The 115,343-nt window shown below is 43.8% G+C and carries 98 protein-coding genes and 1 other annotated feature (2 of these 99 cut by a window edge); of the genes, 22 read left to right on the forward strand and 76 right to left on the reverse strand.

Features of this window, described 5'->3' with window-relative positions; all coding sequences use genetic code 11:
• A protein-coding gene (locus BLP92_RS08590) for an amidase family protein (RefSeq protein WP_090842539.1) crosses the window boundary here: on the reverse strand, positions 1 to 849 show its 5' portion. The gene continues 708 nt to the left of window position 1, outside the view; only the first 849 of its 1,557 coding nucleotides appear in the window; it begins with the start codon at positions 847 to 849; its stop codon lies off the left edge, out of view.
• 146 nt (positions 850 to 995) lie between these two features.
• Positions 996 to 2,324 carry a TrkH family potassium uptake protein gene (locus tag BLP92_RS08595; protein ID WP_090842540.1) on the reverse strand — a complete coding sequence of 443 codons (1,329 nt, stop codon included), beginning with the start codon at positions 2,322 to 2,324 and terminating at the stop codon, positions 996 to 998.
• A gap of 705 nt (positions 2,325 to 3,029) precedes the next feature.
• Between BLP92_RS08595 and BLP92_RS08600 the strand changes: the two genes are divergently transcribed.
• Entirely contained in the window at positions 3,030 to 4,205 is a 1,176-nt protein-coding gene (locus BLP92_RS08600) for a pyridoxal phosphate-dependent aminotransferase (protein WP_090842541.1), read from the forward strand.
• Positions 4,206 to 4,408: 203 nt separating this feature from the next.
• On the opposite strand, the gene pdxA is transcribed toward BLP92_RS08600, so the two are convergent.
• From pdxA to BLP92_RS08655, 11 genes are all read right to left on the reverse strand, one after another.
• Entirely contained in the window at positions 4,409 to 5,416 is a 1,008-nt protein-coding gene (pdxA, locus tag BLP92_RS08605; RefSeq protein ID WP_090842542.1) for a 4-hydroxythreonine-4-phosphate dehydrogenase PdxA, read from the reverse strand.
• A gap of 60 nt (positions 5,417 to 5,476) precedes the next feature.
• Entirely contained in the window at positions 5,477 to 6,778 is a 1,302-nt protein-coding gene (locus tag BLP92_RS08610) for a TRAP transporter large permease (RefSeq protein ID WP_090842543.1), read from the reverse strand.
• Positions 6,775 to 7,284, reverse strand: a complete 510-nt coding sequence (locus tag BLP92_RS08615; RefSeq protein ID WP_090842544.1) for a TRAP transporter small permease — start codon at positions 7,282 to 7,284, stop codon at positions 6,775 to 6,777. The genes BLP92_RS08610 and BLP92_RS08615 overlap by 4 nt, the downstream gene beginning before the upstream one ends.
• Positions 7,285 to 7,403: 119 nt before the next feature.
• Positions 7,404 to 8,495, reverse strand: coding sequence for a TRAP transporter substrate-binding protein (locus BLP92_RS08620; RefSeq protein ID WP_090842545.1), 1,092 nt, complete (start codon positions 8,493 to 8,495; stop codon positions 7,404 to 7,406).
• A 44-nt stretch (positions 8,496 to 8,539) separates the two neighbouring features.
• Positions 8,540 to 9,628: a sialidase family protein gene (locus BLP92_RS08625; RefSeq protein ID WP_090842546.1), complete on the reverse strand. Its 1,089-nt coding sequence runs from the start codon at positions 9,626 to 9,628 to the stop codon at positions 8,540 to 8,542.
• 50 nt (positions 9,629 to 9,678) lie between these two features.
• Positions 9,679 to 10,437: an SDR family NAD(P)-dependent oxidoreductase gene (locus BLP92_RS08630; protein WP_090842547.1), complete on the reverse strand. Its 759-nt coding sequence runs from the start codon at positions 10,435 to 10,437 to the stop codon at positions 9,679 to 9,681.
• A 44-nt stretch (positions 10,438 to 10,481) separates the two neighbouring features.
• Positions 10,482 to 11,750, reverse strand: coding sequence for a four-carbon acid sugar kinase family protein (locus tag BLP92_RS08635; protein WP_090842548.1), 1,269 nt, complete (start codon positions 11,748 to 11,750; stop codon positions 10,482 to 10,484).
• 11 nt (positions 11,751 to 11,761) lie between these two features.
• A complete protein-coding gene (locus BLP92_RS08640; protein WP_090842549.1) occupies positions 11,762 to 12,931 on the reverse strand; it encodes an iron-containing alcohol dehydrogenase in 1,170 nt (389 codons plus the stop codon).
• A 12-nt stretch (positions 12,932 to 12,943) separates the two neighbouring features.
• Positions 12,944 to 13,825, reverse strand: coding sequence for a 4-hydroxy-tetrahydrodipicolinate synthase (dapA, locus tag BLP92_RS08645; protein ID WP_090842550.1), 882 nt, complete (start codon positions 13,823 to 13,825; stop codon positions 12,944 to 12,946).
• A 203-nt stretch (positions 13,826 to 14,028) separates the two neighbouring features.
• Entirely contained in the window at positions 14,029 to 15,867 is a 1,839-nt protein-coding gene (locus BLP92_RS08650) for a sigma-54-dependent Fis family transcriptional regulator (RefSeq protein ID WP_175444228.1), read from the reverse strand.
• A 257-nt stretch (positions 15,868 to 16,124) separates the two neighbouring features.
• Complete coding sequence (locus BLP92_RS08655; protein WP_090842552.1) at positions 16,125 to 17,048, reverse strand: AEC family transporter; 924 nt, start codon at positions 17,046 to 17,048, stop codon at positions 16,125 to 16,127.
• Between the two features lie 557 nt (positions 17,049 to 17,605).
• Here BLP92_RS08655 and BLP92_RS18260 point away from each other — a divergent pair.
• Positions 17,606 to 18,514, forward strand: a complete 909-nt coding sequence (locus tag BLP92_RS18260; RefSeq protein WP_090842553.1) for a methyl-accepting chemotaxis protein — start codon at positions 17,606 to 17,608, stop codon at positions 18,512 to 18,514.
• Positions 18,515 to 18,575: 61 nt separating this feature from the next.
• Here BLP92_RS18260 and BLP92_RS08665 read toward each other — a convergent pair whose 3' ends face one another.
• From BLP92_RS08665 to uxaC, 8 genes are all read right to left on the reverse strand, one after another.
• Positions 18,576 to 20,030 (reverse strand): NADP-dependent isocitrate dehydrogenase, encoded by a 1,455-nt coding sequence (locus BLP92_RS08665; RefSeq protein WP_090842554.1) that lies wholly within the window; start codon positions 20,028 to 20,030, stop codon positions 18,576 to 18,578.
• A 635-nt stretch (positions 20,031 to 20,665) separates the two neighbouring features.
• Positions 20,666 to 22,039, reverse strand: coding sequence for an aspartate aminotransferase family protein (locus tag BLP92_RS08675; RefSeq protein ID WP_244516741.1), 1,374 nt, complete (start codon positions 22,037 to 22,039; stop codon positions 20,666 to 20,668).
• 525 nt (positions 22,040 to 22,564) lie between these two features.
• A complete protein-coding gene (locus BLP92_RS08680) occupies positions 22,565 to 22,765 on the reverse strand; it encodes a helix-turn-helix transcriptional regulator (protein ID WP_090842557.1) in 201 nt (66 codons plus the stop codon).
• Positions 22,755 to 23,264 carry a DUF6773 family protein gene (locus BLP92_RS08685; RefSeq protein ID WP_090842558.1) on the reverse strand — a complete coding sequence of 170 codons (510 nt, stop codon included), beginning with the start codon at positions 23,262 to 23,264 and terminating at the stop codon, positions 22,755 to 22,757. The genes BLP92_RS08680 and BLP92_RS08685 overlap by 11 nt, the downstream gene beginning before the upstream one ends.
• Before the next feature lie 122 nt (positions 23,265 to 23,386).
• Complete coding sequence (locus BLP92_RS08690; RefSeq protein WP_175444229.1) at positions 23,387 to 23,749, reverse strand: SpoIIAA family protein; 363 nt, start codon at positions 23,747 to 23,749, stop codon at positions 23,387 to 23,389.
• Positions 23,750 to 23,872: 123 nt separating this feature from the next.
• Positions 23,873 to 25,282 (reverse strand): tagaturonate reductase, encoded by a 1,410-nt coding sequence (locus BLP92_RS08695; RefSeq protein WP_090842560.1) that lies wholly within the window; start codon positions 25,280 to 25,282, stop codon positions 23,873 to 23,875.
• Positions 25,283 to 25,296: 14 nt separating this feature from the next.
• A complete protein-coding gene (locus tag BLP92_RS08700; RefSeq protein ID WP_244516743.1) occupies positions 25,297 to 26,799 on the reverse strand; it encodes a UxaA family hydrolase in 1,503 nt (500 codons plus the stop codon).
• Positions 26,799 to 28,220 carry a glucuronate isomerase gene (uxaC, locus tag BLP92_RS08705; protein ID WP_090842561.1) on the reverse strand — a complete coding sequence of 474 codons (1,422 nt, stop codon included), beginning with the start codon at positions 28,218 to 28,220 and terminating at the stop codon, positions 26,799 to 26,801. Before uxaC ends, BLP92_RS08700 begins: the two co-directional genes overlap by 1 nt.
• Before the next feature lie 439 nt (positions 28,221 to 28,659).
• On the opposite strand from uxaC, the gene BLP92_RS08710 reads away from it, so the two are divergent.
• From BLP92_RS08710 to BLP92_RS08735, 6 genes are all read left to right on the forward strand, one after another.
• Positions 28,660 to 30,051, forward strand: coding sequence for an ABC transporter substrate-binding protein (locus BLP92_RS08710; RefSeq protein ID WP_090842562.1), 1,392 nt, complete (start codon positions 28,660 to 28,662; stop codon positions 30,049 to 30,051).
• Between the two features lie 126 nt (positions 30,052 to 30,177).
• Complete coding sequence (locus BLP92_RS08715) at positions 30,178 to 31,083, forward strand: carbohydrate ABC transporter permease (protein WP_090842725.1); 906 nt, start codon at positions 30,178 to 30,180, stop codon at positions 31,081 to 31,083.
• 3 nt (positions 31,084 to 31,086) lie between these two features.
• Complete coding sequence (locus tag BLP92_RS08720; protein ID WP_090842563.1) at positions 31,087 to 31,932, forward strand: carbohydrate ABC transporter permease; 846 nt, start codon at positions 31,087 to 31,089, stop codon at positions 31,930 to 31,932.
• A 206-nt stretch (positions 31,933 to 32,138) separates the two neighbouring features.
• Complete coding sequence (locus tag BLP92_RS08725; RefSeq protein ID WP_090842564.1) at positions 32,139 to 32,789, forward strand: YesL family protein; 651 nt, start codon at positions 32,139 to 32,141, stop codon at positions 32,787 to 32,789.
• 88 nt (positions 32,790 to 32,877) lie between these two features.
• Complete coding sequence (locus BLP92_RS08730; protein WP_175444230.1) at positions 32,878 to 34,617, forward strand: sensor histidine kinase; 1,740 nt, start codon at positions 32,878 to 32,880, stop codon at positions 34,615 to 34,617.
• A 52-nt stretch (positions 34,618 to 34,669) separates the two neighbouring features.
• Positions 34,670 to 36,343 carry a response regulator transcription factor gene (locus BLP92_RS08735; protein WP_175444231.1) on the forward strand — a complete coding sequence of 558 codons (1,674 nt, stop codon included), beginning with the start codon at positions 34,670 to 34,672 and terminating at the stop codon, positions 36,341 to 36,343.
• 83 nt (positions 36,344 to 36,426) lie between these two features.
• On the opposite strand, the gene kduD is transcribed toward BLP92_RS08735, so the two are convergent.
• From kduD to kduI, 8 genes are all read right to left on the reverse strand, one after another.
• Positions 36,427 to 37,182, reverse strand: a complete 756-nt coding sequence (kduD, locus tag BLP92_RS08740) for a 2-dehydro-3-deoxy-D-gluconate 5-dehydrogenase KduD (protein ID WP_090842567.1) — start codon at positions 37,180 to 37,182, stop codon at positions 36,427 to 36,429.
• An 84-nt stretch (positions 37,183 to 37,266) separates the two neighbouring features.
• Entirely contained in the window at positions 37,267 to 38,292 is a 1,026-nt protein-coding gene (locus BLP92_RS08745) for a glycoside hydrolase family 88/105 protein (protein ID WP_090842568.1), read from the reverse strand.
• Positions 38,293 to 38,325: 33 nt separating this feature from the next.
• Entirely contained in the window at positions 38,326 to 40,341 is a 2,016-nt protein-coding gene (locus BLP92_RS08750) for a beta-galactosidase (protein ID WP_090842569.1), read from the reverse strand.
• Positions 40,342 to 40,409: 68 nt separating this feature from the next.
• Positions 40,410 to 41,714 (reverse strand): Gfo/Idh/MocA family protein, encoded by a 1,305-nt coding sequence (locus BLP92_RS08755; protein WP_090842726.1) that lies wholly within the window; start codon positions 41,712 to 41,714, stop codon positions 40,410 to 40,412.
• Between the two features lie 93 nt (positions 41,715 to 41,807).
• Positions 41,808 to 42,623: a sugar phosphate isomerase/epimerase family protein gene (locus BLP92_RS08760; RefSeq protein WP_090842570.1), complete on the reverse strand. Its 816-nt coding sequence runs from the start codon at positions 42,621 to 42,623 to the stop codon at positions 41,808 to 41,810.
• A gap of 18 nt (positions 42,624 to 42,641) precedes the next feature.
• Entirely contained in the window at positions 42,642 to 43,640 is a 999-nt protein-coding gene (locus BLP92_RS08765) for a sugar kinase (RefSeq protein WP_090842571.1), read from the reverse strand.
• Between the two features lie 4 nt (positions 43,641 to 43,644).
• Positions 43,645 to 44,274 (reverse strand): bifunctional 4-hydroxy-2-oxoglutarate aldolase/2-dehydro-3-deoxy-phosphogluconate aldolase, encoded by a 630-nt coding sequence (locus BLP92_RS08770; protein WP_090842572.1) that lies wholly within the window; start codon positions 44,272 to 44,274, stop codon positions 43,645 to 43,647.
• 172 nt (positions 44,275 to 44,446) lie between these two features.
• A complete protein-coding gene (kduI, locus tag BLP92_RS08775; protein WP_175444232.1) occupies positions 44,447 to 45,277 on the reverse strand; it encodes a 5-dehydro-4-deoxy-D-glucuronate isomerase in 831 nt (276 codons plus the stop codon).
• Between the two features lie 238 nt (positions 45,278 to 45,515).
• Here kduI and BLP92_RS08780 point away from each other — a divergent pair, with 238 nt between their 5' ends.
• Positions 45,516 to 46,295, forward strand: a complete 780-nt coding sequence (locus tag BLP92_RS08780; RefSeq protein ID WP_090842574.1) for a DeoR/GlpR family DNA-binding transcription regulator — start codon at positions 45,516 to 45,518, stop codon at positions 46,293 to 46,295.
• Here BLP92_RS08780 and BLP92_RS08785 read toward each other — a convergent pair.
• The 8 genes from BLP92_RS08785 to BLP92_RS08820 form a co-directional block, all read right to left on the reverse strand.
• Positions 46,292 to 46,669, reverse strand: a complete 378-nt coding sequence (locus BLP92_RS08785) for a sensory rhodopsin transducer (protein ID WP_090842575.1) — start codon at positions 46,667 to 46,669, stop codon at positions 46,292 to 46,294. The two genes, BLP92_RS08780 and BLP92_RS08785, sit on opposite strands and share 4 nt — an antisense overlap.
• A gap of 87 nt (positions 46,670 to 46,756) precedes the next feature.
• Entirely contained in the window at positions 46,757 to 47,554 is a 798-nt protein-coding gene (locus BLP92_RS08790; protein ID WP_090842576.1) for an SDR family oxidoreductase, read from the reverse strand.
• Between the two features lie 221 nt (positions 47,555 to 47,775).
• Positions 47,776 to 48,489, reverse strand: a complete 714-nt coding sequence (locus tag BLP92_RS08795) for a LutC/YkgG family protein (protein ID WP_090842577.1) — start codon at positions 48,487 to 48,489, stop codon at positions 47,776 to 47,778.
• Complete coding sequence (locus BLP92_RS08800; RefSeq protein ID WP_175444233.1) at positions 48,458 to 49,912, reverse strand: LutB/LldF family L-lactate oxidation iron-sulfur protein; 1,455 nt, start codon at positions 49,910 to 49,912, stop codon at positions 48,458 to 48,460. Before BLP92_RS08800 ends, BLP92_RS08795 begins: the two co-directional genes overlap by 32 nt.
• On the reverse strand, positions 49,902 to 50,648 hold the full coding sequence (locus BLP92_RS08805; RefSeq protein ID WP_090842578.1) for a (Fe-S)-binding protein: 747 nt from the start codon (positions 50,646 to 50,648) through the stop codon (positions 49,902 to 49,904). Before BLP92_RS08805 ends, BLP92_RS08800 begins: the two co-directional genes overlap by 11 nt.
• Before the next feature lie 899 nt (positions 50,649 to 51,547).
• Positions 51,548 to 52,801 (reverse strand): L-rhamnose isomerase, encoded by a 1,254-nt coding sequence (gene rhaA, locus BLP92_RS08810; protein WP_090842579.1) that lies wholly within the window; start codon positions 52,799 to 52,801, stop codon positions 51,548 to 51,550.
• A gap of 5 nt (positions 52,802 to 52,806) precedes the next feature.
• Complete coding sequence (gene rhaB / locus BLP92_RS08815; RefSeq protein WP_090842580.1) at positions 52,807 to 54,213, reverse strand: rhamnulokinase; 1,407 nt, start codon at positions 54,211 to 54,213, stop codon at positions 52,807 to 52,809.
• A gap of 148 nt (positions 54,214 to 54,361) precedes the next feature.
• The gene (locus tag BLP92_RS08820) at positions 54,362 to 56,443 is read right to left on the reverse strand and encodes a bifunctional aldolase/short-chain dehydrogenase (RefSeq protein ID WP_280138088.1); all 2,082 of its coding nucleotides are present in this window, start codon (positions 56,441 to 56,443) and stop codon (positions 54,362 to 54,364) included.
• Positions 56,444 to 56,977: 534 nt separating this feature from the next.
• On the opposite strand from BLP92_RS08820, the gene BLP92_RS08825 reads away from it, so the two are divergent.
• Positions 56,978 to 57,757 carry a DeoR/GlpR family DNA-binding transcription regulator gene (locus BLP92_RS08825; protein ID WP_090842582.1) on the forward strand — a complete coding sequence of 260 codons (780 nt, stop codon included), beginning with the start codon at positions 56,978 to 56,980 and terminating at the stop codon, positions 57,755 to 57,757.
• 184 nt (positions 57,758 to 57,941) lie between these two features.
• Here BLP92_RS08825 and adhE read toward each other — a convergent pair whose 3' ends face one another.
• The 3 genes from adhE to BLP92_RS08845 all read right to left on the reverse strand — a co-directional run bounded on the left by adhE (position 57,942) and on the right by BLP92_RS08845 (position 62,573).
• Positions 57,942 to 60,545, reverse strand: coding sequence for a bifunctional acetaldehyde-CoA/alcohol dehydrogenase (gene adhE / locus BLP92_RS08830; RefSeq protein ID WP_090842583.1), 2,604 nt, complete (start codon positions 60,543 to 60,545; stop codon positions 57,942 to 57,944).
• 391 nt (positions 60,546 to 60,936) lie between these two features.
• A complete protein-coding gene (locus BLP92_RS08840; RefSeq protein WP_090842585.1) occupies positions 60,937 to 61,503 on the reverse strand; it encodes an NADPH-dependent FMN reductase in 567 nt (188 codons plus the stop codon).
• An 11-nt stretch (positions 61,504 to 61,514) separates the two neighbouring features.
• The gene (locus BLP92_RS08845) at positions 61,515 to 62,573 is read right to left on the reverse strand and encodes an LLM class flavin-dependent oxidoreductase (RefSeq protein ID WP_090842586.1); all 1,059 of its coding nucleotides are present in this window, start codon (positions 62,571 to 62,573) and stop codon (positions 61,515 to 61,517) included.
• Positions 62,574 to 62,693: 120 nt separating this feature from the next.
• Between BLP92_RS08845 and BLP92_RS08850 the strand changes: the two genes are divergently transcribed.
• The gene (locus tag BLP92_RS08850) at positions 62,694 to 63,047 is read left to right on the forward strand and encodes a winged helix-turn-helix transcriptional regulator (protein ID WP_090842587.1); all 354 of its coding nucleotides are present in this window, start codon (positions 62,694 to 62,696) and stop codon (positions 63,045 to 63,047) included.
• A 362-nt stretch (positions 63,048 to 63,409) separates the two neighbouring features.
• Here the strand turns inward: BLP92_RS08850 and BLP92_RS08855 are convergent, their stop codons facing one another.
• From BLP92_RS08855 to BLP92_RS08865, 3 genes are all read right to left on the reverse strand, one after another.
• On the reverse strand, positions 63,410 to 65,092 hold the full coding sequence (locus BLP92_RS08855) for a methyl-accepting chemotaxis protein (protein ID WP_090842588.1): 1,683 nt from the start codon (positions 65,090 to 65,092) through the stop codon (positions 63,410 to 63,412).
• A gap of 277 nt (positions 65,093 to 65,369) precedes the next feature.
• Positions 65,370 to 66,620 carry a tyrosine--tRNA ligase gene (gene tyrS / locus BLP92_RS08860; protein WP_090842589.1) on the reverse strand — a complete coding sequence of 417 codons (1,251 nt, stop codon included), beginning with the start codon at positions 66,618 to 66,620 and terminating at the stop codon, positions 65,370 to 65,372.
• 46 nt (positions 66,621 to 66,666) lie between these two features.
• Positions 66,667 to 66,884 (reverse strand) — a binding site (T-box leader).
• 15 nt (positions 66,885 to 66,899) lie between these two features.
• A complete protein-coding gene (locus tag BLP92_RS08865) occupies positions 66,900 to 67,412 on the reverse strand; it encodes a MarR family winged helix-turn-helix transcriptional regulator (protein ID WP_090842590.1) in 513 nt (170 codons plus the stop codon).
• A gap of 260 nt (positions 67,413 to 67,672) precedes the next feature.
• Here BLP92_RS08865 and BLP92_RS08870 point away from each other — a divergent pair, with 260 nt between their 5' ends.
• Both BLP92_RS08870 and BLP92_RS08875 read left to right on the forward strand, forming a co-directional pair.
• Entirely contained in the window at positions 67,673 to 67,972 is a 300-nt protein-coding gene (locus BLP92_RS08870) for a transposase (protein ID WP_139148938.1), read from the forward strand.
• A 23-nt stretch (positions 67,973 to 67,995) separates the two neighbouring features.
• Positions 67,996 to 68,847 carry an IS3 family transposase gene (locus tag BLP92_RS08875; protein ID WP_175444234.1) on the forward strand — a complete coding sequence of 284 codons (852 nt, stop codon included), beginning with the start codon at positions 67,996 to 67,998 and terminating at the stop codon, positions 68,845 to 68,847.
• A gap of 284 nt (positions 68,848 to 69,131) precedes the next feature.
• On the opposite strand, the gene BLP92_RS18015 is transcribed toward BLP92_RS08875, so the two are convergent.
• The 10 genes from BLP92_RS18015 to BLP92_RS08925 form a co-directional block, all read right to left on the reverse strand.
• Complete coding sequence (locus tag BLP92_RS18015) at positions 69,132 to 69,278, reverse strand: hypothetical protein (protein WP_175444235.1); 147 nt, start codon at positions 69,276 to 69,278, stop codon at positions 69,132 to 69,134.
• Positions 69,279 to 69,373: 95 nt separating this feature from the next.
• Positions 69,374 to 70,930 carry an alpha-L-rhamnosidase-related protein gene (locus BLP92_RS08885; protein WP_090842594.1) on the reverse strand — a complete coding sequence of 519 codons (1,557 nt, stop codon included), beginning with the start codon at positions 70,928 to 70,930 and terminating at the stop codon, positions 69,374 to 69,376.
• Positions 70,927 to 73,548, reverse strand: coding sequence for an alpha-L-rhamnosidase (locus BLP92_RS08890; protein ID WP_090842595.1), 2,622 nt, complete (start codon positions 73,546 to 73,548; stop codon positions 70,927 to 70,929). The genes BLP92_RS08885 and BLP92_RS08890 overlap by 4 nt, the downstream gene beginning before the upstream one ends.
• An 18-nt stretch (positions 73,549 to 73,566) precedes the next feature.
• Entirely contained in the window at positions 73,567 to 74,448 is an 882-nt protein-coding gene (locus BLP92_RS08895) for a carbohydrate ABC transporter permease (RefSeq protein ID WP_090842596.1), read from the reverse strand.
• Positions 74,448 to 75,314: a carbohydrate ABC transporter permease gene (locus BLP92_RS08900; protein WP_090842597.1), complete on the reverse strand. Its 867-nt coding sequence runs from the start codon at positions 75,312 to 75,314 to the stop codon at positions 74,448 to 74,450. Before BLP92_RS08900 ends, BLP92_RS08895 begins: the two co-directional genes overlap by 1 nt.
• Positions 75,315 to 75,717: 403 nt before the next feature.
• Entirely contained in the window at positions 75,718 to 77,130 is a 1,413-nt protein-coding gene (locus BLP92_RS08905; RefSeq protein WP_090842598.1) for an ABC transporter substrate-binding protein, read from the reverse strand.
• Between the two features lie 117 nt (positions 77,131 to 77,247).
• Positions 77,248 to 78,717 carry a response regulator transcription factor gene (locus BLP92_RS08910; protein WP_090842599.1) on the reverse strand — a complete coding sequence of 490 codons (1,470 nt, stop codon included), beginning with the start codon at positions 78,715 to 78,717 and terminating at the stop codon, positions 77,248 to 77,250.
• Positions 78,714 to 80,489 carry a cache domain-containing sensor histidine kinase gene (locus BLP92_RS08915; protein ID WP_090842600.1) on the reverse strand — a complete coding sequence of 592 codons (1,776 nt, stop codon included), beginning with the start codon at positions 80,487 to 80,489 and terminating at the stop codon, positions 78,714 to 78,716. Before BLP92_RS08915 ends, BLP92_RS08910 begins: the two co-directional genes overlap by 4 nt.
• Before the next feature lie 493 nt (positions 80,490 to 80,982).
• A complete protein-coding gene (locus BLP92_RS08920) occupies positions 80,983 to 81,183 on the reverse strand; it encodes a hypothetical protein (protein ID WP_090842601.1) in 201 nt (66 codons plus the stop codon).
• Between the two features lie 40 nt (positions 81,184 to 81,223).
• The gene (locus tag BLP92_RS08925) at positions 81,224 to 81,457 is read right to left on the reverse strand and encodes a hypothetical protein (protein ID WP_090842602.1); all 234 of its coding nucleotides are present in this window, start codon (positions 81,455 to 81,457) and stop codon (positions 81,224 to 81,226) included.
• A gap of 135 nt (positions 81,458 to 81,592) precedes the next feature.
• On the opposite strand from BLP92_RS08925, the gene BLP92_RS08930 reads away from it, so the two are divergent.
• Together BLP92_RS08930 and BLP92_RS08935 are read left to right on the forward strand one after the other, a co-directional pair.
• Positions 81,593 to 82,567 carry a Gfo/Idh/MocA family protein gene (locus BLP92_RS08930; RefSeq protein ID WP_425284442.1) on the forward strand — a complete coding sequence of 325 codons (975 nt, stop codon included), beginning with the start codon at positions 81,593 to 81,595 and terminating at the stop codon, positions 82,565 to 82,567.
• 198 nt (positions 82,568 to 82,765) lie between these two features.
• Positions 82,766 to 83,095 (forward strand): YolD-like family protein, encoded by a 330-nt coding sequence (locus BLP92_RS08935; protein WP_090842604.1) that lies wholly within the window; start codon positions 82,766 to 82,768, stop codon positions 83,093 to 83,095.
• 314 nt (positions 83,096 to 83,409) lie between these two features.
• Here BLP92_RS08935 and BLP92_RS08940 read toward each other — a convergent pair whose 3' ends face one another.
• The 3 genes from BLP92_RS08940 to BLP92_RS08955 form a co-directional block, all read right to left on the reverse strand.
• Positions 83,410 to 84,150, reverse strand: a complete 741-nt coding sequence (locus tag BLP92_RS08940; protein WP_090842605.1) for a type 1 glutamine amidotransferase — start codon at positions 84,148 to 84,150, stop codon at positions 83,410 to 83,412.
• Positions 84,151 to 84,651: 501 nt separating this feature from the next.
• Positions 84,652 to 86,037 (reverse strand): hypothetical protein, encoded by a 1,386-nt coding sequence (locus tag BLP92_RS08945; protein WP_090842606.1) that lies wholly within the window; start codon positions 86,035 to 86,037, stop codon positions 84,652 to 84,654.
• A 357-nt stretch (positions 86,038 to 86,394) separates the two neighbouring features.
• Positions 86,395 to 87,570, reverse strand: coding sequence for a DUF2382 domain-containing protein (locus BLP92_RS08955; protein ID WP_090842608.1), 1,176 nt, complete (start codon positions 87,568 to 87,570; stop codon positions 86,395 to 86,397).
• 280 nt (positions 87,571 to 87,850) lie between these two features.
• Between BLP92_RS08955 and BLP92_RS08960 the strand changes: the two genes are divergently transcribed.
• Both BLP92_RS08960 and BLP92_RS08965 read left to right on the forward strand, forming a co-directional pair.
• Positions 87,851 to 88,840 (forward strand): HNH endonuclease domain-containing protein, encoded by a 990-nt coding sequence (locus BLP92_RS08960; RefSeq protein ID WP_090842609.1) that lies wholly within the window; start codon positions 87,851 to 87,853, stop codon positions 88,838 to 88,840.
• A gap of 60 nt (positions 88,841 to 88,900) precedes the next feature.
• Positions 88,901 to 90,118 carry a dicarboxylate/amino acid:cation symporter gene (locus BLP92_RS08965; protein ID WP_090842610.1) on the forward strand — a complete coding sequence of 406 codons (1,218 nt, stop codon included), beginning with the start codon at positions 88,901 to 88,903 and terminating at the stop codon, positions 90,116 to 90,118.
• A gap of 86 nt (positions 90,119 to 90,204) precedes the next feature.
• On the opposite strand, the gene BLP92_RS08970 is transcribed toward BLP92_RS08965, so the two are convergent.
• The 6 genes from BLP92_RS08970 to BLP92_RS08995 all read right to left on the reverse strand — a co-directional run bounded on the left by BLP92_RS08970 (position 90,205) and on the right by BLP92_RS08995 (position 97,378).
• A complete protein-coding gene (locus tag BLP92_RS08970; protein WP_090842611.1) occupies positions 90,205 to 91,896 on the reverse strand; it encodes a SulP family inorganic anion transporter in 1,692 nt (563 codons plus the stop codon).
• A gap of 243 nt (positions 91,897 to 92,139) precedes the next feature.
• Positions 92,140 to 93,363, reverse strand: coding sequence for an ROK family transcriptional regulator (locus tag BLP92_RS08975; protein ID WP_244516745.1), 1,224 nt, complete (start codon positions 93,361 to 93,363; stop codon positions 92,140 to 92,142).
• Positions 93,364 to 93,468: 105 nt separating this feature from the next.
• Positions 93,469 to 94,131: a DUF624 domain-containing protein gene (locus BLP92_RS08980; protein WP_090842613.1), complete on the reverse strand. Its 663-nt coding sequence runs from the start codon at positions 94,129 to 94,131 to the stop codon at positions 93,469 to 93,471.
• 9 nt (positions 94,132 to 94,140) lie between these two features.
• Entirely contained in the window at positions 94,141 to 94,974 is an 834-nt protein-coding gene (locus tag BLP92_RS08985) for a carbohydrate ABC transporter permease (protein ID WP_090842614.1), read from the reverse strand.
• A 12-nt stretch (positions 94,975 to 94,986) separates the two neighbouring features.
• Complete coding sequence (locus BLP92_RS08990) at positions 94,987 to 95,907, reverse strand: carbohydrate ABC transporter permease (protein ID WP_090842615.1); 921 nt, start codon at positions 95,905 to 95,907, stop codon at positions 94,987 to 94,989.
• Between the two features lie 106 nt (positions 95,908 to 96,013).
• Complete coding sequence (locus BLP92_RS08995) at positions 96,014 to 97,378, reverse strand: ABC transporter substrate-binding protein (RefSeq protein WP_090842616.1); 1,365 nt, start codon at positions 97,376 to 97,378, stop codon at positions 96,014 to 96,016.
• A 310-nt stretch (positions 97,379 to 97,688) separates the two neighbouring features.
• On the opposite strand from BLP92_RS08995, the gene BLP92_RS09000 reads away from it, so the two are divergent.
• From BLP92_RS09000 to BLP92_RS09010, 3 genes are read left to right on the forward strand one after another with little or no spacing between them, the layout of a single operon-like run.
• Positions 97,689 to 98,741 (forward strand): family 43 glycosylhydrolase, encoded by a 1,053-nt coding sequence (locus BLP92_RS09000; RefSeq protein WP_244516747.1) that lies wholly within the window; start codon positions 97,689 to 97,691, stop codon positions 98,739 to 98,741.
• A gap of 26 nt (positions 98,742 to 98,767) precedes the next feature.
• A complete protein-coding gene (locus BLP92_RS09005) occupies positions 98,768 to 100,546 on the forward strand; it encodes a glycoside hydrolase family 2 protein (RefSeq protein WP_090842617.1) in 1,779 nt (592 codons plus the stop codon).
• Entirely contained in the window at positions 100,543 to 101,889 is a 1,347-nt protein-coding gene (locus BLP92_RS09010) for a glycoside hydrolase family 43 protein (protein ID WP_090842618.1), read from the forward strand. Before BLP92_RS09005 ends, BLP92_RS09010 begins: the two co-directional genes overlap by 4 nt.
• Before the next feature lie 470 nt (positions 101,890 to 102,359).
• On the opposite strand, the gene BLP92_RS09015 is transcribed toward BLP92_RS09010, so the two are convergent.
• The 13 genes from BLP92_RS09015 to BLP92_RS09075 form a co-directional block, all read right to left on the reverse strand.
• Positions 102,360 to 103,721 (reverse strand): amidohydrolase family protein, encoded by a 1,362-nt coding sequence (locus tag BLP92_RS09015; RefSeq protein ID WP_090842619.1) that lies wholly within the window; start codon positions 103,719 to 103,721, stop codon positions 102,360 to 102,362.
• 15 nt (positions 103,722 to 103,736) lie between these two features.
• Complete coding sequence (locus BLP92_RS09020; protein WP_090842620.1) at positions 103,737 to 104,525, reverse strand: P-loop NTPase family protein; 789 nt, start codon at positions 104,523 to 104,525, stop codon at positions 103,737 to 103,739.
• 21 nt (positions 104,526 to 104,546) lie between these two features.
• Complete coding sequence (locus tag BLP92_RS09025) at positions 104,547 to 105,314, reverse strand: enoyl-CoA hydratase/isomerase family protein (RefSeq protein WP_175444236.1); 768 nt, start codon at positions 105,312 to 105,314, stop codon at positions 104,547 to 104,549.
• An 87-nt stretch (positions 105,315 to 105,401) separates the two neighbouring features.
• Positions 105,402 to 106,358, reverse strand: coding sequence for a fumarylacetoacetate hydrolase family protein (locus tag BLP92_RS09030; protein WP_090842622.1), 957 nt, complete (start codon positions 106,356 to 106,358; stop codon positions 105,402 to 105,404).
• Positions 106,359 to 106,387: 29 nt separating this feature from the next.
• Positions 106,388 to 106,927, reverse strand: coding sequence for an NADPH-dependent FMN reductase (locus BLP92_RS09035; protein ID WP_090842623.1), 540 nt, complete (start codon positions 106,925 to 106,927; stop codon positions 106,388 to 106,390).
• Complete coding sequence (locus BLP92_RS09040) at positions 106,924 to 107,628, reverse strand: alpha/beta fold hydrolase (RefSeq protein ID WP_090842624.1); 705 nt, start codon at positions 107,626 to 107,628, stop codon at positions 106,924 to 106,926. Before BLP92_RS09040 ends, BLP92_RS09035 begins: the two co-directional genes overlap by 4 nt.
• A 248-nt stretch (positions 107,629 to 107,876) precedes the next feature.
• Positions 107,877 to 108,602: a FadR/GntR family transcriptional regulator gene (locus tag BLP92_RS09045; protein WP_175444237.1), complete on the reverse strand. Its 726-nt coding sequence runs from the start codon at positions 108,600 to 108,602 to the stop codon at positions 107,877 to 107,879.
• Positions 108,603 to 108,818: 216 nt separating this feature from the next.
• Positions 108,819 to 109,700: a VOC family protein gene (locus tag BLP92_RS09050; RefSeq protein WP_090842626.1), complete on the reverse strand. Its 882-nt coding sequence runs from the start codon at positions 109,698 to 109,700 to the stop codon at positions 108,819 to 108,821.
• A gap of 265 nt (positions 109,701 to 109,965) precedes the next feature.
• The gene (locus tag BLP92_RS09055; RefSeq protein WP_090842627.1) at positions 109,966 to 110,544 is read right to left on the reverse strand and encodes a class I SAM-dependent methyltransferase; all 579 of its coding nucleotides are present in this window, start codon (positions 110,542 to 110,544) and stop codon (positions 109,966 to 109,968) included.
• Positions 110,545 to 110,572: 28 nt separating this feature from the next.
• On the reverse strand, positions 110,573 to 111,493 hold the full coding sequence (locus BLP92_RS09060) for an NAD(P)/FAD-dependent oxidoreductase (RefSeq protein WP_090842628.1): 921 nt from the start codon (positions 111,491 to 111,493) through the stop codon (positions 110,573 to 110,575).
• Positions 111,494 to 111,507: 14 nt separating this feature from the next.
• Entirely contained in the window at positions 111,508 to 111,921 is a 414-nt protein-coding gene (locus BLP92_RS09065) for an Rrf2 family transcriptional regulator (protein WP_090842629.1), read from the reverse strand.
• A gap of 112 nt (positions 111,922 to 112,033) precedes the next feature.
• On the reverse strand, positions 112,034 to 112,498 hold the full coding sequence (locus BLP92_RS09070) for an SRPBCC family protein (RefSeq protein ID WP_175444238.1): 465 nt from the start codon (positions 112,496 to 112,498) through the stop codon (positions 112,034 to 112,036).
• Positions 112,499 to 112,654: 156 nt separating this feature from the next.
• Positions 112,655 to 113,221: an excalibur calcium-binding domain-containing protein gene (locus BLP92_RS09075; protein ID WP_090842631.1), complete on the reverse strand. Its 567-nt coding sequence runs from the start codon at positions 113,219 to 113,221 to the stop codon at positions 112,655 to 112,657.
• A gap of 476 nt (positions 113,222 to 113,697) precedes the next feature.
• Here BLP92_RS09075 and BLP92_RS09080 point away from each other — a divergent pair, with 476 nt between their 5' ends.
• Positions 113,698 to 113,976 carry a hypothetical protein gene (locus BLP92_RS09080; protein ID WP_090842632.1) on the forward strand — a complete coding sequence of 93 codons (279 nt, stop codon included), beginning with the start codon at positions 113,698 to 113,700 and terminating at the stop codon, positions 113,974 to 113,976.
• Between the two features lie 531 nt (positions 113,977 to 114,507).
• Positions 114,508 to 114,714, forward strand: a complete 207-nt coding sequence (locus BLP92_RS09085; RefSeq protein ID WP_090842633.1) for a hypothetical protein — start codon at positions 114,508 to 114,510, stop codon at positions 114,712 to 114,714.
• 91 nt (positions 114,715 to 114,805) lie between these two features.
• Here the strand turns inward: BLP92_RS09085 and BLP92_RS09090 are convergent, their stop codons facing one another.
• On the reverse strand, positions 114,806 to 115,343 hold the 3' portion of the coding sequence (locus BLP92_RS09090; protein WP_090842729.1) for an ABC transporter permease. It continues 293 nt past the right edge of the window; 538 of the gene's 831 nt are visible here — the last part of the coding sequence; the start codon falls outside the window, past its right edge; its stop codon occupies positions 114,806 to 114,808.

Here is a 115,343-nt window from a genome sequence, read left to right on the forward strand (position 1 = left end):
GGTCATTGTGCCAAGAGCAATCGCAACATCCGTTACCGTTCGGGCCATTGGCCCAGCTGTATCCTGGCTTTTGGCAAGCGGGATAATCCCCCCGCGGCTGATTAAACCAACTGTCGGCTTAATGCCAACAATAGAATTGGCACTCGCCGGGCTGAGAATTGAACCGGAAGTTTCTGTTCCTATGCTTACTACACCGAAGTTCGCTGCGATCGCAGCGCCCGATCCGGAACTGGATCCTCCGACACTGCCTGCTTTGAAATCTTCCGGTCCGTAAGGATGCAGCACCTGGCCAGCTATACTGCTGTAGCCGCTCGGCGCTTTATCAGACATAAAATATGCCCATTCACTCATGTTCGTTTTCCCTAAAATTACTGCTCCTGCTTCCCGCAGTTTTTTCACAAGGAAGGCATCTTCTTCTGTAAAGTTATTCTCCAGCGCAAGGGACCCTGCCGTTGTCGGCATATTCACTCTCGTTTCAATATTATCTTTTAACAGCACCGGGATACCATGCAGCGGCCCCGTCACTCCTTTTTTCCTTTCTTGATCCCGCTTACGGGCAATATTCATTGCATCAGGATTGATAATTCTTATGGAATTAATGTTCGGGCCTTTCTGATCCAGCGTTTCTATTCTTTTTATATAGTGCGCTGTCAGCTGCGCAGAAGTGAGGTCACCTCTGTCAAACGCCTGGTGAATATCTGAAATCGTCGCTTCTTCTATAGAAAACCCACTTTGCTGCTCCTCCTGCTCTTCGCGGAAAGATTTGTACGTGGAATACGCTTTTTTTGCCGGTACAATAGCGGCTGCCACTCCAACTGCAGTTCCTGCAAGTATTGCTTTACGATTCATGCTGATCTCTCCTTTTCCTTAGTATCTTCGGTGAAAAATATCCCTCTTTATCTGTAACCTATCTTCCCGGCTGTAAAACCAGTTGTTACAGAAATACCCTCAGCTTAAAAAAGAGAAGCTAACTTTACTTTCAGCAGCATAAGGAACTATCCCGTAAAAACGTCTCCTTTCGGATATCGGATAGAGTGCACTTCGGTTTTCGCAAGTGAAAAAGCAAGTGTCACTGGACCGATCCGCCCCACGATCATAAGAAACATAATAATAATTTTTCCGGGGAGTGACAGTTCGGCAGTGATTCCCATAGAAAGTCCCACGGTGCCGAATGCAGAAAACGCTTCAAACATTAATGCAAAAAAAGGCAGCTCTTCTGTCACTGCCAGCAGAAAAATGCTGAAGGTAACCAGTATTAAGCTCATCACTACTATGGCCAGCGCCCGCATCACTACCTGATCCGGAATGGTCCGTTCGAAGGCTACCGTTTCTCTGCTTCCTTTTAAATACGCTGCGACTGCAAGAAGAATGACAACAAATGTAGTCAGCTTAATTCCGCTTCCTGTAGAAGCACTACCGGCTCCGATAAACATCAGTACCATAATCAACAGCAGAGAAGCAGGTTCCATACTGCCAATATCCAGTGTATTAAAACCAGCGGTGCGGGGTGTCACCGCCTGAAAATACGATGCCCAGAGCCTGCCTGCCATCTCCAGCTGCCCTAAAGTTTCCGGATTGTTGTACTCGAGGACGAAAATGAAAAACATCATAGCAATGTTTAACACCAGGGTGCCCAGCAGCATAATTTTTGAATGCAGAGAAAGCAGCCGGAATTTTCTCGTATGCAGCAGATCGTAAATTACCGTAAATCCGATACCCCCGGTAATAAATAAAGCGGTAATAGTCAGGTTGATCAGCGGGTCCGCAGCATATGCCATCAGACTATCGCTGCGCAGTCCAATGCCCGCATTATTAAAAGCGGAAACGGAATGAAAGGCGCTCATAAACAGCCCATCGCCCCAGCCATACTCCGGCACCCAGCGCCACGCGAGCAGTAACGCTGCAATTCCTTCTATGGAAAAGGAAAAGAAGAGCAGCATTTTTGCGAGCCGGATCATTCCTCCCGTCGTCGGCTGATTAAAAGATTCCTTTACAAGCATACGCTCCCGCAGTCCTATCTTTTTACCCAGCGCGAGGACAATCAGTACGGCAAATGACATTAATCCAAGCCCTCCCAGCTGGATCAGAACCATCAGTACCAGGTGACCCATCCTGTTGAAAACTTCACCTACATCCACTGTCACAAGACCTGTTACTGTCGCGGCAGAAGTAGCAGTAAATAAAGCATCTACGAAAGATACCGATTCCTTTGCAGTAAATGGAAGATATAAAAGCAGCGTACCGATCACTATAATCCAGATAAATCCTGCAGCTAAAAATTGAGGAGGTGTTAATCGTTTGACCCGTCTGCGGATCCCTCTCATTACCAAGCCCTTCTTTCCTGTCGACTTATTTAATGTCAATAATTTACTCCTTTTAATGCGGGCTGTCAATTTAATTTTTCACTGGTAAAACCTATTCCTATCCCTTTCACAGCGTTTTGAACAAATATATTACATAATCCTGTCCAGATTTTTATATCCTGACAGAATTTGCAATTATCAGTCTTTATTCTTTACAATAAAGAGACTAACATGAAAAGAAAACACTTTTGAGAATGGAAGAGTTCTTATTGCTGTTCCACTTTCAGCGATTGCTTGCTGGAGGGCTTGTCTTCGTTCCACAGCAGAGCGAGTCTTTATTGCCTAACGTACAACTTTATGCAGAACCACTATAAAATGGCTACCTTGAAAATAAAAGTTCCGCTAGAAAGAAGTAATACTGCTGCTTCACTTTCGGAGAGGCTTACCCAAGGGCTTGTTCTCGACTAATTTTGACGGAAAGAACGTCCGCCAAAATGGATTCTCCAACTGCGCTGATCCTTTGGGTGTCCTCTCCTTCGTTACACAGCAGTATTAATTTCCATACTTCATGGTGCAAAAATTTTGCATGAGTGTCTCTGTAAAAATTAATTATGCTGTTTTGCCGTTCCGCTCTCGGTGAAGGCTTACCGGAGGGATGTTTCTCATTAGATTAGTCGCAGAATTTCTTCTGCATGAGCGATTACATATGAAAAGGCGGGTGACTTTGTGGTAAAACAATTTGAACCATCTCATACTTTGCAGCGGCTGCCGGAGCAGTTTTTTGCACAGCTGGTAAAGAAAGCGCAGAAGCTGAAGGAAGCAGGGCATGACGTCATTAATCTCGGACAGGGAAATCCTGACCTTCCTACTCCCGATGCAATTGTCGATAAGCTGCAGGAAGCTGCAGCACGGCCGAAACATCACAAATATCCTCCCTTTCGCGGACAGCCGTTTCTCAAGCAGGCCGTCTGCGATTTTTATCAAAGAGAATATGGGGTGATGCTGGATCCAGAAACGGAAGTAGCTGTGCTTCCCGGGGCAAAGACAGGGCTTGTGGAATTGAGCCAGTGTCTTTTAAACCCGGGGGATAAAGCGCTGCTCCCGGATCCAGGGTATCCCGACTATATGTCTGGAATCGCGCTGGCGGATGCAACCCCTCTGTTCATGCCGCTCCGTGCAGAAAACAGCTTTCTGCCTGATTATGCTGCGCTGAACGGCGAAGACAAACAAGCTGCGAAATTAATGTTTCTTAATTATCCGAACAACCCTACGGCAGGGACTGCTTCTGCTTCCTTTTTTGAAGAAACAACGGCTTTTGCACAAAAGCACGACATTTGCGTATGCCATGACTTTGCATACGGAGCGATTGGTTTTGACGGAGAAAAACCACGGAGTTTTCTGCAGACGGAAGGTGCGAAGGATATTGGCATCGAGATCTATACTCTCTCAAAATCATACAATATGGCAGGCTGGCGTATTGCATTTGCTGTAGGAAATCCGTCGGTAATTGAAAGCATCAATTTACTCCAGGATCATATGTACGTCAGTGTTTTCGGCGCTGTACAGGAAGCAGCTACAGAGGCGCTGCAGGGCTCACAGGAAAACGTGAAAGAGCTCGTCGCCGTCTATGAACAGCGGCGGAATACACTGGTAAGCAGCCTTCGGGACATCGGCTGGGACGTTCCTTCTCCGAAGGGCTCCTTTTTTGCCTGGCTGCCGGTGCCGGCCGGGTTCCGTTCTGAAGAGTTCGCTGACCTGCTGCTTGAAAAAGCACATGTTGTGGTGGCCCCTGGCACCGGGTTTGGAAAAAGCGGAGACGGCTATGTGCGTGTCGGGCTCGTTGCGCCGGAGGAATTGATGAAAGAGGCAGCTGCGCGCATTGGGAAGCTTGGGTTGTTTTGATTTTTTGATCACAGCTGAATTTCTTTTAGATTCACATGTGATTATATTTTCCAGCAGACTGTTGACGGTTAGGTTTCAATATTTAATTCTTTATGATAAAAGGATGGATTAGAGTCTTCACTGTTTTAAATATCGGCTAATAAAAATTGCAGGTACACCTATAGAGGGATACCTGCAATTATCTATTGTATGATTTTTTATTTTCACGAAAGTACGGAAGGGGATAATTCTATTGCGTCCTTCAATGCTGCAATTAAGGAATCTTCACTTGCAATGTTTTTACCAGCAATGTCAAAAGCTGTCCCGTGGTCTACACTTGTTCTTATAATAGGAAGGCCGACCGTGATATTTACGCCTGCTTCAATCCCAAGAACTTTTATGGGTCCGTGGCCTTGGTCATGATATTGTGCTACTACAATATCAAAATCTCCTCTTTTTGCCCTGAAAAATAATGTATCCGCAGGCAATGGGCCTGTGACATCAATTCCTTCTTCTTCGGCTTTTTTTACTGCCGGTATTATTTTCTCCTCTTCTTCTCTGTTACCAAATAATCCGTTTTCCCCTGCATGAGGATTAATGCCACATACACCAATCCTTGGACTGGCATAGCCTGCTTTTTTTAGAGTCTCATCTGCCAGTTTGATTACTGAATACTGTCTTTCTACGTCAATCTTATTAATTGCATCTATAAGCCCCATATGGGTAGTTACGTGAATAACTTTTAACCCTGGGGCAGATAACATCATGGCAAAGTTATCGGAGTTCGTCAGGTCTGCTAATATTTCAGTGTGCCCTGGATATAAGTGACCCGCTTTATGCAGAGCTTCTTTATTCAAAGGAGCAGTGCAAATACTTTGGATACTTTTTTCATTTGCCAAAGAGATAGCTTTTTCTAAATATTGAAAGGCAGCTTCTCCTGCATCTTTGGAAACTTCACCAAACGGCAGGTCAGCAGGTACATTTCTCATATCGATCACATCAATGGTACCGTAAGAAAACGCTCCTTTCTCTGGCATTTCAACTGCATTTAATTCTTTCTCAGTGCCAGTTACTTTTAAAGCCTTCTTTAGTCTTTCTTTGTCTCCTACTACCAACGGTCTACATTCTTCATACAAATCTTTATGGTCAAGTGCTTTGACTATGATTTCAGGACCTATTCCTGCAGGATCTCCCATTGTTATAGCCACGATAGGTTTTTCAGTTCGTTTCATTATCTTACCTCCAACAATCTATTTATCTCAGAAGATGATATTTAAAAATCCTGCCACCCACTAGTCCATCATTAAATCTGGCAGGAATGTTACGATTTCCGGAAAAACAATGATTAAAAGAATAGATAATAGGTAGACGCCTACAAAGATCAGAATATGCGGCAGCATCTTTAATACGTTCGTACCCGCAACTTTTGCTGCTAATAGGCTTGATAGCCCATATGGTGGTGTAACCGTGCCTAATCTAATTGACATAACTGTTACAATACCCGCTACTACTGGATTGATTTCTAACCCTTGCATTACAGGGAGCAGTAGAGGCACAAAAATGAGCATTGCAGAGTTTGGCTCCATGAAGGTTCCCAATACAACGTAAAGCAAAACAAGCATTAATAAGAAAACGAAAGCACTTACATTGTTAGTTAAAAGAAACTCAATCAGCGGATCCATTGTCTGATAATATGTGAGCACCCATGACAGCAGTGCTGCTGCAGCAATTAATATATAAATAGTCGCTGAATCCAATGTTGCTCTTTTCGTAACTTCAACATATTTCTTTACATTACGCTGCTTTTTAATAAAAAATGCTACGAACACAACATATACTACAGCAATACTCGCTGCTTCTGTCGCTGTAAATACTCCACTCATGATACCAACTATAACTACGAGGAATAAGCTGATAGGAAAGATACTTTTCTTAAGAGCTGTTAATTTTGATAATTTCTCATCGTTGCTTAACCCGATCATTTCATTATCAATAGGTCCCACATCATTCTTTGATGCGTAATAATAAGCATAGCCCATCTGCGTAAAACCAATTAATATTCCCGGAATAATTCCGGCCATAAATAATGCAGCTACAGATGTCTGAGCCAAAGCCCCGTATACGATCAATAAAATACTCGGTGGAATAATTGAGCCGATTGTCGATGAAGCTGCCGTCACAGTTGCAGCAAATTCTCTGCTGTAGCCTGCTTTGATCATCGCCGGAATGAGTATCTTACCTAATGAAGCTACATCTGCCACTGAGGAGCCAGAAATAGCACCAAAAAAGATACTCGTAATAATATTCATATGAGCCAGGCTTCCCTTTGCTTTTCCAACCAATGCTTTCGATATATAAATCAGATCATCAGTTACTCCAGTTAAATTCATGAGTCCGCCTGCGAAAATAAAAAGAGGAATTGCTAACAACGTGAAGCTCGAAAGGGAAGCAATCATTACAGAACTCGCCTGTGTCAAACTTACCATCGGTTCGAATATCAGAGGAATTGACGAAGCAATAACAATACTGAATACTACTGGCACACCCAGAAGCAAGCAGAAAAAGAAAATTGCTACAATAGAAAGTAAAATCATTCTTTATTCACCTCGTTAGGACCATCTCTCCAAATATCTTTGAAATTTAATAAATGGAAGTAAAGCATGAATATAGAGCCTATAAGAAAAGCAGAATAATAGTAAGTTAAAGATGGTCGAAAAGGAAGAAAACTGATCGATACTAGTTCTGTTCTGTTTAACCCTGCATCAAATGCAGCGAGTCCAATGAAAAGCAGAATTATTACTCCCGCAAGAGTTAATATATATACAATAACTTCCTTTATTTTCGCGAGTCGTTTACTCAAATATTCAGTGAAAATATCAATTTCAAGGTGTTGTTTTTCTTTGATTGCAATAGCCGAACCCATAAATACCAGCCACATAATGCAAAACTTTCTTATTACTTCGATTTCTGGAATTGAATATGAAAAAACATAACGCGCTATAACTCCTGTAAAAAGAGCCAACGTAAGTGTAATCATTGTAATAACATTGATTGACTCTGTAACATATTTAAGCGTTGCATTTATCTTCTTAAATATCATATTATCCCTTCGTCCATTTAATTATTTGGTTCATTTGTCTTACTCGTCCATTCTACGTTTTCTTTATATAATTTGGGCTGTCTTTTCTTTTATAAAAGAAAAGACAGCCTTCTTACGAATTAGTTAAAAATCTCTTCCATTTCATCCACTACACCGTGCTCTTCTGCAATTTCATGCATTTGCTCGCGGGAAATTTCAATGAATGCTTCTCTGTCTGGATTCGTAAATGTGATATCGAATTCTGTTTCTAAAGTTTCCATATCTTCTTCTGCCTGTTCAAATGCCATTTGGATATACTCCGGCTGGACAGTTTCTGAAGCTCTGGAAATCGCTTCTTTATGCTCTTCATCAAGCTCTTCAAATCTTTCTCCGTTCATTACGACAAAGCCAAGCGTCAGGTTATGCTGAGTACGTGCTACATAATCTGCTACTTCTCCGAAGCGCTGCTCAATCATGGCATCCAGGCTGTTTTGTGAACCGTCTACTACACCAGTTTGTATTGCTGTATATACTTCATTGAAATCTATTGTAGTAGGGTTCGCACCTAGACTTCTCCACCACTCCATCTCCGTCGCAGACCCCCCGCTTCTCATATCTTCTCCCTGAAGGTCTTCATGTGATTCAATCGGGAAGGTACTGATGATATTTCTTTCCAGTCCACCTGCATACATTACGGTTTCAAGCCCTGGATTTTCTCTCAATAAATCTTCAAAATAAGAAAGGGAATCACCTTCGTTTACTACAGTTTCAAAATGTTCTTGATCCTCAAAAAGATAATTTGTTGCTAAAACATCAAATACAGGTTCATGCTCTGCAAACCATCCGGAGTCAGAGTAAATAATATCGATGTCCCCTGAAATAACTGACTGGTATAAACTTGATGCATCTCCCACTTGACCGCCGGTGTGCACCGTAACTTCAATCTCGCCGTTGCTCTCTTCGTTAATTTCTTCCGCAAAGGCCGTTAACGCTTGAGCCAACAAGGCGTCCCCTGGGTTTATCGTTGCCGCTACCAAGGAAACTTCAGCATCTCCCGTTTCATTATTACTTTCATTATTTGCTGCTTGATTGCCATTGTTATTCTGACCAGCGCTTGCTTCTTCGTCATTGTTGCCATCACCATTACACCCAACAAGCATAGCTCCTGCGCCTACTATAAATAATCCCTGAATAGATCGACCAGCAAAAGAATTCGTGAAATAATTTTTCATAATAATTACCTCCTGATTTTTAAAAAAATTTTCTTTGGCACCTCTTACTTTTTGATCCACTCTTTAGATAGCTGAACATGTCGGATCCATTTTCTTAAATAGGTGAACGAAATGTGAAGCTCGTCATCTTTTTCAACAATGGAAGGATACGAAAACTCTGGTTCCTCAATATCTTCACTGAGATCTTCTTTACTGATCACTTTCTTTTTATAGCTCCATGTGATTCCCTCATCTTCTGAAAGCGCAAGCGTTAACGGAGATCTTACAACTCCCCATATTGAGGTAGCTTCTTTTTCATCGCCTGACTTCACAGTTTCCATATCGGCTTTATCAAACCATGGAGGCCTGTTCTCTTTAGGGGGATTCTCCGCTGCATTAGTGTCATTAAAAATCAGCATCAGATTTCCATTCTCAAGCCGTAAAGATTGAATTGATGCATTATTGTTTACTAACTCAGTCTTTACTGGAGCAGTCCACGTTTTGCCTTCGTCAGATGAGCTCGTTGTATAAACATAGTCTGCCTTACGACTTCTGAAAAAACCTACAAGTTTATCGGATGCTTTTACAATACTCATATGAACCAGCCCTTCACTTTCTGGCACTTCATATTCTTTCCAAGTTTCACCATGATCCTCTGATATTTTCACTACGCTATGGTCACTTCCTAAGAATCCTGACTTTGATTTTTTACTGTAATAAGCAGGCAATATGATTTTATCACCAATAAGCAAAGGAGGATTCCTTACAAAAGAGCCCGCTTCACCAAACAGAGTTTCTGCTTCACTCCATGACTCTCCCTCATCTTTTGATATTCTGCACTTAACGACAGCAGAATCTTGATGAATAAGATTCTGGGCCGTATAGAGCATCCAAAGATCTCCATTTGTGTTTTTAAACAAAATAGGGTTCTGTTCGGATTTTTCAGGGTCACCTTTTAAGACTATCGGTTCATTCCATTCACTTTTTTGGTTTTCTAAACGGGAAACCAGAATTGAAATGTCCGGCTTTCCTTCCCTTGACCCTCCGAACCAGGCACATAGAAGATCTCCATTGTCCAGCACCATTAAGTTTGAAGCGTGATTATGAGGAAAGGGGGATTTAATATCATTGACTCGATTGAAAGTGTTGTTCATTTTGTTAACCACCTCACTGATAATTAGATTTATTTTAGTCTTTCGATATATCAATTCATAAAAGATCCTCCATTTATATTAATAGTTTCTCCTGTAACAAAATCTGATAAAGAAGAAGCTAAATATAAAACTGAATCAGCTATATTCTGTGGTGTTCCTAACCTATTCAACGGAATCCCAGCTAAAGCTCTAGCTCTATATTCTTCTGTCCATTGCTGTGTCATCTCTGTCTCTACCGGTCCTGGACAAACACCATTTACATAAATGTTATCTTGGGCAAATTCATTCGCTAAATGCATGGTCAGATAATTAATCGCTGCTTTTGATGCTCCATAAGCCGGCGAAGCATTTTGATGTGGAGTTTTAGAAGCTTTAGAACTCATATTAATAATTTTTCCTGACTGAGCTTTTACCATATGAGGCAGCGCTGCCTGGCAAAAATATAAACTTGCATTTAAATTAATATCTATTACTTTTTTCCATTCAGCAATGGACATGTCTAACGTAGAACTACGCATGTTAATACCTGCATTATTTACTAAAATATCTATCTTCTGAAAAGTATCTAAGGTACACTGAATTACTTTTTTAGCTGTTTTTGGATCTGCTGCATCTCCAGTGACAATAAAACATTTACTGCCTGTTTCTTCTATTTCTTTTGCTACTTCATTTAAAGTATCGGCGTCTCTTCCATTAATAATTACTGACGCTCCATGGTTAGCCAGAGTAACTGCTATTGCTCTTCCTATTCCTCTTGAAGCACCTGTTACAATTGCCGTTTTATTTTCCAGCAGTGGTTCTTTATTCATAATATTTTTCACCCAGCTTTCTTTAAGAGGGTACTAATACTACTTCAACCCGTTGCATATCTAAACCTGTTAAGCGCTTTCAACATTACGTCTTGCGAACCAAAGCTTCCCGCTTTTGTAATCACATGCATTTTTTTATAAGAATCTACTGAACAGATCGGTACTCCCGCTTCCAATTCGTCAAGAAGAATAAGTCTGCTAACTCCTAGCTTTTTCATTACCTGATATGCAGTTTCTCCACCAGTAAGAAACAAGCACTCCACTCCTAAGTTTTCTACTAGGTGTAATGCATATTCTCCCAAGATACGAGAAAATTCTAAGCTTGCTTCCTCTTTCGTTCTTCCGGTCATTTCGCAGAAAACTTCACTTTGCTTTATATCTGTGGAAGAATACAATACTATGTCCTTTTCATTCTTAAATGCTTGGTTTGTAACAGCTATAATTCTATTTTTTTCATCTTCATCAAATTCTTTTGTAATACTAACCTCAATTGCTTCTACAGCCTCACTTTCCAGTAAATTATTAAGCTGCAATCTTCCATGCTTGCTCATACTTCCAATTACGAAGAGTTTGGGACCTTTACTTTCTATTTTCACTTCTTTTTTTTCTTCTTTTTTCAGACCAAATGTTTCCGGAATATAGTTAAGAAGTCCAGCTGACCCTGCACATATAATTTTATATGGCTGTATGTGAAGAAACTCAGCAATTTTCCTTAAATCCTCCTCATGCAGGCTGTCCACCGTTATATAGTGAATCCCTCTTCTTTTGAATTCTTTCAGCTTTTTTCCTAATTTTTCTCTACCTGCGTTTATATCTTCTGAGAAAAGATGTGCCACTTCTTTTTCAGTCTGTTTTTCCACAATTGTTTTTATATCTGATTCCAGAATTGGATTAGTAGGATCCGCTGCTACTTCTGACTGATGAAGAAGTGTTTTATTCAACATATGATAGCCATTTATAATTTGCCTCCCGTTCGCAGGGTGGCCTGGGACTACAAATATAAAATCTGGTAAATAATAATCATATAAAGCGTTGATTTCTGCTCCTATATTGCCTCTCATAGTAGAATCGATTTTTTTATAAATAAAAGACGAATTGTAGTCCCTTTTTAAGCTTCTGCAGAACGTGAGAACTCTTTCGTACGCCTTCTCAGGCGTTAGTTCCCGGGAGTCTGTGTTTACTACAATGGTAGAAATCTCATTATTGTCATTTTCCAGGTTCAGTACTACCGAAGGCTTCAAGTTATAATCAACCAACTGCACTCCGGTGTCGCATGCTCCAGTAAGATCGTCGGCTATGATAGTAAAGTTCATGGGTTTCTACCTCAATCAAGTAATTTACGATATAAATTTTTAATATCATCGAGCGAAAGTGCCACTGGATTATTGTCTAAGAGTCTGGTGACTTTTGATGCTGAAACTGCAAGATCTTCAATATCATCTTCAGTAACTCCGTATTCACTCAAATCTTGCGGAATATTCAACAGTTTGATCCACTCTTCAATCTGACGGATAACCTTAAAGGAAATTTCTTCAGCAGAATCTTTTTCTTCATATACTTTCATCGCCTGAGCTACAAGCTTCATGCGTTCATCCGGAATAGAGCTTAAATTAAAAGACATAACATGGGGAAGAAGCATAGAATTCGCAACCCCATGAGGGATATTAAATTTTCCACCCAGTGGGTACGCTAAGGCATGAACTGCAGCGGTTCCAGCACTTGTTAAAGCCATGCCTCCATACATGGAACCCACAATCATTTTCTCACGTGCTTCCAGTGACTTTCCATTATCATAGGCTTCAACAATACTGTCACTTATCAATCGGATTGACTCAAGAGCGAACATATCACTGAGTTTATTTGCTTTATTAGAAATAAATGATTCTATTGCGTGTGTATAAGCATCCATTCCAGTTGCCGCCGTAATTGGTTTAGGCAACCCAAGGGTCAACTGCGGATCTACTACCACAAGCTGCGGTAGCAGATGTCTGCTTACTAAGCCAACTTTCAGTTCTTGTTCTGGAATAGTGACAATTGCGTTAGGAGTAACTTCTGACCCTGTGCCTGCTGTCGTAGGAATTAAAGCAGTCGGAATCCCAGGCAGTTTAACTTCTGCAGTATCAAGCATTTCTTTTAAAGTTTCTTTATTGGTCTTCAGAACAGATAGAAGTTTTGCAGCATCCAGGACACTGCCTCCCCCCACCCCAATAATGTAATCAAACTTTTTTCCTTTTAGATCATCTGCAATTTCCTGAATACTTTCTATAGTTGGTTCCGGGAGGACATTTGCTACAGTTTCCACTGAAGCATCAAGTTTCTCTAATTGCTTGTTTACGTTCTCTAGCAGTCCGATATCAATAAGACCATCCTGAGTAACTAGCAACACAGATTTTATAGAAGGATTGAAAACTGAGAGCTTATCCGATAAAGTTTCAACAGAATTTTTTCCGGATACGATGAGATCTGCCGTTTGAAATTGATAAATATCCAACATATGATTCAACACCTATCTTTTAGATTTATTAACAATCTTCGTTAGTTCCTCTTCTAATTCACCACTTACTTCAAATACCGGAGAGCGGGGAGGACCAACGGGTGTCCCTTTAATTTCCAGCATCTTTTTATAAACAGCTGGTACAGTCGCTTTTGTAGAAGCGTTGCGGATGCTTCTGAGCTGTTCCTGCGCTTTTTGAGCTTTCTCGAAGTTTCCTACTTTCCAGTGATCGTAAATTGAAAGTGCTATTTCAGGAAAGATATTTGCCGTTGCTGCAACCGCTCCGGAACCTCCCGCCATTAAAGTCCAGTATATTAAGGAATCTGCTCCCGCCATAACCGAGAAATCATCGTCTGTTGCCTCAATATATTGAAGAATGTTGTCAAAGTTACCGCTGCTATCTTTAATACCTTGAATATTTGGAATTTTCGAAAGTTCCTTAACTGTCTTTGGCAGCAGTGAAACACCTGTCCGTGATGGCATGTTGTATAAAATTATTGGAAGGCTGACAGCTTCTGCAATTTTTTCATAGTGCTTAATCAGCTCCTGCTGGGAGGGCGGATCGAAGTAAGGCGTAATTATAGACAAAACATCTGCTCCAACATCTTCCATCTTCTTTGAAAGTTCTATAACTTCTTTCGTACTGTTTCCCCCTGTCCCAACTGCAACAGGTACCCTTCCATTGACTTCATTTACTACTACGGAGGCTACTTTTATCTTCTCCTCTGCACTTAAATTAAAAAATTCTCCATTTGTGCCAAGAGCGAATATTCCATGAACTCCCGCCTCTATTAATTCATTTACAAGCTGGCGCGTTACTTCCTCATTTACTTCTTCTTCTTTAGTAAGTGGGGTTAACAACGCAGGTACTATTCCATTAAGCAAATATCTCATCTCCTTTTAAGCGCTTACAATCTTGTCATTTATTTTTCTGTTAACTCTTAAGTTGAAGTATAAATATAATAGTTTGAATTTTCAACTATAATTTTAAAATAAATTTATTATTAATTTTTATGTTTAATTTTTAAACAATTTTCAAAAAAAAATATAGATATTTAACGTTTTCACGTTAAAACATCTATAAATATTAACTATATTTATTTTTGTTTTCCCATTTTTCTCCAAAGCGTCGACCTGGTAATTCCTAAACGCTTAGCTGTTTTTGATTGATTTCCATTTTCTTCCTTTAACACTTTTTGAATAATTTTATCTTCCAACTCTTCTAAGGTCTGCTTTGGCTCCAGATAAATATATTTATCCATATTGTCCTTGTTGCCGTTTTCATTTATTTCTTCTTTAGTAAACTCAAGGTAGGTTGACTGAGAATTCCTCACCAACTTTCTGATAGTGTTTCTTAACTCGGTGATATTCCCTTCCCAGGAACAATCTAATAAATTCTTTAATGAGTCAGGCTCTATTCCTACAACCTGCTTACCAAATTCTTCGTTAAATTTTAATATAAAAGTGTTTATAATTCCTTCTAAACTTTCTTCTCTGTGCCTTAATGGCGGAAAATAAATCGGATCTTCCGATAACAGCAATAGTAACTCTTTTTCCAACCTCCACTTATTTTCCTCCATGTCCTGCAAATCTCCAATTAATGAAAATATCAGCTGTGCCTTTACCTCTTTTAAACTCTCAAGCAATTTATTCTGCTGAGCTTTAGAAGTTTGGTTGATCCCTCTTAAATGAATAACAGATTTTTTACTTTCTTTTTTTACTAATTCCAACAGTTTGTTGAATTTTTTAGTGTCCGCTTGTTCAATCTCTATTTCAATCACTCGACTCAGATCAAAATTTTCTCTCTTACTGAATAAGTTTACAAACATTCTCTTTCCTGTTCCTTCTTCTCCTATGATCGTCACAGGCTTATTATCCTGCATTAACTTATGGGCAGTTATTTCAGCGTTGCGGTAAATATCTTCTGACATAATATATTGAGGAGTATTTTCCATTTCGGAATGAGAAAAGGTAAACGTGATTCCCGGCTCTTTTTTCCCTGTTACTTTTTTCAGCTGAATATAATGGAGCGTCTGCGCTTCAGGAGAATTAATGCGCCCACTTTGTACATTTATCACTTTCCCAAATTGATTTGTAGCCAGCTGAAAATGAATTAATTGGCTCGCTACCTGTTCTTCTATAATAGTTTTAAAGTAGGAATGTTCAGTGAATAAGGATTTTTTTTCTTTTAAAGAACTAAAATACATAAAGCGTGAAAACACAGAGTTATAGTACTTTATGCTTCCTGCTTCATCTACAAGACATATTCCATCTTCAATACGGTTAATTAAATTCTCATAGATAGTAGCATTAGAACGGAACCGTTGAATTTCTGCATACATTCTCTCAGCATTTTCGAAAGCTTCTCTTACTGACTCCTCGCCTGAAGTAATCAGAACGCCCTGCATACCGAATTCTCCAGCCAGCCTGACTGTCACAGCATCACCTACTATTATTTGTACGTTTTCCTGTTTTAATTTTAAAAGAGTGTCTTTAACTTCTGACTCATCTTGAATTATCTTATAATCAATGTCTATGTTTATTACGTTAGATATTGACTCAAAACTGAAAATAATGTCTCTAAATCCTACCATTCCAATTCTTGTATTATAACTTTTCAGCAGAGTGAGAATTCTTAAAATATCGTACCCAGATATTTTAATGCCGACCACAGGAATATCACTATGTGCCCGGATCACTTTTGCAGTTCCTCCACGGCTTATAATAAAATCAAAACTTTCTCCTTGCTCCTCATAAAAATTAATAAGCTCTAATCCTTGATCTAAATCGGCTTCATGTATAATTAATTGAAACCCGTTCAACTTAGGCTGCATATTTCTGATTAATTCTGCCAGCCCTTTATAAGGAGCAATGACTAATACTTTCACAAAAATCACCACCTGTATTATTATTATACACGTTTTATTTTTTAACAAAAAATTGTTCATTAATAAACTATTATAAAATTACCTACTCTATAAAATATACATTAAAAAAAAGATTCCCTTTTTAGATTATTAAGTTACTCCATTAAACTCCTCTAAAGAAATATCATATTTATTAAATTACGTATTTTGCTTTCAAGTCGGCTCAATCAGCTTAGGTTCAAAATAACTATTCAACACACTTTTAATAATTTTAGATCATACTTAGTCTAAGTAAGTAGTAATATAATAGTTTTTCTAAAATCGTTTCAAGCTAAAAAATTTGATAGATAAATAACAATAGTGACCGTTACTGCACTGATAATTGTGGAAAATAACACTATCTGTGCAGCAAGTTGAGGTTGATTATCGTATTCTTCTGCAATGACCGCACTATTTACCGATGTTGGCATGGCAGAAGCGATAAACAAAACCTGGGCTATAGTTCCATTAATATCAAACAGAAAAATTATTCCTAGAGAAACTAAAGGACCAATTATTAATCTGATTATCAAACTCAGATATATAGAGGATAGCTGTTTCATAAATTTTAACTTTGCTACTTGAGCACCGAGTGTTAGTAGGGCAAGGGAGATCATCGCATCCCCTATGTAAGTAGAAGGAATTATTATTAATTCAGGAAGAGGTACCTTAAAGTAATTTAGAAGTACCCCTGCTAATAAAGCATATATTAAAGGCATTCTAAAATAATTAAGGACAGCTTGGGATTTACTGATTTTTATTGCTTGCAGAGAGAAAATTCCATAGGAAAAAATAAATAAATTTTGTAAAGTCATTAGTACAACCTGCACAGACATAGCATATGGATCACCTTTAAATACAAGATCATTTACTGGAACTCCATAGTTTCCAGCGTTAAAAAACATAGCACTGTTAGAAAGTGTAGTTTTTTCATTTTTGCTTAAATTGATTGCCTTTGAGAGAAACAAGACCATAAAATGCAGAACAGCTACAAGCAATACAAAAAATATAAAAACCTCAATAAATAAGCGTGCCGTGAAATCTGAATTATATAAAGTTATAAAAATAAAACCAGGTACGAAACAATAAATATTTAATTTAGTTAACGTCTTTAAATCCATGTTATGTTTCTTTTGAAGAGCATATCCGATCGCAATCATTACGAAAACTGGTAAAACGATGTCTTTAAGAATAATAAATAATTCTGTCACCCTTATCCTCCTTTAAATAGCACATATTGTTTTTCCAGGAGTTTTAATAATTCATTTTGTGCTTACTCTAATATAAGGCTTAACAAAAGTCTATTTTTAATTTTTCAATATTCCGTATAGTTTTTATAGATTCATTAAACAATGCGAAAGGTCCTCAAGCTGTATACATGTATCAGACTCAAGAAAATCTATTAGCGTCTTATCAAGATACAACTTTCGAAATTTCTATTTTCCTGTAAATTAAATACTATGTCTTTTTGAAGAAATTTACTAAACTTCCACAGAGTTTAAAAAGGATAGGAGAAGCGAAATTATTCTTATACCCTATAAGAAATGTATAGTTACTATAAAGTTATTTTCTAACTTATAAAGTATAATATTTACTTAATTTAGTAAAAAATCTGTGTAAATGACTATCCATCAAAGTTATTAATTTACGTAATATCTAATAAATCATCATTAAAAATACTATTTTCTCGATTGACTTAATTAGAACTTTATACTTAGTTCTTTTTGACTTATCATATAGTTATATTTAATTATATCAGGAGGAAAGTATGACAGTGACTGTACAGGAAATTCAAAATGATTTAATTGTAAGTACGATAGAACAAAATCTTGCGATTATTCGCTTTAACAGGAATCGTGAGGTGGATTATGTAAATGATATTTTTGCAGATGCGATGGGTTATAGAAAAGAAAAAATGATTGGAATGGACCATCAGACGTTTTGCTTTGAGGATTTCACTTCCAGCAGCAGTTATCATAAATTTTGGGAAAGTTTATTCGCAGGAAAACAATTTCAGGATAAAATTGAAAGAAGAAAAGCTGATGGAAAAAAGATAGAGCTTGAGGCCACCTATATGCCGATTTTTGATGAAAATCACAGGGAAGTGATTGGTGTAATGAAGATCGCTACAGATATTACTGTAAGACAGGATGCGGTTACAAACATGGCAGAAGAATTGAGAGAGCTGGCTGAGGACCTGAATCACCGTGCTGAAGAAGGAATTCAGCGCAGTCAAAACCTTTTGGAAAGTATTAATAAAATTGCGGAGGAATCCAGCGGAAACGCCGCAATGTTAACTTCCTTAAACCAGCAGACGGATACTATCAGTGCAATTGTGAAAACAATTAGAGAGATTGCTGCCCAAACGAACCTACTTGCATTAAATGCTGCGATTGAAGCAGCCCGTGCAGGAACACATGGCAGAGGGTTTGATGTAGTAGCGAAAGAGGTCAGAAAGTTATCGCAGCGTGTCGATAGCTCAATTGGAGAAATTAAAGGCGGAATTGACGCAATTACAAAAGAGATTGAGAATATCTCAACCGGTATTACCTCTGTAAAAATAAGCGTAGCGGAAGGACAGGAAAAAATACTTAACACCGTTCATGACTTTCAGGAAATTACTTCTTCTTCTGATCAACTGAAAGACAAATCAAAAAAATTCCTGAAAATCATTTGAATTTAAGATGCAAATTTTCCTCAAAAGGAAGCTGCCTTCTCGGAAAGGCAGCTTCCTTGTTTTATTTTCTCGCTTCTGAATATCCTTTTTCGCCGTTGAAGCTGTAGAGGTTTTCCAGTTTAATCCAATCAATGTCTTCCTCGGTGATACGTTTCAGCAGCTTTGTAATCTGTTTGTTTGAAACCTTTCCGTTCTCTGCTGGCAGGAAACGGCAGCGCCAGTGGTCCGTAGTAAATATTTCTGTATATCCTTTTGGATACGCATTGGCACCCCGGTTGGTAATGACTGCAAGCTCAAAGTCTTCTCCTGCTGCTTTCTCCATTTTCTTCCCGAGTGCGTCTGTATCCAGTTCATTATTGAATACAAATACATCTACCCCGTCGAGTTCGCGCTTAATCGAAGTATCTGCTCTGTCATAAGCAGCTACAGGAATGGTTTCTTGTTTTTCTTCTTTGTCCGCTGCTTTTTCATAATTCATTGGTGTCATCGTCTCCGGTTTCTGGCCGAGTCTTTCAATAACAGCATCTGTAAATTCATCACTTCCTACAGCAGGTCCGCCCTTGGCGATATCTCCTGTATAAATGCCGTCTTCGAGCGTTTTAAACCAGGCGTTGTGAATTTTTGAGGCAGTTTCCGGCTGTCCGATATGGATAAGCATCTGAATCGCCCCGTGCAGCAGGCCTGACGGATTGGCAATTCCTTTTCCTGCAATGTCCGGCGCACTTCCGTGGATTGCTTCAAACATCGCCCCTTCATCGCCGATATTCGCAGAGCCGCCGAGTCCGACACTGCCGGAAATCTGTGATGCAATGTCTGAGGCAATATCGCCGTAAAGGTTCGGCATTACGATGACATCGAAAGTTTCCGGAGAATCTGCAATTCTGGCAAGACCAATATCCACGATCCAGTGATCTGTTTCCATTTCCGGATATTCCTCTGCCACTTCATTAAATACTTTATGGAACAGTCCATCCGAGAGCTTCATAATATTATCCTTAGTAATACAAGTTACTTTTTTACGTCCGTTCTTTTTTGCATATTCAAAAGCGTGGCGGACGATTCTTTCAGAACCCGGCCGGGTGATCAGCTTAAGGCTCTGTACTACTTCCGGTGTCTGCTGGTGCTCAATTCCGGTATATAAATCTTCTTCATTCTCGCGTACAACTACAAGATCCATGTCCGGATGATTTGTTTTTACGAACGGAGAATAGGAAATTGTCGGGCGTATGTTTGCATACAGTCCAAGAGAGGTGCGGATCGTAACGTTTAAACTTTTATATCCTCCCCCCTGCGGTGTGGTAATCGGAGCTTTTAAAAACACTTTTGTACGAAGCAGTGATTCCCAGGCTTTGTCAGGAATACCTGTGGACCATCCTTCCAGGTAGGCGTCTTTTCCGATATCAATAAATTCAGGGTCGATCTGCGCATCTGCTTTGTCCATTATTTTTAGTACAGATTTCATAATTTCCGGTCCGATTCCGTCTCCGTAGGCTACAGTAATTGGTGTTTTGCTCATACAACGACCTCCTTAAATTTTACATGCTCTATTTTCCGCATTCCCTCTGTATTTATTTACTAATCATTCCGCTTCATTATTCTTTTAAAAAATTACTATTATTAAAAGCTGCCTTGAAAATAAAAGTTCCGCTAAAAAGAAGTAATACTGCTGCTTCACTTTCGGAGCGGCTTACTCAAGGGCTTGTTCTCGACTAATTTCTCTTACAGGGCACGTCTTCCATTGATCCACAGCAGTATTAATTTTCATACTTCATGGGGCAAAAATTTTGCATGAGTGTCTCTGTTAATGTTCATTGATGATAGGAGAAAACTTCACTGCAACTGACCTGCTGTGGAGGAGATCTCCGGATAGACTCACGTCCTGCGGGATCTTCCGACATCCTTCCACCGCAGGCGATGTGTACTTTCACTGCCGGAAGCATTTACGCAGCCGACCAAATGCTCCCTTTTGAAAAAGGCGCCCGCCGTTTTTCGCTTCGCCTTACATTTGATGAACAGGAGGAATACAGCTTTTATAAATTACTCTTTCTTTATTTAAAAAATATAGAAGGCAATGCGTTCTATACGCCTGCGGAAAAAAGCGTGATGAATAGTTTCACCACGCTTCTTGTCACGCTATACAGTTGTTAAAAATTATTTCATCACCCGCTGCAGCGCCTGTTCGTGTGCCCGCAGCGTGTTTTCAATATCTGCTTCACTGTGGGCAGTAGACACAGAATAGCGGTTCAGCGGCTTCGAATAAATCCCTAAATCAAGCAGTTCATAATCAATCTTTTTCCTCAGTGCTGTGTTGGAACAATTCATTTCCCGGAGATTGGTAATATTTTTATCTGTAATTACAATATTAAAGATGCTTCCTTCTCCCATTGCCTGCATGGGAACACCGTAGGAATAGTACAGCTTTTCCAGTTCTTGCTTTAAATATGCTGTCTTCTGAAAAACCTGCATCATATTATCATGGGTTTCCAGCAGTTTAATTGTGGCAAGTCCCGCGGCTAGTGTAGTGGGATGGCCGTTATACGTGCCGCTGTGAAAGAAAGCCTCCCGCTTGTTTCCATTATCATCTCCTGCAGTAAGGATATCTTTACTGGCACCAGGAGAACAATGTTCCATAATCTCTCTTTTACCGCCAAGAGCGCCTACTGGGAACCCGCCGCCGAGTACTTTTCCCAATGTGGTCAGGTCCGGGGTTACTCCGTATATTTCCTGCGCCCCGCCCAGCGCCACCCGAAAGCCGGTTTTCACTTCATCAAATATCAATAAGATATCCAGTTCTTCAGTCAATCTCCTCAGCTTTTCCATAAACTGCTGCTCTGCCGGAATAAATCCGCCCTGGATCGGTTCCATAATAACTGCAGAGAGCTCCGCTGCGTGCTTACGGAGTATTTTTTCAGCTGCCGGATAGTTGTTAAACGGGAGAATGATCGTATTTTCCACGCAGTAATCGGAAACACCGGTGGATTCAGGTACGGTCAGCGGTTCTTCACTTTCCCCCGCCAATGCCTCTGCCGGATTGACACTCAGCAGCACCTGATCGTATCCTCCGTGGTAGTGCCCCTCAAATTTCGCAAGTTTCTTTTTTCCTGTATATGCTGCAGCCAAGCGGGTGGCAAGCATCGTTGCTTCCATTCCTGAGTTGCAGAAACGTACCTGCTCAATTCCCCGGTAAAGGGAAACGAGCTTTTTCGCCATGAGTGTCTCCAGCCTGTGCGGCGTCCCGAAGATAGTGGTGCCTTTTGAATACATCTGCTCTGTAACAGCCGCAAAGACTTCCGGATGTCCGTGCCCTGTCATCAGCGCACCATAACACATTAAGTAATCAATGTACTCATTACCGTCTGCATCATACAACCTGCTTCCATGCCCTTCCTCCATGACGATCGGATGCGGTGTGAAGTATTTAATATTCGCTGTTACACCTCCCGGAATTACCTTTGCTGCTTCCTGATGCAGTTCATATGAAGTTTTTAACTTTTCCGCCAAGGTCGGTTCCTGCGTTTTTGCCATTTTCATTAGCCTCCGTTTTATAAATGGAATATAAATTTCATTCTACATTATTAAATGAAATATTTACACCATATTTTAAAAACAGGAGAGAATGAGGCAAACGTCACAGATATACATTTCAGAAAATGCAGTATCCGAATAATAGGCATAAAAAAAGAAACCTTTGATTGAAAAGGCTTCTTCATAGTGATGTATTTTTGGTTCAAGAAAGTTCAGTGTTCTCTGTTATTTTTTAATGCAGCGATGCAAAAGCTTTAACAAAAGCTATTCCCTGGAAAGCCAGAATACTGAGACTTGTAATTCCCATTGTTCCCATTAAAACATAGCGCACTACATGCATAGTGATCATTCTTTTCATCTCCCTTTTTTACTAATATACTCCTATTATTAGATTTTGCAATCGATAGGATTGTGTAAGATTCTGGGCAATCGATTACATTAAAGAAAAGTAGAATATTTATATAGAAGGAGAGAGTGTTAGCCTGCGTAAAAAAGAATGCTCAATGAACCGTCCGCTTTTCCTGCTCATTCTTCCTCCGGCCAGAAAAGTTCATCCAGGGATTTATCAAGCGCCCGGCAGATAGCAATGCAAAGATTAATTGTTGGATTATATTTTCCTACTTCAATCAGGCTGATTGTCTGTCTTGTTACCTGTACTTCATCAGCGAGCTTCTGCTGGGAAAGCTTTTTTTCCTGTCTCGCTGCTTTTACGCGATTAATCTTCACTTTCACCCTCCAGCCGAAGTTTCTCCGCCTTTCGTTCCGCAAGCCAGGGGACAATACCGCTTAACAAAGCCAAAGGAACCATATAAATAACTGCACTTACACCGAAAACAAGAAAGAAATAGTATATACTCTGGGCAGTCGTATCTGCATAATTCACTGCGCTGTTAATTCCGAACAATAAAGCCAGACCCAATCCAATAACTCCACCTATTACCATATTAAACGTAGAATATTTCATTTTGTGCCTTGCATTATATTCTTCTGCTTTGTCCACAAACAGCTGCAGCTTTTTATATCTGACGATACTGTATAAACTTAAAAGAAGCAGCAGGGAAATTTCCAGCACTGCAGAGGCTTCCCCCGGTCCGATGCCATAGCGGATATATTTGTATATTATCGACAAAGTAAGCACGGTATATACCAAATACATCATTTCTTTATACACTTTGTTCTCCAGCATTTCCAAGCGTTCGTCTTTCGAGCCTTTTCTGCCGAACATATAACTCACCTCTTCTTTTATTTGACTTAAGCTTAACGGAACTTTAAAACTTTTGCAATATATATATTGCAAAAGTTATTTTCTCCACTAAAAAACGCCTCTCAGTGGAGAGGCGCTGCTTCTTAGTCTGCTTTTCTCAGCCATACCCGTGCTTTTTCAAGATCTTCCGTACCAAAGGTGCGAAAGTTGGCTTTCGTAACTGCATCACTTGCTTTCACCGCTGCTGCAGCAATATGAGAGTCGGTAACTAACGCATATTTGTCGACGTGCTTCATATTATCTTTCGCAAATGAAAAATATTCTTTCATGGAAGATACATCCACTTTCGGCATATTCACTGCGTACTCTAATATTTTAATAGAACCATGCTGCTCAATCATCTGCTCTACTTCTCTTGTTGCTTCTTGACTCTCTTCCTCTGTCAGCTTTCCGTCCACTTCGTATTCAAGAATGTTTCCTTCACTTGCCGGCAGTTTTTTTAGCATGTGACATTCCTCCTTACAGAAGGTTTTTCCCTTTCTATCAGCAGCAAAACGTGTGCGTCCGGAAATTTTTAATATTTCTATTTTAAGCAGCCCGAAGCCATTGAATGCAGAATTTATCATTCCTTAAAACTTTGCTTTAGCCATTTTCTCAATAAGCTCCAGGTAGGAAGGCAGCAAATCTTTCAGTTCCTCCAGTTCTTCACCCCAGATTTCTTTGCTTAACAGCATTGCTGTTCTTTTATTTTTATCGTCTTCCTGCCATGCATCAGATAAGCGGCCAAGTACTTCTTTACTTTCAAAAAGCTTATATTCCATTCCTTTGTACTCTCCGAAAAACTCATCATTCTCCACCTTTACCGGCCTGTAGTAGCGCAGCACTGACGCCATCGAGAAAGTGATTCGTTTCGGAGGCGTTCCATGGACTTCCAAATAGGATTTAACTACCGGGAGCAGCCGAACCCTGAATTTCGTGATGGAATAACGGGCGATATCTGCTAATTGATGCGGATTAAAAGGATTTTGAAACCTATCCAGTACTTGGTCCCGGAAATCTGCCGTTTTCTTTTTATCCAGTGTCAGGACTGAGCGTATTTCTTCCATTCCATTTTCCACAAACGTACCAAATAGCGGGTTCTTCATCACTTCCTGTACTGTTTTCAATCCATGAACGAGACCTGAGGCACACATCATCGTATGCGGCCCGTTCAGCAGCCTTACTTTCATTTCCCGGTAGGATTCTGTTTTATCCCAGGTGACGCTCAATCCTGCTTTCTGAAAAGGAAGCTTCTCCTTTACTTCTGCCGGACCGTCGATCACAAAGGAATAATACGGTTCTGTCACTACCAGCCAGTGATCCTTAAAATTTGTCTTTTCTTCTATTTTTGCTGCTTTCTCCTCTGAATACCCCGTTACGATCCGGTCTACCAGCGTATTGCAAAAATGAATATTTTCATTGATCCAGGCTGTAAATTCTTTCGGAAGTTCCCAGTCTGCCGCATGCTGCAAAATAATTCCCTTCAGCATTTCTCCGTTCTGTTCCACCAGCTCACACGGGAGAATGATCAGTCCGGGAGCCTCGGACTTTCCTTTAACTGAAAATCGCCGGGAAAGAAACTCGGTCAGTTTCGCCGGGAAGGAAAGCGGGATATCATTTTCAGCCGGCGGCTCACATTCCTTGTAGACGATCCCTGCTTCTGTAGTGTTTGATACGATACATTCCAGCTCATCTGATTCTGCCAGCTGCAGAATTTCCTGCCATTCGTTATAAGCGAAGGTGCGGGATATAGTTGTAATTAACAGCTCCTGGTCTACCTTTTTCTGTTCGGAGAGCCCTCTTTCAGCTACATAAAACTGATAGTTCTGCTCCTGAAGAAAATCGGGGACACTCCCGTTTGGGGAGGGCTGATAAATGACAATGCTTCCTCCATATACTCCTGCACGCTTCATTTTTTCTATCTGCCAGTCAAAAAAGCCGCGCAGAAAATTCCCTTTGCCAAACTGAAGGATTTTTTCCGGTGTTTTATGGTTTTCCATGCCTGCCCTCTTTTCTAGAGAATGACTCCATTTTTAAAAATGGAAATTTCTCTGAAACCGTATTTTTCGTTATTTGCCTGTGTTCTGCCTGCTGCAAGATCAATGATGTAATTAAGCAGTTCATCTGCGCAGTCCGATAGTGCCTGCCCTTCTGTAATAGCTCCTGCATTAAAGTCGATCCATCTTTTCTTTTTTTCAGCCAGAGCGGAGTTCGTTGAAATTTTCACCGTAGGAACCGGACCTCCAAAAGGAGTACCTCTTCCTGTGGTAAATAACACAATATGCGCTCCGGCACAGGCGAGCGCAGTAACAGAAATTAAATCATTGCCCGGGCCTTCCAATAACGACAATCCCGGTTTTTTCATCCGGTCTCCGTAGGCAAGCACATCCACTACAGGTGAAAATCCTCCCTTCTGTACATTACCGAGAGATTTCTCTTCCAGTGTGGTAATTCCTCCGGCTTTGTTTCCGGGAGAAGGATTTTCGTATACATTCTGCTCATGCTTTATAAAGTATTCTTTAAACCCATTTACCATGGAAACAATTTTTTCAAAAACTTCCCTGTTCTCTGCCCGTTCCATCAATAGATGCTCCGCCCCGAAAAGCTCCGGAGTTTCCGTCAGCACGGTCGATCCACCTGCTGCAATTAATTTATCAGAGAACTTTCCGAGCAGCGGGTTGCCGGTAATGCCTGAGAACCCATCGGAGCCGCCGCATTTCAGGCCAACTCGCAGTTTTGACAGAGGCACGCTTTCCCGCTCAAATGTTTCCACGTGACGGACGAGCTCTTCCATTTCCTCCAGGCCTGCTTCGATTTCATCATCGACCTGCTGCACTTCAATGAACTTCACCTGTTTTTCTCCAAAGTCGCCCAGCACTTCTTTAAACACTTCAATAAAGTTATTTTCACAGCCTAACCCGAGCACGAGAATTCCCGCGGCATTGGGGTGGTGAATAAGATCACTGAGAATTTTCTGCGTATTGTGAAGATCATCTCCGAGCTGGGAGCAGCCAAATAAATGCGGGAAGTGATAAATTCCATCCACTTTTTCACTCTGATACATATCATTTGCTTCTTTCGCAATGATTTCTGCAGTTTTGTTAATACAGCCGACCGTATTGATGATCCATATTTCATTTCGAATTCCTACGTCCCCGTTGCTGCGGACATAGCCTTCGAACGTCCGCTGGGTGGTTTCCTCCGGAGGTGGATGCTGTACTGGTTTATACTCGTAATCCATCGTCCCGGAAAGATTTGTGATTGTATTGTGCGTATGCACCCATTCTCCAGCTTTAATATCCTGTGTCGCTCGTCCAATGGGATATCCATACTTGATTACATTTTCTCCTTCCACAATCGGATAAAGTGCTGCCTTATGTCCCGGAGGCACCTCCTCCAGCATAGTTAATTCGTTATTTCCTTCTGTCCACTTCGAATTCACCGGCAGCTTTTGCAGGGCGACCACTACATTATCTTTCTCATTTATCTTCAGAAGGTGTTTCATATTGCTGCGCATCATACACCTGCTTTCTGTGTCAGCCCAAAATATTTCTTCGCATTGTAATAGCAGATATCCTCCACCATTTTCCCGGCCAGCTCATAATCTTCCGGTATTTCACCGCATTCCATCCATTCCCCGAGCATATTGCAGAGAATTCTCCGGAAATATTCATGCCTCGTATAAGACAAAAAACTCCGTGAATCCGTCAGCATCCCGACGAAGGTGCTGAGCAGTCCATGATTCGCTAAATCCCTTAGCTGCTTTAACATACCTGTCTTCTGGTCGTTAAACCACCAGCCGGAGCCGAGCTGCAGTTTTCCTTTCACTCCTTCCGCCTGAAAGTTGCCGATCGCTGTCGCAATTACTTCATTATGCACAGGATTTAAATTATAAATAATCGTTTTCGGAAGCACATCATGTTTATTTAATGCATTTAAAAATCCGTTCAATGCTTCTGCGATGGGTGCGTCATCCATCGAATCAAATCCAGTATCGGGCCCAAGCTGGGCGAATCCTTTTTCATTATTATTGCGCAGAGCACCGAGATGAAGCTGCATCACCCAGCCGCGGCGGTGATATTCTTCTCCGAGAAACAATAAAAAATGTGTTCGGAATTTTTCCGTTTCCGCTGAGGAGAGCGTTTCTTTATTTCTTCTTTTGCTGAAAATTTCCGCTGCTTCTTCTTCCGATGCTTCTATAAAAGGCAGTGCCTGAATCCCGTGATCAGAGCTGGCACATCCTCTTTCCTGAAAGCGATCCATATGAAAGCGGATATTTTCTTTTAAATCTTTATAGGAACGAATTTCTCCGCCCTCTGAAGCAGAAAGCCGGTCAATATAGTCATTAAAACCAACCAGCTGAATTTCAATCGCTTTGTCCGGACGGAACGTCGGCAGCACCCGGGTCTCCAGTGATGTATTTTCAGCAATCTCCTCATGATATTGAAGAGTATCCAGCGGGTCATCCGTAGTGCAGACTACTTCTACTCTGGACTTTTTTAAAATGTCCTGTGTCGTCAATGCTTCTTCCTGCAGCTGCCTGTTCGTCTCTTTCCAAATCTCTTCAGCTGTACTTCGATGCAGCAGCTGATCAACATTAAAATACCTCGTTAGTTCCAGATGAGTCCAGTGGTATAAGGGATTTCCCAGCGTGTGCGGAACGCTTTCTGCCCACACCCTGAACTTTTCATGATCATTTTCCTTTCCGGTGATTTTCTCTTCAGGAAATCCCAGCGCCCGCATTGCCCTCCATTTATAGTGGTCTCCGTGCAGCCAAATTTCAGCAATATTACTGAATCTGTGATTTTCACTGATTTCTTTCGGACTTAAATGGCAGTGGAAATCAATAATGGGCATATCTTTCGCATACTCGTGATAGAGCTTCTTTCCCTGTTCATTCTGGAGCATAAAATCATCATGGATAAATGGTTTTTTCATTGGTTTCCTCCTTGAATTTTTTCAAACAGACGGCCTGCTTAAAACAACCTTTCATTTAATTCGAATAGACAGAAGTTAAAGATGATGAATTCCATAGAAAATCACTCTCCTATAGAACTGGCCAGCCCATAAAGTAACAATTCATCTGCAGCGGAGAAAATAAATCCCCTCACATTATTTTTGTTTCAAATAAAATAATCTTCATATTATTTTTGAAATAATTATTATATATCTACTTTAAAACTTATCACACTATAAAATGATAATTAAACAACTTTATTGTTATTTAATAAAAAAATAGCTGTTTAATTGTTTATTGTAAGAAAATTTGTTGTTTTTTGATATTTATTTAACTTTTGTTTACTACAAACGCTTACATTTTCCATCTACAATAAGAATGTAAGCACTTACAAAAATTTTTGAAGGGGGAACTTACTTTATGAAACGTTACAAATTTAAAGGCTTGTTTATTTCATCCTCTCTTGCCGTGGCACTATTAGCTGGTTGTGGAGGAGGAGACAATGACGATACAAATGCAAACGCAGATACAGGCAATAACGCAGATAATAATGCCGGCGCAGAAAATACTGGAAATAATGATGCCGGTGAAGAAAATGAAGCAGAAGCCTCTGACAGTGATGCTGAAACTACCATCCGCGTAGCTTGGTGGGGTGGTCAGGAACGACATGACATGACGATCGAAGCAATTGAACTGTTTGAAGAAGAGCATCCTGACATCAGCGTAGAACCTGAATACACAAGCTGGGACGGCTACTGGGAGCGATTAAGCACACAGGCAGCAGGCAGCAACCTTCCGGATGTTATTAATATGGATAACTCCCGCCTGATGGAATATAACAGCCGCGATTTAATTGTGGATCTGCAGCCTATGATAGACGAAGGCCTTATTAATATGGACGACGTTGAAGATGTTTACCAGGAAATTAACGTAGATGAAGATGGAAAAGTAATGGCAATTTCACTTGGTGCAAATGCTCTGGGAATTATTGAAAACGAAGATCTTCTCGAAGAACATGGCATCGAACTGGAGCCGGGCTATACTTATGAAGAAATGATGGATGCCATGCATCAGATTCAAGATGCGACGGATGAAGAATTCTTCGGCTTTGATTTTGCGAATGCAGAATTTGAAATGTTTTTCGTTTATGCAAGACAGCACGGCCAGTCTGTATTTAATGAAGCAGGCGATGGACTTGGGTACGAAGATGAAGTTCTTGTAGACTTTTTCGACATGGTCCAGTCAATGGTCAATGAAGATATTGCCGCCTCCCACGATATTATGATGGATTATATTGATGGTGGAGATTCTATGCTTGGAGAAGGCTCTGCAGCTCTGGGTATGGCAGCCAGTAACCAGATTATCGGCGCACAGCAGACTACTGATATGCAGCTCGGCCTGAACGTTATGCCTTCTGTAGATGGCGGACAGGACGGCAACTGGATTCGTCCAAGTATGTCCTTCTCTATCTCCGAAAATTCTGAAGAGCAGGAAGCTGCAGCTACATTTATTGATTTCTTCACTAATAACCTGGAAGCTAACGAAATTCTTCAGGCAGACCGCGGCGTACCTGTATCTTCCACAGTCCGTGAGCATCTGGCAGATCAGGTAGACGGAGCAATTGCGGAAACATTTGAATATCTTGAGCTCGTCGAAAACTACACAAGTCCTGCTGATCCGCTTTCTCCTCCTGGTGAAGCAGAAGTTCGAGGTTCCTTCCAGCGTGTCGTAGAAGCTTTGAAATATGACCAGGTGACACCGGAAGAAGCAGCAGAGCAGTTCAGGCAGGAATCTGAATCTATGCTCCAATAAATACTGAATCAGCTTAACAGGCCATTGAGAAATGGCCTGTTATTCCCTAGGAGGAATTTTACGATGGCAAAATCACATGAAGAAACGGCAGATCCAAGCATTTATGTTCCTTCCCAGGATGAAGACATGTTAAAAAAACAAAAGAAGAAAGAATGGAAGGAAACGCTCGTAGGTTATGCCATTATCTCCCCATGGCTCCTTGGATTCTTTCTTTTAATCTTAGGTCCGATTCTGGCCTCGCTGTACTTGTCTTTTACCGATTACGACCTGCTGTCTACTCCCAACTGGGTGGGATTTGATAACTACATTAATATACTTACCAGCGATCCTAGATTTGTGCAGTCTTTAACTGTCACACTTATATTTGTATTTATTTCTACCCCGCTTAAGCTGATCTTTGCTCTTGGACTGGCAATGCTGTTTAACACTGGAAGAAAAGCTACCGGCTTTTTCACAACGATTTACTACATCCCTTCTATTATTGGAGGAAGTGTAGCGATCGCGGTAGTCTGGCGTCAGCTGTTCGGACGAAACGGCGCGATTAATGATATCTTGAACTCCCTTGGCCTGTCCGGTTTAAACTGGATCGGAAATCCTGATACTGCTTTATCCGTGCTGATTATTTTAATTGTTTGGCAGTTCGGTTCTCCGATGATTATTTTCCTGGCAGGATTAAGGCAAATTCCTGGAGAGTTATATGAAGCAGCCAGTGTAGATGGTGCCAATAAGGTACAGACTTTCATTAAAATTACGCTGCCAATGCTTACTCCGGTTATTTTCTTTAACTTAATTATGCAAACAATCGGTGGATTCATGATATTCACCCAGGCCTACTTAATTACCCAGGGTGGCCCAATGGATTCAACGTTATTTTATGCGCTTTATTTATATGAAATGGCCTTCGAATATTTACGAATGGGTTATGCCTCTGCGCTTGCCTGGATATTGCTGGTGATTATTGCGCTTATTACAATAATCATCTTTAAAACCTCCAGCAAGTGGGTTTTCTACGAATCAGAAGGGGGGCGTTAACAGATGAAAAAACAAAACAGCAAGATATCTGATGTTATCTATTATACGTTCGTCGCAGCCTTTGGATTTGTGATGATCTATCCAATTCTGTGGATGATCATGAGTTCTTTAAAACCTGAAGTGGAGATCTTTGGAAACGCAGCCTCTCTGGTTCCCGGCGAATTCCGCTGGGATAACTTTTCCAGAGGCTGGGAAGGATTCGGCGGTATAGGATTTGATGTCTACTTCCGGAACTCTATTATTGTAACCACGCTGGTAGTACTTGGTACAGTAGCATCCGCTAGTATCGTAGCTTACGGATTTGCGAGGATTAACTTCAAGTTCAAAGCATTACTTTTCGGCTGCTTAATGGCGACGGTCATGCTGCCTGTGCAGATCACTTTGATTCCACAGTACATCCTTTTTCATAACTTTGGCTGGGTGAATACATTTTATCCGCTCATCGTTCCTGCGTTTCTGGGCGGGCAGCCATTCTTTATCTTTCTGCTGATTCAATTTATCCGTGGAATTCCGCGGGAGCTGGATGAAGCTGCAACAATCGACGGCTGTAATAAGTTCGGAATTTTTTACAAAATAATTCTTCCGCTCCTGAAGCCGGCGCTCGTTACAGTAGTTATTTTCTCTTTCATGTGGACATGGGATGATTTCCTCGCTCCATTAATCTACTTGAATAATGCTGGCCTTCATACAGTTACATTAGGCTTGAGAAACTTTATGGATGCAGATGCCGGAACGAACTGGGGGGCTTTACTGGCAATGTCCTCCCTCTCACTGCTCCCGCAGTTTATCCTGTTTGCATTTTTCCAGAAATACCTGGTGGAAGGTATTGCTACTACCGGAATTAAATAAGTTTATATCTTCGGTGATCGAAGACCCGTTTTTAAAAATATTAAAACGGGTCTTTGCCCTATCTCCCTTCCTTTTTATGCTTCTGGGCACAATGGTAATTTGTTGTTTTCCAATGAGTATTTAACATTTTTCTTATGTAAATCAACGGTAAATAACGATAAAATAATATGTAAGCACTTACAAAATTTTTGACGGGAGTTTTCCTTATGCGTAAATTTTCCACCGGCTTTTATGAGTTTTTTGAAAAGTTGATGAACCTGGCAATCTGGAACACTATCTGGGTTTTATTTACTGTTCTCGGTCTTGGTATTTTCGGCTGGGCTCCTGCTACTGCAGCTTTGTTTGCTGTATTGCGAAAAGAAAAAATGGAGGCTGCGGATTTCCCCAAGCTGAAAACCTTTTTCTCTATTTATAAAAGCGAATTCGTACGTGCAAATATTGTAGGATTCTTTATCCTGTTCGGCGGGCTTTCTCTTATGTTCAGTTTCTATACCCTTCTTGCAGCTGACTTGTGGATCCGTATTTCCGGCGGAGCTTTTCTATTCATTATTTTTGTATTATACCTAATCGTTGCTATGTATATTTTTCCGGTTCTCACTCATTATAAAACATCTTTAAAAGAACACATCCGGTATTCCCTGATGATCGGGCTTGCCTATCTCCCCCATTCGTTTTTAATTGGCATCACTTTAATCATGATCGGCTACCTTTATCAGGCATTTCCAGGGATTATTTTATTTTACTTCATGAGCTTCCCTGCTTCTGTAGTGTTAATTATCACTTTGAAAGTGTTTGAAACCATTGAAGAGAAAAACAAAGATTCCCTTACTATAAGTGAGGCTGCCCCTTCTTACTAATAAATATGCACCGTATTTACAGTTTCTTTGTTAATATGAAGAAAGCTGCATAATGTTATTGCTATGCTGGAAGAGATGGGGGTTCCACATGAATATGTTTAAAAAATACCATATAAACAGCGTGTTTTTCAGCAGTTTCTTTCTTTTTATTGTATTAATATTAATAGCTATTATTCTTCTGAGCTACAGATTTTCTACAAATGAACTGGTCAATACCACTACAGAATATCAAAAGCAGAACTTATATCAGCTGAGTGAGGAGCTTGGAGACAATCTGCAGAGCTTCGAGGAATATTCTGTGATTCTTTCCCGCCAGCAGCTGTTCCGGGATGTCATCAGCGGGAGACAGACAAGTGCTGCAAATATGAGACAGACTTCCAGTCTTACCAACGATTTTTCCAACATTATTTACAGTATACCTGCGCTTCACTCCGTAGAAATTTATATGAATTCTCCTCCGGTGGATAATATTCAATATCCGGTCAGGTACTTTCCTTTAGAAGACGTTTATGATTCTTCCTGGTATTCCCAGCTGGAAAATATCGCCTATTCCTGGCTCGGAAACAGAGATGTTGAAACAATGGCCGGTGAACATTCTGTCATCAGTCTCGGCAGGAAAATAAATTCTTCCAACGGACGGCTGCAGTCGATTGTTATCGTTAACCTGGATCCAATTACTGCTGAAAGCTGGCTGCGCAACTTCAGTGACGATTCTCATCTTATTATGCTGGACGAGAACGGGGCAATTGTTGCTTCTACTGGCAATAATGAAATTGGAGATGAAAGCTTTGAGGAATTAATCGAGTTTTCCGATTCTCAGAATAGTTTTCAATATCCGCTGCAGGATGATACCTCCATGGAAGACAGCCTTGTAGTAACTACGGCCATTCCGCAGACGAACTGGACAATCATGGAAATTACTCCATATAGAGATATTCTTGCGGGAAGCAGACAGGTTGCTACCCTTTTGGCGCTTCTCGGGATATTTGGGACGTTAATCGTGCTAATCGGCACCATGTTTTTAACAAAAAAGTTTACAGAACCCATCCATGAACTTACAAGAGTAATGAAATCCTATCAGTTGAACAAAGCTTCCATTGAATTACCGAAGGGATATAACAATGAATTCGGAGAATTATTTACGGGCTTTGAAGAGTTAACGAACAGAGTGGAAGAACTGTATGCCTCCCTGGGCGTTCAGTACCAAAGGCAGCGGGAAACGGAACTTAAAGCACTGCAGGCAAACATAAATCCTCACTTTTTGTATAACACGCTTGATCAGATGAACTGGACGGCAATTGAGAGCGGAAACATTGAGATCAGCCGGATGATCGAACTGCTGGGCAAAATGCTCCGGATCGGTTTATCAAAAGGAGAAAGCGTGCTGACGTTGGAAGATGAGTTAAAGTACTTAGAATACTATTTAAGGCTGCAGCAGATACAAATGGAGAACAGACTCACTTTCCATATTGACCTCCCTGCAGGCCTGCAGTATTATTACGTACCCAAATTAACGTTTCAGCCATTCGTTGAAAATTCTATTATTCATGGTTTCCGGGAAAGCCGCAGTGGAAACATTCATATAAATGTGGGTGAGCAGGGGGATCAATTGTGCATCAGTATTGCTGATGACGGCATGGGATTCGCCTCTGAAAACCAATTGAAGCATAAAGATGACCTGGGCGGCTACGGTATTAAAAATGTCAAAGAACGACTGCATGTCTATTTTGGAGATGAAGCATTTATCCATATTAAAAGCAGTCCGGATGGTACAGAAGTGCAGATTCTCATTCCCAAAGTAAATGATAAAGATCTTCTTACAGCATGATATTATACTTAAACTTTTTTACGTGCAATTACTCTTTCCTAGGAGGATTATTATGTGGAAAGTAGTCATAATAGACGATGATGATAAAGTACTGCGGGGCATGAAAAAGATAATTCCGTGGAAGCAGCTCTCCTGCGAATGGGCAGGCGAAGCCAGAAATGGACAGGAAGGCCTGGAACTGATTAAACAGGTGAAGCCCGATTTAATTATTACTGATATTTATATGCCTGTGATGAATGGTCTGGAAATGATAGAAAATTTAAGGCAGGAAGATATTCACAGCAGAGTTATTATCCTGAGCGGCTACAATGATTTCGAATATGCGAGAAGAGCGATGAAACTGAACATTGATGACTATTTGTCAAAACCCTCTTCCCCTGACACAATCAACGAGGTATTGGAAGAAAGTATAGCAAAGCTTGAAAAAGAAGTAAGTGAACGCATCGAAGTTTTTGATCTCCGGGAAAAAGTAAAGATGTATGAACCTTTAGTGGAAAAAGAGTGGATAAAATCTATTGTTACAGGCACGAACACCCATGCTGCAAGTCTGCCTCCTGCCGCCAACAGAATAACAGAAAAGTGGGACCAGCAGCACCATGTTGTCATCACGTTAACTTACGATCATTCTCTGGAAGAATCTTCTTTTTTTCGTTCGGATTGGTATTTGTTCCGCTTTTCTGCGGAGAATGTGATTAAGGACTCTGTTCTGCCTTATTTTGAAGACATGCATTATATTGAGCTGCACAGTCATCAGACAGCCCTTTGCATTCACTTCTATCCTGGCTCACATCAAAACTACGAACAGGAACTAGCTGAATTGCAGCAAACGTTAGTCAAGAACTTCGAGACCTACTTTGGGATACATGCAGTGACCAGCGCAGGAAAAATAAAATCAGACTGGAGAGAGATGTCTGCCTCCATGAAAGAAGCTTTTGCAGAGATCTCCACCGGCAGCCTGCTTCATCCGGTAAATAAAACAGCCCCTGAGCAAAATCCCGAAATCGCGCTGGTGGAGGAAAGTCAGCGCGATCTATGGTCTAATTCCATGGAAGCGAAGCAGAAAATGTCGGAAGCAATCAGATATGCAGACATTAAGAACGCAGAAGCTGTGATCGACAGCATTTATGAACAGCATAAAGAGACTCCTTTTGATCCACGGGAGAATCTGCGGCTTGGGATTGAAGTCTGGACCATAATCACCTACTCTTTATATGATATCGGCATCAAAATTGATGAAATGTTCTCCGAAAAGTTCGATTTTCACCGGGAGCTGGCAAAGGCCGGCAATTGGATGGAATTCCGTTCCTATCTGCATAGAGTTGTTCATCACATCTGCGAGAATCAGCAGTGGGATGAAAATTTAAAACATCGGCAGCTTGTCGAGCAGATGCTTGCTTATATCCAGAAAAATATCAGCGAAAACATTACTCTGCAGGATATTGCAGATGAACTTTTGATTTCCCGCAACTACCTGGGCCAGATTTTCAAAAAGATCGTAGGGGAGTCTTTCAAGAATTATCTCACGCGTGTAAGAATGGAAAAAGCGAAAAAGATGATTCAGGAAGGCAGCTACCTGATATATGAAATTTCTGAACAGGTAGGTTTTACGAATCCAGCTTATTTCACTTCCACCTTTAAAAAGTATACGGGCTATACCCCAACAGAGCTGATTAACCGCAGAACGGCAGCTGACCCTGCAAAGGAAAAAAGCCGGCAGGGTGAATAGTTATTTTTTTGTTTTCACCTATTTATGAAGAACCTAAAAAAATCGCCTCTCCCAAAAGGAAGAAGGCGATTTTTTCTGTGGTATCAGGAGCTCATCCAGCCGCCGTCTACACATAGTACGTGCCCATTTACATAGTTTGAGCTCTCTGAAGCAAGGAATACTACCGGACCTTTCAGATCTTCCGGCTTGCCCCAGATTTTTTTAGGGATTCTGGAAGTGATATAGTCATTTCTATCTTTATCTTCACGGATCGCAGCTGTGTTGTCAGTAGCGAAATATCCTGGCGCTATCGCATTAACATTTACCCCGCGGCTTCCCCATTCATTTGCAAAGGATTTTGTCAGGCCGGCTACCGCATGCTTGGTGGCAGAGTAGGCAGGCACCTTTAATCCGCCCTGAAACGAGAGCATGGAAGCTATGTTAATAATTCTGCCCGAGCCGTTTTCCAGCATATGCTTTCCAAAATCCCGGGTTAATTTAAAGACGGAATTCATATTTACATCCACTACATCGTGCCAGTCACTGTCGCTGAAATTTTCCGCCTGCTCCCGTCTGATAATACCGGCGTTATTTACGAGAATATCTACTTTTCCCGTTTTACTGATGGCTTCCTGTACGACATCCGCCAGCTTATCCTGCTGCGCTAAGTCAGCATTTATCTCAAAAAATTTCCTGCCAAGCTTTTCTACCGCCGCTTTCGTTTCCGCTTGATCTGAATAACCGATACCGATAATGTCGGCTCCGGCTTCCGCGAGACCCAGCGCCATTCCTTGTCCTAACCCGCGTGTCGCTCCTGTTACTACTGCCGTTTTTCCTTCCAACGCAAATAGTGAATTCAATCAAATCACTCCTGTTTGTTTATTTATGTTTGTATTTTTCCTGAAACAAAAATCGGATAGAAATGTTCCCTGTGGCCATATTTTTTAAATATTCCTCTGCTTTAATAAAGAGGCAAGGAATACGAGTGCGAGCCCCTGGCCCCAGCCCTGCACTCTTTTCGCTGGTACATGTTCATAGCCCTCTTTATTATTCATTACTGCCGTACCGGCCGAAACGTTCATGACAGAGCCGTCCTCTTTAATATTACGTAAAATCCCGTCTATCGACTTTTGAATATATTTGTTATACAGCTTTCCTCTGACGAGCAGGGAAGCAGCAATTCCGCAGGAACCCGATAACTCATCATACGTAGCGGGATCTGTCACTACTGTAGACCAGAGTCCGGAGTCCTTCTGCAGGCGGACCAATGCACTCTGCTGATCCCGGAGTGAACCGTCAATAATCATATATGATGGATGCTGCACTTCCACGAGTTCAAGCGCTCTTGCCATCGTAATCGCCGCCCAGCTGTTGCCTCTGGCCCAGAAGATGCTGGACATATTGTTGCCCGCGATATTATCCCAGCCATGGTAGTACAGATCGGTATCGTCATCCTGCAAAAACTTTTCATGGCCGTGGTACTGTTTTAATCCGAATTCGAAGAAATCCTCTCTGTCGAGCAGCTTGCCGATCCGTAACAGGAAGTAGCCTGCCATAAACATCGTATCGACCCAGGCCTGCTCCGGAAATGTATACTTATCACCGTTTACTGTATGCTGCAGCACATCATCATCAAATTTTTCCGCATCATTTATTAAATATTCCGCCATTTCTGTAGCGATTTCCAAGTATTTTTCTTCGCCTGTATAATCATAGAGGGAAAGTAAAATATGGCCAATGGACGAAGCGTTCACTGTAAGCGGCGGCAGTCCATCTTCCAGCTCTTCATCAATCCAGGCTTTCAGACGGTCCATATATTCACTTTTTCCCGTGGCATCATATGCTTCCGTAATACCGTAAAAAGCTACGCCGCCCGGCCAGTCCCAGGGAAAGTCCATGTTAAATGTTCTTTCTACCACGTTATCTATTACTTCTTTAATCTGCTGTTCATCAAATTCCAGCTTTGCCATACCTAATCATCCTTTCAAGACACTTATTTATTTTCATTTGGAGTAAGACAATATTAATACTTCTTTTGCAGGGAGCGCTTCTTTTCCAGAAATATTTTGTTTTGAAAGCATATTGTAGTAAGTAGTTCCCTCGGCGAGTTTCACATTCACCTCATACTCATTGTGATTAATCACAAATAAGTACTTTTCCTCTTCGCCTTCCCGTTCAGATACCTCTACACCGTCTTCTACTTTGAGCGCAGGAATAACATGATTCTCTTCAGAGATTTCTTTAATAAATTCCTTCAGGAATCTTTCCTCCGGAGCGGTCCCGATATAGTAGGCAGTGCCTTTGCCGAATCTGTTTTTGGTAACTGCAGGAATACCAGCAAGCCAGCCTGTTTCATAGGCTGCCACAGTTTCCGCCCCTTCCGGATAAATTACATCTGCCCAGATACTGCTGGAAAACTGCCTGCCTTTTTTCACAAATGTTAACCTGCCTTCCTCGCTCTGCGGAACAAATTCGTCAATATAAATACCTGACAGTTTACGCAGCGGACCTGGATATCCACCCAGATGAATATGCTCATGTTTATCAGCAATCCCGCTGAAAAAGCTGAACAGTATCGTACCGCCTTCTGCTGTATAATTTTCCAGCTTTTCCGCCTCTGCCGAAGTTAAAGCATATAGCATTGGAGCCACTACGAAAGAGTATTCACTTAAGTCTGCGGCAGGATGAACAATATCCACCGCAATATTTAAATCGAAGAATGGCTTGTAGTATGCTTCCAGCGTTTCCATATAGCTGAGTCCATTGTGAGGCTTTCCTTCGAGTTCTACTGCCCACCAGTTTTCCCAGTCCATGAGAATTGCTGCTTTCGCTTTTACTCTGGCATCCCGCACACTGTCCAGAAGCTTTAATTCATTGCCGAGTTTGGCAGTCTCCTGAAAAGTTCTGCTTTTTTCATTATCAGAATGAGGAATCATAGCACCGTGAAACTTTTCTGCGCCTGCTCTTCCCTGTCTCCACTGGAAAAACATGACGCCGTCCGCTCCTCTTGCCACACCGCCGTAGCTCCACAGCCGCATCGTGCCCGGCGGCTTCGTAAGATTAATATCTCTCCAGTTCACGTGGCTTGTCACCTGCTCCATAATCAGAAATGGCTGTCCCTGTCTGAGACTTCTCATTAAATCATGGTGAAAAGCATGGCGGTAAGGAATCCCTTCTCTTGGATCCGGATACGAGTCCCACGTGACTACGTCCAGCTCTTTTGCCCACTGAAAATAGTCAAGTGGCTTAAATTGATACATAAAATTCGTGAACACCGGCACTTCCGGCGTAATATCACGGAGAATATTTTTTTCGATTAGATATAAATCGAAAATCTGGTCATTCATAAATCGCTTATAATCAAGCTTCTGTCCCGGGTTGTAAAAGGTTGCCTGATTCACAGGAAAATCTATTTCCGCCCAGTCATTGTAGCGCTGGCTCCAGAAGTTCGTCCCCCATGATTTATTTAAAGCTTCGATTGTTTTATACTTTTCCTGCAGCCAGTGATGAAAAGCTTCCAATGAATAGGAACTGTAGCATTCCGACAGATGGCATCCATATTCATTGTTAATGTGCCACATTTTCAGGGCTGGATGCTCTTTATATCTTTCGGCAAGCGCCTTTACTATTTTCTTGATTCCTTTTCTATAAGAGGGGCTGCTTGGAGAATAGTGCTGTCTGGAGCCAAAGGAATAAGGAATACCCTTTTCATCCACCGCAGGAATATCATCATATTTTTTTGTCATCCATGCCGGGGGAGATGCAGTGGCAGTAGCCAGACACACGCCGACGCCATGCTCGTGCAGTATGTCCAATATCTTATCCAGCCATTCAAACTGAAATACATCTTCCTCCACCTCAAGTACAGCCCAGCTGAAAATTGCTACAGAAACAAGGTTTACTCCTGCTTTCTGCATTAATTCTGCATCGCGGTACCAGGTTTCTTCTTCCCACTGTTCGGGGTTATAATCTCCGCCGTAGGCAATGTACGGCAGCACATCTTTTATTGGTTTAGGCATTTGAAAACACACTTTCTGTAATTTAGTAGTTGTATCCACTTAGGAAAGGTGCGCCTGCAAAATATAAGTTACGAATTTGTCAGGCTTTTGTTATGAAGCAGCTCCGCTACGTGAATCGGCTGGCCCTGTTTCACAGACCTCCATACTGCTTCTCCCGTGGCAATTGACCAGGCCCCGGCTTCAGCTCCGGCAAGAATCGGATAACCCCTTTTTCTTTTTCCGGCAAGAAAAAGGTCTTCCTGAATCAAAGGATCGCCTCCGCCGTGTCCGCCTTCTGTCTGTACCACATGAATCACTTCCTTGCTTCCGAACAACGGGAAATAGTCGATGGTCTGCTCAGGCACTGGAAAAGGAACCCTGCTCGGCTCGTGATATTCGGTTGTTTCGATCCTGCCTTTGGTACCGTTGATGGCAAGCCTGTAGCCCTCATACGGAAGAGAAAAATTAATGGAATAATTCAGCAGTGCTCCCTTATCATATTTGACCGTGGCTGCATACGTATCCTCAATCGATATTTCTTCATCAAAAATGCACTGATCTGTACGGTAATTTGTATAATCCTCCGCCGCACCTTCAAAGGAGTTTTTCTGGAGGTGATCATCGACAGCCGCTGCGCTCCCGTCGGAACGGTTAAACCAGCGCATAAAATAATCGCATTCCAGCTGTTCTTCGCAGGTAAGACAGTTTCTGCCGTTTCTTTTACTCGGGTTATGCTCACTTTCGGGACCGTAGTAGTTCAAAGCGCCGAAAGCAAATACTTGTTCCGGAAGCTGATCCGTCCACCAGTTGATTAAATCAAAATGGTGTGTTGATTTATGGATGGAGAGACCGCCGGAAAATTCCCGCATTCTGTTCCATCGTTTAAAGTAACTTGCTCCATGATACGTATCGATATACCAGTTCAAATCAATAGAGGTAATTCTTCCGATTTTATTATCGAGAATAAGTTCCTTTATTTTCCGGTGAAACGCGTTATAGCGATAGTTGAAAGCTACTGTTACTTTTCCGGTACTGTTCTTTTCTGCTTCAAGAATTTTTGCTGCATCCGCCGCAGTAGTCACCATCGGCTTTTCTGAAATGACATTTAAATTGTGTTCCAGACTTTTAAGAATGTAATAAATATGCGTATCATCTCTGCCGGCAACAATGATCGTATCTGCTTCTGTTTCCTCGATCATCTGCTCAAACTCGGTCTCACTATATTCCGGCACGTCATGCAGCTGGCTGTAACGTTCTTTGCAGATAGTGGTTCTTTTCCTGTCATGGTCTAGCAGAGCGACGATCTTATTTTCCGTATAATATTTGTCTACGCAGGGTTCAATAAACATTCCCATTGCACGATTACTTACTCCACATACGGCAATCCTGTTCACTTTCTTCAACTTGTACCTCTCCTTATTGGAGCATTATTTAGTTATCTATCTGTTTTCAGGCGCTGGCTGCTGTTTCCTCTGCATAAAAACCTGTTACTTCAGAAAAGATTCTACGTACCTTTTGGAATCGAGCATTTCCTCCGGCTTGCATTCCTCCAGAATAATTGGCACCTGCGGCTTCTGCGCCTGCAGCAGCTCCATATATCTTTCATAATTCATGGTGCCCTGCCCTGCCGGCAGCACTTCCAGTTCTCCTTTATCGTTCATCCGGCGGTCTTTTGCATGGGCTGCAATCACTCTGTCACCAAGCAGTTCAAATGCTTCTTCCATGACTTCTTCCTGCCGGCTGAAATTTTCTGCAGTCATGAGATTCCCTGGATCAATGACGACGCCAATATTGGAAGACGGCACTTCATCTATCAGATCTTTTAGTTTTCTTGCAGTATCGACCATATGTCCGCCCGCTGCTTCCAGTGCGAAAAATACGCCCCACTTTTCCGCCTCCGCTGTGATTTCTTTTACAGACTGCACGAGCGTGTTCCAGTCTTCTTTGGTAACTTCTCCTTCCGGCGGCCCAGTTTCTGTCGCTACCATCGGCGCGCCGAGAAACTTTGCATAGCGGATGCATTCCTTATATCGCTGCAGGGTGAGCTCCCTTTCTTTTTCATCTCTCTGATATAAATGAAGATAGGAGGCAAGCACAGAGATTTTCACATCGTGCTTCGCCAGCTCTTCTTTAATATCATCTGCCAGTCCCGGACTCAGCAGCCCCGGCTTGGAGAAATCATAGTTATCAAAAGCTTTCCACATCGCAAGCTGAATATGCTTAAATCCTTTTTCCCCGAGACGGGATGCCAGCGACTGATAAGACTGCTGTCCGAACAGGTGCGCTAATAATCCTACAGACATATAATCACCCTTTCATTATTATCTAGTGATGTGCTGACTTTCTCCTGAAAAGCTTTCCAGCTCCGCAAGTGTAGGTGAACCTTCCCAGTCTCCTTTAAACTGTGTCGCGAGTGCTCCCATAACGACAGCTCTTCTCATCGCTTTAGGCACTGATTTTTCTAAAGAAGAGAGCTGAAATGGTTGTTCTTCCTCCAGCAGTACAGATAAAATCCCAGCTGCGAAAGCGTCTCCCGCTCCTACGGTGTCTACTACATATTTGACAGGAAAACCTGCTTCTTCACGCGTGTTCTCGCCGTATTTTACGCTTGCTCCGTCTTCTCCTCTTTTCATGACAACAATGGAAGGACCCATGTCCTGAAATTCTTTTGCGTAGTCGCTCCAGGAATTTTTTTCTCCTAGAAGAAACGCCGCTTCCTCTTCTCCCGGCAGGAACAAGTCACATAAAGGAATAAGCGACAAAATTACCTCCCGTGCTTCTTCCTCTTCCCAGAGTTTTCTGCGGATATTTGGATCGAGGGATACGGTCAAGCCTTGTTCCTTTGCCTGCTTCATCGCCTGCTTCACCATCTCTGCCGTTGATTCCCCGAGCGCCGGTGTAATGCCGGTGACATGGAGATGCCGGGCTCCGTCAAACCATTCATTCCGGATATGCTCCGGAGACAGCCTGCTCGCCGCAGAACCTCTGCGATAGTAATAAACATTCGGATCCCCGTATCCTTTCGATTCCTTGAAAAACACTGCCGTTGGAGCTGCCTCGTCCCGGATTACCTGCGAAACGTCTACTCCTTCTCCCATCAGCCGTGTCATAATCAAATCGCCGAACGGATCGGTTCCAAGAGCACTGATCCACCTTACTTTTTTCCCGAGCCGGCTCAGCGCAAAAGCGAGATTCGATTCTGCTCCGCCGATCGAACTGGTAAACTGCGGTGCGTACGGAATGGTTCCTTCCGGAGAAGGCTGAAACAAAACCATGCTTTCTCCGATTGTTACTACATCTGCTTTCTGCGGTCTGCTCATTTTTTCATCCCCTTGCTATCGCTGTATATTTTTCGGCAAGCTGAGTAATCTGAGAAAAATTGTTTTCTTTTACGAGCTGATTGTTTACCAGGTTGCTTCCCAGTCCTGCTGCAGTCAGCCCCTGATCAAATAGAGGCTTCAGGTTCTGCTCTGTAATGCCGCCTGTTCCCATTAAAGGAATATGGGCAAGCGGTCCGCGGATGTTTTTAATATAATCGTCTCCCATTGCTCCTGCCGGGAATACTTTTACTGCGGAAGCTCCCGCTTGATAAGCAGTGACAATTTCTGTCGGAGTAAGCGCACCCGGCCAGACTTCCACGTTTTTAGAGAGACCGTACTCAATTACCTGAAGGTCAGTATGCGGAGAAACAAGATATGCTGCACCAGCGGCGACAGCATCTTCTGCCATCTGCAGATTCATTACTGTACCTGCCCCAACCTTCACATCTTCTCCAAATGAATTATTCAAGTCTTCAATCAGCTGCAGTGCGTTCTCTGAATCAAGCGTTACTTCCAGAAAAGTAATGCCTCCCTCCTTTAATGCCTCTGCTGTTGCTTTCCCTGCGGAGTAAGGTACTTTTCTCATGATGGCTACCAGTTTATCTTCCTTGAGTTTTTCCAGTAAGCTTTGCATATTTACTACTTCCTTTACAGTTAGTTATACGCTTTCAATTTCAGCGTTTTATTTATAAGAGTGTATAAAATTCATTAGTATATGTAAGCCTGGGTGGTTTTTCTGCGGAAATTTCAGCTAGCACAAATCGCACCTGGAATATGATTGGCCAGGTGCGATTCAGCTGAGAAAATTATTTTAAATCCTCCATTGGTACAAAATCCATGTCTTTAAAAGTATAATTTTCACCGGCCATTGCCCAGATGAAAGTATAATTGTTTGTTCCTACTCCTGAATGGATCGACCACGGCGGAGATAAAATCGCCTGCTCATTTTTCACGAGCATGTGGCGGGTTTCGTCCGGACGTCCCATAAAGTGGAATACGCGGGATTCTTCCTCCATATCAAAATACAGATAAACTTCCGCTCTTCTGTCATGCACATGTGCAGGCATCGTGTTCCACATATTGTTCGGCTCAAGCAGCGTCATTCCCATCATCAGCTGGCTGCTCTGCAGGCCGTCCGCGTGGATATATTTATAGATCGTACGGTTATTGGATTCTGCATCCGATCCAAGCCTCGTCGGCTCCGCATCTTTAATCGGCAGAACCTTCGTCGGGTATTCTTTGTGAGCGTTTGCAGAAACAAAGTAAAGCTTTGCAGGGTTGGAAGGATCTTCACTGTGAAAAGTTACATTTTCTTTGCCGAGGCCAATGTACAGGCAGTCTCTTTTATTTAAAGTAAATTCTTCTCCGTCCACGACTACTTTTCCTGCAGGTCCGATGTTTACGATTCCAATTTCTCTTCGTTCCAAAAAGTACTCTGTTCTTAAAGCATCTCCTGCATCAAGCTTTATTTCCTGCTGTGTCGGAATTACTCCGCCGACTACAACGCGGTCATAATGGGAGTAAACCATTTTTAGTTCCCCTTCTACAAACAGGGATTCAATTAAAAATTCATCCCTCAGCTTATCAGTTGTATACTGTTTCATATCCTCCGGGTTTGTCGCGTATCTGAATTCCATGTTTATAATCTCCCTTCATTTTTTCATCTTCAGCTGGTCCTGCATATAATGCAGAAGTGAAGATAAATTAAGTTCGTTATTGTTCATTACGGTTTGATTATAACAATAATTTTTGGAAATCACAAATAAAAATCTACTTTTTGTTCGAAAATATGTTGTTTTTTCGTTTCTTCATGTTTACAAATAAATTCTCTTGTTCCTATAATAGAATTTATATTACTCACCAGTGGAGGTCCTTATGCTATCAATCGAACGGCACGAAAAAATATTGAACGAATTAGATAAAAGGTCTACCGTAAAAGTCACTTATTTAAGCGAGATGCTGCAGGTGACTGAAAAAACCATCCGTATTGATCTGGAAACTTTAGAAAATCAAGGCCACCTGAAACGTATTCACGGCGGCGCCACCCTTCCGAAAGAAGGAGAACAGCTGCTTCCGATTAAAAAACGGCAGATGGAACATGGAGATGTAAAACATGCGATCGCTGTAGAAGCACTTCAGCATATACAGAAAAACGATACTATTTTAATTGATGGGGGAAGCACCACCGAAGCTTTCGCAGAACTGTTGGGAGAGGTCCCGGTAACCGTTATTACGAATGACATTAAGGTAGCGTATAAGCTGCTGCCGAAGGAAAAGGTCCACTTAATGATGGCCGGCGGTACAAGAATTGGCACTTCCGGAGCTTTATTCGGCGCAGAGTCTTCTAAAATGCTGAAAACGATCCGGGTAAATAAAATATTTTTCGGCACCACCGGCATTTCGATCGAAAACGGCCTTACGGTTTTTAATGGCATACATGCAGACTGGAAAAAAGAAGCCATGCAGTGCTCTAATGAAATTTTCCTGCTCGCAGACTCCAGCAAGTTTCAGAAAGATGCTTTGATTCAGTTTGCAGTCCTGGAGGATATTAATACGATTATTACCGACAGTGCTCTGAGCGAACAGCTGGCCGAAGGAATTACCCGCCGCGGGGTGCAGGTAATTAAAAGCAGTGCAGAAACGACAAGCAGTTAACTGCCGGCGGAATATCCCAGCGTTGTCATCAGCGCCAGCTCTTTCTGGGTGGAGTCAAGACGGCTGTACTGAATGATAACCGGAACATCCGAAATTACTTCCAGCGCGTACGGGACTCCTTTTGGAATTGTTTCTTCCTGCTCATTTTTCAGCCATGTTGTTCTGATATGCTTCGTTCTTTTTGCATCGACTTTATACGTAAACTGCTCTATCGGCTCTCTGTCTTCAAAGTAAGCATTAATTGTCAGCCTGCTCGCAGTTTCCCCGCAGTTCAGCACACAGATGGATTCGTGGCTTTCCATTTCACCGCTGCTGTCCGGTGGAATGAATCCATCCGGGATGAACCAATGTGTTTTTCCATGAGAAGTTGTCATAACAGCCTCCTAAATTTAATGAAATATTGTGATAATTATAAACTTTTTATTTTTGTTTTACAATTTTAATTTTTAATAAACCTAAAATTATCCCTGTAGTAAAGATTCCCCTCCGTCAATATACAGTTCTGTTCCTGTGATATGCGCCGCTTTTTCAGAAAACAGGAACGCTACCGCATCTGCAATCTGCTCCGGCTTTGCATTTCCAGCCATAAGCGGCTGGTGTCCTCTTGGAAACTGCACCTGCATACTAATTTTTTTCACATCTGGGTCTGAAGTAATTGATTCACTCATTGTTGTTTCCACTCCGCCCGGACAAACCGCGTTTACCCGTATGCCGAACTGGCCAAGCTCCAGCGCAGCCATTTTCATAAAAGCTGCCTGGCCGGCTTTTGCCGTGCTGTAGCAGCCAAAGCCCGGCTGGGAAAAAACACGGTTCCCGCTGACAGAACTTGTGATTACGATACTTCCTCCTTTTTTCTTCAAGTAAGGTATCGCCTGTTTCACAGTTAAAAAGCACCCCGTAAGATCGACATTCATTGTATTCTGCCAATCCTCCAGCTTCATCTTTTCAATCGGTGCCATCGTGCCGCCAATGCCTGCGTTCGCAAATACCGCGTCCAGCGCTCCCCACTGCTCATAAATCTTTTGAAAGCAGCCTCGTACATCTTCTTCTTGGGAAACATCTCCTGTTACCGCCAACAGGTTTTCTGCCAGGTTTCTGCTGCGCAGTTCTCCCACGCTTTTCTCCACTTTTTCCTCATCTATATCAAATAAGCAGACCCTGGCCCCCTGCTCCATAAACCTCTGCACAGATGCATAGCCTATTCCTGCTGATCCTCCGGTAACAAGAATGACTTTTCCAGAAAATTCTGTACCGCTCAATTTAATAACCTCCTTTTTTCATGATCTTACCGCAAAACAAATTATAATAATTTTGTTTGTTTAAGATTAATTATAACCGAAATTGTTCGAAAATCCTTGTATTATTATTTAAAACAAAATATTTTTTTGTTAAATAAAGATAATTAAAATAATTTTGTGAATCTCAAGCAGTAAAAAAGCGGCGTTCCGAAGATAACTTCGGAACGCCGCTTCTTTAATTATTACGCATCTTCAACAACGATATAAATTACCTTCACAGGACCGTGCACCCCGACAACGAGGCGCAGCTCGATATCCGCAGAGTTACTTGGCCCGGAAATAAAATTAATACAGGAAGGCATCTGTCCATTCTTCTGGTTATCCCTGATAATTTTTGCGGCCTGCGTCATCCGCGGCACGAGCGTGCTTTTCGGAATAATCGCGATATAGTTTTCCGGCAGCAGGCTGACCGAACGCCCAATGCCCTCCTGCCGGAATAAAACGACCGTGCCGGATTCCGCCAGCGTAACGTCTGAGAAGGTGATGCCGATGTTTGCTTTTTCAGCAATTTTAAAATTATCCTCCCGGCTTCCTTCCTCCCAGATGTGCAGAGAACCGTTCTTTTCTTCCTGCTTCAGATAGTTCCCGAGACCAAAGGAAGAAAAACGCTCATCCCTGGTACATACAATCGGCCCGCCACCGAGTTCGCTGACCGCTTCCTGCAGAAACTTTTCAAGGTCCTGGCTTGTGCTAGTGACGACATCTGTATGAATTGCTCTGCTGTGTGCGATTAACACATCAACCAGTTCGTCCTGCGAAGCACCCTCCAGCACTTTATCCTGTGGACGCTTTGACCAGGCAGGTAGAGTGACAGAAGCAGGCGCTTCTTCTCTGCCCATCCTGTTGGAGAGCCGCTTTAAAAATTTATCTTTCCCGCTGATCGTCCCTGTTTCCATCGCGCGCTCCCCCCTTTCTTTTCTTAAACCATTTCCGGAAGGTGTCTCCTTTGGAATTCGGCAGGTTACGTATTTCTGTCCAGAGCTTAATCGGCCCCGGACCGATTCCTCCGCCGTCTTTTCCTTCCGCTACAATATTCATCAGAAAAGGCACCTGTTTCCCGCCCATTTTAAAGAAGCTGGGATGACTTGTGCCGTAGCCGAATCCTTGCATCATCACTTTTTCCGTAAACGTTCCGAGCTTTTCTTTTTCCACGATATCTTTTCGGTGTTCGATTAACAGCTCGTGCAGTGGAATTTTCACCGGACAGGCATCTGTACATGCTGCACAGAGCGAGGAAGCATACGGCAGCTCCTTATGGTCGTCATAGCCTTCCAGCAGCGGCGTAAGGACAGCACCGATCGGTCCTGGATAAATAGAGCCGTAGGAGTGACCGCCGACATGCCGGTACACTGGACACACATTAATACAGGCGGCACAGCGGATGCACTGTAAAGCTGACTGGTACTTGGTTCCTAATATTTTGGAGCGTCCATTATCGATAATTACAACGTGAAAATCCTCCGGACCGTCCCCTTCTCCTCCGGGGCTCGGTGTAAGCCCGGTAATATAACTCGTCAGCTTCTGGCCCACCGCACTCCGGCAGAGCATCGTTACAAGTACATCGAGTTCTTCCCAGGTAGGGACGATCCGCTCCATTCCCATCACGGCGATGGTTGTTTTCGGGATAGTCGTTGCCAGCCTGGCATTCCCCTCGTTCGTTACGAGAGAGATAGCGCCTGATTCGGCGACAGCAAAGTTACATCCGGTAATTCCGATATCTGCCTGCATAAACTCCGTTCGCAGCTGTTCACGGGCAAATTTCGCCAGTCTTTCCGGCTCCGCGGTATCTTCATAGCCCCGTTTCACGTGAAACGTTTCACGGATCTGCTCTTTATTTTTGTGAAGTGCCGGCACCACGATGTGCGAAGGTGGATCATGGTCATCCAGCTGCAGAATCCACTCTCCCAAATCAGACTCAATAACTTCGCACCCTGCTTTTTCAAGTGCTTCATTCATGCCGATTTCTTCGGACACCATTGATTTTGCTTTGAGAATCTTTTTCGCGTTCTTTTGCTTTGCTACGTTCGTAATGTATTCGTTTGCTTCTTCCGGCGTTTCAGCAAAGTGGACGTGTCCCCCCTGCTTTGCCACGTTTTCTGCAAACTGATTCAAGTAATAGTCGAGATTTTCCAGAGTGTGCTGCCGAATCTCTTCTGACAGCTCTCTCCAGTCTTCCCAGTCACCCATTTCTTCTGTGATCGCAGACTTTCTTCCTTCCAGGCGATCCTGTGCGGAAGATACAGCCTGCCGCATAAAATCATTTTTAATTCCTTTGTCCACCCGCTCGAAAAAAGAGTCATTGCTTATTTTAATTCCCAACGCTCTCCCCCGTTTCCTGACGCTGATTTAGTACTTCTGCGATATGCATCACTTCCACGTCGATACCGAGCCGTTCCAGCCTGCCGCCGATATTCATGAGGCACCCGAGATCGGATCCGACGAGTACTTCCGCTTTTGTATCAACAATGTGCTTTACTTTGTCGTCCACCATCTGCTCAGAAATCGCGAGCATTTTTACGCTGAATGTACCACCGAATCCGCAGCACTGCTCTTTATAGGGAAGTGTATCAAAGGTGATTCCCTCCACATTTTCCAGCAGCTTCACCGGCGGCTCAGTCACTTTCATAATCCGCGTCATATGGCAGGAAGTATGATACGTTACTCTTTTCGGAAAATAAGCGCCGATATCAGTGATGTTCAGTACGTCGACGAGAAACTGTGTGAATTCATATGTTTTATCTGCCAGCTTTCGCGCCCGGTCGTGCCATGAAGGTTCATCCACCAGTAAGTGGGGATATTCTTTCACCATGCCGGCACAGGAACCTGATGGTGCGACTACTGCTTCTGCATGTTCAAAGGTACGGATAAAGTGCTTGGCCGCTTTTTTTGCTTCTTTATGATAGCCGCTGTTAAAAGCCGGCTGGCCGCAGCAGGTCTGTTTTTCCGGGAAAACTACTTCACATCCTGCGCGTTCCAGTACTTCGACCACGCTTCTGCCTACGCGTGATGAGTATACGACATCACCGATACAGGTGATAAATAGGGAAACTTTCATTTAAGTATTCCTCCTGTCTTTTGTGCAAAGACTTTATAAAAATTATCGTACAGTGATTGGCGTTTATAGTTTGTCGTTCTGCTTTCGCCAGGTATTTTAAGAAACTACCATAAAAACATATCTTTTTTAATATAGGAGAGTTCATATTGCTGTTCCACTTTCGGCGAAGGCTTGCTCGAGGGCTTGTCTTCGACTAATTTCTCTTGCGCTGCGCTTCTTCGAAATGGATTCTCAGACTGCGCTCATCCTCTGAGCGTCCTCGCCTTCATTTCACAGTAGAGACTATTTTTATTGTATGTGGTGCAGATATTTATTCTGCAAAAGTGACCATCATGAAAAACAAACGTATATTAAATTATGTGTGGTGAAATTTATATACTATGAGTAATTACTAGGGAAAATAAATTTTTAAAGAAAAGCAGAAAAATTTTTCGCTTTGAAAGCTGCAAGATTTTGGTGCAATTTTTCGAAAATTTAACGAACATCACTTTAGAAATCATTCTAAATATACGTAAAATAAAAGCAGGATCGGAATGAAAGTCGTTGACTCCTGCGGGATCAGCGCAGCCTGAGCATCCATTCTGACATTGTTTCGCAATGGAAGAATTAGTTGCAGGCAAGCCCTGCGGAAAGCATCCGAATGTAATGGAGTTCATTCACATCGTTCATAAATAAACGCTTTGATAAGAAGAATAAAAATCACTTTTTTAAATATAAATCCTCCATATTTTATAACCTCTGCTTCCAGGAAGGTCCTGTAGGAACTGACTAACAGAATTTTTTATAAACGGATTCCTCTAAACCCAAAACGTGTGCTGTAAATACAGCATAAGCCTCCATCGCAGGAGGGGAAAGCTTTCCCGAAATTCCCGGATAATGGAGGCCTCTGCTGCAGCTGTCTATCTTTTCGAAAGTACGTCTTCTTCATATTGTTTTACATCTTCCAGCCATTTTTCTGCGACTGGCACTTCCATCTTTTCGCAGTAATAATCCCACACTGCTCCGAATGGATATGTTTTGAATTCTTCTAAAAGCGCAAGTCTTTCTGTGTAATTCCCGTCTTCCTGCAACTGCTTTAAATGCTCATGCGGCAGAAGGTGCGCGTAAAGAAGCGCCTTGATCATATTGCGTGTACCGATCGTCCAGGCTGCTATTCTGTTAATGCTTGCATCAAAGAAATCCAGTCCGATGCTTACTTTATCCAGTGCATCGTTGCGGACAATTTCCAATGCAATTTCCTTCAGTTCATCATCCAGTGTCACTACATGGTCGCTGTCCCAGCGTACGGGACGGGACACATGCAGCGCGAGTCGTTCATTGAAAGGAAGCATTGCGGAAATTTTATTGGACACCATTTCTGTTGGATGATAGTGCCCGGTATCCAGTAAACAAAGTTTATCATTTTTCAGCGCATAGCTTAAGTAAAACTCATGTGACCCTACAACAAATGCTTCTGATCCAATACCGAAAAGCTTGCTTTCTACCGCATCCAGATTGTGTGCAGTATCGATTTCCTCGGAGAAAATTTTATCCAGAGAATCCTTCAGCCGCAGCCGCGGCGTCAGCCGGTCACTTGGCGTATCCTTAAAACCGTCCGGAATCCAGATATTTGTGAGTGCCGGAGTCCCTAATTCTTTTCCAAAGTACGCTGCCACCCGGCGGGAAGCTTTGCAGTGTTCAATCCAGAAATTACGGATGTTTTCATCTGCGTGTGCAAGCGTCAGGCCGTCAGCTGCTTTATCGTGGGAAAAAAGCGTTGGATTGAAATCAAGTCCAAGCTCATTTTCTTTTGCCCACTTCACCCATTTTTCGAAATGCTTCGGTTCAATTTGATCACGGTCTATTTCTTCCCCGTCTGTTTCTGCATAAATTGCATGCAGATTAATCCGGTGCTTCCCTGGAATCAGCGAAAGTGCTTTGTCCAGATCTTTACGAAGCTCTTCCCCATTCGTTGCTTTCCCGGGATAGTCTCCTGTAACTTCAATGCCGCCGGAGAGATCGTGCTGTGCTGCTTCAAAGCCTGTCACGTCATCTCCCTGCCAGCAGTGGATCGAAATCGGCACCTCCTGCAGCTTAGAGAAAACATCTTCCAAATTTATATTCCATGCTTCATATTGTTCCTTTGCGAGCTCGAATCTTTTTTCTACGGACATATTCTTCATCCTTCCTCTGGTAAGTACGTGACCAAGGAAAAAGAGTTGGCTGTTACTTCCCGGCCCTTTTCCAAGGAGCTTATCTGTTTCTGTGCAATGAACTGCACGAGTAGATTTCCAATTGCAGTTGCTTCGACAGGACCTGAAATTACCTGCTTTCCGGTAAAGTCTGCCGTCAGCTGGTTCAGCCACTGGTTCTGGCTGCCTCCGCCGATTACATGAATGCGTTCGTACTGCTCTCCGGTCAGCGCTTCAATTTCGTTTACCGTAGATGCATAGGAAGCTGCCAGACTCCGGAAAATACAGCGTGCAAAATCTCCCGGCTCTTCAGGAACTTCTTCCCCTTGTTCACTGCAGCTTTCCTTTATTGCTTCCTTCATGCTTTCCGGACGAAGAAACCGCTCTTCGTTGACGTTTACGATCGTATCAAGCGCGGATTCCTTTGCCAGCTCCACAAATTCAGCGAAGGAGTACTTATCATTATACTCCCGCTTTACTTCCTGAATCATCCAGAGTCCCATAATATTTTTTAAAAAGCGGAAACGGTTTTCCACGCCGCCTTCGTTCGTAAAGTTTTTTTCGCGCGTTTCCTTTGAGATGACCGGTTCTTTTTCTTCCACTCCCATTAAAGACCATGTGCCTGAGCTGATATAAACTGCTTTGTCTTTGATCGGCGCTGCTGCTACGGCAGAAGCTGTATCATGAGTTCCGGGAAAAACGACATTCATCTCAACGCCGAATTCCTCCTGAAGCTCCTCTTTTACAGGACCGAGAGTTTCGCCAGGCTTTCTCAGCTCTGGAAAAAGTGTATGGGGGATGCCGAGCGTATCGAGCGTTCCCTTATCCCATTCTCCGGTTTCTGCGGAAATAAGCTGAGTCGTCGTAGCATTCGTGTATTCCGCGGCCTGCCTGCCGGTAAGCAGAAAGTGCAGGTAATCAGGAATTAACAGCAGTTTTTCTGCTTTTTCCCACAGTTCCGGCTCCTGTTTTTTATGGGCTGCGAGCTGATAAATGGTATTGAAAGGCTGATACTGGATGCCTGTCCGCCGGTATAGTTCTTCCTGCGGCAGGAGTGCGTGCACTTCCTCGATCACTGCTTTTGTTCTTTGGTCTCGGTAAGCGATCGGCTTCATCAGCGGCTGATTTTCTTTATCCAGCAGGACGTAATCCACTGCCCACGTATCGATTCCGATGCTTGCAGGGCGCTCCCCCATCGCAAAGGCCTTACGGATGCCTGTTAAAATTTCCTGGTGCAAATGTTCAATGTCCCAGCATTCATAGCCGTTTTCTTGTATCATTTTATTCTCAAAACGATGTATTTCTTTCGTATTTAACGTGTTGTTTTCAAGAGATCCAAGAATCAACCGTCCACTGGAAGCTCCAATGTCCACTGCCAAACTGGATGAACTCATGTTATTCCTCCTACAAAGATCCCGCAGAGATGCTGCTGATCTTTCAGTTATCTCGTCTGTCCTGCGATAACGTTTTCAAAAAACGCTCCCGTCTGGTAAAAAGCATGCAGTCATTCAGGTTGGTTCCCCGGAATGACTTTGCAGGCTGTTATCTTGTGAAAGCAGCCGGCACGCCGCCATCTACAGTGATCATGCATCCTGTTGTTTTTTCAGATTTGCTTGAAGCAAGGAAAGCGATCGATTCTGCAATATCACGCGGCAGAATGTGCACCCGGAGGATCGTTCTCTTGCGGTAGTGCTCCTCCAGTTCATCCGGATGAATTCCGTAAGCTGCGGCTCTTTCTTCTTTCCAGGCAGAGCTCCAGATTGCGGACCCCTGCAGTACTGCATCCGGAAGCACGGAATTTACGCGGATTCCGTGCTCTCCGCCTTCAGCAGCGAAACATCTTGCCAAATGTGTTTCCATAGCTTTCACCGAGCTGTAAGCCGCGGCGTTCTTACCGGCATAGATGGAGTTCTTGGAGCCGATGAAAATCATGGAACCGCCGGTGTTCTGCTTTTTCATTTGAATAAGCGCTTCTTTCGCCACCAGGAAGTACCCTGTACCAAGTACATCCATATTCAGCTGCCACTCTTTTAAGGAAGTTTCTTCAATCGGATTGGAAGTCGCAAGTCCGGCGTTGTTAACGATAGTATCCACTCCGCCGTAAGCTAATGCAGCTTTTTTATATGCCTCCTGAATCTGTCCTTCGCTCGTTACGTCCATTTGAATAGCAGTAGCTCTTCCCGGGCCGAACGTTTCATTAATTTCTGCAGCGACTTTTTCCGCTCCTTCAAGGTTCAGGTCCGTTACGAGTACGTGTGCGCCTTCCTCTACAAACTTCTTGCACGTTTCACTGCCTATTCCACCCGCGCCGCCTGTCACAAGCGCGACCTTTCGGGAGAATTCCGCTTCTGCCGGTGCAAGAGAAAGCTTATACAGCTCCAGCGGCCAGTATTCAATCTCATAAGACTCATTTTCATTCAGGGAAACAAATTCTCCTAGATACGTAGCACCTTTCATTACCTGTACCGCACGGTTATAAAGTGCACCGCTCACGTTTGCCATCTTCAGGTCTTTACCGGTATTCACCATGCCGAGTCCCGGGATTAAAATAACGCGCGGAGATGGTTCAAACATAACGTCTCCTTCATTCTTGTTGCGTTCGAAATATTCCTGGTATTCTTTTTTATAAGCAGCAATGCTGCTCTTTAATTTTTCTTTTAAATCTTCTGCAGATTCACTCTGTGGATTCCAGTCTACAAATAAAGGAACACGCTTTGTGTGCACGAGATGATCCGGGCAGGCTGCCCCTACCTGGGAAAGCTTTTCAGCATTATTGCTGTTTACAAACGTAAGTACTTCTTCATTATCATCGTAAGTAAGTATCATCGCTTTTTCTTCAAAAACCTGTCCTCGGATAAATGGCATTACGTCAGACAGTACTTCACGTCTTTCCGACTCCTCCAGGGATTGGTATTTCTCCCCGCCGAACGCTTCTTTGCTTTCTCCTGCTTTATTGATGTATGCTTCCGCTTCATTAATAACGTCGATAGTTTTATCATAGCTTTCTTTGGCAGTTTCTCCCCAGACGACAAGGCCGTGCTTCTCCATCAGCACGAGGTCTGCTTTTGGATTTGCTGCCACACCGTCAGCAATCATTTTCGACAGCTTAAAGCCGGGACGGATATAAGGAACCCATACGAAGCGGTCACCGAAAATTTCTTTTGCAATTTCTTTCCCGTTATCCGCACAGGCGATACTGATAATCGCATCCGGGTGCGTGTGATCTACGTGCTTATAAGGAAGGAACGCGTGAAGCAGCGTTTCAATAGAAGAACGCGGGTGGCTGCTGTTGATCATGCAGTGCGACAGGTATGCAACCATATCCTCATCGCTCATATCTTCTCTTTCTTTTAAAGGAGCAATATCATCGAGCTTCAGGCCGGTAAAGTTATGGCTTCCCATTGTAGCCAGGTCCGAGCCGCTTCCTTTTACCCACATTACCTCTACATCTCTGCCGCGGAAATCTTTTTCTGTTGTCTTAATAGAAGTATTTCCGCCGCCAAAGTTACAGACTGCTCTGTCGGAACCGATCAAGTTGGAGCGGTAAACAAGCTCATCTAATTTTGTGTTTAACTTGCTGCTTTCTTCTGCATTCCATAAATTTTTAACCATATGAACCTCCAGCGAATTATTTTTGATATATCCACATTATAATCTTTTAAATTTTTGTTTTCAACATTTTTATTTGTTTACAAAATAAATGCCGCAGGATATGATAAATGTATAAAAACGTTTACAATACTGGTAAGTTTGAATGTGTGTGGGAATTTTATCAGTGATTACAATCAGGAAATCAAAAATTACTGTGACAGGTCCTTTATACAGCTGTGTTTTCACCAGAAGCTTTCACTCGGCTGGTTGTTCCTATTCGATCATCTTCCCTTTGACTATGCTGGATCAGCCCAGGCTAAAATGAAAACCACTACAGCTTACAGACATAACGCTTTTATACCGATTAGTAATATAATTGTATTTCCTCTCAGTCATTTAAGAAGACGTATTTAAAAGTATATTTTCCGTTCTAAAGAAACACTCCTCTTTCCAAAAAAATAAATAAACACCAGCTGAAATGTGTTTTCTTACGGGAGTTTTTGTATAATTAATAAATAGATATAAAGAATTTATTCGTGTTTACCAAATATAAAAGGAGATGCAGCGATGCTGAATGTAGAATCGAAAGTAGATCGACGGCATAAAAACATTATTAAAGAATTGAAGAAACATGGAAAAGTAAAGGTCGGGGAGCTCAGTAAGTCCTTATCGGTAACAGACGAAACGATCCGCCGCGACCTGGAGTTTTTGGAAAATCAAAAAGTGTTAATTCGAACGCGCGGCGGAGCAGTGCAGTCTGCTTCTGAGGGGTTTGAAGTGCCCTCCATGGAACGGGAACAGAAGCACCTGGAAGAAAAAGAAGCAATTGCAAGGCAGGCACTGGAGCTTGTAGAAGAAGGGGAAATTATTGCCATTGATGCCAGCACCACTTCTCTGCAGCTGGCAAAACTGCTTCCAAATATGTCTTTGACAGTCATCACAAATTCCATCCATGTCTCTATTGAGCTAGCCAAAAAAGAGCAGATCACTGTAATTTTAACCGGAGGGTATCTTCGCAAAGAATCGATGTCGCTCGTGGGCATCACCTCCGATAAAATTATCAATGACTACCATGTGAACACGTTCTTTATGTCCTGTACTGCGATCGATGCATCATGGGGAGTAAGCGACAGCCACGAAATGCAGGCAAGAACGAAGCAGCGTATTGCGGAGCTTGCCGATAAGATTGTGGTGCTGGCAGATCATACAAAATTTGAACAGCGATCGCTGGTAAAATGGATCAACCTGGACGAAGTGGATACAATTATCTCCACTAATGATCTGGAAGATTCTCTTGCAGAAAAATATGAACAGAAAGTAAAACATTTTTTGAGAGTAGCCCTTTGAAATTTTCAAGTTAAATGAGACACGGAGATAACTTCTGCAGATAAATTAATTCCGATGTTCTTGATAAGTGCAGCTCCTTTTCCTGTTTAGACTGCTTTTGTATAACATCGGGCTTCCCGATACATGTAAGAGCGAGAATCATAAAAAGCACCCCGAAAGCTGAGCTCCCGGGGTGCTTTTTTTCTTATACGCCTTTGTAGGCTGCGCGGTAAATATCTGCAAGTTCTGTAATTAAAGGAAGCCTTGGATTGGCGGGAGTGCACTGATCTTCGAATGCACGGTCCGCCATCATATCCACTTTTGCTTCAAATTCTTTTTTATCAACGCCGCATGCTGCAAAGCTCATTGGAATGTTCAGCTCTTTCGCAAGCTTGGTGACAGCGTTGGCAAGACTTTCCACGCCTTCCGCCGGAGTTGCTGCCGGCAGGCCGAGCAGCTTCGCGAGCTCTGCATAGCGCTTGTCTGCAATAAAGTGGCTGTACTTAGGAAACGCAGTGAACTTCGTTGGCTTGGAGCCGTTGTAGCGGATTACGTGCGGCAGCAGGATTGCGTTTGTGCGGCCATGTGCAATATGGAACTCTGCCCCCATTTTGTGCGCCAGGCTGTGATTGATTCCAAGGAACGCATTTGCAAAAGCCATGCCCGCCATCGTAGAAGCATTGTGCATTTTTTCTCTTGCAAGTTCGTTGTTTTCATCCCGGTAGGACTGCGGCAGATATTCAAATACAAGCTGGACTGCTTTCATTGCCAGTCCATCTGTATAATCATTTGCCATAATGGAAACATATGCTTCGATCGCATGTGTGAGTACGTCCATTCCGGTATCCGCTGTGACAGTCGGCGGTACGGATTTTACGTAGACCGGGTCAATAATTGCCACGTCCGGTGTGAGTTCATAGTCAGCAATTGGATACTTCACATTGTTTTCTTTATCCGTGATTACTGCAAAAGAAGTCACCTCAGAGCCAGTACCGGAAGTCGTCGGAATCGCTACAAACTGCGCTTTATTTCCAAGCTTCGGATGCTTGAAAACTCTCTTTCTGATATCCAGGAACTTCTGTTTTAAGTCATGGAACTCCAGGTCCGGATGCTCATAGAATGCCCACATTCCTTTGGCTGCATCCATCGCAGAACCGCCGCCGAGAGTGATAATGACATCCGGCTCAAAATCAGTCATCGCTTTTGCACCGGTCATCACTGTTTCTACAGATGGATCCGGCTCCACATCCGCAAAGATCTGGTAACTTACTTTTTCCTTACGCTTGTTCAGATAATGCACCACGCGGTCCACGTATCCCATCTTCACCATCATCTGGTCCGTTACAATCATTGCCCGGGAAATATTCGGCATTTTCTCGAGATATTTTGTAGAGTTTTTCTCGAAATATACTTTCCCGGGAACCTTGAACCACTGCATATTGTTTCTTCTCTTGCCGATTTTTTTAATATTCAGCAGATTGACCGTTCCTACGTTCTGGGAAACAAAGTTCCTTCCGTAGGAGCCGCAGCCGAGTGTGAGAGACGGCAGGTACCCGTTGTAAATGTCTCCGATTGCTCCCTGGGAAGATGGGCAGTTGTTGATTACCCGGCCTGCTTTTAAACGTAAGCCGAACCCTTCGACGATATCCATGTTATTGGAATGAATAACCGCAGAGTGCCCTAGTCCGCCAAAGGCAAGCATTTCCTCCGAGCGCTGGAAGCCTTCTTCAAAATTCTTTACTTTATAGCATGCGAGCACCGGGCTGAGCTTTTCGCGGGACAACGGAGATTCCGGTCCAACTGTCTTCAGTTCTGCAATGAGAATTTTTGTTTCGGGATGTACTTCCACTCCGGCAAGCTTTGCAATTTCAAAAGCAGGCTTTCCAACAATCTGCGCGTTGACGGCGCAGCTTTCTTCATTAATGACAAGCTTTTCTACCTTCTGCCTTTCCGCATCTGTGAGGAAGTAACAGTTGTTTGCAATCAGTTCCAGCTTTGTTGCTTCGTAAATTTCTTCGTCGATAATGACAGCCTGTTCAGAAGCACAGATCATGCCGTTATCAAATGTTTTTGAGAGAATCAGGTCATTCACTGCCTGCTCGATGTCTGCACTCCGCTCAATGTAGCACGGTACATTTCCCGGACCGACACCGAGTGCCGGCTTTCCAGTAGAATACGCTGCTTTCACCATGCCCGCGCCGCCTGTAGCGAGTACGAGCGCCACGCCTGGGTGATTCATCAGCTGCTGGGTCGCTTCAACAGATGGCTTTTCAATCCACTGAATACAGTCCTTTGGTGCCCCTGCCCTTACGGCAGCCTTATACATAATTTCTGCAGCTTTCGCAGAACATTTCTGCGCAGATGGATGGAACGCAAAGATAATTGGGTTACGCGTTTTAATAGATATGAGCGCCTTAAACATAGTAGTAGAAGTTGGGTTCGTTACCGGTGTTACTCCGGCAACAACACCTACCGGCTCTGCAATTTCAATCGTTTCTTCATACTCATTTTCGTAAAGAATTCCGACTGTTTTATCATGCTTGATCGTATTATGCACGTATTCTGTGGCAAACATATTTTTAATAATCTTATCTTCATAGACACCGCGCTTTGTTTCTTCCACTGCCATTTTTGCGAGCGGCATATGCTGATCCACGCCTGCCATCGCCATTTCTTTGACTACCTTGTCTACCTGGGCCTGGTCAAACTCACGGAATGCCTCTGCTGCTATGTTCGCTCTTTCCACCAGCTGCTGCACTTCACTTACTGATTCTTTTGCTTTTTTAAGCTTTTTCTCTTCTACTGCCATGTTAATCACTCCTTCATTCATATTGTGAAATATTTCACATGATAAGTTAAAAAAATAAGAGCGGCAATCAACTTGTTTACACCTTTATTGTAGACGGACTTTACCTAAAAGAAAAGCATTAATTTGTGAAATATTTCACAATATTGCAGGTAACGCTTTCATTATGGCGGAATTATGAATAAAAACTGATTATTCTGATTTTAATAACGGGAAGTTACTATCCGCAGGCTTGCTGTACCGAACTTTATGTTTGGATCTTTTCGATTTGTCTTCAACAAGTCCAAGCAGTCTTATCATAGAAAGTACAGCAATTTTATTTGTGCCAGGTGGAAATAAAATTGTTCCCAAATAAAAAAAGAGGCCTGTGACAGCCTCTTCCACGGTATCTCTATTAAAAATCATACTGTGCTTCTTTTTCTTCCCGGATCTTCGTAAAAGTTTCCGTGAGCACTACCGTGTCTTCCGCCAGACGGTCAATCCGGTCGAGAATATCATTGTTCTTTATTTCCTTGCGGTAGAAATCTTCTTCTTCAATAAAGACGTACGTCTGTACCAGCTGTGCCTTCATATAGGCAAGGATAGGTTTCAGCTGTAAATCTGCGATCAGATAATGCTTCGGTGATCCCGCCGTAACGATCATGCTGACAACTTTATCACGGAACGCATTGACCGGCAGCAGATCAAAAATATTTTTTAACGTTGCCGGGATGGAAGCCTGAAAAATAGGTGTGCCGATCACGATAGCATCTGCTTCCATTAGCTCTTTTGTAACGTAGCCGGTGTCTCCTTCATACTCCAGATAATTGCGCCCGTCACTGAACTGCATCTCGTATTCCGCTAAATCAATTAAGTTAGTTTCTACGTCCGGATACTTGTCCTTTAAAGATTTCATCGCCGCATCCACTGCGGTTCTCGTCTTTGAACCGACCTGAGAGCCGGATAGTCCAATAATCTTCATGTGCGCGCCTCCTATTTCTTTTTCGTATATTTTTTCACTGCCGGCAGTATTTCAGAGCCGATCAGATCCAGGTTTTTCTTAATATTATCCATCGGCATGCCGCCGAAATCAATCTGGGCAATATAGCGCTGATGCCCGAATACTTCGTGCTGATGCAATATTTTTTCAATGATCTGCTTCGGGCTGCCGATGTTCATAATATTATGCGGATCAACGCCCTGTGCGAAGTGCTGCTTCGGAAAGCCTGCACCGTTTGTGCGTTTCATTCCTTCATTAATGTGAGGATACAGTTCTTTCAAGGCCTGCTGGGAGTTTTCCGCAGCATAGAAAAAACCTGCAGTCGCCACCGGAAGCTCGTCCGGGTTATGCCCGCCTTCTCTGGCTGCCTCCCGGTATGCATCAATGGTACGTTTAAATACTGCGGATGCTCCGCCTAAGTGGGCCATAAACATTGGCACCCCTGCATATCCTGCTTTCATTGCACTCGCCGGTGTCCCGCCGACCGCACGCCAGATCGGCAGAGATCCTTCCATCGGGCGCGGCAGTACTTTCGCATTTCTTAACGGCGCTCTGAATTCCCCGCTCCAGTTGACTACTTCTTCTTCATTGATCTGACGGAGCAGATCGAATTTTTCCTCAAATAATGCTTCGTAGTCGCGCACGTTATAACCTAGCAGTTCAAACAATCCTATCCGCGAAGCTCGTCCGGCTACAATTTCCGCACGCCCCTTCGAGATGAGATCGATCGTTGCAAAGTTTTCATAGACTCTAACCGGATCAGAGGTACTGATAATTGTGGAAGAGCTCGCAATTTTAATTTTTTCCGTTGCCTGGGCAATCGCAGCAAGTACCACTGCATGCGCCTGCGTGGCAAAGAATTCCTGGTGGCTTTCTCCCACGCTGAAGAAATCAAGCCCCGCCTGCTCTGCAAGCGTTGCATATTCGACCAGGTCATGAATTCGTTCCTGTGCGGAGATTCTTTCGCCGGTTGCCGGATCAGGAAGGTGATCTCCGAGTGTATAAATTCCAAATTCCAATCCGTCATCCGGATTGATTCTATATTTCTGCATGTAAAATTCCACCTTTCTATTTGTTGTTCCTGATGCTATTATAATTAGTATCTCACAAATTGATAAGTACGCACTTTTAAGTGCTATAGTATACAAAAAGATACTAAAGGAGGAAACAGCATGGAAAAGAAACCGGAAAACTGCCGGGTTGAAAATGCGCTCGGCATTCTTGTCGGAAAATGGAAGCCGATTATACTCCTATACCTGCTGCAGGAAGGAACGAAACGCTTCAGTGAATTGAAGCGCAGCATGCCGGGCATCACGCAGAAAATGCTCACGAAGCAGCTTCGTGAACTGGAGGAGGAAGATATCATCGAGCGGGTCGTGTATCCGCAGGTGCCGCCGAAAGTAGAGTATTCGATTACTGAATATGGCCGCAGTCTCGAGCCGATTTTAGAAGCAATGCACGAATGGGGCACGAACCACGCCCTCCATAAAGTGACGAAGGAAAAAGACCAGCAGAAAAGTTCATAGAAAAAAGGAGTGCCTGTGAGCTGCAGCACTCCTTTTTTGTGGTCTGGGGCGGGGTCATGAGGCGATTCATTTTTAAGACACCCGAATTCATCGGCAGTTAATCCCAGTCGCAGGATTTATTACTGCGGATGTTGATTTACTCTTATTTAAAAAGATTTACTGCTCGCCAACTCAGATTTACTCATGTTGCCTAAGCATTCACTCTCAAGTAAGACCTTTACTCTCACGCTGGACCATTTTACTCATTTTTAAAACAGCAAAAAGCATTAATTCACCTTTCAAACACTCGAATTCATTTTTAACAAGCGAATTATATTCGCAAACGGAAAAGGACTGACAGCATGCCGTCAGTCCTCTCCACCTTATACTTTAAATTTAAGCACGAGTTCATTCAGTTCTTCTGCCATCTTCGCCAATTCTTCAGAGCTCGCCGTAACTTCCTGCATGGAGCTGCTCGCCTGCTGTGCGGAGGCGGACGTCTGCTCGACGCCTGCCGCGGATTCTTCAGAAACGGCTGCAATTTCTTCCACCGTTGCATTCATTTCCTGGCTGTTGGAAGCCATGGTCGCCAGGCTGCTCGTAATCCCCTGGATACCGCTGCTCATTTCCTTGACCGCCTGGTTGATGCTGTGGAACGTGGCGCCCGTTGTTTCCGCCTGCTTCGTTCCTTTTTCTACTTCCTGATAGCCGCCTTCGAGCGACTGGACCACTCCTGCAGATTCCTCCTGCATGTCACCGACGATTCCTGTAATATCGACGACAGAAGTGCTTACCTGCTCTGCCAGTTTTCGCACTTCGTCCGCAACCACCGCAAAGCCTTTTCCGTGCTCGCCTGCTCTTGCTGCTTCAATAGCAGCATTCAGCGCCAATAGATTTGTCTGCTCGGCAATTTCATTAATCACCCCGACCAGCTTGGAAATTTTCTGCGACTGTTTATCGAGGCCGCTTACTTTCTGCACTGCATCTTTTACAATGCCGTCAATATTTTTCATTTGAGCCACCGTCTGTTCCATCAAGGCAGTTCCTTCTTCCGTCAGTGAAACTACTTTCTCTGAAGATCGGTGGATTTCTTCCCCTTTAGTGTTCGCTCCCTGCATTTCCACCGCGAATGTTTCCATGCCGGAAGCGAGATCGCCCGCGTTATTTGCCTGCGTTTCTGAACCAGAAGCAACCTCCTGCATTGCGACTGCGATCTGCTCAGACCCTGCTTTCACTTCTCCCGCCGACTGGGTAAGTTCTTCACTCTGGCTGGATAAATTTCCGGAAGCAGTGGATACATTCTGAATAAGGCCTTTTAAATTATCCTGCATTTTATTCATGCTCTGCACAAGATCTCCAATTTCATCTTTTCGCTTCACCCGCATGGGAGCCACAGTTAAGTCCCCCTGCGCAATTGTACGAAGCTGACTGGATACTTTCCCGAGCGGCTTTCCGAGCGAGCGGCCCATCAGCAGTGCAATCCCCACAGCCGAAGCAATTGCTACTAAACTAAGGACGATAATGATCAGCCGGGTCCATTCATAGCTGCTCGTATTTTCATTGTTTAATCTTTCTGCAATCGTCTGGTTAATCTCTCGGAGTTCTCCCAGCGCTTCCGAAGATGCCTGAAAAGGTCCTCCCCCCTGCAGGAGGCCCATCTGTGCTCCTTCAAAATTTTCAAGCTCAATTAATATAATGTTATTGCGAACGATCGCTGTAAAAGCCTCCCACTCCGTCTGAAATGTTTCGAAAATTTCCTGTTCCTCTGCATTATTTATGTGTGCTTCATACGCAGTAATATATGTATTAATTTCTTCCAGATTGCTTTCAGCAGCTTCTGTAAAAGCTGGATTTTCATTCAGTACAGAAGTTACCATCTGCACCCGTGTATTTTCTGCAAGCTGCACGATGGACGCTAACTCATTCAGCGGAGTGACACGGTTCTCGTACATTCTGCTGCTATTGTCATTCATTGCCTGCAGACTATACACCGAGTAAGCCCCCAGCCCCAGCAGTATTGCAACAATTACCAAATACGATACTAGCAGTTTCCTTTGTACATTCATTCACAAACAACCTCTCAAGAATATTTGATATATGAAAAAGCCGTCCTAATCAACCAGTGTCGCGTCTATACAAGAGCCGGAAATATATTCCGCCCAGTTATATTGAAGTTATTTTTATAGGAACAGCGAATTACGTAGTTCTATTAGTATAGTAATTTATATTCATATACAAAGCAATAGAAAATTATAAAAATTTTACATATTGGAGGAATGTACAACCACTTTTAAAAACCCGTGCAGCAAAACTTTCTTCCCGCACGGGTTTCAATGCTTTCATTTAATGTTTAAGTGCCACCCGTACAAACTTACGCTTCCCTACCTGCACCACCATACCGTCTTTTATTTCCACTGTCAGCTGAGGGTCGGTAACTCTTTTACCGTCCATCTTCACCCCGTTATTCTGTATCATTTTCCTTGCTTCACTTTTCGAGGGAAGCAGATCCAGCGCGGTCAGCAGATCGAGGATTCCCGTCTGCTGCTCCCCTTCCCACTGCTGTTCGGGAATTTCTTCCGGCGCGGCACCTTCCCGGAAGACAGTGACGAAATGCTGTTCCGCTTTTTCTCCTGCTTCTTCGCTGTGGTACATGCGGACGATTGTTTTCCCAAGAAGCATTTTCGCATCGCGCGGATGCATCTTTCCGGACTCCAGTTCTGTTTTCACTTTTTCCACTGCTTCCGGAGAAAGATCCGTTACAAGCTCAAAGTATTTTATCATTAATTCATCCGGTATCGACATCGCTTTTCCAAACATTTCATTCGGGCTTTCATCAATGCCGATGTAGTTGTTTTTGGACTTGGACATTTTTTCCACGCCATCCAGCCCTTCAATCAGCGGCATGAGAATCGCCACCTGCTTTTCTTTTTCAAAACGCTCCTGGAAGTGACGCCCCATTAAGATATTAAAGTGCTGATCCGTTCCGCCGAGTTCAATATCACTTTCCAGCACCACGGAATCGTAGCCCTGCATCAGCGGGTAGAAAAATTCGTGCAGGGAAATCGGCTTGCTCATCGCAATTCTTTCATCAAAATCATCCCGCTCCAGAAGCCTCGCGACAGTAATCTGTCCTGCCAGATGAATCACTTCTTCAAAATTCAGTTTGCTTAGCCACTTCGAGTTGTAGTGCAGCTCCACTTTTTCCATATCAAGCACTTTGCCGAACTGTTCGAAGTAGGTCTGCGCATTGGTTTTTACTTCCTCATCGGTAAGCTGCTTCCGTGCGACTGATTTTCCTGTCGGATCCCCGATTTTCCCGGTAAAATCCCCGATAAGCAGCTGAATGACATGCCCATTATCCTGGAACTGGCGCATTTTGTTCAGCACTACCGTGTGGCCCAGGTGCACGTCCGGTGCAGAAGGATCCAGGCCTAGCTTGATTTTCAGCGGACGCTCTTCGATCAGTGATTTTGCAATTTTCTCCTCCAGGTCTTCCGGCGGAATAATATCCTGCACTCCCTGCCTGTATATATCCATCTGCCTTTTTACTTCTATACGCTGCGCTGCTGATAATTTTTGTTTGAAACTTGTCATTTTCTTTTCCTCCTTAAAATTAAATACAAAAAAACACGCCCCCCAAAAAAGGGACGTGGTTATAACGCGGTACCACCCTTATTGAAGAAGCATGCGCTTCCTCCACTCATGATCTAACGGGATCCGGACCGTTTTCTGCTACTGCTGTTCGCAGAAAAAGCTCGAGGAGGTAATTCACATGCATCTTTGTGTCGATTCACACCGGCCACCGACTCTCTGAAACAGGGAGATGCACTGCTACTGGGTTCCTGTCATTGCTGTTCTGATATGAAATTTCCGCTAAAATTGATTGTCCCGGATCACTCTTCGGAGCAGTGCGGACATCTGCTTCTGCTCTTCCGGGTCGAGGCTGCGGACAATTTCCGCCTCCCCCTGATGAAACTTCGGATACAGCTCTTCCATCACTTTTCGTCCGTTCTCTGTAATCGAAACGTAGGAAATCCGCTTATCCTCCGTGTCTCTCTCCCGCGAGCAGAACTCTTTTCGCTCGAGGGTATTGGTAATGTTGCTGACCGTTGCTTTACTTACCGCAGTGAGCTTCGCCAGTTCTCTTGTTTCCAGCGGCCCGGAGACCCAGAGATCATACAATATCGAAAAGGATGTCCAGGAAAGCCGGTACCCGGAAAGCACTTCCTGCTCCATTTTATTCCGGAGACCCTGTGCTGCCCGGTAAAGATTCGTTACGACAGAAATCGCCTCTGTCTGCAGCTCCTCCTCGGAAACCTTCGTTAGCTGCTTCAGGGCTTCCCGCTCCTCCGGAAGCAGTTCGCCGTCTTTATTAAAAGAGTGAATAGCTTTTCACCACCCTTTAGAAAATTTAATCGTTAGCTATGAAACGATATTAACAGGAGTGTGAGGAAAAGGCAAGTATTTTCGGTGAGTGGAAATACTGCTTTATTCTCTCATTAGCAGTGGTTATCTGATCATCATCGGTGATTATTTGATTTTATAGCGCAGCTTTCTGATTTTATTGGGGTTAGACTAATAAGTGGACACGACTGATCGGTTTTCGACATACTGAACCTACTGAAGGAAAGGGCGTGTCCCATCACATGCGTAAGCATAAACCGCACGAATATAAGGAATATATTGCCAAGCTTTATATCGAAGAAGGACGGAAAGCCACCGATCTCGCGTATGAAATTGGGGTTAGTCCTACTTCGATCCGACAGTGGGCAAAGCTGTACCGGGAAAAGCAGGACCGTCTGGTCCATCCCAACGAAGAACAACGGATGACATTCACGGAAATAGAGAATAAATTACGGGTGGCAGAACAAGAGCTTAGGGAACGAGAAGAGGAATTGGAAATCCTAAAAAAGGCCATGCATGTCTTTATCAAAGACCGCACGTAATCTATTCGTTCATGCAGGATCATGTGAACCAATACAGCGTAGTGAAGATGTGCAGTGTACTCCATGTATCCAAAAGCGGCTTTTACAAATGGCGAAAGTTACAGGAGAGGGAAGAACAAACAGCACGTCAGATCTATCAGGAAGCACTGAAGCAAAAAATTTTTCAGTCATTTCACGAGAGTCACGGGACGTATGGTAGTCCCCGTATCGTAAAAGACCTGGAGGATTGGGGCTATATCGTCGGCGAACGGACCGTCGGTCGTCTCATGCACGAGATGGGACTGCGCGCCGTGTCAGCCAAGAAAATCATGCGGACCACCGATTCGAACCATGACCAGTTTATCTATCCCAATCTCCTGGAACGGCAGTTTCAGGCGGCGCAGCCAAACATCGTCTGGGTCACAGATATTACGTACCTTTGGACACTGGAAGGCTGGCTGTACCTGGCCAGTGTGATGGATCTCTTCTCCCGAAAAATTGTGGGCTGGCGTCTGGAGCCTTTCATGAAGACGACACTCCCCCTGGGCGCGCTGGAGGATGCTCTGCTTTTACGAGATCCTGTGGGAACGCCGATCCACCATTCCGACCGCGGTTCCCAGTACTGTTCGAACGAATATATTCAATGTCTCGAAGCACGTAACTTTCAAATTAGCATGAGCCGGAAGGGCGACCCCTATGACAATGCCTGCATTGAATCGTTCCACGCCACCATCAAGAAAGAGCTCATTTATCGTCGCCGTTTCCAGACGCGAGATGAAGCAAAAATCGCTATCAGCTATTACATTGATACGTTTTATAACGCCCAACGACGACATTCTACGCTCGGCTACCTGTCGCCTGAGGAGTATGAAAAAAGCATCCATTTTCTTCTGTAGCAACGAACAGTTTCCGAATCATTTAAGTAGGGAGGGCCTCTCCTTTATTCGAATGACAAATCCTACCTGCTTGATGCAGCCAAGACGCACGGGAGTTTGAGAGAAAAAAGAGAGATTTCTGAGTGTCCACTTTATTGACAGAAGACCATTATGAGCGATGAATTTCTCTTCATCTATCGTTAAGAACACATAATTCATCTTTACAAAAATAGCTTTCAAGCCTCCCCTCCCCCCCACAGCAAAAAAGCCCTCCCGAATATTCGGAAGAGCCATGTTCACTGCGGCTAAAGCAGCGACATAAGTAAAGAAATTGCTACTATTACCAGAAAAACCATCACAACTGTTTTAATCAGACACCCGATTCCCCGAATAAACAGCGGGAAGAACAGGACGATCAGAAGTACGACGAGTATCAGCGTAAACGGATCCACGGGATACCTCCTTTCCAGGTCACAATACTATGACACCTATTGTAATCCAAAGAAAGGAAGTTGTCATTTTCCGCTTCTTCTGCTGTTTTTAATCTCTAAAAGTATTTACGCAGCAGATATGTTGGTGTACAGCTCCAGGCGTGGCAGTAGCTGTTGATTAAAAAGTTTCCGTAGGGAGAAAAGGTTTTATCCTCCGGCTGATACAGCTCCCAGAACGTATCTGCCCCATCCTCCAGCATGCCGCCCCAGTACCAGCGCATGTGTGCCAAAGCTTCCTCCAGTTCTCCGTACAGGCATAATGCCTCTGCATAGTGATGATGCATGTACGGTGTGTTCATTCCGATTTGCGGAGGGGTTTCACGAAGCCGCTGCAGCAGCTGCTTCGCTTCTTTTTTATCCAGGACGCCGGCATACACCATCCAGACCTGGCTTGCCCAGGAAATCTGCTTTTCCTCACCGCTCACATAAAATCCTGCTTCGTCATCCCACAGCTGCGCTTTTGCAGCCTGCGAAGCCGCTTCCGCCTGCAGCTGCAGGATGACTGCCTGCTCGGTTTTTCCAAGCGCTTCTGCCATCACCGCTCCCTTTCGCAGCGCGTAAACGAGAATCGCCTGGGAAGCAGCCTGTTTATTCAGGCCTTTCTGCCAGTCAATAAATGACCACCAGCTTTCATCGTCCCGGACAATCCCATTCTCTTCCACGCGCTCCAGCCCAACCTCCAGCTGGCGATAGGCGGTCGGCCAAAGCTCCTGCAGTGTTTCTTTGTCATTCGTATATTCATAGTAGTCGTGCAGGGTGGTCGCAAAGAACAATGCGTAATCAAACAAATACGTATCGTCCGGAATAAGCTTCGGCTTCATAAACAGATTGGCAGCTACCCGGCCTTCTTCGTTCGGCACCGCAGCAAATTGATATAAATTCCGTTTCACGAGATCGTTCGCGCCAAAAGTAACATAGTTCGCCAGCGCCTGCAGGCGAAGATCCCCGAGCCAGAGCCGGCGGTCACGCTTCGGTCCGTCTTCAAACACTTCCTGCATACAGTTTTCCAGCGTGCGCAGGCTGACTTCGTCCAGCTCCTGCAGCAGTTCCCCCTCCCAGCTGCGGGCGGGGACTGCATGACGGTCGGCAGAAGTTACCGCGGTGCAAGTAACATCATGAAAAGAAACAGTGAATTTCTGCGACGTATCCAGCACGCGGATTTTTAAGTAACGGAAGCTGTAGCGCCGCTTTAACTCAAGCTTCCAGGGCAGCACATCAATATGCTCCCTTGCCTGCTGCAGCCAGGAGGAACTGATCCACCCGTCATAGGTTCCCGGAGGCTCGGATACTTCCACCGGCATTTCGCCGAACATAAATTCCAGGTGCGCCGGCGCATCCGGCGGGCTTCCCTCCGGTTCAATGTGAAGAGACACGTAGCCGACAAGATGCTCCCCGAAATCGAAGATAACTTCGTCTCCTTTACCGTAAGAAGTTTTCCCAGCTTCTTTCTCAACCACTTTCCAGCCATGCAGCGCATTTGGATCCTGCGCTGTTGCTACCATGCGTTTCGGGGTTACTGTCCGCTCGTACAGCTTCGGAAGTGCCTCCGCCGCTTTTCTTTCAAATTTTTCTTCTCTTACGATGGAATAAGCTGCCCCCTTTTGAAAACTCATACCTTTACCTCCTGCGGCTGATAAGAAAATATATAGGTACCGGAGCCTGTAACTGCCTTCTGCTCTCCGTTTTCACGAACGATGTGCAACTCGCTTTCTGCTTCCACCTGCACATCCGCCGGGAAAATAATTTCTGCAGTCGTATTTGGAGGAACAGTAACTTCCATTCTAATCTTTCCGTTTTCTTTTGCTGCTTTACTTTTCACTTCGCCGTACATCGTTTCAAGCGTGCCTTCTGCCCAGGCCAGCTTTTCTCCGAGCTCCGGCTGAATGCGGAATTTTTTATAGCCCGGGATATCTGCAATCCGCTCGATGCCTGCAACTTTTCTATACAGCCAGTCGCCGATCGCCCCGTAGGCATAATGATTAAAAGAGTTCATGTCCGCACTCCAGAAGGAGCCGTCTTCTTTAATGCCGTCCCAGTGCTCCCAGATCGTCGTTGCTCCTTTAGTGATCTGATACAGCCAGGAAGGATAGTCCTGCTGAAATAAAAGCGTCTCTGCAATATCGTGCCGCCCATTTTCGCTCAGTACCAGATTTAAATAAGGAGTGCCCACGAACCCTGTCGTCAGGTGCCACTTTTCTTCCTCCAGCAGGGAAGTCAGTTTTTCCACCGCCCGGTCTTTCGCTTTTCCTTCCAACAGTCCAAACATGAGCGCCGTAATATGGGCCGTCTGCGTCGGCACTGCGATGCGTCCTGCCGGCGTAATAAATTCTTTTGTAAAAGCATCCACAATGTTGTTCTCCAACTCCTCGTAAGCTGCCGCTTCATCCGCTAAATCAAGCAGCCTAGCTGCTTTTTTCACGATCGATGTAGAGTAAGCAAAGAAAGCAGTTGCAATAAACGCCTTATCCGTTGCCCCGATATAGCTGTCCGGCTTCGAATCAAGTGCCAGCCAGTCGCCGAAGTGGAACCCAGTTTCCCAGAGAAATTCATTTTCTCCCTGACTGCGGATATATTCTATCCAGGCTTTCATGCTTGGATACTGATCTTCAATAATTTTTTTATCCCCATAGGCTTCATAAATCGTCCACGGACAAATGACTGCCGCGTCACCCCAGGCAGCGGAACTGTGCGGGTCCTCCATAAGCGGATCCTGGTCGCCGATGATGACATCCGGAATCACAAACGGCACGCCGCCGTCTTCGCGCTGTTCAATCGTGAGATCCCGGAGCCACTTGCGGAAAAACGGCGCTGCATTCGCAAGGTAAGCAGCAGTGCTGATAAACATCTGCGCGTCCCCGGTCCAGCCGAGCCGTTCATCCCGCTGCGGACAGTCAGTCGGTACATCAAGAAAATTCCCTTTCAGTCCCCATACGATATTGTGCTGCAGCTGATTTACCAGCTCATCGGAGCAGGAAAAATCCCCTGTAAACTTCATATCAGAATAAAGCACAATGCCTTTAAATGCTTCCAGCTGCACCTGCTCCTCGTTAAATCCTTCCAGCTTTACATAACGAAATCCCTGAAAGGAAAACTTCGGTTCGTACGTTTCTTTTTCCCCGCCGCGGAACGTATAGCTGACTGCCTGCTTTGCAGAACGGAGGTTTTCCGTATAGAAATTCCCGTCGCGGTCCAGTACTTCTGCATGGTACAGCTTGACCTCCTGTCCCGGGCTTCCTTCGAGCGTAAACTGCACCCACCCGACCATATTCTGGCCGAAATCAAGCACGGTATCTCCTTTCGGTGTATGAATTAATTCGATCGGCGTGAACGTTTCCTGCTTTCGCACCGGCTCATTCTCCTGTGTTACTATGTTTGGCACTTTCCCTTGATACAACTCCACAGGAACACGCTGGGTATTACCTATGCGCGCATCATACGTTTCTCCGTGATAAATTTCCGACAGCTGAATTGAACTTTCTTCTGCCTGCCACTGGTCATCCGTGGCAAAAATTTCCGTTTCTCCGCTTTCATAGGTAACTTCCAGCTGTGCAAGCAGCGCAAGCCGGTCTCCGTAAAAATTATTTCTATTTTCAAAGCCGATAAACCCTTTATACCAGCCGTTTCCGAGAAATACTTCCAGCTCGTTTTCCCCTGCATGCAGCTGGCCTGTAACATCATATACCTGGTACTGCACGCGTTCCTGATAGCTTGTCCAGCCGGGAGTAAAATACATATCCCCGGTGCGGCTCCCGTTAATGTTCATTTCATACAGCCCGAGCGCGGTAATATATAGTCTTGCTTTCACGGCTTTTTCTTTTATCTCGATCGTACGCGAAAGCACCGGACAGGGCTCTCCATTTAAATTCTCAGGCGGTGCGATCCACTGTGCCTGCCAGTCCTCCTGTCTGTGAAGCCCCATTTCAAACCATGCGGTATCCGACCAGCCGCTTGTGTTCTCCTGATTATCCTTCACCTTTACCCGGTAATAGTACCGGCTTCTGGAAGACCAGGCACCAGCTAATTCTATAAAGGTACTCTGTTCAGACTCAATCCAGCCGCTGTCTGACACAAGCTGCTGAAAGTCCGGGTCCTCTGCCACCTGTACTGTGTAGGCTCTCTGCAATACATTCTTTTCCTCACTCTGCAGTTTCCAGCTGATTCGGGGGGTCTCAAGGTCTAAGCCGAGCGGTGTTTTGAAATATTCACATGTTACGTCATATACGGTAACCAATGGCCTGCATCTCCTTTTTTAACCTTTTACTGCTCCCGCCGTCATTCCAGCAACGATCTTTTTGCTGAAAATAAGGAAGAGAATAAACGGTGGTATGGTAATTAATAATACGTTGGCAAATAATAGGTTCCAGGAAGTGCTGTACACACTCATAAAGTTATACAGCGTAAGCTGCACTGTCGCATTTTCTGCGCCCGGAAAAAAGTAAAGCGGGTGTACGAAATCGTTGAAAATCTGCACGGCATTTAAAATGATTACCGTAGCGTGTATTGGTTTTAACAGCGGGAAAATAATTTTGAAAAATAGGGTCCAGCTGTTACATCCATCAATAATTGCCGCTTCATCAATATCCTTTGGAATCGTAGCAATAAAGCCCATATATAAAATCATCGAAAACGGAATCGAAATTGCAGTCATGACAAGAATAATCCCTGGCAGCGTACGGAATAAATGCAAGCTTTCCAATACCCAGATCGTCGGCACGACCGCAGGCGGAATCATCAGCCCTGCAAGGAAAATTGCTGCAATGATACTGACCATTTTCCCTGATCTCCGCTGCAGAATGAATGCAGCCATAGAAGCAAACACCATCAAAAGTACAATCGAGGAAACGGTAATGATGGTACTGTTCATGAATGCTGTAACGAGCATATTATTCTGCGCCTGGAACACCGTCGTGAAGTTTTCCACGATCTGAAACTCAGAAGGCCAGGCGAGGGAAAGCTCTGCTGCCTCCTGGCTCGTTTTAAAGGAATTGATCATAATAAAGTAGAAAGGCACGAGAAAGATGGCAATGGTAAACAGCACTATAATGGACTCAATCAAAATTTTGCTGAGCTTCTTTTTCGGTGCTGTATTTAACTTATGTTTTTCTTTTGTTTTTTCATGTGCAGCTTCCATTATAAATCCACCTCTTTTCTAGTGATCAGGCGGTACAGCGGAAAGACAACGATCGCTACCAAAAGGAAAAGTATGACGTTTCCAGCTGTAGAGAGGCCATAAAATCCTGCCTGATACTGTTTATAAATAATTGAAGCAATTAAGTCGGAGCTGAATCCTGGTCCGCCGCCTGTCATTGCCCAGACAAGGTCGAATGTACGCAGTCCGCCGATCAGTGCCAGAATAATAACTGCATTTGTCGCCGGGCGGGAAAGCGGCAGGGTAATATGCTTAAAAGCATCCATTTTGTTCCCGCCGTCGATCTGAATCGCTTCATAGTAGTCTTTTGGAATCGACATCATACCGGCAATAAAGATAACCGTTGCAATTCCGACACCTTTCCAGACATCAACAAGTGCCACGGAAAGAAGCGCGTAGCTGGGATTACCAAGCCAGTCCGGTCCATTAATGCCCACAAGCGCAAGCGTCTGGTTGATCAGTCCCTGGGACGGGTGCATTAATACGCTGAACGCAATCCCCACCGCAATCGTACTGACAAGCGTCGGGAAAAAAACTGCACTGCGGACAAAATCCTTCGTTCTTAACTGACTGGTTAACAGCACCGCCAGCAGCAGCCCGATAACCACTTTTAATCCAGCAGTTACAAAAGCAAAAATAAAGGTGTTGCGAAAGCCGATCATTAACGCACGTTCCTCAAAAAACATGCGGAAGTTATCGAAGCCAATCCATGTCCACTCTGTTAAATTCCAGCGTGTGAAGCTGAAAAAGAAGGACATGAGGGTCGGGTAAATAAATAATATGCCGTAGATCGCAGCCGCCGGCAGTAAAAGCGTCAAACTGTATACACCGCTCTTTTTCGTTAACATACTAATCACATCCTTCGGCATCCATTTCTTTTATGGTAATTCTATGGAGAAGCGTGCCTCTCCAGCTAAAAGGTTTTTTCTTCCGCGCTTTCTTTTTCCAAGGTGCTGCTTTCATTTACACATCCTGTAGAAAAAGGAAGCGAGAAAGTATTCTTAAAAGCAGTTTTTTCTTTGTTTATGGAGAAACCCTGCTTCAAACTTCTCCGCTTTCCGCAGAAAAGTATTTAGCTTTTTCGCTTCGAAATCTTTACAGCTTGTTCTTCCACAGGGGTCTGGTGTTTCGTTTAAATAAAACAGCACGAACGCTCCGCTCCTTTAAAACGGCGCCGGATTCGTTCGTGCTTCATTAAGGGGGAAGAGGGAACAGATGGCTCTGCTCAGATCAGTTCCCTCTGCTTATCGCTTACTCCCAGCCTTCGAGGTCTAACTGCTGCGCCTGCCGCTCTACATCACGGTCATAGTTTTCTGCCCCTGCTTCCGCATCTTCAAGTCCCATCCCTACTTCTACAAGAATCTGCTCCAGGTTTGGTCCTTTTAATGGAGAAAGGAATTCAAGCGCCGGTGCAACTTTACCTTCATCAAGATAAACGGACATGTCTTGTACTGCCGGATAGGCGTCATCTGGAAGCTCTACATCTTTCAGCACGTAAGGCCCTTCAGCTTTCATATGCTCCATGTAAATTTCCTGTCCTTCTTCAGAAATGAAAAACTCCATAAACTTTTTCGCTGCCTCCAAATTTTCTGAGTCCTTGTTTGCATAAATTCCTCCAGGCATCCACAGTGTCAATCCGTGTTCTTCTGCATCTTCACCCGGCTGTCCGAAAAAACCGATATTTTCTATTGCATCACCATATGTGTCTTCCAGTGCAGGCAGCGAAAATGTCAGCATTGGATAGTGTGCAGCTTCACCTTCTGCAAGCATACGCAGTCCTTCTTCATACGTTGTGCTTGTTTCTTCCTCATTAAAATGTCCTGCTTCTGAGAGTTCTTGCATTTTTTCAAAGCTTCGGAGTGCTCCTGGAGTATCAGCAAATTTTGCTTCGTTCGCTGTGTACTCATCTGCAAAGTCCGGATGCTCCAGCTGCACGTTGTAATAATCGGCAAGGACCACAAGCTGGGAAGTCCAGGTATCGCCAAAGGAGGCAACTACCGGTGTGTACCCTGCTTCTTTAATGGCATCATTGTTTTCAAGCAGTTCATCCCACGTATTCGGTACTTCCAGTCCTAATTCATCATAAATTTCTTTATTGTACATCCATCCTCCTGCAGAAGCAGAAGCTCCAGGAATCCCGTAAGTTTTTTCATCTACGGTTACTGTTTCCAGAAAAGTTTCATCTATGCGTTCTACAAACTCTTCTTCAGAAATATCATAAAAATATTCTTCTGGATTCAGCGCTTTAAACAGGGAACCCGAGTTGTACCACATAATGTCTGTCATATCACCGGTTGCCAGACGTGTTTTCACAATATTATCGCCCTCTGTACCGCCGGGACGGATCTGCGTTTCCACCGTGATACCGTACTGCTCTTCCACTTCTGCCGCTACCGCCTCTATTCCATCCGTTACTGTCTGGTTATCTACAAGAAAGGAAAGGGTAGTGCCTTCGAAATCTTCACTGCCGCTGTTCGCTTCTTCATTTCCATTATCTGCTGCTTCATTATTAGTGTTTGTTTCTTCCACATTTGTCTCTTCTGCTCCCGCAGCATTGTTTTCCACTTCTTCATTTCCGTTATTATCTCCAGCTCCGCATCCTGCTGCAAGTACAGCAAAAGAGAGCGGAACTCCTGCAAGTAAGCCCTTTTTCCATTTCTTCATGTGAAAACCCCCTTATTTGATATAACTTCATCATACTTGCGAATCAATTGTCAGAAAACGCAGTAATTTAACAAAAAAAGGGGAGTATTTTAACACATGTTAAAATACCCCCCTTTTTTATTTTCCCTGTATGCGGCGCTTATATTGGGCTGGAGATATCCCCTCCACCCGCTTAAAAATATTCCGAAAATACTTTTCATCTTCGTAGCCGACAAGCCTGCCTACATCGATCGTACGGGTCATTCCCTGTGCAAAATATTCCTTTGCTTTCTTCACCCGGTATTTCATGACGTATTCAGAGAAAGTTTCCCCGGTCTGTGCTTTAAATTCTCTGGATAAATAGCTCAGGCTCACATGATACTTCTGCGCAAAATCCTGGAAGGTAAGAGAACTTGCGTATTCCTGGTGAATCCATTCCAGTACCCTCGGGATCAGCTGTTTTGGTGCAATCTCCTCGGAAGGCAGCCGTTCCATAAAATTCGCAGTCAGCTGCTTGATGGCAGCAGCGGTTTCTTCCTGGTAAACAACTTTTCTCAGAAATCCCGTTTCCATATCTGCTTTTTCAATATGAAGGCGTTCCTTGCTTTCTTCCTGCAGTTTAAACATCAGCGCATAATACATATTCCGCAGAAAAACGGAAAGCTGGCGGAAGGTGATCCGGCGCTGATACAATGAAGCTGCAAGGCTTTCTACGATTATCTCTGCCTGCTGATAATCACCGCTGCGGATGCTTGCTTCCACTCTGCGCACCATCATCCACTCTTCGTCCAGTTCAAAATCACGGTGATGCTGCCCGGGAAACAGCAAGGTCGACCTGCCAAAATACCGGTTCTCCTCCAGCATTGTCTCCAGCCGGTTGATCACTTCTTTCCAATTTTCTTCTTTTGCTTTTTCTGTAACAGCAACATGTACGATTGCTTCTTCTGAAATCCTCCGGTATATCTGCTCCACTGTTTTTTCCATTTCCACTTTTTCTGCAGTCTTTGTGAAAAAAAGACCTCGCTGCTCATCGAGAGAAACGAAAGAACCTTTTTCATTTCCTGCTTTAAACTGCGCCAGTATTTCCGCAGGTGATACCGTCAGTACAGGCCAGCCGTCTTTCGCTTTCCAGTTCCCGATTAATATATACATTACTTCATAGCTTTCCTGCTGCAGCACCGGATCTTTAGAGGTGAAAAGCACATTGGACGCAACTTCGCTTGAGAATGAAGGACGGGAATGATGAATTTCCTTGATAGCCTCATCCACAGCTTCTGTTAATGCTTTTTCTTCTACAGGTTTCGTCAGATAGTCCCTGACGCCGAGCTTGATTCCCTGCTGCGCGTAAGAAAAATCACTGTGTACACTGAGAATAATAAATTTTGCTTCCTCATTCTGCTCCTGCAGTTTTTCAATCAACTGCAGACCGGAAATACCGGGCATGTTTATGTCTGTAATGACAAGATCCGGCGGCGTTTCCTCCCCTTTTTTGATTGCTTCCCGCGGATCGAGAAAAGTAAATAACGTATGATGTTTTTTATATACTTCGAGCTGCGCCTTCAGTTCAATCAGAGACCAGTGTTCATCTTCGACCAGGTATATATTCATGCGCCCTCCCCTTTCTCCGCAGCCTGAAGCGGCATACGCAGCTGCACCTTCGTCCCTTGATGAAGCTCACTTTGAATGGACACGCCATACGTTTCCCCAAACATCAGCTTCAGCCTCATATGAGTATTTACAATGCCAAGGCCGAGATCCGGATCGATGTCTACTATTCTTGAAGCGTCCAGACTCTGCCTGACCTGCGTCAGTCTCGCTTCTTCAATTCCGCACCCGTTATCTTTAATTTCAATGATGAGTGCTCCTTCTTCCTCAAATGCAGAGAGCCAGATATGCCCTCCCGACGTGAGATTTTTCAAACCATGCTGAATACTGTTTTCCACCTGCGGCTGGATCATCAGCTTTGGAATAAGTGCATGGCGCAGTGCTTCCGGAATATCCGTATGAAGTGTATAACGGTTCGGAAATCGGTGCTTTTGAATGCGCATGTAGTGTTCAATATGCATTTTTTCTGCTTCCAGTGAAACAAGCTGATCTGACTGATTCATGTTGTATTTAAATAACTCTGCCAGGGAACTGGAAATCTCTGCTACCTCTGTTACTCCGCGCGCACGTCCGATTGCTTTCATAACATTCAGCGTATTATAAAGAAAATGCGGATTAATCTGCGCCTGAAGCGCAGCAATTTTCGCGTTTTTTTCTGTCAGCTTTGCTTCATATACTTCACTGATCAGCCGGTCAATACTCGTGAGCATCCGGTTATATCCCCGGGAGAGCACAGCGATTTCCGGAGATCCGTCTGCCTCCATCCGCTCGTTCAGCTCTCCTTCCTCCACCCGTTTCATCTTGGAAACAAGGCGGTGCATCGGCCGGGTAATCGTGGACGCAATAAAGTAGGAAGCAAGCGCTGTAAGCAGCACAGCAATCAAGCCGCTTGTCGCAATAAAGCCGATAATCTGATTGCGCTCATATAGAAAAAAAGCATCATCTATCGCGATGCGTGTTTCCCAGCCCGTGTACTCAGAAGGATAAGTTGTGCTTGCAAAAGTATTATCCCCCGTCATAATGGCGTTCACATCCGGCGCGTCCGGCAGTTCACTTCCTTCATATGCCAGACGATTGGAGAAAATAAGATTTTCTCCTTCATCTACTACAAATAACTGCAGATGTTCCTGCAGCGTGTTGTCCCGGTCGAACTGCAGCAGATCAGAAAAGCGGTTAATATTCATGTCAATCTTCATCGCTCCGATCCGCTCCCGCTGCGGAATCGTATAGATGTTGCGGACAAAGGAAATTACCTGCTCCTCTGTACCGCTGCTGTAAGCTGTCACATGAGTCGGCAGCAGCTCAAACTCTCCTTTACTTTCCCTGTTTATCTCATTCCGCCACTCCGGATACTCTGTTAACAGGAGCATTTCCACCTGTCCCTGATTCGTGTACTCATAGGCAATATTGTCTTCTGTAAACAGGGTAATCCCCTCAATGTCTCTGCGCGGATAGGACTGCTGAAACAGCTGGGAATATAAATCCCCCTGAACCAGATACTGGTCATACGGCGTTCTTGCCCAGAGCTCTTCCTGCAGGTTCTGCTGAATATCTGCGTTAGTGAATAAACTTATGGAAACAGACTCAATATCCTGCATATATAAATCGATGGTGCGTGTAAATTGCATCGCCAGCACATCAGACAAAGACTCTGTCTGTCGTCTCATTTCATTTACATTGCTAACGTAAATCATAATCGCAACCAGCGTAATAATGAGCACGTTAATGCTCGTGATTGCCAAAAAGAGCTTTGTTTTCAGTGTAAGCGATCTCATAAAGATTCCTTCTTTCTAAAGCTTTCTTATATCGTGAAGGATGAAAAGAAAAATCGCAAGGATTATTTTTGTTTCATTTATTTTTTCTTTGTTTCAAAAATATGGGATATTTTTATTTCTATTTCACCTTTGGAGTGGTAATTTACACTGTAGTTGAAAGCTCTCTGCAGCGGTTGGTTCCAGATGCTGTGAAAATCAAAAGATTCTGTATACAGCACAGCCGTGCTTAAACCTCTCGGGGTATGCTTCTTTAATTATAACTTACTTCATTCTTCTATCTAATTATTTTGGTACTTATTTCTCTTATAATTCGTTTTACAATTCAACACTAATTGTACAGAATGAACATTTATGTAAGATAAAATGAGATATCTTTTTTTCATTAAAGCGCTGTAGTAAAATACGAAACCTTCTTCCATTATTCGTATTTTACTGCCTTAATTTACAGGCAGAAATTAATTCTTTTTTACAAATAAAAAAAGAACCCTGCTGTTTAAAGCAGGATCCGCTGTCTTTCTTCTTCAAGTAATTCAATCTGCCGCTCGACAGCAAGCCGGTCTTCCGGTTCTCCCGGGACCTCTACTTCGAGTTTTCTCTGTTCATCTTTAATCTGCTGTGTCAGCAGTTCATATTTTTCTTTATCTGCCGGGTGAAGGCTGTTTAGTCTTTCTTCACTCACAAAATCTTCTTTCATGAATAAGACACTCCCTTTTATATTATTATATCTCTTCCTTCTATACCCTTTTTGCTTCGTCGTTATCAATTTTTCTAATTTTAATCGTCACAGAATGCAGCTCCGGTTCCACGATAAAATTATGGTGGACTACAGCATCTACAATATAGGCCTGGCCGTCGTTTCCTTCTCCTGCAATCAGGTCACCTGTCCCCGGAATGGAGTTCAGCTGTGCATTTTCTTCCTGCCGCAGTTCCTTGCCATCCTCATCTACTTCTACAATTCTATATCTCACGTTCACCGCCTCCTTGCTAATAAATTCCACAAACCAGCAAAGGACAAACTTATTTACACAGAAAACTGTTTTTCTTTCTTATATGCGGCAATTGGGAGAATGATATACTTGGAAAAAAAGAGCGAGGTGAGGTCTTTGCAGAACATATTATTAGATGTCCGCTGGGGGATTATCGGCTGCGGGAACGTAACAGAAGTGAAAAGCGGGCCAGCGCTGTCAGAAGTTCCAAATTCAAAACTCGTCGCTGTCATGCGGAGAGAAAAAAAACTGGCGGAGGACTACGCAAAAAGGCACGGGGTGCCCAGATGGTACGGCACTGCAGAAGAACTGATCGGAGATCCTGAAGTAAATGCTGTTTACATCGCCACCCCTCCTGCATATCACAAAGAATATACAATACAGGCTGCAAAAGCCGGGAAAGCAGTGTATGTAGAAAAGCCGATGGCCCGCACCCACGCAGAATGCCTGGAAATGATAGAAGCCTGCAAAACGTATAACGTACCTTTATTTGTCGCTTACTACCGCCGGGCACTCCCGAAATTTTTAAAGATAAAAGAACTGATTGAAGAGGGAGCAATCGGGGAAGTACGGTTTGTTTCCACGACACAGTACCAGCCCATCACCGAAGTCCCGGAAGAAGAAGAAATGCCCTGGAGGCTGCAGAAAGATCTTGCCGGCGGCGGGTTATTTTATGACCTGGCCAGCCATACGCTCGACTACCTGGATTTTCTGCTTGGTCCGATTAAGGAGGTACGGGGCTTTGCTTCGAACCAGACCGGACGTTTTGAAGTGGAGGACATTGTCAGCGGCTCCTATATATTTGAATCCAGTGTCCACGGGACGGGCACGTGGTGCTTTTCCGCATTCGACCGCGAAGACCGAAACGAAATCGTCGGTACGAAAGGAAGCATCCGTTTTTCCACCTTCGGCCAGTCTCCGATTCAGCTGCGTACGAGAGACCGGGAAGAAGAATGGATGATCGAAAACCCGCTGCACATTCAGCGCCCGTTGATCCAAAAAATCGTAGAGGAACTGACCGGCACCGGAGAAAGTCCAAGTACCGGTGAGACTGCTGCAAGAACAAATCTTGTGCTGGAGAAATTTGTTTAATACCTTATATAAAAACACTGTTAAAAGACTATGATTTCTTTACAGTGTTTTCATGTTTCTACTAGCTGTGTTTTGCAATTGGCTTCTGTACAGGCAGTATATATTTTAATTAGAAGAAAATTTTCCAGAACAAATGTTCTTATTTAGTTGTTATTTTTCCTCTTTTACTTCTTTAATAGAAATAAAGGAGGCGATGATATGTTTGAAAAAGAATTACACCGAGGAAATTTAATGTGGGAAGGCAGCCGGATGCTGCTTCCGGAGCATGTCGAAGCGATGGAGGAATATCACCGTAACAAACTGAAGGTGCCTGAGCCGAACCCCACCCCCGAGGATCTGCACGAAATGGGGATTGTTGCGATGGAATCCCTGAATTATGAACTGCCTATTAAGGTATCCTATTGGAAAGATGGTTTCATTACTGAAGAAACCGGCATTATTGAAGGCGTGGATGAAATCACGAAAAGAGTCAGGTTCAGAGGTGAATTTATCCCTTTTCGGCATTTAAACTGGGTGGAACGAATGTGAAGCTTAAGCTTCCTGCTCTCCTATTCTTTTTTAAAATTCAATAGATATATTGAGTTGGAAATCTCTCACTGGACCATATCAAATTTAAGCGCAGAAGTAATTCCTCTGCTTTGTATTCAGGCAATAATTATAGAACCGTTTAATTACAGCAATAAGAGACCTATTTGACGAAGCATTTATTTTTAGTATACACAAATAAGAAAGGGAGCCGACTACTAAGGTAACCGGCTCCTTTCTTTACTTTTTAAAAGGAAAATTTATCATCAGGCTGAATTCTTTTAATCTTGAGATGTGTGAGCTATATTATGGTGTAATTAAATTTCTAAAAAGTTTTTTAATATATGTTTATTAGATTTAATTGGAAGAAGGTTTTTTCTGATGTTTTCCATCGACAACCCCAGATCCTTTACTAATAAATCTTCATATGTCTCTAAAAGAGGTAAATATTCTTCATATGTTAACTCTGGATGAAATTGGACACCGAAACAGTGGGAGTTATCAATTTCAAAAGCTTGAACGAATTCTTCCCCCTCCATATGATGGGAGGATATAATATTAGCATCCTGAATTTTTATTTGATTATAGTGAAAGGAATAAGCTGGGAACTGTACTTTATACCCTTTAAACAATGGATGAGCAGGGTCTTCTAATTTTATGTTACTTACTCCCATTTGTGGTGTATTTAAATAAGAAACACTGCCTTTTTCATAACTCTCCGCTATGAGCTGCGCACCAAAGCATATTCCTAACAGAGGAATTTTATTCTTTCTCTCCGCCTGTTGATTGTATAAAATACGTTCTTTTACAAAAGATCGTGCATGTTGTACCCACATTTCATCTGAAGTTACTTCCGTCATGCCTCCCGAGATAATAATGGGCTTTCCAACAACATCCTTTAAGTCGTAACTGTTTTCTTTAAAATCAATTAATACTGGGGAATAGTTGAGGTCCTCTAATCGTTTGACAATTGCTGCTCCATAACCATTTCCATCAGACACTTCTCCATCTGCTTCTAGTACAACCACGTCAACGCTGCTCCAATCGTAAACTTTCATTTATCTCCCTCGCTGTCTGTAAAGTATAAAAATTATATAATAAGGAACTTATTGTTTGTAATATATCTATCATATGCAGCTTTTATTCCACTTAAAATACTTTCTATTCCGTTCTTTCCTTTGCGAAACAAAAGAAAGAGATTGTTTCTATTACAAACTTTTCTATCAACAAAACGAAGACAAGAAGGTGTAGACACCTGCGGAAAAAGAAAACGTTAAGATCATAGATTCGTTCGGGTCTTTGAGCGACTCTCTGCCAGCCATGCTCCTGCATCTAAGTAGGGCGATTTTTTGGCTTACTTGGATGTAGGCTGTGCGAAACCCTGCTTTCATAAAGGAAGGGTTAGCTGAAGGATTTCTACGCCGCAGGCGCAGAAAAAGGAGCCGCAGGCGTACTTTTATTATACAACATCAGACTTTAGCAGAGCCCAACGTTAAATGTTTGTTTATAATGTAAATAGTTTTAAATCTCTAAAGCGAATCCGGTACTGGAAAAATAATTCAATTTTTAAAACGAAAAAAGATTAAGATGGTGAGGATCGTAATAAAAACCCCATTACATAATAAAATTATCTTTGTCAAAGATTCATATTGGAAAATATCCTGTGAATAATCAATTAGTATTGCAATAATTTGACTAATGCTTAAAACAGCCATACAGAAGAGAACAGTACTCAATTTCTCTTCCCTGTGCTCCTTTTGCCGATAATAAAGAAAGTCTAACAATTCTTCCACCAGCAGCATCTTTTGTTTGATATTTTCAATGATTTCAGCTATCTGCCAGCGACTATTTAATTCTTTTAATAAATTTCTTTTTTCGGTGTCGAATGTTACTTTAATTGAGCTAGCATTATCCAAAATTTGATCAACGTACCTGTTAAAATAACGAATAGTTAAGATATCCGATTTTAACTTCTTTATTTTTTTCTTATCTGCACTGCTGCTGAAGGATACTCTGCCCATTTCCACAATTTTTGTTAATAAATCGAAGCACTGCCAATTTGATTGTGAGATTTGAATTAATCGTATGTATTCATGGACATTCGTTTTTGTCTGGAAATAATCATTTTCTCCGTCTTTCGTTAAAATAATCGAATGCCCCCAACCGAAGTAGATATATCTATTTTCATAGATAGATATATCCTGAATATCTTCTCTTTTTGAAGGTGTTAATATGTATTGAAATGGTTGTCCCGGATTTTCAAGTTCAAATAATTCATCTCCATGAATATGATATACGCGATGCGTCCATGGAATGCATTCTTCTCCTATGTCTTCTTTTGTCACAACCGGCATAAAATCAAGCGAGAAGCATTGGATTCTTTGGTCTTTGACTGCCTCAATGTAATCCTCCGACAGAACATAGCACAATTTTTCGAAATATACTTTAAACAATCGATTCAGTTCTTCAGATACTTTTTCTAATTCTTTCAGGCTCATTCCTGGATGGGTAATGGAAATCTTTGCAGAGCATGTTCCTACTCCAGACTCTTGGAAATAAAATCTGACATCTTCAAACTCAAGCACTCCGCCTTTAAAAATTTCACCGATCGATTCGTGAATCACGAGATTTCCCTCTAAACATTCAAGACTTGCATATATTAGTGAATTTTCATTGCCTACATTGGCAAAAACACCTTTTGCTTTTTTTACATTGTTTGAATCCTCAACTCCCCATCGGACATTACAGCGAATGCGCTCATCTTCATAGTCTTTACCATCCAAATGCTTAACCAGTTTGTTTTGGATTGCTGTGCGGCTTGAAAACATTACATCATCTAAATTCAAAAATGTATAGGTATTAAATGGAGCAAATATGTACTCATCCACACGGGTTATTGGTCCTGGCAGCACTTCTGATTGATTAACTTGCTTTTCAGCTATCATTTGCCTTTTCTCCTTCTCCTGTATAAGATTTTCCTTAATATCAATATAAAATATGGTATTTAATTCACTCATTATAACATTAATATTTTTCCCATGTATCTAAAGACTATAATAAATGAATACATAGACTCAATACTAAGGTATTTATAATCCCATTCCTTATTCTTAATTTTTAAAAGTAATTTTCTTAATAATCTTTTTCTATTATACTTTTTCAGATCTTTTAGCATTCTTCTCCTTTCTTTAACTTTCTCCGTACGAAAATTGCCTTCTCTGGATCTATAATTAGAAATATAGCCCATAAAAAAATCACGAAAAAAACCCTTAAGAGTATTAATACTCTTAAGGGCACGGTGTTTATAATTTACGATCATCATCCAGTGGATTGCGGTCGGTGTCGCGGCTGGTACTGCTGTTCTTGTTTTCATCAACATCCAGTTCTTCCCGCTTCACTTTATCTGTCGCATGTTCTGTTTCTTCCACTTTACGTTTGCCGATTTCTACTTCTTCTTTGACTACCGGCTTTTTGTTCACTTCTACTTTTTCTTCTTTCAACGGTACGCGGATTGTCTCTTCTTTAATTTCTTCTCCCGCTCCCTGCTGCGAATCAGCACCAGAGACAGGTTTTCTTTCAATGTGCAGTTCTTCGTGCGAAACGGGAACATCAATGCTCTTTGTTTCTTCACGCACTACTTTTTTCACCTTTGCTTCACCGGACTGTACTTCTTCTCTCTCCACGTTCAATTCTTCTTCACGCAGACGAAGCGTGCGTTCTTCTTCTGTTTCTCCTCCAGAAGTATTGGAAGCAGTGGTTCCAGGGGACGTTTCACTTCTGCTTGGATCTTTCAATGGATCTCCAGCACGGTGCGTTCCTTCGCCGCGCGGCGGTGTTTCCGTTTCCTCTTTGTTCGCATAAGGACTGTCATCCAGTCCCGGTGATTCCTTCTTATCGAAGTTTTTCTCCTGGCCTGGATCTTTCAGTGGATCTCCAGCACGGTGTGTTCCTTCGCCGCGTGGCGGTGTTTCCGTTTCCTCTTTGTTCGCATAAGGACTGTCATCCAGTCCCGGTGATTCCTTCTTCTTATCGAAGTTCGTTTCCTGGCCTGATGCTACCGGCTCTGTTCCTATCCCTGCGCCTGCAGGTGTATCATCCGGGTGACCTGCTGTTCCTGCTCTTTCTGGAGCAAGTACGACAATTTTTCCATTTTCAATATTTTCTTCGTGCTCTCTCACTTCCGGATCTGACAGGCCATAATCTTTCAGTTTGGAGTTGTAATCAGCATCGCTGTGCTCTGCTGCATCATCTCCGGTAAACGCCGCTTTTACTTTGTCCCAGAAATCAGGTTCCTCTCCATTGTCTGAAGAAGTATTATCTGCTTTCACATCTGTTTCACGGCTGATTAAATTGGTCTGCTGATTTTCATTTGCTAAAATAGAAATGCTTTCCGGGGCATGTCCTTCTTTTTTTAGTCTGTTAACCGCTTCTATTACTTCGGATTCCGTGTCATATGCGCCAATAACTCTTTTGTTCATGATGATGTCCTCCTCTTGTTGTTTAAGTTTTTTCAGGTTATACCCAACGTATTCCCACTCGTTACAGACTGAAACTATAATAGAAAGTTTTCCTCATAAACAGACTAAAAGAATCTTATAATTTCCAAATATAGGTATATAATACTGAAAAAACCTGAAAAACATACGCTAATTATGAAAGAAAATATGCAGGAAATCGCCTTATTTCATTATAGTGAAATTTTGAATTTACTTTTCTGCTGGTATAATAAAGAAAATGCTGGATGGCTGGTGATAAAAAATGAGCTTTAAACTTCGGGAAGGCAGCCTGAATCATGCCTATTTAACAGATGAAGATATATGGCGGATCTTTTCCAGCTTAATGTCTGCGAAGTCTTCAAAATCTGCTACCTATAAATATGTACTGTTCAAATCCCTGATCGAAAATCTGTATAATGTAAACGATCATCTTGAGCTGACATATGAGCAGCTTGCTTACAGCTTCGCAAAGATGTACTGGAACATGGTGGCTGTAAATGGCATTACAAACCATAACAGTGGAAAGAATGCCCGGACAGCAGTGATCATTATGGATTACCAGCAGGCACATCAAGTTCCTCCAGGCTGGGCCTTTGACCGTTTGGCCGGAGAAACACAACTTCAGATTATTAACAAAATGAAAGCAGCAATGAAAGTAAATGTGTTCGGAGCGCTTTACGGAGATACAGATGCCAGATTCTATGCGTTTGATCATAAAGCGGAGAGACTCCATTTTCACCCGCAGGTGTATAAATTCCTGTTGAACTACCAGTCTCTTCTCGTGCAGCTGACGAATTTTCATCTGGGAAAAATGATAGAAAAACTAAACAGCCCGCTTTCGGCAGCAATGCTGTTGAGAATTGAGGATTTATCGAAAAGGAGCAGCCTGAAGCCATTCGAGGAAGTACTTCTTTCCTATGTAACAAAAACGTGTTTTTACTGCCAAAAACCGCTGCAGCAAGGAAACAGGCAGACGCAGGTAGACCACTTTATTCCCTGGTCCTTCGTGCAGTCCGATCAGATCTGGAACCTCGTACTCAGCTGCGGACCCTGCAATAACGCAAAGCGGGATAAACTTGCGAAAGAGGATTTTCTGGTGAAATTAATTGACCGGAATGAGGAGCTTCTCGACAAAATGGAAGACGGGAATTTAACAGGGCAATTTACCGCATATAAAGCAGAGAAGCTGGAAATGATGTATGAGTACTCGATGAAAAATGGCTTTGATGAAATATGGGTTCCTTCTCCGTAGCAGACGTTATGTTATAATAATTTCTTCAGCTGCACCTATTCTGCAAAAAGGAGTCTACATATGAAAAAAATTAATTTTTTAACCTGGATTCTCATCGCTTTTATCGCAGCAGTGATTGCAGGGGCCGTTGCCGGACCCGCGGTTAATGTCGTAGCGCCGCTCGGTGAAGCCTTTCTGCGGTTAATACAATTTATTATTGCACCCTTAATTTTAGCAACACTCGTTGTTGGTGTTGCCGGGAACGGAGATTTAAAGAAAGTTGGCCGTCTCGGGGGGAAAACGGTAGCGTATTACCTCGTTACCTCTGCCATTGCGATCTCTATCGGGCTTGGAATGGGCTTTTTATTTGCACCTGGCGAAGGTGTCGATATTGCTCAGGAAAATATTGATGAAGGTGCTGCACAGACGGAAGGTACCGACGGCATCGTGGATACACTGCTGAATATTATTCCTACCAACCCATTTGAGAGCTTAGTGGAAGGAAATATTCTGCAGATTATCTTTTTCGCTATTTTCCTTGGAATCGGTATTGCAGCTGTCGGCGAAAAAGCCCAGCCTGTACTAAGGTTCTTTGAAGGATTTTCGGAAGTAATGTTTAAGGTTACAAGCTTTGTAATTATGCTTGCGCCGATCGGAATCTTCGGTCTGGTCGCACCTATCATTGGAGATCATGGCCTCGGAGTTCTGCTGCCACTGATGAATGTAATACTGGCGATGGTTACGGCCTGCCTGGTCCACATCCTTGTTACTTACTTTATTGCCGTGAAAGCTTTAGGAAAAATGAGTCCGATTGCGTTTATCAAAGGAATTGCACCAGCCGCCATTTTTGCTTTCAGTTCCGCAAGCAGTGCAGGAACGCTGCCGCTTACCATTAAAAACACAACGGAAAACCTCGGTGTTTCCAAAGGGACAAGCAGCTTTGTCCTGCCGCTCGGTGCTACGATTAATATGGATGGCACGGCTATTTATCAGGGAGTCGCTGTCTTGTTTATTGCCCAGTTTTACGGGGTCGAGTTATCTGTCATGCAGCTTCTCACCGTTGTATTAATTGCGACACTCGCTTCCATTGGAACCGCCGGTGTGCCGGGTGCAGGGTTAATTATGCTGACGCTCGTATTAACGAATGTCGGTCTGCCGCTGGAAGGCATTGCGCTTATTGCCGGTATCGATCGTATTCTCGATATGTTCCGCACAAGTGTCAATGTGATTGGAGACGCTTCGGCTGCTGTCGTCGTCGACCGCAAAGAGCCATTGGATGAAGAAGTACAAGCTTCTTAATGCCAAACATACAGGTTTGAACTGCTAAATATTAATATAAGAAGCTGCGCCGGATGCTGGAAAAATACAGCACAGGCGCAGCTTTTTTAAATCATATAATCTGTCGGCGGCTTAATCTTCGTCATGAGCCTGGAGAGCGTGAAGTATTTAATATTCTCCGGGAATCTCTCTTCCCAGCCTGCCTGCCGCAGCAGTTCGTAGACAGGTCCCTTCAGATTCACCAGCCAGATCTGCAGTTTTTCTTTTGTGTCGTATTTTTGAATCAGCCGCTCCAAAGCTTCAATTCCCATCGTATCGATATCATTGACGCCGGCCATATCTATGACGAGATGTGACTTGTCGTCATGTTTACGTTCCAGCTCCTTTAATTTTTCTTCCCAATAGTGCTCCAGATATTCCACATTGGAAAAGTGAATTCTTGCGTCAATGCGGACAATGGTTATGTTTGGGATGGCGCTTGCTTCAGGAAAACGATGCAGGTCCCGGTAGCTCTGTGTTTTCGCATGCCAGCCGAGCTCTGCTACGTGCGGATGGGAAATGCGGTTAATCAGGATACATAAAGAAACCCCGACACCGATTAACAATCCCCACTGAATGCCAACGAGCAGCGTGGAGCAGAAGGTGATAACCCACACCCAGCCGTCGGAAGGTTTAATGCGAAATACCTGTCTCGCTGATTTAAAATTAATCAGTCCGCTCACAGCAGAGAGAATGATCGCAGCCAGCACAGCCTGCGGCAGATAATAAAACAGCGGTGTCAAAAAGAGGAGCGTCAACAGTACACCGAGTGCTGTAATAATCATCGAAATTTGGGAAACCGCTCCGGCTCCTTGGTTAACGGCGCTCCTGGAAAAACTTCCAGTAACAGGGTAAGCCGAGAAAAATGATCCGCCGATATTGGAAAGGCCGATCCCGCGCAGTTCCTTGTTAATATTCACCGGCGGGCTGTCTCTGCCGGCAAGTGTCTTTGTAATAGCCAGCGACTCCATCATCGCAATGAGTGCAATAGTCAAGGCTGTAGGCAGGAGCAGCTGCATAGAAGCAAGACTCACTTCAGGCAGCGTAAAAGATGGCAGTCCCTGCGGCACCTCTCCTACAATATTTACTCCAGCTTCATCCAGTCGGAAGAAATAGACAAGAAGAATACTTCCTGCAACGACTACAAGAGGCATCGGCAATTTTATTTTGCGCAGCCCTGCGAGCAGCGCCAGGCTGCCTATCCCGATCAGCGCCGTAGGAAAATGAATCTGCGATATATTACTTACAAATTGGGCTATTAAAGGGAAAAGCTGTGTTTGACTGGCCATCTGTATCCCGAAGAAATTACCGAGCTGGCTCAGTCCGATCATAATTGCGACTGCGGAAGTAAATCCGTTGATCACATTCCGCGAAATAAACTTTACAAGCGTACCCGCATTCACCATTCCCAGTATAAATTGGATACAGCCGACCATCAGCGTCAGTAAAAGCACGAGAGAAATATATTCTGTACTCTGCGGCTCTGCCAGGAGCGAAACCCCGGCGAAGACAAGAATAGAAGCCATAGCAACAGGCCCGATGGCCAGCTGCCGCGAGGAACCGAAGCACGCATAAATAAGCAGCGGCAGAATGGAAGCATATAACCCCATTACCGGAGGAAGCCCCGCCAGCAGGGCGTAGGCCATCCCCTGCGGCACAAGCATAATAAATACGGTGATGCCTGCAACCGTATCATGCCTGAAAGAAGAAGAGTTATAATTATCCGGCAGATTCAGCCAGCTGCTGAGCTTTTTAATCACGGGGTCTCCCCTCCTTATTTAAGAAAAACAGGCTGCAGTAAGAAGAAGCTTTCTTCTCTTCAGCCTGTCAGGAATTTATAGTTTTTAGACAACTTCGGGGAGCTGTCCGATATTTTATGTATCTTTCACAAGCTTACCCTCATATTTTAGCATACGCTCAAATGCAAGGAAACCTGACAAAAAAACAGGCAGCACCTCTGCATTGGGGTATCTGCCTGTTTTATAAATTTGCACTGGTGTTCTTTACGAAGACAGTGAAGAGGAGCTTTTTTTATACTTCGTCTCCTGCCTTGTTCCTGCCTGAAACATCTGGTCAATCACGAGCGTAAACGCCCCTATTACCATCCCCTTTTTCCCGAGCGGAGAAATAGCAATCGTGGTCGCGTTTCGTACAGAACGGAGCGTGCGTTTTTCTACCATACTGCGGAGAGGATCCAGGATAACATCTCCTACTTGGAACAGTTCCCCTTCCAGCACTATTTTCGAAAATGAAAGCATATTCGTAATATTTGCAATCGCAATACCGAGATAGCGTCCGGCGTCTGCTGCTACCTCCATCGCCAGCGGATCTTTTTCGGCAACAGCCTGGTAGACATGCTGCATCGTTAATTCTTTATCTCCGGCAATTTCATGAAGCAGCGAAGGTTTTCCGAAGCGAAGCTGTCGCTGTGTCTGTTCAAGAATAGAAGATTCTGAAGCGTAGGCTTCCAGGCATCCATAATTGCCGCAGTGGCATTTCGGTCCGCTTACATCCACCACCGTATGCCCGATTTCACCTGCAGAATGCACCGGCCCGCGGTAAATCGTATTGTCGAGTACAATTCCCGAACCAATGCCGAGCCCTACACTGACACATAGAAAATGAGAGATGTTCTGGCCTTCACCGTACCATCCTTCTGCCAGGGTGAGGGTGCGGACATCGTTCTCTACGAGCACCGGAATGGAAAATTTTTCTTCCAGATGCTGCTGAATCGGTATATTTTCCAGCTGCAGATGCGGGGAGAAAATTGCTGTACCTTCTTCTGAATTTACAAGCCCGTGCATGGCCACTCCAATTCCGATAATCTTTTCAGGAGCTGCACCGCTTTCCTCTATCACAAACGAAACGGAACGGGAAAGCAGCTGCAGAAACTCCTCCAAAGGCGGCGGAGTCTGCATTCGTTCCTCTTTTTCCATAAAGATTTCCCCGTCCAGTGTGGCGATCACTGTATGAACTACTTCCGCGGCTGCATACACCCCAATGGCATAAAAGGCGGAAGAGTGAATCGACAGCATTAACGGCTTTCTTCCACCCTGAATTTTACCTATCCCTGTTTCTTCTATTAAAAGATCTTCCTCCATTAGTTCCTGCACAATCGTTCCTACCGTCGGAGGTGTAAGCTTTGTTCTTTTTGCTATCTGCGCCCGGGAAATCGGTCCCTCCAAACGCACCATATTTAAAATGGTCGCACGGTTCATGGATTTCATTCCTTCAAAGCTTCCTGTCTTCGGGGTAAAAATCATGTTATAAACCTCACTTTTGAACGATGATTGTTAAGGAAATAGTATCACAAATAAAGAAAGATTGGGTAATTATACTTTCCACGGCCGGAGTGTCCCCTTCCAGGAAACTTCTGTATCGAACATTGCGCTTTCCGAATCATACTTCTGCATCAGGAACCAGGAGGCGTTAAGCAAGAATAAAGATATCATGCCTGCAGCAGCGAGAAGTGCAATCGTAAATATAGTACTCAGCAGCAGTAAAAGAATTGCATATAAAGTTATATTTGCTGAAAACCAGAGATTTTCACTCACAAGACGCAGAGAACGAAGCAGAGTCGCCCTAAGCGGCGCCTCCGATTCTTTTACGAGAAGCGGAAATGCAAAAGTGATCACAAGATGCCACAGCAGCATGACATATCCCGCAAGTGTTCCGATAAACAGCCATATGAAGGAAGGAGTCTGGAGCATAAAAGAAAGATAGAGCACTCCCGGCACGAAAAGCGCCGCATAAAGTGCACTCAACTGCATTCCGGGTTTGAAATACTGCTGAAAGTACCTCCAGAAATCTTTCAGATCCGGGGACTTCCCTTCCTGCTTTTCCTGAATTATCCTGAAAAGCGCTGCCGTAGCCGGCCCTGCCGTGAACAGCGGCAGGACAGCCACCATCCAGCACAGCGTAGCCCAGACGATCGTGCCAAGATGCTTATATGTGTCAAAAATCGAACGGTAAAATACATCAAGTGCCTGTCGCATATGCGCCACCTATCCTTTGATTCCTGTCATTGCGATGCCTTTAACGATAAACTTTTGTGCGAAGACGAAAAGAATAATCACCGGAATCGCAGATAATACCGTTGCAGCCATTAATTTCGCAAACTGAATATTGAATGTGCCCTGCATTATCGCAAGGCCTACCGGCAATGTACGCATTTCGGTACTTGAAGTAACGATTAACGGCCACAGATAATCGTTCCAGTTTGCCATAAACGTAAATAATGCAAGCACTACAAGCGCAGGCTTTGCCAGCGGAAGAATAATCCTCCAGTAAATAAAGAAAGCGGAAGCGCCGTCAATTCGTGCAGCCTCCTCCAGCTCTACCGGAATTCCGATAAAAAACTGCCGCAGCAGGAAGATACCGAATACGCTGGCAAGCCCTGGAAAGATAAGTGCTGCGTAATTGTTTACCCAGCCCAGATTACTGATGAGCCCATACAGCGGTACCAGATTCATTACCGGCGGAATCATCATCGTACCCATTAAAGACCAGAAAAGCACATCTCTCCCCCGGAAGTGAAGCCTGGAGAAAGCATAGGCCGACATGGAATTCACCAGAAGCATGAGCATTGTATGCACTGTAGCTACAAAAAAGCTGTTCCAGAACCAGCGCAGTACCGGCACATCATCTCTCATAAATACATCTACGTAATTTTGAAATGTCAGCGTTTCCGGGATCCATCTGATCGGCCAGGAAATTGCCTGGCTCTCCGGTTTCAGGGAAGTAGAGATCACCCATAAGAGAGGAAGGATCCAGAAAAGCGCCATAACACATAAAAAGATAAGACTTATTCTTTTGGACATTTTATCTTCATTTTTCATGACAGCACCTCCCTATTTCTCTCTCGACATGAGCTTAAACTGAACTAAGCTGATACAAAGAAGGATCATTCCGAGCACTACGGACATTGCCGCGGCAAGACCTGCTCTCGGATTTCCGCCGGTAAATCCGACTTCATAAATATATAAAATTAATACGCGTGTTTCATACCCCGGCCCGCCGCCTGTCGCAAGCTGCGGCTGTGCCATAACATTGAAAGAAGCAAGTGTTGTCATAACGAGCACGAACGCCATCGGTCCTTTTAATCCAGGCAGCGTTACGTGGAAGAACTGCTGAATTTTATTTGCTCCGTCAATTTTCGCGGCTTCATATAGCTGATCGGAAATTTCTCCGAGTCCGGCAAGAAACAGAATCATATTCGTGCCGATCGTCCACCAGATTGTCATAAGTACTAAAGAAATCCAAACCCATGGTGTCCGTGTCAGCCAGGGAATCGCATCGAGTCCAAGCGTCCCGATATAATAGTTTACGAGACCGGCATTTGTATCCAGCAGCCAGATCCAGATTAAGACGACAGTAACTACCGAAAGCAGACTCGGCGCATAAAACAGGGCCCGGAAGAAATTCTGTCCCGGTGGTTTCGCATTAATCGCCACCGCAATAAGTAAAGGTATGATAATTAACGGCGGTACTGATAAAATAACGAAAATAAAAGTAGCTCTAAAGGCAGTCCAGAAATATTCAAAATACAAACTGTCTGTTACCCAAAGAATATTTGCGTAATTTTCCAGCCCGGCAAAAGACATATCACCGAAAAAATTCCAGTTATGAAAACTGATAACAAGCCCGTATATAGTTGGATAGGCGAGAAAGATAAGAAAGAAAAACAGGTGCGGTCCGATAAACAGAAGCGGTGTTAATTTTTCTTTCCAGCTTTTTGATTTTCTTGGTCGCGTTTCATTTACGGATTCCATACAATTACTCTCCTTGCTGAGCTGTCGGCTCAAGGATTTCTATACTCATTTATTTTCGAGCTGTGAAAAAAGAAAAGAGAGGAGCACTGCTCCCCCTTCTTTTCTATCAGTCACTGTGCTCAGAAGCAGCCTGTTCCGCGTTGGCTTCTCCTTCACGCGCAGCTCTCTCCAGTGCTTCATCCGGTGTCATCTGCTGCAGCATTGCTTCATCTACCGCAGGACCAGTTGGACCCCATGTATCATCATAGTAAGGGGAAGTTGGAGGGAAAATAAATTCCTGCTGGGAGATATTGTACTGATGCTCCAGCTCCTGGAACTCTTCACTTTCCAGTACAGAATAGGAAGCGGGCACCTGGCCGGCCTTTGCCCAGTCCACACCGTTTTCCGTTACAAACTCAATAAATTCCATTGCAGCTTCCTGTCGTTCAGGATCTTCCTCTTCCTGCTTTGGCAGTACGAAATTGTGTGATCCCGCCCATACTCCTTCTTCATCTCCGAAATTCGGCACAGGGGCAGAACCAAAGTTTAAGCCTTCCTGGTCTTCAAACCCGGCAATCATCCAGATTCCATTAATATGAAATGCGCTGTTACCCTGACGGAAAAGCGTTACTTCTCCATCCGCCTGTACATCTGCAGGAGATACTTCATGCTCATATACAAGATCGACCATTTTCTGCAGTGCTTCTTCTCCCTCCGGAGAATTATAAAGCGCCGTCAGTCCGTCTTCACTCACCGTTTCTCCGCCATGCGACATCAGTGAAGTATAGAAAATCATGTTACTCGGCCAGAAAACAGGCATCGCGATTCCATAGGCATCTGTTTCTTCCTGTACTGCCAAGGACATCTCCACCAGCTCATCATATGTTTCCGGAGGCTCACTGTAGCCTGCCTCTTCCAGCAGATCAATGTTATAGAAAAGACCCAGCGGATGTACATCCAATGGAATTCCGTAACGGCTGCCTTCAAATTCCCCGGCCTGCCACACTTCCTCAATAAAGTCATCATCTTCAAACCCAATATCATCGACCAGGTCATCGAGCGGAGTTAATGTATCATTCTGTGCGTACCCTGCGATAGAATCCAAATGCATAATCGCAATGTCCGGCGCTTCATCATTCGCTACCACCGTACGGAATTGATCATAGAAGTTCTCCCAGGGCATCGTCTGCGTGCGGACAGCAATTTCTCCTTCATGCATTTCGTTAAAATCTGCAATAATATTATTGATATCTTCTCCATCCGGACCTGTAAAGCCGTTCCAGAAATCCAGCACGATTTCTGCAGCGTCAACATCCACGTCTCCCGGGGTATCTTCAGTAGATTCTTCCCCATTTCCTTCTGCTGCTTCCTCATTCTCTGCTGCTTCTGTGCTATTATCTCCTTCTCCTTCCGGCTGTTCTGGTTCCTGGCATGCTGTAAATAACAAAAGTGATCCTAAAGTGACGGCCGATAATGCAGTTAGCTTTTTCATACATAAATCCCCCTTAAATTTTTATAGAAAAGATGAACTGTTACATCTGTGTTGCAATCGGTATATAAAATTAATTTACTATCTGCCAAAATGATAACGCATACATTTTAAAAACTCAATAACTTTTTTGAAAATTATTTCGATTAAATTAATTTCAACATTAATGTTTTATTATAAAATCCACCTTTTAACCTTGATAAAACAGTATTTATCATGAAAATTCAAAAGAAAGCCTTTTCATAAAAAAATTCCTCTGCTATGATATAGTAAATAAATTTAATTTATAAACAGGCAAGGAAAGGAGTCTTTTATGAGCAGATTGAATAAACCGATGCTTGTTTCAGGTGCCTGCCTTCTTTTACTTATTTCAGGAGCAGGAGGATATATGCTGTTTTCAAATCAAGAGGCCGCTTCCAGCAGCACTGAATATGAGAATCCAGTGTTTGAACCTGTACTGGCTGACCCCTCCATCATTCAGGGGGAAGATGGATTTTATTATGCTTACGGCACAGAGGATGACTGGGGGGACGGAGAAGGCAGCAGACTTGTTCCTATTGTCAGATCCTCCAATCTGGTGGACTGGGAATACGTAGATGAAGCATTTGAAAACAGCCCGGACTGGAAAGAGGACGGGGGTATCTGGGCACCGGATATTGCTTACTATAACGACCAGTACTATTTGTATTATTCGGTTTCCACGTGGGGGGACAGCAATCCTGCCATAGGGGTGGCAACCGCAGATGCTCCAGAGGGCCCATTTGAAGATCAGGGGAAACTGTTTGACAGCCTGGAAATAGATGTACCAAATTCAATTGATCCCCAGCTGTTTGTCGATGATGGTGTTCCCTACCTTTTCTGGGGAAGCTGGCATGGAATCTGGGGCATTGAACTTACCGAAGATGGCCTTGATTATCAAGGAGAAAAATTCCAGATTGCCGGTACTGATTTTGAAGCTCCTTATATTTTAAAGCGGGAAGGCGAATATATCTTTTTTGGTTCGAAAGGCTCCTGCTGCGAAGGCCAGTTCAGTGAATACCGGGTGGCAGCAGGAAAAGCAGACAGCCTGGAGGGTCCTTACCTTGATCAGCAGGGAGTAGATCTTCTGCAGAGCAGCGGCACACTGCTTTTAAGTGAGGGCAGCCAGTTTGTCGGCCCTGGCCATAACGCAATTATTACAGACGAGGCCGGCGAAGACTGGATTGTATATCACGCCATTGACCGGGACAACCCATGGATAGGAAGCGGCGCAACAAGAAGACCGCTGATGATAGATCCGATACATTGGGAAGACGGCTGGCCCGTGATGGAAAATGGCACCCCGGGAGAGGGTGTACAGGAAGGCCCTGTTACACAGGAAAACTAACAAATGATGCAGAAAGGGTGTTGGCAATGGCAAACAGACAAGAATATCCCCGGCCACAATTTTACAGAGAGAGCTGGATTTCATTAAACGGAACGTGGGATTTCAGTTATGATGATGAAAATAAAGGAGTACAGGAGCAGTGGTTTCATTCTACAGGGACACTAGATCGAAAAATTGAAGTACCATTTACTTATCAGACGAAGAAAAGCGGAATTGAAGAAACAGATTTTCACGATGTTGTCTGGTATCAGAGAGAATTTGAAATACCTTCCGGATGGGACAATAAACAGAAATTGCTTCACTTTGGGGCGGTGGATTACCGCGCCTGGGTCTGGGTAAACGGCCACTATGCAGGTTTTCATGAAGGCGGCCATGTCCCTTTTCACTTTGATATTACGAATTATCTGCAGCCGGAAAATAATTATATTACCGTCCGCGCAGAAGATCCTACTCATGACTTAACACAGCCCCGCGGCAAGCAGTACTGGAAAGAAAAATCAGAAGGGATTTTTTATACGAGGACGACAGGAATCTGGCAGACAGTCTGGCTGGAAGCAGTGGCAGAAACTTATCTTAAGAAGATTCGCTTTACGCCGGATATCGATCAGGATGAAGTTGCGGTTGATATACACGCAGCACATGCGCAGCCAGGAGATGAAGTACAGGTCTGCATTCAGTTTGCAGGAGAAACAGTTGCAGACGATATTATCCGGATAAGCGGTTCTGAAGTGCACCGAAAGATAAAGCTTGGAGACTTTAACGTGCATAATGCCGGCAGACTCTGGAGTCCCGAATCACCAAATCTGTATGATGCAGTAATAAAGTTGCAGCGCAGCGGACAGGAGATTGACCGTATTACAAGCTACTTCGGCATGAGAAAGGTCAGTGTGGAAAACGGCGTAGTGATGTTAAACAATAAACCTTATTACATGAAACTCGTGCTCGACCAAGGCTATTTTCCGGAGAGCCTGTTAACTCCCCCTTCGGAAGAAGCTATTCTTAAAGATATTGAACTCACCAAGGAAATGGGCTTTAACGGAGTCCGGAAACATCAAAAGGTAGAAGATCCGCGGTATCTGTACTGGGCGGACAAAAAAGGACTTCTTGTGTGGGGGGAAATGGCAAATGCCTATATGTATTCTGAGAATGCAGTAAGAAGAATGACCGCAGAATGGCAGGAAGTAATTGAGCGCGATTACAGTCATCCTTCTATCGTTGCCTGGATGCCGATCAACGAAAGCTGGGGCGTTCCGAACCTGCTGTCGGAAGAAAAACAGCGGCAGCACACGCTGGCCATGTATCACCTGACAAAATCACTCGATGATACGAGACTTGCGTTCTCGAATGACGGCTGGGAGCACACAATTTCAGATATGCTTACAATTCATGATTATGAAGCTTCTAAAGACGTTTTATTAAACCGCTACAGCAGGCTGGAAAATATTCTGCAGAGCCTTCCAGGACATAAGCAGCTTTATGCGCCAGGCTACACGTACCGTAAGGAGCCGATTCAAGTGACTGAATTCGGCGGCATCGCTTACCAGAAAAGCAGCTGGGAAGGCTGGGGGTACTCCGGAGCTACAACAGATGAAGAATTTGCCGACCGTTATGAAGCAGTAATCTCCGCGATGCTTGAGTCACCGCTCGTGCAGGGCTTCTGCTACACCCAGCTTACGGATGTGGAACAGGAAATAAACGGTCTGCTTACGTATGACAGAAAACCAAAAATTCCGCTGGAAACGATCAGAGCAATTAACGAAGGAGGAAAGCAGACTCGTTTTGAAACTGAGGAGGAAAAAGTATGAGTTTTCAAAATCCAGTGATCTCCATCCCCGGGGTAGATCATGGGGATCCTGCAGTCATTCGTTATAAGGGAGTATATTATTTATATCATACCGGCCCTGATCATGTGCCGGTGTATACTTCAATAAACCTTACAGACTGGAAGCTGGAAGGAAAAGCCCTCCTGGCTTCCTCAGAAACAGACCACTGGGCGCAGCTGGATTTATGGGCACCGGAAGTGTTCTATGAGAATGGTACTTTTTATATGTATGTAACAGGTGCAAAAAGAGGGGAAAATGGAACGGCAGACGATGAAGAAAGGCATATAGGAGTAGCCAAAAGCAAGGATCCACTGGGACCATTTATACTGGCAGAGGAACCGTTAACTCCGGAATGGTCTATTGATGCACACCCCTTTACAGATGATGACGGCCAGATGTATATGTTTTACAATGTACGCAATGAACATACGAGAGGTCCGGACGGCGTCATTGGTACCGGAAATGTCGTTGATAAAATGAGGGACCCGGAAACACTTGCAGGAGAACCTGCACTCGTCGTTAAACCGGAGTATTCCTTTGAAGGAAACAAAGAGGGATCATTCTTTTGGAATGAAGGTCCGTTTGTGCTGAAGCGGAATAACCTGTATTACCAGATGTACAGTGCAGGTTTTTTTGGAGATGATACTTACGGTGTGTACTACGCAACCTCCGGCACCCCGCACCATATAGATGGTTACAACAAACAATGGGAAAAATTTGAGAGCGGCAGGCCTATCCTGCAGACAAACGCTGCCTGTTTAGGCCCTGGCCATCACGTAGTGACGAAAGCTCCGAACGGCTGGGACGACTATGCCGTTTATCACGGCTATGAGCCGGAAGAACAGGTAAGAGAACGGAGAGTCCGAATCGGAAAATTATGGTGGGAAGGATCCGAGCTGCGTTTAGAGGAACCGAGGAAAGATATATTATGGAGCCCCCCTGCTCCTGATGTGGATCTGCGGTCCAAAACATCGTTTTCTGCAGACCCCTTTTCTTCCCAGGCGGAAAACTTTCTGTTTGAAACTACGGTGCAGTGGAAAGAGGATTTAGTAATCACTTTTAAAGAATTAGAGGTTACCGCAATACTGGATGCAGTGCAGCAGCAATGTACTTTTTCCTCAGCAAACGGACACAGAACAGTACCCTTTCCCCGAGTCTGGAAGCCTGATCATTTCCATTTGATTACTTTCATCCTGCGCCATGGGGAACTCCAGATAAAGATGAATCAGCTCATGCTGCTGCAGGAGCCTGTAGGCAACCGCTCCACCACCTTTGCTGTTAAAAACACTGCAGAATTTTACGGTACGATATACACCTTGCTGTAACATTCCCTCAGCGGTTATCTTCATTTTGCATCAACATGAACTTAAAATCTTTTAGCCTTCCTTCTGTCAGGAAGGCTTTTATTGTTTTCTATCTTCACCGCTTAACCTCCAGCCAGAATCAATCTGACGACATTTGACGTTCAAGCCTTTTGCCAACATGATCAAATAGCAGCTTCCCGCTTTCAAAATTCACACTCCTTCGGATTTTTTCCTTGTCTAAACCCTATGCTTTTAACTATTTTCGGGGAAGAATTTCACTTCCACTTACAAATGCTTGCTTGATTTATTGAATTCATATGACTATTATTCCGGAAGTAATAATACCCTTTCCAATGTCTCTAGGTATAGAAAAAAGCAGAAGATCAGTCGGAAAGCGGAGGAGACCTCCTACATGAAAATTATTAATTTATAAACATTCTGAAAAAGAACGTGCCGGTAGATTGGCACGTTCCTTTCCTGTCAGTACTGCTTTACACAAGCCAGAGCTCATCCGGATTCCCATAGGCTTCAAAAATCGAGTTGCGTGCTTCTACTGCAAGCGTATGAATGCGCTTTTTATCAATGTGAAGCATTTGTCCGTGCCGTTTCACTGCTTTTCCTCCAACAAAGACGGAATCCACATTTCCCGTGTGCGCACACTGCACGACAGCGCCAATTGGATCATTGACCGGGAACATGTTCAGGTCCGTGGTGCGCAGCATAATAATATCCGCTTCCTTGCCGGGAGTTAAGCTGCCGACTTTATCATCCAGCAGCAATGCTTCCGCGTCTGCCATTGTTGCCATTTTCAATACTTCTTTCGCGTGGAGGTTCAGCGGCGGCCCGGGCATGACATCTTCTGCAAGCAGCTGCTCATTAATGCGGGAACGTTCTGCCTGCAGCGTAAACTTCATCTGCGCAAACATATCCCCGCCGGTGGAAGTTACTACATCTACACCGAGCGCAGGCATTAATCCATTTTCCAGGCACAGTCCTGTTGCCGGGTAGCCGTGCCCCATCATCATTTCAATCTCCGGCGTGACAGAAACAGAGCCGCCTTGCTCTGCAAGCATTTTTATTTCTTCGGGGCTTACCCCTGTCGCATGCGCAAAGTTTAAATCTTTCCCGAGCAGTCCTGCTTTATTCAGCTTTTCAATGGACCTGTCCACTTTTCCCCAGGTGCCGAAGCCAAGATGCATCGTGCAGACGCTGTTCAGCTCTCTTGCTGTCTGAATTTCTTTTACCGCCGTTTCCCACGAGCAGAATTCAGGCCCCCGGATGGCCAGACCCATCGTTAACAGCTGGTCATTGGAAGAGAAATACTTTTGCTTAATGTATTTTGATTCATCGATACAGTCAAGTGTGCTCCCCCGGTCCCAGTATTCTCCGTCTCCCGGACAGCCGTGGGCAAACACACCGCGGATACCGGACTCCTTCAAGCCCCGGATCATTTCCTCTGTATGATCTCTGGAAATAACCATCGACCAGTCGAGCATTGTGGTAACTCCGGACTCCAATGCTTCCAGCGAACCGAGCAGATTTCCGATATAATCATCCTCCGGCCGTCGTTTCGAACCGATATTTCCGTAATAAATACTTCCTAAGTACTTTTGCAGCGACCAGTCTGCCCCAACATTTCGAATCACAGACTCCCAGGCGTGCCGGTGACTGTCCACGAGACCCGGCATGACAATCATTCCCTCTGCATCGATTACTTCACAGTCCTCCGCCGCAATAGACGGTCCCACCTCTACAATCTTCGAGCCCTCCACCAGTACATCCGCTTTTTTAAAGTCACCCAGCTTTTCATCCATTGTAAGGACTATTCCATTTTTAAAAAGCTTTCTTTCCATTTTGCATTCCCCTTCCTATTTTTCTCTGCTTTTCTTTTCCGTCTGCAATACTGCATTCCATTGAATATTCAGCGTATACTGCATGCCGAGCTGATTTCTTAGATTACGGACCACACGTTCCTGCCATTGAAACAGGTCGTGTGCTGAAAAACTCTGATAAGTGGAAAGCTTTACGTGCACCATTTCAAATTCAACTTTTACCGCCTGAAGAGAGATACCTTCCGGCTGCATGATCAGCAGAATATCTTTTACACACTGCGGAGAAATAATAATGCGGTTCTTTCCTGCATAAACCGGTCGTACCATAAGCACTTCTGTATTGCCTTTTCGGAAAGGAATTATTAGTTTACGGAACCAGCTTCCGATAAAGGTCCGCGCTACATCGACCGGTGCGATTGGAATGACGTGATAATTTTTATTGCGCTGGTCCCGCGCTTTCTTTAATTCCACTGGAGACTGAAATTCTTCAATCGGGATCCATTCGATCGTTTCTTCCAGCTCCAGCCGTGCTGTAATTTGGCTGATCATCCGCTTGGACGTCCCGAGAATGAGCAGGGAGGCAATTTGCTGCGAACGTAAATATATCTGCACTTCCTCTCTGTGAGAGTCGGAAAAAAAGGTGGCGCGCTTAATCGCTGTAATCAGTCCATTTTCATTTTTCGCGGATCTCCCGGCCACTCTTTTGCCATCCACTATTACAATACCGTCGTCGATCATTGCCTCTGCACCGCAAAAACTAAGCACCTCTGTCGCTTTATGACTTTTTCCCGTCCCGCTTTTTCCGTGAAGGCCGTATATTTTCAATAGTTCCTCCTCCCTCACTATTTATAAAAAGCGCGGTGCCCGTTTTTCCACAAAAGATAAGCACCCTTCCAAAAAATACGTTTCATCTGCGTATTTCATTTCCGGCACCTCTTCTTCCAGCGGTGTCTGGATAGCTTTTTTCGCAGAAGCAAGAGAGCTTGGCGCAAGTCTCGTTATTTTTTCAGCTATGGCGAGCACACGGGAATCAAAGGCCTCCCGCTCCATTACTTTATTTAACAGACCTGTCTGCAGTGATTTCTCTGCATCGTAAATTTCTCCGAGCATTACCAGTTCCGAGACACGTGCAGGACCGATAATTCTTTTCAGCCGGTGAATAAACTCCGGTCCCAGGTTTATCCCGAGTCCCGCTACAGGAATACCCATTTTCGCATTTTCCGTCCCTACTCTCAGGTCGAATGCCAGCGAAAAAATCAAGCCTGCCCCGTATGCAGGCCCGTCTACCGCTCCGATCACCGGAACAGGAATGTTTTCAAACGTCCGGATCGTCTCTTCCATTAGCTGAAACGATTGATTTGCTTCAGACACTGACATGCCGCAGAATTCCTTAATATCAAATCCGGCAGTAAAGCTTCCCGGTACGCCGCGAACGACAACGGCTCTTGTCTTCTTATTCCGCTGCAGTTCCTCGCCGATTGCTTTTAACTCCCGCCACATGTTGGAAGTCAGGGCGTTTCTCGCTGCCGGCCTGCTGATGGTTACGACCGCAATTTTTGCCCCTTCCTGCAGTGTGATTTTTCCGTCGGGTGCTCTTTTAATCATTACTCTCATCATTTTTCCTCCGTTCCGCGTATGCAAAAAAGCAGGACGATGAGCAATGCAGAAAAAGCTGTTGCATGGCTCTTTTCTGCAGGCTTGTCAGATGAAGCGAACCTTGTTTTCCTGCAGGCCGAGGTCAATTGTTCCGTCCCGGCTTTTGATTTCGCTCGTGATGACGTCCCCTTCTTTCAGGTAGTGCTCATTTTTCCCCTGGCTTTCATTTAACGTTTCCACTTTTTTATCCAGCTTTTCAAAAGGATTCAACAGCAGATTCATGTCCTCCGGGGATAGTTTGAGTGCGACCCCTCCAGGCGTGCCGGTCATCAGCAGATCTCCCGGATAAAAATTCATCATGCGGGAAAGCTCAACAAGTGTTTCCTCCGGCTTATACAACAACTGCGTCGTATTTGCCTGCTGCCGGACTTCCCCGTTTACTTTCAACGTCAGTTCCAGGTCATGTACTTTTTCCGCTTCCTCCTGATCAATTAAATACAATACCGGGCCGGCCGGGCAGAACGTTCGGAAACTTTTTCCTTTATACCACTGGTTTTCCGTAAACTGAATGTCCCGGGAAGAAACATCATTTGTAATAATAAACCCTGCGATATATTCTGAAAGATCTTTAAACCCATCCTCGAGCGGCTGATTTAATTCTTTTTTAAAGACCAGCCCGAGCTCAATTTCGTAGTCGAGCAGCTTCACTTTCTTCGGACTTTCAATATCCTGTCCTGGTCCGCTGAGGGAACTGGCTGCCTTTGTAAAAATCATGTTAAAAGGGGGACGCTTTGCGTCGAGACCGCCCTCTTCCCGGTGTGCAGCATAGTTCGCTCCCTGGCAGACAATCTGCGCCGGGGCCGTTACCGGACTTAACAGTTCCACCTCCTGCTGCTGATGCTGGACGGCGGCTTCTTTCTGAAGCGATTCCGCCTCCTTTACTCCCTCTTTCAGGAAATGAGCGAGTGTCTCATACTGCTGCTTAAGTTCATAAATTACGCCGTCCTCCAGTACACCCCATTTTTCTCCATCCTTCTGAAAACGCACGATACTGATTCCCATAATGCAGACTCCCTTTCTGAAATAAGTGTCTATTTGCTTTCGATAAAAGTTTTGAAATTTTTCATGACTCCGTCTAAAAACTCTACTGTGCCTTCGTCCGTTATTTTTCCTGTATCGTCCATTTTTTTATGCACTTCTCCAATAAATACTTCGTTTCCAGGCAGCACCAGTGCACTTACTCCGGGCGCAGCCAAAATCTGCTTCAGGTGAAGCTGGCAGCGGACGGTGCCCAGAAATCCCGGACTCGCGCCGATCATCAACACCGGCTTCCCTGCCATCACAAGATCGATTCTGGAAACCCAGTCGATCGCATTTTTTAAAATCCCCGGCACTGAATGATTATATTCCGGAGTAACGATCAATATGGCATCTGCGTCCTTCACTTTCTGCTTAAACGTGCGGACTGATTCCGGCGGATCCGTTTCTTGATCCTGGTCAAAGTAAGGCAGCTCCTGAATACCCAGCTTCTCTAATGTAAAATCGCTCTGATACCGCTCTCCGATAAAATCTGCAATTTTTCTATTAAACGAGTCTTTTCGCACGCTTCCGATCAGTGCTGCTAATTTCATAAACTATATCCTCCTTGTTTCTGAAGTACTGATTTAAACTGCAGCAATTCTTCCCTGACTGCTTCCGGTTTTTCAAGCATCGGATAATGGCCTGTCCCTGGAATAAAGGTCTGCTTCACTTCAGGGTGATGGGAAAATAACGCAGAAGCAGCACCGGGAGGAATCAACTTATCCTCACATCCGTACAGGCAAAGTATAGGTACGCTTAATTCTGTAAGCGCTTTCTTTCCATTCGAATATTGATCGCAGATAAGAAAGTCATGGTATGTCTGCTCGCTTTTCACCTGCGAGATATACTTTCGTTCTTCTTCCCGGAGTTCTTCCGGTGTTTCAGCTGCGAAGGATGCAAGCAGCAGCCCTTCCGGATACTGACCTTTTTCCAGCTTTGCCAATGCTTTTTCGTGTACCGGCAATGTAAAATGACTGCCGATCAGTACTGCGCCGATCACTTCTTTCTGCCGGGCAAGTTCCAGTGCAATCAGCCCGCCGAGGGAATGTCCGACGACTACGGAAGACGGCTTCAGCAAAGGTTTCAGGCTTGCTGCATGTGCTTCTACTGACTGCTGGTCAGTGGCGGGCTCCTCTTTTCGTCCGCCAAGATTAATGAACTGTGCCGGCTCGTCCCATTCGTTTTCCAGATAGCGCCACGTAGAAGCAGAACCTCCTGCTCCATGAATAAACAGCCAGTTAATTTTCTCCATCACCCTCTCCTTTCCGCTTCTTTCTATTAATAATATTATATTATTAATAGAAAAGTCTGTCAATTTACGGCGCTGTTTTTAACAACAGCACTTTTTGGTTTACAATATCTCTCTTACGATTGTATTTATTAGGAAAAACTTCGCTTCCGGCACCGCGCTCCTGCGTGCTCCCAGCATAAGAGCTGGAAGCTTTTCCGATAGACAAGACCAATGCCGGAAGAGCTGTTCCTCTTCAATTATGCTTCCCGTCAGCCGCTTTCCTTATTGTTTTTTTCAATGACGGCTACGACGCTGTACAGCAGATTGGACATGTTTTGATAAGCAGCTTCCTCATCTCCGCTGCAGATAGCCTCCATTACAAATTTATGCATTTCCAGTGCCTCATTCATCGTCGTCTGGTCTTTTTTCTGCTCTTCCATCAACACTTTGATCGTTGTATGCCTGCTTTGCACCAATCCACTGTAGAGTGTCTGCACAAGACTTACCATCAATTCATTATGGGAGGCCTCCAGAATACTGTCGTGAAACGCAAAGTCTGCTTCCACCCAGGCATCCTCATCCTGCGTGGCTGCTTCCAGCTCTTTAAATCTTTTCTTAATCTCCTGCAGATCTTTTTCTGTCGCATTTTTTGCCGCAAGCCTTACAGCAGCAGGTTCAATGGCCAGGCGCACTTCTGAAAGCTGCAACAGAAATGTCCGGTTTTTTTCTGCCGTGGAAGCCCAGGCAATTACATCCGGATCCCACCAGAGCCAGTCCTTTCGTTCACGGACGACGGTTCCTTTTCTTGTGGAAGCTTCAATCAGCCTTCGCGCGCTCAGCCCTTTCAGCGCTTCTCGGATCACGGTACGGCTTACATTTTTCATTTCACTCAACGTTTCTACTTTTGGAAGCAGTTCTCCCGGCTGCAGCGTGCCCTGCACAATCTGTGCACCGAGGTCATGCAGCATCTGTTCGCTTAAGTTTCTAGGTATCATAGGTATCCTCCTCCGCATTTCCATTCATTTTTCTAGCATATCATGAAGAAGGAGAAGCGATTTTACTATTTTCTGATTTAAAATTATGTTCCGCCGTGTGGGGTATCCGTTTATTTACTTACAGCATCTGGTAATGCCGTGGATGCAATGTTTCTCTTATTACGAGTAAGAAAAAATGGTCTCCCGCTGCTTTCGTAATATTACCTGACAGCTTTTCTAAACGAGTGCTTTTTCAAAATCCACGCCCCATAAAGATAAACATTCATCTGTACTCCATACTTTCGGCTTCTGCGGGGAATCTTTGTGCCAGGGACGCGGTTCAAATATACCCAGCTCCTTAATGAAAACATCCCCATCGGTAAACAGCTCAATCAGATTTCCTTCAGGATCCTTGTGGTAGCAGGCGATGTTATGTCCCGCGCCATGCCTGGAAGGGCCCCACTCCAGATGGACGTCGTTCAGCCGTAAAAAATCGAGCGTATGAATCAGGTGGCTGTAATCTCTCATTTCCAAAGCCAGATGATGCATTCCTTCTTTTTCAGATGTAAAAAAGTTCAGCACGTGATGATCCGCATTGCACGTCATGAAACCAAAATAATCCTCGATCCAGTCCGTGTTATAGAAGCCGAGCTTTTTATAAAATTCCACCTGTTTTTTCGCGTCCTTCACCCGGATGGATAAGTGCCCTACTTTATTTGGTACAATTCCTTTCGTCTGAAACCCCCTGTTTTCTGCCTGCTCCATGTGCGGATACAGCTCTACGACATAGCCTTCCGGATCTTTAAAGGTAAGAGCTTCCGCCACGCCCGGCGCCGGATGTTCCAGCCGCTTTGCATCGATGTCCAGGGATTGAAGGTGTGCCAATATTTCTTCAGTTGAATGTGCAGATTCGTACTGAAAGCCAAATTTGCGAATGCCGCTCTTTTCCGAAGGAGTAAGAATTATATTATGGTGATCGGTCGAACTGGAAAAGTAAGCGCTTCCATTTTCTTCGTCAAGAATGTGGGAAAACCCTACAATATCCTGGTAGTACGATTTCATTGCAGAAAGATCCTTCGCATAAAAATCAACATAACCAAGCTTAAAAACGTTCAGCATGATAACTTCCTCCTTTAAATAACTAGATTTTAATAAATAATATTATATTATTTTTTATCCGTCAAGACTCGCTGCTTTTATTTTATCTGCAACAGCCTATGAAACTAATCACTGCCTCGCTTCTCTCTCAGTTCGACGTGTCCACGCATGTAAAAAGGGAGCTTGGCTTAAATCCCCATGCTCCCCCTGTAGTATTTTCCATTCTTCTACAGAAAATTAAATACAACCTTTATAGACATATAATATCTTTAATTAAAACTGAAAATCACCTGTTATTCTTTTTTTGTGCCACCAGCACATATAACGAAGCTGTTGGAAGGTGCTTTTCCAGCACGTGAAAACCCGCTTCCTTCAATTCTTTTTCCATGCCTTCCGAGGTAATTCTCGGTGCTTTCCCGTCATGCTGCTTAGGTTCCAGTTCCAGACAGACAAGATACCCATCTTGTTTTAATACTTTTCTCAACTGCGCGAGCAGCGGTGCCAATGGCTGAATTTCATGCAGGACGAGAGAAGCAATCACTGCATCAACAGAAGCATCGGGTAACAAAAGATCCTCCATCCTCCCATGTACCGACACAATATTTTCGAGATGTTCTTTGGAGGCTTTTTCATTAATTATTTCCAGCATAGGAGCATCGATATCCAGTGCATAGACATTTCCCTCCGTCCGTTTTGCTGCAGGAATAGAAAAGTAGCCGGTGCCTGCCCCAAAATCTAAAATGTTATCTGTTTCTTTGATCGGTATTAAATCCAGCAGCTTTGCGGGAGAAAATTCCTTTCTCCGTTCGGAGCTTTCTAAGTACGAGACTTTCCCATGACTATGCTTCCCGTGGGGATGGTGCATTTAAATTCCTCCTTTTTAATAACAGCTTTTATGCATGCTGCTCTTCCTGTCCAAATGTTTCTTCTATTAAAGCTGCATTTACCGCGATCGCAGCCATACTGCCCTCTCCTGCTGCGATTACCAGCTGCGCCGGACCTGCAATCCGCGTATCTCCACAGGCATACAGCCCGTCAATTTTTGTGCGCTGCCAGCTGTCTGTTTCAATGCCGCCCTGCTCGTTCAGTTCATATCCAAGCGTCTCGTCAAAAGAAGCTGCCTGCTTCCATTCCGCAGCGATGAATCCACCCGCACGCAGTACAGCTGAACCGTCTTCCAGCAGCACTTTCTCCAGCATGCCGTTTTCTCCCAGAAGAGAAGCAATTTTCTTTTCATTCACCCGGATTCCTTTGTGCTCCAGTAACTGTTTCTCTTCTGTCGAAAGGACTTCTCTGCCGTTCGTGAAAACGACTATATCGTCTGTCCAGTTAGAGACGATTTTCGCCATGTGCATCGCTTTCTGATCCTCTGCGATTACAGCAAGCGGCCGGTCTCTTAATTCCCAGCCGTCACAGAACGGACAGCTGAACAAGCTTTTTCCGTAAAACTCTTTTACCCGTGGAATCTCCGGGAGATTTTCTTTAAACCCCGTAGCAAGAATGACTTTTTTCGCGCTGTACATTTCTCCTGCTGCTGTCTCTACCTGGAACACGTTGTTTTCCTTATGGATGCGGATCACTCGCTGCGCCTCGATTCTGACATCCGGATATTTTCCTATCTCTTCCTGGGCAATTCTTTTCAACTCCTGCGGATGGACTCCGTCTCTTGTAATAAATCCATGGGATTCGGAAGTCACCGCATTCCTTGGTTTATTATCATCGAACAGTATCGTTGTCCGCCTAGATCTCCCAAGTACCAAAGCAGCATTTAATCCCGCCGGTCCCCCGCCGATGACAGCACAGTCCAATATCATTTTCTCCACTCCTCTTATGAAAGTTTTCCTGTTTCCCGTTTTGCTTCTGCCTCTTTCGCAATATCGATTAACAGCTTGGAGGCTAGTTCCTCCTTCATATTCTCTTCCGCCTGCCTCATCACATTTTCAATTAAACAGCCCTCATGATGAATCGAGCAGTCGAACAGGTTCGTATCTCCTTCAATTGCATGAATAACGTCGAGAAAAGAAATTTCATCTTTTGTTCTGGAAATTTTATAACCCCCTTTCGCTCCGGGTGTAGACTCGATTAACCCTGCTTTCGTAAGTTTCGTTAATATTTTTGAAAGATACGTCGGGGAAAGATGCTGCATTTCGGCCAGCTCCTGCACACCCACCGTACTCTCCCGCTGGAGCATTAAATGTATCATCGTGTGCAGCGCATAATTAGTCGCGTTTGAATACTTCATGTTTGACCTCCTTATATTAAAAGATATTAGAGACTCTTAATGTCTTTAATATAGATAAATTTAGCATTAGACAGAAAGGAAGTCAACTAACTGGTTTTCAACCAGCTTCTTCCTAGCTCGAATTCTCCTTCTGGTCTTTTACTATTTCCTTCTTCGCCTTCTTGAAAAAATCATTGATAATCACTTTGGCTGCACCGTTTAATACCGGCTTTCCTAAAGAAGCCACAGTTCCTTGTACAGAAGCGGTGTAGCTGTAATGCAGCAGCGTTTCTCCATTTTTACGGGAAGTAAGTTTTATTTCCCCGGCTGCTTCCACCGAGCCCGGTTTACCTTCTCCCTGTACAAGCATCTGGCAGCGCTTCGGGTACTCACCTTCTTCAATAGTAAGTACCGCTTCGTACACTCCTTTTACGCCAGGCACTCCTATTTCAAGCTCTGCCTGATATTTGTTTTTTTCCAATTCTGTCAGCTTTCTGCATCCCATCATACTCTCTTTTAATACGTCAGGATCCTGCAGCTGATCCATGATCGCTGCCCGCCTGCCTGGAAGTGTAATTTTCCCATTCCCGTGAATCATTGCATTCCGCTCCTTCTTCGATACCTTCACTTTCGTTTGTATGGTTCTATCCCCCTTTCTTCCGGGAAATAACACATAAAATTTCATGCAAAAAGCCAGCCCTCAATGGACTGGCTCCTTCCTCACACCACGGGAATGGCATAAATAATGATGAGCTTACGCTTCTACTGATCTGCGGCGCATCATCATGACTGCACCCATACCTGCCAGAATTACACCAAAAAGTACAAACGTCGGATTCGTTGTAGACGTTGCAGGCATTTCATTTCCCTCATCTGCATCCGCCGCAGCTTCTTCATTTGCATTATTCTCATTATTTACGTCTGCCGTGTTGTTATCGGAATTGTTATCATTATGGTTGTTGTCGTTGTTATTGTTTCCGCTTTCCTCTGTTTCGTTGTTCCCGTTATTATCAGGGTCATTGTTGGTTGGTTCTGGGTCTGGATCCTGTTCTCCCAAAACTTCAGCATCATAGTCCTTAAACTGCTGTTCCATGCCGGCAGTTTTTCCTTCACACGGCCAGCCGTCATTGTCTCTATCAAGACCTTCAGGATCATATTCAGAACTATACCCGTGTTCATTCCAGAAAGTCCATACATGCTCTCCATCTTCGAAATATTCACAGTTAATGGTACCTTCCTCATGATCCGCATGAACAGCTGTCATTCCGCCAAAACCTACAACGGCTACACTCATAACACTCACAATCCATTTTCTCAGCATTTGATCAATTCTCCTTTTTTTGAAATATGTACCATTCCCATGTGTCTTAATATGCCATAAACTCATGACGAATACAAGAATATTCAAAATATTTGTACTAAAATTTTGAATATCCAATAGGGACTTTTTTATAAAAATTATTTATCAATGTAAATGTTTAAGTTTCTTACAAAAGGGAATTAACTTTATAAAAGTTCCCTTTCACATCGCTTTTCTTGTATTTCCTTCCCGAAACCAGTATTATAAATATTACTTAAAGACATGGGACTGATTTGAACGTTGAACGGCAGGAAAATTACAATTTCAAACATTAGCGTCGAAATCTGAATTTTCTTCCTGATTTTTTTGTGATTTATATTTTACACAGTCGATAATCAAGAGACTGTAGTGCTCCTTGATAAGCTGTAAAGGAATATACTCCTTTACAGCTTTTTGAATATAATTGGAAAATAATTACATTTTGAGGAGGTATTATTATGCAATTTCCCGAACGGTATTCAGGCAACTATTATTATCAAACAAAAGATTTTTATAATAATTCTGTGTTCTTCAGTTTTTATAAAAGATGTGATCAGCCAATTTTAAGGGCATCAGGACTTCCTTTTGAACAGACTTATTTAAATCAAAACCTTCCAGCTACCCCGGCAGCCCCAGCAGCGAACACTGCGGAAATGCTGGCCTATCTTACCCGATTCGAGACACTTGACGAGGAGCAGTTATATCAGGCGATCGAAGACCTGCAAACCTATGAATAAGTGCTGCCTGTACTGACACAGCATTTATTCCTAGATGAATTCTATTTTCCCTGCCTATTATGAGCCATTTGAACCTTGAACTTTTATCAATAATACCCTAATATTTAGATTAATTACAAAATACGGTATTCTTTCAGGACTAAGACGATGTATCAGACTATAGTGCTGAATATAAGTCTTCTATTTTCAACTCCTAGTAACGATCAGCAGTCGGCAATCAAGAGACATTAGCGCTCATTGATAAGCTGCAGAGGACCATGGTTCTTTGCGGCTTTTTTTGTGTCACTCCCCGCCATAGCGCTGCTCGCTTGGTATTCGTTATTTCCATGCGCTGAACGAATAGTATTTTTCCGCTCAAAAAATTCCTCTGCCCATTTTTTACGTAACTTCCGCTTATTTCATTTTTAACAGCTGCTCATAATTTATTGAACCTGCTGTCTAATTTTATCTCATACAGAACCTATTTCACCGCTTTCTCCTGCAGTACAGCAATAATTGCTTCAGCAAAAATTTTAAGGAGGCTGAGAAAAGATGGGACAATATGCAATTAAGAATATTACGAATGAAATGTGGGTATCTGAAATTGTAAGCAGTACGGAAATCGTCCAGACAAACAAAGGAGACGACGCATTACTTTTTCAGAATGAAAAACAAGCAGCGGAACTCTGTAAAAAATTATCCAGGGAGCGGGGATGTACCTACCAGGTAGTTACTTCAGACGCCAGACAGATTTCTTAGTGTCTTCTCTCTTTAAAAACAAAAACCGGCAGTCTTTTAAACAAAGACTGCCGGTTTTTTTGAAAGAAATATTTGCGCAGAAAGTGCCTGCTTAATTCTTATTGCGGTATAAGTACATCGTAAGCGGCGCAAACACTGCGGTCAGAATGACAGCCGCAACGAGCACCCAGCTGATCTCTGCAAATGTCACGGTGCCATGCATCAGTCCCCGGACTGCGGTTACTACAAGAGAGATAGGATTGATTTCCACAAATCCCTGCAGCCAGGACGGCATTGTTTCCGGATCGACGAACACGTTGCTGATGAACGTGAGCGGAAACATAACCATCATGCTTACTCCCATAAGAGATTTTTCAGAGCGCATAATCATGCCGAGCGTGGTCCAGATCCAGGAAAGACTGAACGCAAATACCTGAAGCAGCAGGACCGCGGCCACCATGCCGAGGATGCCGCCTTCCGGACGAAACCCGAGAATCAGGCCGAGGATAATCATAATTGCGGAAGCCATCGTATATCGGACTCCATCGACCATCAGCGCACCGACCAGAACGGAAGGATGCCAGATTGGCAGCGAGCGGAAACGGTCGAAAATGCCTTTCGTAATGTCGTTGTTTAGCTCCACTCCGGTA

Source organism: Alkalicoccus daliensis, from assembly GCF_900103955.1.
In the GTDB taxonomy this organism is placed as follows: Bacteria; Bacillota; Bacilli; order Bacillales; family Salisediminibacteriaceae; genus Alkalicoccus; species Alkalicoccus daliensis.

Coding starts and splice junctions, on each gene's coding strand:
- BLP92_RS08595 (WP_090842540.1), bottom strand. CDS start 2,324: ATGAGAGGGATCCGCAGACGGGTCAAACGATTAACACCTCCTCAATTT.
- pdxA (WP_090842542.1), bottom strand. CDS start 5,416: ATGAAACGAACTGAAAAACCTATCGTGGCTATAACAATGGGAGATCCT.
- BLP92_RS08610 (WP_090842543.1), bottom strand. CDS start 6,778: ATGATTTTACTTTCTATTGTAGCAATTTTCTTTTTCTGCTTGCTTCTG.
- BLP92_RS08615 (WP_090842544.1), bottom strand. CDS start 7,284: ATGATATTTAAGAAGATAAATGCAACGCTTAAATATGTTACAGAGTCA.
- BLP92_RS08620 (WP_090842545.1), bottom strand. CDS start 8,495: ATGAAAAATTATTTCACGAATTCTTTTGCTGGTCGATCTATTCAGGGA.
- BLP92_RS08625 (WP_090842546.1), bottom strand. CDS start 9,628: ATGAACAACACTTTCAATCGAGTCAATGATATTAAATCCCCCTTTCCT.
- BLP92_RS08630 (WP_090842547.1), bottom strand. CDS start 10,437: ATGAATAAAGAACCACTGCTGGAAAATAAAACGGCAATTGTAACAGGT.
- BLP92_RS08635 (WP_090842548.1), bottom strand. CDS start 11,750: ATGAACTTTACTATCATAGCCGACGATCTTACTGGAGCATGCGACACC.
- BLP92_RS08640 (WP_090842549.1), bottom strand. CDS start 12,931: ATGTTGGATATTTATCAATTTCAAACGGCAGATCTCATCGTATCCGGA.
- dapA (WP_090842550.1), bottom strand. CDS start 13,825: ATGAGATATTTGCTTAATGGAATAGTACCTGCGTTGTTAACCCCACTT.
- BLP92_RS18260 (WP_090842553.1), top strand. CDS start 17,606: ATGACAGTGACTGTACAGGAAATTCAAAATGATTTAATTGTAAGTACG.
- BLP92_RS08665 (WP_090842554.1), bottom strand. CDS start 20,030: ATGAGCAAAACACCAATTACTGTAGCCTACGGAGACGGAATCGGACCG.
- BLP92_RS08675 (WP_244516741.1), bottom strand. CDS start 22,039: ATGGCAAAAACGCAGGAACCGACCTTGGCGGAAAAGTTAAAAACTTCA.
- BLP92_RS08685 (WP_090842558.1), bottom strand. CDS start 23,264: ATGTTCGGCAGAAAAGGCTCGAAAGACGAACGCTTGGAAATGCTGGAG.
- BLP92_RS08690 (WP_175444229.1), bottom strand. CDS start 23,749: ATGCTAAAAAAACTGCCGGCAAGTGAAGGAAACATTCTTGAATACGAA.
- BLP92_RS08695 (WP_090842560.1), bottom strand. CDS start 25,282: ATGGAAAACCATAAAACACCGGAAAAAATCCTTCAGTTTGGCAAAGGG.
- BLP92_RS08700 (WP_244516743.1), bottom strand. CDS start 26,799: ATGCGCAGCAATATGAAACACCTTCTGAAGATAAATGAGAAAGATAAT.
- uxaC (WP_090842561.1), bottom strand. CDS start 28,220: ATGAAAAAACCATTTATCCATGATGATTTTATGCTCCAGAATGAACAG.
- BLP92_RS08710 (WP_090842562.1), top strand. CDS start 28,660: ATGAAACGTTACAAATTTAAAGGCTTGTTTATTTCATCCTCTCTTGCC.
- BLP92_RS08715 (WP_090842725.1), top strand. CDS start 30,178: ATGTTAAAAAAACAAAAGAAGAAAGAATGGAAGGAAACGCTCGTAGGT.
- BLP92_RS08720 (WP_090842563.1), top strand. CDS start 31,087: ATGAAAAAACAAAACAGCAAGATATCTGATGTTATCTATTATACGTTC.
- BLP92_RS08725 (WP_090842564.1), top strand. CDS start 32,139: ATGCGTAAATTTTCCACCGGCTTTTATGAGTTTTTTGAAAAGTTGATG.
- BLP92_RS08730 (WP_175444230.1), top strand. CDS start 32,878: ATGAATATGTTTAAAAAATACCATATAAACAGCGTGTTTTTCAGCAGT.
- BLP92_RS08735 (WP_175444231.1), top strand. CDS start 34,670: ATGTGGAAAGTAGTCATAATAGACGATGATGATAAAGTACTGCGGGGC.
- BLP92_RS08745 (WP_090842568.1), bottom strand. CDS start 38,292: ATGGCAAAGCTGGAATTTGATGAACAGCAGATTAAAGAAGTAATAGAT.
- BLP92_RS08750 (WP_090842569.1), bottom strand. CDS start 40,341: ATGCCTAAACCAATAAAAGATGTGCTGCCGTACATTGCCTACGGCGGA.
- BLP92_RS08760 (WP_090842570.1), bottom strand. CDS start 42,623: ATGTCTGTAGGATTATTAGCGCACCTGTTCGGACAGCAGTCTTATCAG.
- BLP92_RS08765 (WP_090842571.1), bottom strand. CDS start 43,640: ATGAGCAGACCGCAGAAAGCAGATGTAGTAACAATCGGAGAAAGCATG.
- BLP92_RS08770 (WP_090842572.1), bottom strand. CDS start 44,274: ATGCAAAGCTTACTGGAAAAACTCAAGGAAGATAAACTGGTAGCCATC.
- kduI (WP_175444232.1), bottom strand. CDS start 45,277: ATGGAATTCAGATACGCGACAAACCCGGAGGATATGAAACAGTATACA.
- BLP92_RS08780 (WP_090842574.1), top strand. CDS start 45,516: ATGCTATCAATCGAACGGCACGAAAAAATATTGAACGAATTAGATAAA.
- BLP92_RS08785 (WP_090842575.1), bottom strand. CDS start 46,669: ATGACAACTTCTCATGGAAAAACACATTGGTTCATCCCGGATGGATTC.
- BLP92_RS08795 (WP_090842577.1), bottom strand. CDS start 48,489: ATGGAAACAGGGACGATCAGCGGGAAAGATAAATTTTTAAAGCGGCTC.
- BLP92_RS08805 (WP_090842578.1), bottom strand. CDS start 50,648: ATGAAAGTTTCCCTATTTATCACCTGTATCGGTGATGTCGTATACTCA.
- rhaA (WP_090842579.1), bottom strand. CDS start 52,801: ATGTCCGTAGAAAAAAGATTCGAGCTCGCAAAGGAACAATATGAAGCA.
- rhaB (WP_090842580.1), bottom strand. CDS start 54,213: ATGAGTTCATCCAGTTTGGCAGTGGACATTGGAGCTTCCAGTGGACGG.
- BLP92_RS08825 (WP_090842582.1), top strand. CDS start 56,978: ATGCTGAATGTAGAATCGAAAGTAGATCGACGGCATAAAAACATTATT.
- adhE (WP_090842583.1), bottom strand. CDS start 60,545: ATGGCAGTAGAAGAGAAAAAGCTTAAAAAAGCAAAAGAATCAGTAAGT.
- BLP92_RS08840 (WP_090842585.1), bottom strand. CDS start 61,503: ATGAAGATTATTGGACTATCCGGCTCTCAGGTCGGTTCAAAGACGAGA.
- BLP92_RS08845 (WP_090842586.1), bottom strand. CDS start 62,573: ATGCAGAAATATAGAATCAATCCGGATGACGGATTGGAATTTGGAATT.
- BLP92_RS08850 (WP_090842587.1), top strand. CDS start 62,694: ATGGAAAAGAAACCGGAAAACTGCCGGGTTGAAAATGCGCTCGGCATT.
- BLP92_RS08855 (WP_090842588.1), bottom strand. CDS start 65,092: ATGAATGTACAAAGGAAACTGCTAGTATCGTATTTGGTAATTGTTGCA.
- tyrS (WP_090842589.1), bottom strand. CDS start 66,620: ATGACAAGTTTCAAACAAAAATTATCAGCAGCGCAGCGTATAGAAGTA.
- BLP92_RS08870 (WP_139148938.1), top strand. CDS start 67,673: ATGCGTAAGCATAAACCGCACGAATATAAGGAATATATTGCCAAGCTT.
- BLP92_RS08885 (WP_090842594.1), bottom strand. CDS start 70,930: ATGAGTTTTCAAAAGGGGGCAGCTTATTCCATCGTAAGAGAAGAAAAA.
- BLP92_RS08895 (WP_090842596.1), bottom strand. CDS start 74,448: ATGGAAGCTGCACATGAAAAAACAAAAGAAAAACATAAGTTAAATACA.
- BLP92_RS08900 (WP_090842597.1), bottom strand. CDS start 75,314: ATGTTAACGAAAAAGAGCGGTGTATACAGTTTGACGCTTTTACTGCCG.
- BLP92_RS08905 (WP_090842598.1), bottom strand. CDS start 77,130: ATGAAGAAATGGAAAAAGGGCTTACTTGCAGGAGTTCCGCTCTCTTTT.
- BLP92_RS08910 (WP_090842599.1), bottom strand. CDS start 78,717: ATGAATATATACCTGGTCGAAGATGAACACTGGTCTCTGATTGAACTG.
- BLP92_RS08915 (WP_090842600.1), bottom strand. CDS start 80,489: ATGAGATCGCTTACACTGAAAACAAAGCTCTTTTTGGCAATCACGAGC.
- BLP92_RS08920 (WP_090842601.1), bottom strand. CDS start 81,183: ATGAAAGAAGATTTTGTGAGTGAAGAAAGACTAAACAGCCTTCACCCG.
- BLP92_RS08935 (WP_090842604.1), top strand. CDS start 82,766: ATGTTTGAAAAAGAATTACACCGAGGAAATTTAATGTGGGAAGGCAGC.
- BLP92_RS08940 (WP_090842605.1), bottom strand. CDS start 84,150: ATGAAAGTTTACGATTGGAGCAGCGTTGACGTGGTTGTACTAGAAGCA.
- BLP92_RS08945 (WP_090842606.1), bottom strand. CDS start 86,037: ATGATAGCTGAAAAGCAAGTTAATCAATCAGAAGTGCTGCCAGGACCA.
- BLP92_RS08955 (WP_090842608.1), bottom strand. CDS start 87,570: ATGAACAAAAGAGTTATTGGCGCATATGACACGGAATCCGAAGTAATA.
- BLP92_RS08960 (WP_090842609.1), top strand. CDS start 87,851: ATGAGCTTTAAACTTCGGGAAGGCAGCCTGAATCATGCCTATTTAACA.
- BLP92_RS08965 (WP_090842610.1), top strand. CDS start 88,901: ATGAAAAAAATTAATTTTTTAACCTGGATTCTCATCGCTTTTATCGCA.
- BLP92_RS08975 (WP_244516745.1), bottom strand. CDS start 93,363: ATGAAATCCATGAACCGTGCGACCATTTTAAATATGGTGCGTTTGGAG.
- BLP92_RS08980 (WP_090842613.1), bottom strand. CDS start 94,131: ATGCGACAGGCACTTGATGTATTTTACCGTTCGATTTTTGACACATAT.
- BLP92_RS08985 (WP_090842614.1), bottom strand. CDS start 94,974: ATGAAAAATGAAGATAAAATGTCCAAAAGAATAAGTCTTATCTTTTTA.
- BLP92_RS08990 (WP_090842615.1), bottom strand. CDS start 95,907: ATGGAATCCGTAAATGAAACGCGACCAAGAAAATCAAAAAGCTGGAAA.
- BLP92_RS08995 (WP_090842616.1), bottom strand. CDS start 97,378: ATGAAAAAGCTAACTGCATTATCGGCCGTCACTTTAGGATCACTTTTG.
- BLP92_RS09000 (WP_244516747.1), top strand. CDS start 97,689: ATGAGCAGATTGAATAAACCGATGCTTGTTTCAGGTGCCTGCCTTCTT.
- BLP92_RS09005 (WP_090842617.1), top strand. CDS start 98,768: ATGGCAAACAGACAAGAATATCCCCGGCCACAATTTTACAGAGAGAGC.
- BLP92_RS09010 (WP_090842618.1), top strand. CDS start 100,543: ATGAGTTTTCAAAATCCAGTGATCTCCATCCCCGGGGTAGATCATGGG.
- BLP92_RS09015 (WP_090842619.1), bottom strand. CDS start 103,721: ATGGAAAGAAAGCTTTTTAAAAATGGAATAGTCCTTACAATGGATGAA.
- BLP92_RS09025 (WP_175444236.1), bottom strand. CDS start 105,314: ATGAGAGTAATGATTAAAAGAGCACCCGACGGAAAAATCACACTGCAG.
- BLP92_RS09030 (WP_090842622.1), bottom strand. CDS start 106,358: ATGGGAATCAGTATCGTGCGTTTTCAGAAGGATGGAGAAAAATGGGGT.
- BLP92_RS09035 (WP_090842623.1), bottom strand. CDS start 106,927: ATGAAATTAGCAGCACTGATCGGAAGCGTGCGAAAAGACTCGTTTAAT.
- BLP92_RS09040 (WP_090842624.1), bottom strand. CDS start 107,628: ATGGAGAAAATTAACTGGCTGTTTATTCATGGAGCAGGAGGTTCTGCT.
- BLP92_RS09045 (WP_175444237.1), bottom strand. CDS start 108,602: ATGATACCTAGAAACTTAAGCGAACAGATGCTGCATGACCTCGGTGCA.
- BLP92_RS09050 (WP_090842626.1), bottom strand. CDS start 109,700: ATGCTGAACGTTTTTAAGCTTGGTTATGTTGATTTTTATGCGAAGGAT.
- BLP92_RS09055 (WP_090842627.1), bottom strand. CDS start 110,544: ATGCACCATCCCCACGGGAAGCATAGTCATGGGAAAGTCTCGTACTTA.
- BLP92_RS09060 (WP_090842628.1), bottom strand. CDS start 111,493: ATGATATTGGACTGTGCTGTCATCGGCGGGGGACCGGCGGGATTAAAT.
- BLP92_RS09065 (WP_090842629.1), bottom strand. CDS start 111,921: ATGAAGTATTCAAACGCGACTAATTATGCGCTGCACACGATGATACAT.
- BLP92_RS09070 (WP_175444238.1), bottom strand. CDS start 112,498: ATGATTCACGGGAATGGGAAAATTACACTTCCAGGCAGGCGGGCAGCG.
- BLP92_RS09075 (WP_090842631.1), bottom strand. CDS start 113,221: ATGCTGAGAAAATGGATTGTGAGTGTTATGAGTGTAGCCGTTGTAGGT.
- BLP92_RS09080 (WP_090842632.1), top strand. CDS start 113,698: ATGCAATTTCCCGAACGGTATTCAGGCAACTATTATTATCAAACAAAA.
- BLP92_RS09085 (WP_090842633.1), top strand. CDS start 114,508: ATGGGACAATATGCAATTAAGAATATTACGAATGAAATGTGGGTATCT.